This window comes from Mycobacterium kyogaense (genome assembly GCF_036946525.1).
Taxonomy (GTDB): Bacteria; Actinomycetota; Actinomycetes; order Mycobacteriales; family Mycobacteriaceae; genus Mycobacterium; species Mycobacterium kyogaense_A.
In genome coordinates, this window is sequence record NZ_JAQIIY010000028.1 from 1 (window position 1) to 84,087 (window position 84,087).

At 67.8% G+C, this 84,087-nt stretch carries 85 protein-coding genes, 2 tRNA genes, 1 other RNA gene and 4 pseudogenes; 51 read left to right on the forward strand and 41 right to left on the reverse strand.

Features of this window, described 5'->3' with window-relative positions:
- From PGN37_RS21855 to PGN37_RS21885, 7 genes and pseudogenes are all read left to right on the forward strand, one after another.
- Window positions 1-369 (forward strand): annotated as a pseudogene (locus tag PGN37_RS21855) (protein glxC); the annotation flags it as partial.
- Window positions 369-1,734 (forward strand): annotated as a pseudogene (locus tag PGN37_RS21860) (FMN-binding glutamate synthase family protein). The pseudogenes PGN37_RS21855 and PGN37_RS21860, both read left to right, overlap by 1 nt.
- Window positions 1,731-2,915 (forward strand): NAD(P)/FAD-dependent oxidoreductase, encoded by a 1,185-nt coding sequence (locus PGN37_RS21865; protein ID WP_335333091.1) that lies wholly within the window; start codon window positions 1,731-1,733, stop codon window positions 2,913-2,915. The pseudogene PGN37_RS21860 and the gene PGN37_RS21865 overlap by 4 nt, the downstream one beginning before the upstream one ends.
- A gap of 10 nt (window positions 2,916-2,925) precedes the next feature.
- On the forward strand, window positions 2,926-3,585 hold the full coding sequence (locus tag PGN37_RS21870; RefSeq protein ID WP_335333092.1) for a helix-turn-helix domain-containing protein: 660 nt from the start codon (window positions 2,926-2,928) through the stop codon (window positions 3,583-3,585).
- 178 nt (window positions 3,586-3,763) lie between these two features.
- A pseudogene (gene leuA / locus PGN37_RS21875) lies at window positions 3,764-5,570 on the forward strand (2-isopropylmalate synthase).
- A gap of 101 nt (window positions 5,571-5,671) precedes the next feature.
- Entirely contained in the window at window positions 5,672-5,926 is a 255-nt protein-coding gene (locus PGN37_RS21880; RefSeq protein WP_335333093.1) for a hypothetical protein, read from the forward strand.
- A gap of 55 nt (window positions 5,927-5,981) precedes the next feature.
- The gene (locus PGN37_RS21885) at window positions 5,982-6,233 is read left to right on the forward strand and encodes a hypothetical protein (protein WP_335329024.1); all 252 of its coding nucleotides are present in this window, start codon (window positions 5,982-5,984) and stop codon (window positions 6,231-6,233) included.
- A 1-nt stretch (window position 6,234) separates the two neighbouring features.
- Here the strand turns inward: PGN37_RS21885 and PGN37_RS21890 are convergent, their stop codons facing one another.
- Window positions 6,235-7,236: a DEDDh family exonuclease gene (locus PGN37_RS21890; protein ID WP_335333094.1), complete on the reverse strand. Its 1,002-nt coding sequence runs from the start codon at window positions 7,234-7,236 to the stop codon at window positions 6,235-6,237.
- A gap of 77 nt (window positions 7,237-7,313) precedes the next feature.
- Here PGN37_RS21890 and PGN37_RS21895 point away from each other — a divergent pair, with 77 nt between their 5' ends.
- Window positions 7,314-8,537 carry a MurT ligase domain-containing protein gene (locus tag PGN37_RS21895; protein ID WP_335333095.1) on the forward strand — a complete coding sequence of 408 codons (1,224 nt, stop codon included), beginning with the start codon at window positions 7,314-7,316 and terminating at the stop codon, window positions 8,535-8,537.
- The gene (locus tag PGN37_RS21900) at window positions 8,534-9,250 is read left to right on the forward strand and encodes a type 1 glutamine amidotransferase (RefSeq protein ID WP_335333096.1); all 717 of its coding nucleotides are present in this window, start codon (window positions 8,534-8,536) and stop codon (window positions 9,248-9,250) included. The genes PGN37_RS21895 and PGN37_RS21900 overlap by 4 nt, the downstream gene beginning before the upstream one ends.
- 1 nt (window position 9,251) lies before the next feature.
- Here the strand turns inward: PGN37_RS21900 and PGN37_RS21905 are convergent, their stop codons facing one another.
- The gene (locus PGN37_RS21905; protein ID WP_442932991.1) at window positions 9,252-9,893 is read right to left on the reverse strand and encodes a response regulator; all 642 of its coding nucleotides are present in this window, start codon (window positions 9,891-9,893) and stop codon (window positions 9,252-9,254) included.
- An 11-nt stretch (window positions 9,894-9,904) separates the two neighbouring features.
- The gene (locus PGN37_RS21910) at window positions 9,905-11,086 is read right to left on the reverse strand and encodes a sensor histidine kinase (RefSeq protein ID WP_335333097.1); all 1,182 of its coding nucleotides are present in this window, start codon (window positions 11,084-11,086) and stop codon (window positions 9,905-9,907) included.
- Between the two features lie 132 nt (window positions 11,087-11,218).
- Here PGN37_RS21910 and PGN37_RS21915 point away from each other — a divergent pair, with 132 nt between their 5' ends.
- Complete coding sequence (locus PGN37_RS21915) at window positions 11,219-12,532, forward strand: cytochrome P450 (RefSeq protein ID WP_335333098.1); 1,314 nt, start codon at window positions 11,219-11,221, stop codon at window positions 12,530-12,532.
- Here PGN37_RS21915 and PGN37_RS21920 read toward each other — a convergent pair.
- The 3 genes from PGN37_RS21920 to PGN37_RS21930 form a co-directional block, all read right to left on the reverse strand.
- Window positions 12,513-13,355: a hypothetical protein gene (locus PGN37_RS21920; protein ID WP_335333099.1), complete on the reverse strand. Its 843-nt coding sequence runs from the start codon at window positions 13,353-13,355 to the stop codon at window positions 12,513-12,515. The genes PGN37_RS21915 and PGN37_RS21920 overlap by 20 nt on opposite strands.
- 67 nt (window positions 13,356-13,422) lie before the next feature.
- The gene (gene recR / locus PGN37_RS21925; protein ID WP_048422551.1) at window positions 13,423-14,034 is read right to left on the reverse strand and encodes a recombination mediator RecR; all 612 of its coding nucleotides are present in this window, start codon (window positions 14,032-14,034) and stop codon (window positions 13,423-13,425) included.
- Between the two features lies 1 nt (window position 14,035).
- Window positions 14,036-14,368: a YbaB/EbfC family nucleoid-associated protein gene (locus PGN37_RS21930; protein ID WP_442932989.1), complete on the reverse strand. Its 333-nt coding sequence runs from the start codon at window positions 14,366-14,368 to the stop codon at window positions 14,036-14,038.
- Between the two features lie 109 nt (window positions 14,369-14,477).
- On the opposite strand from PGN37_RS21930, the gene PGN37_RS21935 reads away from it, so the two are divergent.
- A complete protein-coding gene (locus PGN37_RS21935) occupies window positions 14,478-15,227 on the forward strand; it encodes an Rv3717 family N-acetylmuramoyl-L-alanine amidase (protein ID WP_442932990.1) in 750 nt (249 codons plus the stop codon).
- Window positions 15,228-15,240: 13 nt separating this feature from the next.
- Here the strand turns inward: PGN37_RS21935 and PGN37_RS21940 are convergent, their stop codons facing one another.
- On the reverse strand, window positions 15,241-15,699 hold the full coding sequence (locus tag PGN37_RS21940) for an SRPBCC family protein (RefSeq protein WP_335333100.1): 459 nt from the start codon (window positions 15,697-15,699) through the stop codon (window positions 15,241-15,243).
- A gap of 68 nt (window positions 15,700-15,767) precedes the next feature.
- Between PGN37_RS21940 and PGN37_RS21945 the strand changes: the two genes are divergently transcribed.
- Both PGN37_RS21945 and PGN37_RS21950 read left to right on the forward strand, forming a co-directional pair.
- Window positions 15,768-17,159 carry an FAD-binding oxidoreductase gene (locus tag PGN37_RS21945; protein ID WP_335333101.1) on the forward strand — a complete coding sequence of 464 codons (1,392 nt, stop codon included), beginning with the start codon at window positions 15,768-15,770 and terminating at the stop codon, window positions 17,157-17,159.
- Window positions 17,156-18,460, forward strand: a complete 1,305-nt coding sequence (locus PGN37_RS21950; protein WP_335333102.1) for a class I SAM-dependent methyltransferase — start codon at window positions 17,156-17,158, stop codon at window positions 18,458-18,460. Before PGN37_RS21945 ends, PGN37_RS21950 begins: the two co-directional genes overlap by 4 nt.
- Window positions 18,461-18,473: 13 nt before the next feature.
- Here the strand turns inward: PGN37_RS21950 and PGN37_RS21955 are convergent, their stop codons facing one another.
- The 3 genes from PGN37_RS21955 to ffs form a co-directional block, all read right to left on the reverse strand.
- Window positions 18,474-20,420 (reverse strand): DNA polymerase III subunits gamma/tau, encoded by a 1,947-nt coding sequence (locus PGN37_RS21955; protein WP_335333103.1) that lies wholly within the window; start codon window positions 20,418-20,420, stop codon window positions 18,474-18,476.
- Window positions 20,421-20,446: 26 nt separating this feature from the next.
- Window positions 20,447-21,745, reverse strand: a complete 1,299-nt coding sequence (locus PGN37_RS21960; RefSeq protein ID WP_335333104.1) for an aminotransferase class I/II-fold pyridoxal phosphate-dependent enzyme — start codon at window positions 21,743-21,745, stop codon at window positions 20,447-20,449.
- A 27-nt stretch (window positions 21,746-21,772) separates the two neighbouring features.
- An RNA gene (ffs, locus tag PGN37_RS21965) (signal recognition particle sRNA small type) lies at window positions 21,773-21,867 on the reverse strand.
- Between the two features lie 60 nt (window positions 21,868-21,927).
- Here ffs and PGN37_RS21970 point away from each other — a divergent pair.
- The 3 genes from PGN37_RS21970 to PGN37_RS21980 all read left to right on the forward strand — a co-directional run bounded on the left by PGN37_RS21970 (window position 21,928) and on the right by PGN37_RS21980 (window position 23,933).
- Window positions 21,928-22,012: transfer RNA gene (locus tag PGN37_RS21970), tRNA-Ser, on the forward strand.
- Between the two features lie 71 nt (window positions 22,013-22,083).
- The gene (locus PGN37_RS21975; RefSeq protein ID WP_335333105.1) at window positions 22,084-22,866 is read left to right on the forward strand and encodes a hypothetical protein; all 783 of its coding nucleotides are present in this window, start codon (window positions 22,084-22,086) and stop codon (window positions 22,864-22,866) included.
- A gap of 53 nt (window positions 22,867-22,919) precedes the next feature.
- A complete protein-coding gene (locus PGN37_RS21980) occupies window positions 22,920-23,933 on the forward strand; it encodes a S1C family serine protease (RefSeq protein ID WP_335333106.1) in 1,014 nt (337 codons plus the stop codon).
- Between the two features lie 6 nt (window positions 23,934-23,939).
- Here the strand turns inward: PGN37_RS21980 and PGN37_RS21985 are convergent, their stop codons facing one another.
- From PGN37_RS21985 to PGN37_RS22000, 4 genes are read right to left on the reverse strand one after another with little or no spacing between them, the layout of a single operon-like run.
- Entirely contained in the window at window positions 23,940-24,692 is a 753-nt protein-coding gene (locus PGN37_RS21985; protein WP_335333107.1) for a thioesterase II family protein, read from the reverse strand.
- Window positions 24,689-25,195 carry a hypothetical protein gene (locus PGN37_RS21990; RefSeq protein WP_335333108.1) on the reverse strand — a complete coding sequence of 169 codons (507 nt, stop codon included), beginning with the start codon at window positions 25,193-25,195 and terminating at the stop codon, window positions 24,689-24,691. The genes PGN37_RS21985 and PGN37_RS21990 overlap by 4 nt, the downstream gene beginning before the upstream one ends.
- A gap of 50 nt (window positions 25,196-25,245) precedes the next feature.
- A complete protein-coding gene (locus tag PGN37_RS21995; protein ID WP_335333109.1) occupies window positions 25,246-25,536 on the reverse strand; it encodes a DUF4873 domain-containing protein in 291 nt (96 codons plus the stop codon).
- A gap of 5 nt (window positions 25,537-25,541) precedes the next feature.
- Window positions 25,542-26,453 (reverse strand): AurF N-oxygenase family protein, encoded by a 912-nt coding sequence (locus PGN37_RS22000; RefSeq protein ID WP_335333110.1) that lies wholly within the window; start codon window positions 26,451-26,453, stop codon window positions 25,542-25,544.
- Window positions 26,454-26,568: 115 nt separating this feature from the next.
- Between PGN37_RS22000 and PGN37_RS22005 the strand changes: the two genes are divergently transcribed.
- The gene (locus tag PGN37_RS22005) at window positions 26,569-27,753 is read left to right on the forward strand and encodes a helix-turn-helix domain-containing protein (RefSeq protein WP_335333111.1); all 1,185 of its coding nucleotides are present in this window, start codon (window positions 26,569-26,571) and stop codon (window positions 27,751-27,753) included.
- Here PGN37_RS22005 and ligD read toward each other — a convergent pair.
- The 5 genes and pseudogenes from ligD to PGN37_RS22030 form a co-directional block, all read right to left on the reverse strand.
- Window positions 27,746-28,793, reverse strand: a pseudogene (gene ligD / locus PGN37_RS22010) (non-homologous end-joining DNA ligase). The gene PGN37_RS22005 and the pseudogene ligD overlap by 8 nt on opposite strands.
- Window positions 28,793-29,863: an ATP-dependent DNA ligase gene (locus PGN37_RS22015; RefSeq protein WP_335333169.1), complete on the reverse strand. Its 1,071-nt coding sequence runs from the start codon at window positions 29,861-29,863 to the stop codon at window positions 28,793-28,795. Before PGN37_RS22015 ends, ligD begins: the two are co-directional and overlap by 1 nt.
- Window positions 29,864-29,914: 51 nt before the next feature.
- Window positions 29,915-30,241 carry a hypothetical protein gene (locus tag PGN37_RS22020; protein WP_335333112.1) on the reverse strand — a complete coding sequence of 109 codons (327 nt, stop codon included), beginning with the start codon at window positions 30,239-30,241 and terminating at the stop codon, window positions 29,915-29,917.
- Between the two features lie 15 nt (window positions 30,242-30,256).
- The gene (locus PGN37_RS22025; protein WP_335333113.1) at window positions 30,257-31,024 is read right to left on the reverse strand and encodes a Fic/DOC family protein; all 768 of its coding nucleotides are present in this window, start codon (window positions 31,022-31,024) and stop codon (window positions 30,257-30,259) included.
- Complete coding sequence (locus PGN37_RS22030; RefSeq protein ID WP_335333114.1) at window positions 31,021-32,016, reverse strand: putative nucleotidyltransferase substrate binding domain-containing protein; 996 nt, start codon at window positions 32,014-32,016, stop codon at window positions 31,021-31,023. The genes PGN37_RS22025 and PGN37_RS22030 overlap by 4 nt, the downstream gene beginning before the upstream one ends.
- 121 nt (window positions 32,017-32,137) lie before the next feature.
- Here PGN37_RS22030 and PGN37_RS22035 point away from each other — a divergent pair, with 121 nt between their 5' ends.
- The 4 genes from PGN37_RS22035 (at window position 32,138) to PGN37_RS22050 (ending at window position 36,406) form a co-directional block, all read left to right on the forward strand.
- Complete coding sequence (locus tag PGN37_RS22035; RefSeq protein WP_335333115.1) at window positions 32,138-33,670, forward strand: amino acid permease; 1,533 nt, start codon at window positions 32,138-32,140, stop codon at window positions 33,668-33,670.
- A 30-nt stretch (window positions 33,671-33,700) separates the two neighbouring features.
- Window positions 33,701-34,771 (forward strand): ATP-dependent DNA ligase, encoded by a 1,071-nt coding sequence (locus PGN37_RS22040; RefSeq protein WP_335333116.1) that lies wholly within the window; start codon window positions 33,701-33,703, stop codon window positions 34,769-34,771.
- A gap of 61 nt (window positions 34,772-34,832) precedes the next feature.
- Window positions 34,833-35,708 (forward strand): LLM class F420-dependent oxidoreductase, encoded by an 876-nt coding sequence (locus PGN37_RS22045; RefSeq protein WP_335333117.1) that lies wholly within the window; start codon window positions 34,833-34,835, stop codon window positions 35,706-35,708.
- Window positions 35,709-35,764: 56 nt separating this feature from the next.
- Complete coding sequence (locus tag PGN37_RS22050) at window positions 35,765-36,406, forward strand: MBL fold metallo-hydrolase (RefSeq protein WP_335333118.1); 642 nt, start codon at window positions 35,765-35,767, stop codon at window positions 36,404-36,406.
- A gap of 31 nt (window positions 36,407-36,437) precedes the next feature.
- Here the strand turns inward: PGN37_RS22050 and PGN37_RS22055 are convergent, their stop codons facing one another.
- The 4 genes from PGN37_RS22055 to PGN37_RS22070 are packed head-to-tail and all read right to left on the reverse strand — an operon-like array spanning window position 36,438 to window position 42,276.
- Entirely contained in the window at window positions 36,438-38,162 is a 1,725-nt protein-coding gene (locus tag PGN37_RS22055) for a diol dehydratase reactivase ATPase-like domain-containing protein (RefSeq protein WP_335333119.1), read from the reverse strand.
- Window positions 38,159-38,488 carry a diol dehydratase small subunit gene (locus PGN37_RS22060; protein ID WP_335333120.1) on the reverse strand — a complete coding sequence of 110 codons (330 nt, stop codon included), beginning with the start codon at window positions 38,486-38,488 and terminating at the stop codon, window positions 38,159-38,161. The genes PGN37_RS22055 and PGN37_RS22060 overlap by 4 nt, the downstream gene beginning before the upstream one ends.
- On the reverse strand, window positions 38,485-40,725 hold the full coding sequence (locus tag PGN37_RS22065; RefSeq protein ID WP_335333121.1) for a propanediol/glycerol family dehydratase large subunit: 2,241 nt from the start codon (window positions 40,723-40,725) through the stop codon (window positions 38,485-38,487). Before PGN37_RS22065 ends, PGN37_RS22060 begins: the two co-directional genes overlap by 4 nt.
- A gap of 21 nt (window positions 40,726-40,746) precedes the next feature.
- Window positions 40,747-42,276, reverse strand: coding sequence for an APC family permease (locus tag PGN37_RS22070; protein ID WP_335333122.1), 1,530 nt, complete (start codon window positions 42,274-42,276; stop codon window positions 40,747-40,749).
- 189 nt (window positions 42,277-42,465) lie between these two features.
- Here PGN37_RS22070 and PGN37_RS22075 point away from each other — a divergent pair, with 189 nt between their 5' ends.
- The 14 genes from PGN37_RS22075 to PGN37_RS22140 are packed head-to-tail and all read left to right on the forward strand — an operon-like array spanning window position 42,466 to window position 54,830.
- Window positions 42,466-43,746, forward strand: coding sequence for a class-III pyridoxal-phosphate-dependent aminotransferase (locus tag PGN37_RS22075; RefSeq protein WP_335333170.1), 1,281 nt, complete (start codon window positions 42,466-42,468; stop codon window positions 43,744-43,746).
- Window positions 43,743-45,293 carry an aldehyde dehydrogenase family protein gene (locus PGN37_RS22080; protein WP_335333123.1) on the forward strand — a complete coding sequence of 517 codons (1,551 nt, stop codon included), beginning with the start codon at window positions 43,743-43,745 and terminating at the stop codon, window positions 45,291-45,293. The genes PGN37_RS22075 and PGN37_RS22080 overlap by 4 nt, the downstream gene beginning before the upstream one ends.
- 3 nt (window positions 45,294-45,296) lie before the next feature.
- Complete coding sequence (locus PGN37_RS22085) at window positions 45,297-45,911, forward strand: BMC domain-containing protein (RefSeq protein ID WP_335333124.1); 615 nt, start codon at window positions 45,297-45,299, stop codon at window positions 45,909-45,911.
- Complete coding sequence (locus tag PGN37_RS22090) at window positions 45,908-46,405, forward strand: hypothetical protein (RefSeq protein ID WP_335333125.1); 498 nt, start codon at window positions 45,908-45,910, stop codon at window positions 46,403-46,405. Before PGN37_RS22085 ends, PGN37_RS22090 begins: the two co-directional genes overlap by 4 nt.
- On the forward strand, window positions 46,402-46,647 hold the full coding sequence (locus tag PGN37_RS22095) for a EutN/CcmL family microcompartment protein (protein WP_335333126.1): 246 nt from the start codon (window positions 46,402-46,404) through the stop codon (window positions 46,645-46,647). Before PGN37_RS22090 ends, PGN37_RS22095 begins: the two co-directional genes overlap by 4 nt.
- Before the next feature lie 41 nt (window positions 46,648-46,688).
- Window positions 46,689-46,970, forward strand: coding sequence for a BMC domain-containing protein (locus PGN37_RS22100; protein WP_024447241.1), 282 nt, complete (start codon window positions 46,689-46,691; stop codon window positions 46,968-46,970).
- A 9-nt stretch (window positions 46,971-46,979) separates the two neighbouring features.
- Window positions 46,980-47,633: a microcompartment protein gene (locus PGN37_RS22105; RefSeq protein ID WP_335333127.1), complete on the forward strand. Its 654-nt coding sequence runs from the start codon at window positions 46,980-46,982 to the stop codon at window positions 47,631-47,633.
- Complete coding sequence (locus PGN37_RS22110; protein ID WP_335333128.1) at window positions 47,630-48,634, forward strand: phosphotransferase enzyme family protein; 1,005 nt, start codon at window positions 47,630-47,632, stop codon at window positions 48,632-48,634. The genes PGN37_RS22105 and PGN37_RS22110 overlap by 4 nt, the downstream gene beginning before the upstream one ends.
- Window positions 48,635-48,651: 17 nt before the next feature.
- Window positions 48,652-49,431 carry a 3-oxoacyl-ACP reductase FabG gene (fabG, locus tag PGN37_RS22115; protein WP_335333129.1) on the forward strand — a complete coding sequence of 260 codons (780 nt, stop codon included), beginning with the start codon at window positions 48,652-48,654 and terminating at the stop codon, window positions 49,429-49,431.
- 50 nt (window positions 49,432-49,481) lie between these two features.
- Window positions 49,482-50,258 carry a GntR family transcriptional regulator gene (locus PGN37_RS22120; protein ID WP_335333130.1) on the forward strand — a complete coding sequence of 259 codons (777 nt, stop codon included), beginning with the start codon at window positions 49,482-49,484 and terminating at the stop codon, window positions 50,256-50,258.
- A gap of 12 nt (window positions 50,259-50,270) precedes the next feature.
- Window positions 50,271-51,155 (forward strand): tRNA glutamyl-Q(34) synthetase GluQRS, encoded by an 885-nt coding sequence (gene gluQRS / locus PGN37_RS22125; RefSeq protein ID WP_335333131.1) that lies wholly within the window; start codon window positions 50,271-50,273, stop codon window positions 51,153-51,155.
- A 45-nt stretch (window positions 51,156-51,200) separates the two neighbouring features.
- The gene (locus PGN37_RS22130) at window positions 51,201-52,688 is read left to right on the forward strand and encodes an ABC transporter permease subunit (RefSeq protein ID WP_335333132.1); all 1,488 of its coding nucleotides are present in this window, start codon (window positions 51,201-51,203) and stop codon (window positions 52,686-52,688) included.
- 2 nt (window positions 52,689-52,690) lie between these two features.
- Window positions 52,691-53,446 (forward strand): amino acid ABC transporter ATP-binding protein, encoded by a 756-nt coding sequence (locus PGN37_RS22135; RefSeq protein WP_335333171.1) that lies wholly within the window; start codon window positions 52,691-52,693, stop codon window positions 53,444-53,446.
- Between the two features lie 22 nt (window positions 53,447-53,468).
- Window positions 53,469-54,830, forward strand: a complete 1,362-nt coding sequence (locus PGN37_RS22140) for a flavin monoamine oxidase family protein (protein WP_335333133.1) — start codon at window positions 53,469-53,471, stop codon at window positions 54,828-54,830.
- 6 nt (window positions 54,831-54,836) lie between these two features.
- On the opposite strand, the gene PGN37_RS22145 is transcribed toward PGN37_RS22140, so the two are convergent.
- Together PGN37_RS22145 and tgt are read right to left on the reverse strand one after the other, a co-directional pair.
- Entirely contained in the window at window positions 54,837-56,063 is a 1,227-nt protein-coding gene (locus tag PGN37_RS22145; RefSeq protein WP_335333134.1) for a cytochrome P450, read from the reverse strand.
- A 3-nt stretch (window positions 56,064-56,066) separates the two neighbouring features.
- Window positions 56,067-57,302 carry a tRNA guanosine(34) transglycosylase Tgt gene (gene tgt / locus PGN37_RS22150; RefSeq protein ID WP_335333135.1) on the reverse strand — a complete coding sequence of 412 codons (1,236 nt, stop codon included), beginning with the start codon at window positions 57,300-57,302 and terminating at the stop codon, window positions 56,067-56,069.
- Between the two features lie 171 nt (window positions 57,303-57,473).
- Between tgt and PGN37_RS22155 the strand changes: the two genes are divergently transcribed.
- The 3 genes from PGN37_RS22155 to PGN37_RS22165 all read left to right on the forward strand — a co-directional run bounded on the left by PGN37_RS22155 (window position 57,474) and on the right by PGN37_RS22165 (window position 58,686).
- The gene (locus PGN37_RS22155) at window positions 57,474-57,935 is read left to right on the forward strand and encodes a lipoprotein LpqH (protein WP_335333136.1); all 462 of its coding nucleotides are present in this window, start codon (window positions 57,474-57,476) and stop codon (window positions 57,933-57,935) included.
- 79 nt (window positions 57,936-58,014) lie between these two features.
- Complete coding sequence (locus PGN37_RS22160; protein ID WP_335333137.1) at window positions 58,015-58,386, forward strand: hypothetical protein; 372 nt, start codon at window positions 58,015-58,017, stop codon at window positions 58,384-58,386.
- A 3-nt stretch (window positions 58,387-58,389) separates the two neighbouring features.
- Complete coding sequence (locus tag PGN37_RS22165; protein ID WP_335333138.1) at window positions 58,390-58,686, forward strand: hypothetical protein; 297 nt, start codon at window positions 58,390-58,392, stop codon at window positions 58,684-58,686.
- Here the strand turns inward: PGN37_RS22165 and PGN37_RS22170 are convergent, their stop codons facing one another.
- Together PGN37_RS22170 and PGN37_RS22175 are read right to left on the reverse strand one after the other, a co-directional pair.
- Window positions 58,687-59,445, reverse strand: a complete 759-nt coding sequence (locus PGN37_RS22170; protein ID WP_335333139.1) for a DeoR/GlpR family DNA-binding transcription regulator — start codon at window positions 59,443-59,445, stop codon at window positions 58,687-58,689.
- A 10-nt stretch (window positions 59,446-59,455) separates the two neighbouring features.
- Window positions 59,456-61,435, reverse strand: coding sequence for a PTS mannitol transporter subunit IICBA (locus PGN37_RS22175; RefSeq protein ID WP_335333140.1), 1,980 nt, complete (start codon window positions 61,433-61,435; stop codon window positions 59,456-59,458).
- Between the two features lie 211 nt (window positions 61,436-61,646).
- Between PGN37_RS22175 and PGN37_RS22180 the strand changes: the two genes are divergently transcribed.
- Both PGN37_RS22180 and PGN37_RS22185 read left to right on the forward strand, forming a co-directional pair.
- Window positions 61,647-62,732, forward strand: coding sequence for a zinc-dependent dehydrogenase (locus tag PGN37_RS22180; protein WP_335333141.1), 1,086 nt, complete (start codon window positions 61,647-61,649; stop codon window positions 62,730-62,732).
- Between the two features lie 113 nt (window positions 62,733-62,845).
- Complete coding sequence (locus PGN37_RS22185; protein ID WP_335333142.1) at window positions 62,846-63,019, forward strand: CsbD family protein; 174 nt, start codon at window positions 62,846-62,848, stop codon at window positions 63,017-63,019.
- A 46-nt stretch (window positions 63,020-63,065) separates the two neighbouring features.
- Here the strand turns inward: PGN37_RS22185 and PGN37_RS22190 are convergent, their stop codons facing one another.
- The 4 genes from PGN37_RS22190 to PGN37_RS22205 all read right to left on the reverse strand — a co-directional run bounded on the left by PGN37_RS22190 (window position 63,066) and on the right by PGN37_RS22205 (window position 65,953).
- On the reverse strand, window positions 63,066-64,610 hold the full coding sequence (locus PGN37_RS22190; RefSeq protein ID WP_335333143.1) for an Ig-like domain-containing protein: 1,545 nt from the start codon (window positions 64,608-64,610) through the stop codon (window positions 63,066-63,068).
- Window positions 64,611-64,788: 178 nt separating this feature from the next.
- Window positions 64,789-64,879, reverse strand: a tRNA-Ser gene (locus PGN37_RS22195).
- Between the two features lie 103 nt (window positions 64,880-64,982).
- Window positions 64,983-65,432, reverse strand: a complete 450-nt coding sequence (locus PGN37_RS22200; protein ID WP_335333144.1) for a nucleoside deaminase — start codon at window positions 65,430-65,432, stop codon at window positions 64,983-64,985.
- A complete protein-coding gene (locus PGN37_RS22205) occupies window positions 65,429-65,953 on the reverse strand; it encodes a tRNA adenosine deaminase-associated protein (protein WP_335333145.1) in 525 nt (174 codons plus the stop codon). Before PGN37_RS22205 ends, PGN37_RS22200 begins: the two co-directional genes overlap by 4 nt.
- Before the next feature lie 59 nt (window positions 65,954-66,012).
- Between PGN37_RS22205 and PGN37_RS22210 the strand changes: the two genes are divergently transcribed.
- Entirely contained in the window at window positions 66,013-66,972 is a 960-nt protein-coding gene (locus PGN37_RS22210) for a prephenate dehydrogenase (RefSeq protein ID WP_335333146.1), read from the forward strand.
- Here PGN37_RS22210 and PGN37_RS22215 read toward each other — a convergent pair.
- Genes PGN37_RS22215 through PGN37_RS22235 form a run of 5 tightly spaced genes read right to left on the reverse strand, consistent with a single transcriptional unit; the run spans window position 66,935 to window position 71,058 of the window.
- A complete protein-coding gene (locus PGN37_RS22215) occupies window positions 66,935-67,531 on the reverse strand; it encodes a putative glycolipid-binding domain-containing protein (RefSeq protein WP_335333147.1) in 597 nt (198 codons plus the stop codon). The genes PGN37_RS22210 and PGN37_RS22215 overlap by 38 nt on opposite strands.
- Window positions 67,528-68,304: an ABC transporter permease gene (locus PGN37_RS22220; protein WP_335333148.1), complete on the reverse strand. Its 777-nt coding sequence runs from the start codon at window positions 68,302-68,304 to the stop codon at window positions 67,528-67,530. The genes PGN37_RS22215 and PGN37_RS22220 overlap by 4 nt, the downstream gene beginning before the upstream one ends.
- Complete coding sequence (locus PGN37_RS22225; protein WP_335333149.1) at window positions 68,301-68,975, reverse strand: ABC transporter permease; 675 nt, start codon at window positions 68,973-68,975, stop codon at window positions 68,301-68,303. The genes PGN37_RS22220 and PGN37_RS22225 overlap by 4 nt, the downstream gene beginning before the upstream one ends.
- A complete protein-coding gene (locus tag PGN37_RS22230; protein ID WP_335333150.1) occupies window positions 68,975-70,087 on the reverse strand; it encodes an ABC transporter ATP-binding protein in 1,113 nt (370 codons plus the stop codon). The genes PGN37_RS22225 and PGN37_RS22230 overlap by 1 nt, the downstream gene beginning before the upstream one ends.
- 5 nt (window positions 70,088-70,092) lie before the next feature.
- The gene (locus tag PGN37_RS22235) at window positions 70,093-71,058 is read right to left on the reverse strand and encodes an ABC transporter substrate-binding protein (RefSeq protein WP_335333151.1); all 966 of its coding nucleotides are present in this window, start codon (window positions 71,056-71,058) and stop codon (window positions 70,093-70,095) included.
- A gap of 96 nt (window positions 71,059-71,154) precedes the next feature.
- Here PGN37_RS22235 and PGN37_RS22240 point away from each other — a divergent pair, with 96 nt between their 5' ends.
- Complete coding sequence (locus PGN37_RS22240) at window positions 71,155-71,508, forward strand: LapA family protein (RefSeq protein ID WP_335333152.1); 354 nt, start codon at window positions 71,155-71,157, stop codon at window positions 71,506-71,508.
- Window positions 71,509-71,515: 7 nt separating this feature from the next.
- Here the strand turns inward: PGN37_RS22240 and PGN37_RS22245 are convergent, their stop codons facing one another.
- From PGN37_RS22245 to PGN37_RS22255, 3 genes are read right to left on the reverse strand one after another with little or no spacing between them, the layout of a single operon-like run.
- Entirely contained in the window at window positions 71,516-72,328 is an 813-nt protein-coding gene (locus tag PGN37_RS22245; RefSeq protein WP_335333153.1) for a transglutaminase-like domain-containing protein, read from the reverse strand.
- A 58-nt stretch (window positions 72,329-72,386) separates the two neighbouring features.
- The gene (locus PGN37_RS22250) at window positions 72,387-73,406 is read right to left on the reverse strand and encodes a phosphotransferase family protein (protein ID WP_335333154.1); all 1,020 of its coding nucleotides are present in this window, start codon (window positions 73,404-73,406) and stop codon (window positions 72,387-72,389) included.
- Window positions 73,407-73,416: 10 nt separating this feature from the next.
- Complete coding sequence (locus PGN37_RS22255; RefSeq protein WP_335333155.1) at window positions 73,417-74,025, reverse strand: histidine phosphatase family protein; 609 nt, start codon at window positions 74,023-74,025, stop codon at window positions 73,417-73,419.
- Here PGN37_RS22255 and PGN37_RS22260 point away from each other — a divergent pair.
- Window positions 74,002-74,805, forward strand: coding sequence for an SDR family NAD(P)-dependent oxidoreductase (locus PGN37_RS22260; RefSeq protein ID WP_335333156.1), 804 nt, complete (start codon window positions 74,002-74,004; stop codon window positions 74,803-74,805). The genes PGN37_RS22255 and PGN37_RS22260 overlap by 24 nt on opposite strands.
- Here PGN37_RS22260 and PGN37_RS22265 read toward each other — a convergent pair.
- On the reverse strand, window positions 74,802-76,706 hold the full coding sequence (locus PGN37_RS22265) for an alkyl/aryl-sulfatase (protein ID WP_335333157.1): 1,905 nt from the start codon (window positions 76,704-76,706) through the stop codon (window positions 74,802-74,804). The two genes, PGN37_RS22260 and PGN37_RS22265, sit on opposite strands and share 4 nt — an antisense overlap.
- A gap of 49 nt (window positions 76,707-76,755) precedes the next feature.
- Here PGN37_RS22265 and PGN37_RS22270 point away from each other — a divergent pair, with 49 nt between their 5' ends.
- Entirely contained in the window at window positions 76,756-77,307 is a 552-nt protein-coding gene (locus PGN37_RS22270) for a cupin domain-containing protein (RefSeq protein ID WP_335333158.1), read from the forward strand.
- Between the two features lie 5 nt (window positions 77,308-77,312).
- On the opposite strand, the gene PGN37_RS22275 is transcribed toward PGN37_RS22270, so the two are convergent.
- A complete protein-coding gene (locus PGN37_RS22275) occupies window positions 77,313-77,816 on the reverse strand; it encodes a metallophosphoesterase family protein (RefSeq protein ID WP_335333159.1) in 504 nt (167 codons plus the stop codon).
- Window positions 77,817-77,893: 77 nt separating this feature from the next.
- Between PGN37_RS22275 and PGN37_RS22280 the strand changes: the two genes are divergently transcribed.
- From PGN37_RS22280 to PGN37_RS22310, 7 genes are all read left to right on the forward strand, one after another.
- Window positions 77,894-78,553 carry a WXG100 family type VII secretion target gene (locus PGN37_RS22280; RefSeq protein WP_335333160.1) on the forward strand — a complete coding sequence of 220 codons (660 nt, stop codon included), beginning with the start codon at window positions 77,894-77,896 and terminating at the stop codon, window positions 78,551-78,553.
- Window positions 78,550-78,840, forward strand: coding sequence for a WXG100 family type VII secretion target (locus PGN37_RS22285; protein ID WP_335333161.1), 291 nt, complete (start codon window positions 78,550-78,552; stop codon window positions 78,838-78,840). The genes PGN37_RS22280 and PGN37_RS22285 overlap by 4 nt, the downstream gene beginning before the upstream one ends.
- A 280-nt stretch (window positions 78,841-79,120) precedes the next feature.
- The gene (locus tag PGN37_RS22290; protein ID WP_335333162.1) at window positions 79,121-80,962 is read left to right on the forward strand and encodes a hypothetical protein; all 1,842 of its coding nucleotides are present in this window, start codon (window positions 79,121-79,123) and stop codon (window positions 80,960-80,962) included.
- Window positions 80,963-81,177: 215 nt separating this feature from the next.
- Complete coding sequence (locus PGN37_RS22295; RefSeq protein WP_335333163.1) at window positions 81,178-81,441, forward strand: hypothetical protein; 264 nt, start codon at window positions 81,178-81,180, stop codon at window positions 81,439-81,441.
- Window positions 81,442-81,693: a hypothetical protein gene (locus PGN37_RS22300; protein WP_335333164.1), complete on the forward strand. Its 252-nt coding sequence runs from the start codon at window positions 81,442-81,444 to the stop codon at window positions 81,691-81,693.
- 378 nt (window positions 81,694-82,071) lie between these two features.
- Window positions 82,072-82,506 carry a hypothetical protein gene (locus PGN37_RS22305; protein WP_335333165.1) on the forward strand — a complete coding sequence of 145 codons (435 nt, stop codon included), beginning with the start codon at window positions 82,072-82,074 and terminating at the stop codon, window positions 82,504-82,506.
- A gap of 862 nt (window positions 82,507-83,368) precedes the next feature.
- Window positions 83,369-84,061, forward strand: coding sequence for a hypothetical protein (locus PGN37_RS22310; protein WP_335333166.1), 693 nt, complete (start codon window positions 83,369-83,371; stop codon window positions 84,059-84,061).
- The last annotated feature ends 26 nt before the right edge of the window (window positions 84,062-84,087 follow it).

Here is an 84,087-nt window from a genome sequence, read left to right on the forward strand (position 1 = left end):
CTGTTGGTGATCGAGGGCGACGCCGCGGCGCGCTGCGGTATCTCGATGAAGGGCGTCGACATCGTCGTGGGTGGCAACGTCGGGCACATGAGCGCGTTCATGGCCCAGGCCGGCCGGCTCGTGGTGCGCGGTGATGCCGGTGAGGCACTCGGCGACTCGCTGTACGAAGCGCGCATCTACGTGCGTGGCGAGGTGGCCTCCCTCGGCGCTGACTGCGTGGCCAAACCCATGCGCGCCGCGCATCTGCGCGAGCTCGAAGAGCTGCTCAAGGCAGCGGGTTTCGAGGGCGACGATCTCGGCGCCTACACCCGCTACGGCTCCTCCCGATCGCTATATCACTTCCACGTCGACAACTCTGCGAGCTACTGATGACCGACACCGACGACCGCGCACGCCTCGGCCTGCGCGAGTCCGCCCACCTTCGACCGCGCCACGATCGCCGCGATCCAGCGTGCCGCCGACACCGGCGTCTACGACATCCGTGGGTGGGGTGCCAAACGGCGACTCCCCCACTTCGACGATCTGCTGTTCCTCGGCGCGTCGATGTCGCGCTATCCACTGGAGGGCTACCGCGAACGCTGCGCCACCGACGTGGTACTCGGTGACCGGCACGCCAAACACCCTCTGCACCTGGCCGTCCCGGTCACCATCGCGGGCATGAGTTTCGGTGCGCTGTCCGGGCCGGCCAAGGAGGCGCTGGGGCGCGGCGCCAGTGAGGTCGGTACGTCGACGACCACCGGCGACGGCGGCATGACGCCCGAGGAACGCGGCCAGAGCAAGCACCTTGTGTATCAGTACCTACCGTCGCGATACGGCATGAATCCCGATGATCTCCGCAAGGCGGACGCGATCGAGATCGTGCTCGGTCAGGGCGCCAAGCCTGGTGGCGGCGGAATGCTGCTGGGGCAGAAGATCTCCGAACGTGTCGCCTCGATGCGCACGCTGCCGCAGGGCATCGATCAGCGGTCGGCGTGCCGCCATCCCGACTGGACCGGCCCCGACGATCTCACCATCAAGATCAACGAGTTGCGCGAGATCACCGACTGGGAGAAGCCGATCTACGTCAAGGTCGGCGCCACCCGCACCTACTACGACGTCAAGCTCGCGGTACATGCCGGCGCCGATGTTGTCGTCGTCGACGGCATGCAGGGCGGGACCGCCGCCACCCAGGAGGTGTTCATCGAACATGTCGGCATCCCGACGTTGGCGGCGATCCCCGAGGCGGTGCGGGCGCTGCAGGAACTCGGCGTGCATCGCACCGGGGCGAGCGGAGCTCGCGGAGCGACGGGGAAAGGCGGGGTCCAGTTGATCGTGTCCGGTGGCATCCGCAACGGCGCCGACGTCGCGAAGGCGCTGGCGCTGGGCGCCGATGCCGTCGCGATCGGCACCGCAGCACTGATCGCACTGGGCGACAACCACCCGCGCTTCGCGTCCGAGTACGAAAAGCTCGGCAGTGCAGCGGGTTTCTACGACGACTACCAGGACGGCAACGATCCGGCGGGCATCAGCACCCAGGATCCCGAGCTCGCCGCCCGCCTCGATCCCGTAGCGGCCGGCCGGCGGCTGGCCAACTACCTGCGGGTGCTGACGATGGAGGCGCAGACGATCGCCCGCGCCTGCGGTAAATCGCACGTCTGCCATCTCGAGCCCGACGATCTGGTCGCCGTCAGCATCGAGGCCGCCGCGATGGCGAAAGTCCCGCTGGCCGGGACGAATTGGATTCCCGGCCTGTGAGTACCGCCGAGGTCGTGATCGTCGGCGGTGGACTCGAGGGATGCGCCACCGCGTGGGCACTGGCCGAGCGTGGCGTCACCGACGTCGTCGTCGTCGAACGCGGCACCGTCGGCTCCGGCATGACCGGCAAGTCCAGCGGCATCGTGCGCTGCCACTACGGAGTCAGTTCGCTGGCCGCGATGGCCGCAGCCGGGCTCGAGGTATTCGAGCAGGCCACCGAGATCTTCGGCACCGACATCGGGTTCCGCCAGACCGGGTACGTCGTCGGCGTCGGCGAACCCAACGTCGACGCGCTACGCAAAAGCCTTGCCGCCCAGAAGTCTGTCGGCGTGGACACCGAGGAGATCGATCGCGCCGCCGTCGCCGAGATGTGGCCATTCGCCGATCTCGAACCGTTTGCGGCCTTCGGCTACGAGGCGCGCGGCGGATACGGCGACGCCTACCAGACCGCCCAGGCGTTTGCGACGACCGCTCGCGCGGCCGGTGTCCGCATCCTCCAGGGCTGCGCCGCAACGGGATTGACCACCAAAGGTGACCGGGTGACCGGGGTGGCACTGACCGACGGCTCCGAGATCGCCGCCGGTACCGTCGTCGTCGCCACCGGGGTGTGGACGCAACCGTTCCTGGCCCCCCACGGCGTCGACGTACCGATTCGCGTCGTGAGGGAACAGATCGTGTTGATCGACCCCGGTGTCGATCTTCCCCCGGTGCCGGTGTTCTCCGACCTCGTCTCGCTGCAGTACGTGCGGCCCGAGGTGGGCGGCGAAATCCTCTTCGGCAACAGCGATCTCAGTGACGCGCAGACCGCCGACCCGGACAGCTATCTCAACCGGGCGACCGAAGAGTTCGTCGACCTCACCGTGGACAAGGTCGGCACCCGATTCCCCGGATTCCCCGACGCGGTCATCACCAGCAGTTATGCCGGCTGCTACGACGTCACGCCCGACTGGAACCCGGTGATCTCCCGCACCCACCTCGACGGCCTGATCGTCGCTGCCGGCTTCTCCGGGCACGGCTTCAAGATCGCGCCGGCGGTCGGCAGGCTCACCGCCGACATCGTCACCGACGGCCACAGCCGCGACCCCCGCATCCCCGCATCGGATTTCCGGCTCTCCCGTTTCGCCGAAGGCGACCTGCTCACCACGCCGTACCCGTACGTCGGCGCCGGACAGATGCGCTAGACAGGTAGCCGTGACCTCTGCTGACGATCACGCATCGCTGCTACGCAACAAGTCCGGCACCGCCCGCGACCGCGATCCGCAGGAGCCGGTCGACGAACTCGAGATCGAGACGGCGATCGGGCGCAACGTGCGGTTGTTGCGGCTGCAGCAGGGCCTCACCGTCGCCGACACCGCCGCGCGCATCGGCATCTCGAAGGCCATGATGAGCAAGATCGAGAACGCGCAGACGTCCTGCAGCCTGTCCACGCTGGCACTGCTCGCCAAGGGCTTCGACGTGCCGGTGACGAGCCTGTTCCGCGGCGCAGACGTCGAGCGCCCGGCGGCGTTCGTGCGGTCGGGCACCGGCGCGCGGATCGTGCGGGAAGGGACCCGCGAAGGGCATGACTACGAACTGCTCGGCTCGCTGCGCGGCGAGCACAAGCGGTTGGAGTGTCTGCAGGTCACGCTGTCGGAGAAGAGCCGGACGTATCCGCTGTTCCAGCACCCGGGCACCGAGTTCATCTACATGCTCGAAGGGGTCATGGATTACAGCCACAGCCGCTCGGTCTACCGGCTGCACCCCGGCGATTCTCTGCAGTTCGACGGCGAGGGCGCGCACGGCCCCGTCGACCTGGTCGAGGTACCGATCCGATTCCTGTCGGTGATCGCGTTCCCCGACTCCCACGTCTGAGGCCGCGCCCGCACAACCGGGCGTTTTGCCCGACGCGCCCGCGGGAGTACAGTCAACCGCGTGCAGCGGGTGCTCCTTCTCGGACGCCGCGACGGGGTCTGATCCAGACTGGCCTCCCGTCGCGGGTATTCGCGATGCGCCGGTCTGAGATTCCCCGATCCAACCCGGAGCCCACATCATGACCGAGAACTTCACTCCCGACGCCTTCCATTCGGTACGCACCATCACCACGCCCGCCGGCCCCCGCCGTGACGGCCAGCCTGCCTGGAACACTCAGCGCGCGTCCGCGATGGCCGTCAGCCGGTATCGCAGCTTCGCCGCCGAGGTGGAGCCCGTCGCGCTGACCGACCGCACCTGGCCCGACAAGGTCATCGACGTGGCCCCGCTGTGGTGCGCGGTGGACCTGCGCGACGGCAACCAGGCGCTGATCGACCCGATGAGCCCGGCCCGCAAGCGGCGCATGTTCGATCTGCTGGTCCGGATGGGCTACAAGGAGATCGAGGTCGGCTTCCCGTCGGCGAGCCAGACCGACTTCGACTTCGTCCGCGAGATCATCGAGCAGGGCGCGATCCCCGACGACGTGACGATCCAGGTGCTGACGCAGTGCCGCCCCGAGCTGATCGAGAAGACCTTCAAGGCCTGTGAGGGCGCGCCCCGGGCGATCGTGCACTTCTACAACTCGACGTCGATCCTGCAGCGGCGCGTCGTGTTTCGGGCCGACCGCGACGCCGTCAAGAAGATCGCCACCGACGGCGCGCGGATGTGCGTCGAGGAGGCGAAGAAGTACCCCCGGCACCCAGTGGCGCTTCGAGTACTCCCCCGAGTCCTACACCGGCACCGAGCTGGAATACGCCGTCGAGGTCTGCAACGCCGTCGCCGAAATCGTCGCGCCGACGCCCGAGGTACCGCTGATCGTGAACCTGCCGGCGACGGTGGAGATGGCCACGCCGAATGTGTACGCCGACTCCATCGAGTGGATGAACCGGCACCTGACCCCCCGCGACAGCATCATCTTGAGCCTGCATCCCCACAACGATCGTGGAACTGCCGTCGCCGCAGCCGAACTCGGCTATCAGGCCGGCGCGGACCGCATCGAGGGTTGCCTGTTCGGCAACGGCGAGCGCACCGGAAACGTGTGCCTCGTGACGCTGGGCCTGAACATGTTCTCCCGCGGGGTCGACCCGCAGATCGACTTCTCGAACATCGACGAGATCCGCCGCACCGTCGAGTACTGCAATCAGCTGCCGGTCCACGAAAGGCACCCCTACGGTGGCGATCTGGTGTACACCGCCTTCTCGGGCAGCCATCAGGACGCCATCAACAAGGGTCTGGACGCGATGAAAGTGTCCGCGGACGAACAGGATTCGGATGTCGACGACATCCTGTGGCAGGTCCCCTATCTGCCGATCGACCCGAAGGACGTCGGCCGCACCTACGAGGCCGTGATCCGGGTCAACTCACAGTCCGGCAAGGGCGGGGTGGCCTACATCATGAAGGCCGACCACGGATTGGCGCTCCCGCGGCGCCTGCAGATCGAATTCTCGTCTGCCATCCAAGCCATCACCGACGGCGAGGGTGGCGAGGTGTCGCCCAAGGAGATGTGGGACGCGTTCCACGAGGAGTACCTGGCGCCGATCACGCCGCTGGAGCGCATGCGGCAACGCGTCGACGCCGCCGAGGTGGACGGTGGAACCGACACCATCACCGCGGTGGTCAAGGTCGACGGCACCGAACGCGAGATCGTCGGCGCCGGTAACGGTCCGCTGGCCGCGTTCGTCGACGCTCTGGGCGCGATCGGCTACGACGTCAACGTGCTGGATTACTCCGAACACGCGATGTCCTCGGGTGAAGAGGCGCAGGCCGCGGCCTACGTAGAGGCCTCCATCGACGGCAAGACCGTGTGGGGTGTCGGGATCGCGACCTCAATCACAACAGCTTCGCTGCGCGCGGTGGTGTCAGCGGTGAACCGCGCCGCTCGGCGCTGAGCGCATCCAGCTGATCCGTTTTACGAAACGAAGAAGTGATCAAGAAATGACTTGTGCTGATTGCGGTTTCGGGCCCCCTTCGGTCGGGAAGCCACCACCGCATGAAGCTAAAGTTCACGTCTGGTTCACTTCTCACCCTCGCGGCCGCGGCGATGATCTCGTTTGCTCCCGCCGCGGTCGCGCAGCCGGAGTGCGCAACGCCGCACGGCGCCGCAGACGGCACCCCCTGTGAAAACGTCGCCCCCGGCGGCGGGACGACGGGAACAGGCGAGGGTACGAGCCAGGGCGGAGGGAACCCCTACATCGGCGGTGCCGGCTGCATACCGGGCCGGGTCTGCAACAACGGTGACGACTGATTGTTTTAGCAGCTAGACAGTTTCGACAGCCCATGCCCTGGTAACTCCCAGGAACATGAAACTCGTTTCGTTCGGAACAGCCCTGCTGACGGGGGCCGCCGCGACAGTGATCGCGATGGCACCCGTCGCCGGTGCACAGCCCAATGTGCCGTGCGACGACCCTGGCGGTGCCGCCCGGGGCGCCGCCTGCGACGCGACGGCCCCCGAGGGCGGTCCGCCGCCCATCGTCGGGGAGATCCCGCCAGGTCAGGACGGCATGCAAGACGTCGCGGGGTGCACCCCGGGGCGTATCTGCGAAGCGCCGTAGCTCAGAACAGAGCGAGCTGATCGTCGCCCAGGTCGGAGCCGACGAAGTCTTCGATCTGGGCACCGCCGATGACGGACACCACTGAGTCCATGAACTCTGCCGACGTCATCACCGGCACGTTCAGTTCACGCGCTTGGAATGCCTTGCCCTGCCTCGTGTCCGGCACATCGCTCACCACCAGCGAGGTGTGCTGGTCGACGGACTCGGTGAACGCAAGGCCCGCGTGCAGCATTCGTTCGATCAGCTCTTCGTAGGTCCGGTCGACCTCGGCGGCCACCGCGACGCGCATGCCCTGCACCAGGGGTCGGCCGGACATGAAGCGGCCCGGGTTGGCATAGGAGCACGGGAGCCTCGCGGCCATGGCCTTCAACGGGCGCAGCTCGTCGTGGGTGACACGGCCGTTGGGCCACGTACGCCGCGACACCGGGTGCACCGGCAGCCACGTACGCCGCTCGCAGGCCCGCGCCAGCACGGGCTTGAGAATCTGCGCAAGCACCATCGCGTCGTCCAGCGCATCGTGCGGGCGCATCTGAGTCACGCCCCAGTGCGCGGCGAGCGTTTCCAGTCGCAGGTTGTCCAGTCCGAGGTCCAACCGTCGGGCCAGCTCGACCGTGCACATCACGGTGTCCGTCGGTAGCGCTGCGCCCACCATCTCGGCCTCGGCGGCGAGAAATGCGTAATCGAAGCCCACGTTGTGGGCGACCAGGGTGCGGCCCTGCAACACCTCACACAGATCCGTGACGACGTCCCCGAACGTCGGCTGACCGGCGAGCATCTCCGCGGTGAGCCCGTGAATGTGAGTAGGGCCCGGATCGACGCCCGGGTCGAGCAACGAGTACAGGCTCTTCTCCACGTTGCCGTCGTCACTGAGCGCGAGCGCGGCGACGCTGACGACGCGAGCCTGCCCGGGCCGGAATCCGGAGGTCTCGACGTCGACGACCGCCCACCCGGCGCCCGCCTGATCGGCGGGCCGGCCCCAGGTGCGCACGGCGGTTGAACTCACTCCCCGAGAATGGCACGCAGCCCCGACAAGCCTTGCTCCCCACGCCGCGTGTCGGCCCCTTCTCTAAACTGCCGGGAATGGTCTCGGTACGCGCACGAGCAGCGCTCGCAGCAGGCGCAGGCGCCCGGTGGGCGTCGCGGGTCACCGGCCGTGGCGCCGGGGCGATGATCGGCGGGCTCGTCGCGATGACGATCGACCGGTCGATCCTGGCGCAGCTCGGCCAGGGCCGCCGCACGGTAGTCATCACCGGCACCAACGGGAAATCCACCACCACCCGGATGACCGCTGCGGCGCTGGCCACCGTCGGGCCCGTCGCCACCAACGCCGAGGGCGCCAACATGGATGCCGGGCTCGTAGCCGCACTGGCCGCCGCTCCGGACGCATCGCTGGCTGCCCTCGAGGTCGACGAGATGCACGTCCCCCATGTCAGCGACGCCGTCGCCCCCTCGGTCATCGTGCTGCTCAACCTGTCGCGGGATCAGCTCGACCGCGTGGGTGAGATCAACCACATCGAGCGGACCCTGCGCGGAGGGTTGGCGCGCCACCAGGCCGCCGTGGTCGTCGCCAACTGTGACGACGTCCTGATGACGTCGGCCGCCTACGACCATCCGCATGTGGTGTGGGTGGCCGCCGGCGGCGGCTGGGCCAGCGATTCGGTGAGCTGCCCCCGGTCGGGCGAGGTGATCGTGCGCGAGGGAGCGGACTGGCGCTCGACGGGCTGCGACTTCCACCGGCCCACCCCCGACTGGTGGTACGACGACACCCACATCCACGGCCCCGATGGTCTGAACCTGCCGATGACACTCACCCTGCCCGGCACCGTCAACCGCGGCAACGCCACCCAGGCCGTCGCCGCGGCGGTCACCCTCGGCGCCGATCCCGCCGCGGCCGTCGCCGCCGTGGCCGCCGTCGACGAGGTGGCCGGCCGCTACCGCACCGTGCCGGTCGGCCCGTCGCACACCGCCCGCCTGCTGCTGGCCAAGAACCCCGCCGGGTGGCAGGAGGCCCTGTCGATGCTCGACCGCGACGCAGCGGGCGTGGTGATCTCCGTCAACGGACAGGTGCCCGACGGCGAGGATCTGTCCTGGTTGTGGGACGTCCGCTTCGAACACTTCGAGAACGTGCCGGTGGTCGCCGCCGGGGAGCGCGGCACCGATCTCGCCGTGCGCCTCGGCTATGCCGGCGTCGAACACACGCTGGTGCACGACACGATGTCCGCGATCCGCAGCTGCCCACCCGGCCACGTCGAGGTGCTCGCCAATTACACGGCATTCCTTCAGCTGAACAGGCGGCTGCCATGAGCGAATCCGCGGTCCGCATCGGACTCGTCCTTCCCGACGTGATGGGCACCTACGGCGACGGTGGCAACTCGCTGGTGCTGCGTCAGCGCCTGCGGTTGCGCGGAATCGACGCGGAGATCGTCGAGATCACGCTCGACGACCCGGTGCCCGCCGAGCTCGATCTCTACACCCTCGGCGGCGCCGAGGACTACGCGCAGCGGCTCGCGACCAAACACCTGGTGCGCTATCCCGGTCTGCAGCAAGCGGTCTCACGTGGTGCGCCGGTGCTGGCGATCTGCGCGGCCATCCAGGTGCTCGGGCACTGGTACGAGACGTCGGCCGGGGAACGGGTGTCCGGAGTCGGACTGCTCGACGTGACGACGTCGCCGCAGCCGGAACGGACGATCGGTGAGGTGGCGTCGACGCCGTTGATCGAGGGGCTCACGCAGCCGTTGACGGGATTCGAGAATCACCGGGGCGGAACGGATCTGGGTCCACACGCACGCCCGTTGGCGGCGGTGACCAAGGGCGCGGGCAACCGGGCGGGTTCAGGCGTCGACGGCGCGGTGCAGGACAGCATCGTGGCGACCTATCTGCACGGGTGCTGCCTGGCGCGCAACCCCGAGCTCGCCGACTACCTGCTCACGACGGTGGTGGGACCGCTTGCCTCCCTTGACCTTCCGGAGGTCGACACGCTGCGGCGGGAACGTCTCGCGGCGCCCAGACGCGTGTAGATCAGCGGGCGGCGACGATGCCGTGCCGGTAGGCGTAGACGATGGCCGCCGGGCGATCCCGCAATCCCAGCTTGCCGAAGATGCGGCCGATGTGGCTCTTCACGGTGACCCCCGAGATCACCAACTCCTCGGCGATCTCACTGTTGGAGCGGCCCTTGGCGACCAGCGTCAGCACGTCGAGTTCCCGCGGCGTCAGCTCCCGCACCGCGTCCAGCGCCGGAGCGGCGGCCGCAGTCCGATAGGTCGTCAACACACGCGCCGTCACCGACGGGTCGAGGTAGCCGTCGCCGCGAGCGACGGCGTGCACGGCCCGGATCAGCTCCTCGGCCGGCGAATCCTTCAGCACGAAACCCGCTGCTCCCGAACGCAACACACCCGAGAGCAGCTCCTCGTCGCTGAACGTCGTGAGCGCCAGCACCGGTGGACCGCCCGCTTCGGTCAGAGCTCGGGTCGCCTCGATCCCGTTGACCCGCTTCATCCGCAGATCCATCACGACCACGTCGGGGTCGAGCTCGGCCACGGCGTCGGGAACCTCGTCACCGTCGGAACACTCACCGACGACGACGATTCCGTCACGACGGCGCAGGATGCGGCGCAGGCCCGAGCGCACCAGCTCCTGGTCGTCCACGAGCAAGGCGTTCACCAGCTCGGCCGTCACGGCGTGCCGCTCGGGATCACCGCGCGCACCGACCACTGCGCACCGTCCTGGCCTGCGTCCAACGTGCCGCCGAGGAGTTCGATCCGCTGGCGCATGCCGCGCATGCCCCGTCCTTCTCGGCCCCCCGTGACCGGTACCGGTACCCGGTTCACGACCGCGAGCACCGCGGCGGCACCGGCGACATCGAGGTCGACCGCCGTGGTCGACTCAGGTGCGTGCTTGGCGACGTTGGCCAGCGACTCCTGCGCGATGCGGTACAGCGCCAGGCCCTCCGCCGCGGAAATCCGCCTGGTGTCCCCCGTGACGCGCAGCGACACCGACAGTCCTGCCCGCACGAAATCGTCGACGAGCGCCGCGACATCATCGATACCGGGCTCGGGAATCGTGGTGCTGGTCGCGTCGTCGAGTAGGCCGACGGTGTGGCGGATGTCGGCCATCGCCTGACGTCCGAGGCGCTCGGCCTGCTCGAGTGCGTCCACGGCCTCGTCGACGTCGCGGTCGACCTGCAGATCGCGGCGCGCACCGGTGATGTGCAGCAGGGTCACGCTCAGCGAGTGCGCGATGACGTCGTGGACCTCGCGGGCGATGCGGCGACGCTCGTCTGCGGCGGCGTGCTCGGCGAGTTTGGCCTGGGCCCTCCGCTGTTCCTGGAGCAGCTCCTGCTGGATACGCATCAGCCATCCGACGAGCAGGCCGATCGCGATGAACGTCAGATACAGCCACGGTGTGTCGAGCCGGCCGGCCCACATCGCAGCGCCGACCAGCACCGCCGCGGACAGCGCCACCAGCAGACTGGTCCGCGCCGAGGTGAATGCGCCGATCATCCCGGTCAGCAGGCTGAGCAGCAACGGCGCGAAATCTCCGCTGATCGGCGTCGGGAACGCGAAGAGGAGCAGGGCGGTACTCGTCATCCACGCCAGCCACACCGTGGCTGCCTCGACCGCCACGGGCACCCGTCGGTCGACGAAGAAGAAGACGACATCGGGCACGACGGCGATCAACAACGCGACGGCGGCAATCCACCAGTGCGACCAGGGCCGCTGCAATGCGGCGATCACAGAGACCACCACCATGGTCACGTCGACGCTGATGACGAAGGGCCAGGTGTAGCCGCCCGGCATGTCCTCGGCCTTGCGCGCGGCGTACCCGCGCACGCGGTGCCGCAGCGCATCGAGCATCGGCCCAGTGTAGGAGCGGTCCGAGTGCCGGGAAACCGCCCGCGGTAGGCACTCGGCCTCCTACCCAGGTAGGAGACGGACTTCGGCTCGCAGGACGATGCGCCCGTGCGCTCGGCTGCCTACCGTCGAGGCATGGCTAGCGAACTGTCGACCTGGATGCGCTGGGCAGCGCTGCACGGGCTCCCCCGCGCCTTCCTTTCTCAGCGGGCCCGCAGAGGCGAACCGATGTCCGCGTTGACCCTGGGCCGCGATGATCCCGCTGGGCGCCTGCGCCGCATCGAGGAGATCCGCGCGGCGGGGCCGCTGGTGCGCACTCCTGCCGTGCTGGTCAGCGCCGATCACGAGATCTGCCGAACGGTGCTGCGCGACAACGATTTCCTCGTGGCCGATCCCGCAGAGACCGGCCTGCCAGAGGCGCTCGCGCGGGTCGTCCGCCGACTCGACCCTGAACTGCCCAACCCGGTCGAGGCACCGTCGATGCTGATGACCGATCCGCCCGAGCACACCGGCTACCGCAAGATGGTGGCGCGCAGCTTCACCCCACGCGCCATCGCCACCCTCGACGCCCGCATCGACGAGTTGACCCTCGAGTTGCTCGACGGGCTCGACTCACGGCGCGAGGTGGATCTCATCGGCGACTACGCCGCCCAGGTTCCGGCCGCGGTGATCAGCGACCTGCTCGGTGTGCCGACCTCCGAGCGTCCCCGAATTCTTCGGTGGGGCAACACGATCGCCCCGCTGCTCGACATCGGGATCACCTGGCCGGTGTTCCGTGACGCCATGAACGAGCTGCGTGACGTCGAGGCCTACATGCGGGAGCACTTCCGCCGGCTCCGCGCCGAGGGCTCCGACGGCACCCCGTTCAGCACGATGGCGCTCGAGAGCGGACTGACCGACCGCGTGCTGAGGGCCAATGCCGCGCTGCTCGTGGGCGCCGGGGTCGAGACGACGGTCAACCTGATCGGCAACGGGATCGTCGCGCTGATGCGGCACCCCGACCAGCTCGCGCTGCTGCGCGACGATCCCGACCTGTGGCCGTCGGCGATCGAGGAGATGCTGCGCTTCGACAGCCCCGTGCAGATGACGGCGCGCCAAGCCGGCCGCGACACCGAGATCGCCGGCGTGCCGATCACGCGGGGCACCGCGGTGGTACTGCTGCTCGGCGGCGCCAACAGGGACCCCAAGGTGTTCGAGCACCCCGATCGCTTCGACATCGCGCGCCCGAACGCCCGCGACCATCTGGCGTTCGGCAGCGGCATCCACGTGTGCCTCGGCGCCGCGCTGGCCCGCAACGAGGCGGTGACCGCGCTGCGGGCCCTCTTCGACCGCTATCCGGACCTGCAGCTGCGCGATACGCCGGAGCACCGCGGCTTGGTGAACCTCAACGGGTACCGCCGGCTGACGGCCCGGCTGCGGCAGGACACGGTCACGCGCACTGCGTCGTGACGACTGCGACGGGAAGCGGGCACCCCCTGTCCCGCAACGCGGTCGCCACCCGGGGCAACCAGGCGCCGTGGTGGTCTTCGGCGACCACCGGGACCACGATCCAGCCGCGCTGCTCCAGCATCTTCAGAAGGGCACGGTCGTTACCGTCGCACTCCACCGCGACGCCGTACTCCGGGTAGGCGAGGTCGAGGAACGCGACGGGCCGCGAGCCTTCGAGCACCGGGTACTGCGTCTCGGGACGCGGAAAGCCGTTGTCGTGCAACACGAGCCGGATCGCGCTCTCCCGTGGAGACGCCGCACCGCCGTCGACCAGCGGGAGGAGTTCCCGCAGTTGTGCGCTACCCCGCAGCCTGGGCCAGCGATCCGCCATGTCGACGACCTCGGCGAGGTCGAACCGCTGGTTCCACATCAACGCATCGAGGCGAGCGAGCGCTTCGGTGCGGCCCAGGTGGCGACCGAGATCGAACGCGGTCCGCTCGCGCGTCGTCACCGGAAGCCCGCCGACCGTGGTGATCTGATCGTCGGTGAGCACGTCGGTGTGGAGGACCACACCCTCGCGCGGGCGGCGCCTGCCGCCGATCACGTCGATCGGAACATCGACGTCCACCCACGGGGCGCCGTGCAACCCCGCAGCCGCGACTCCGGCGATCGTTCCCGTGCGGCCCGTGGCCAACCACGCGCCGACCGCCCGGTCCCTCAGCGTGACCTCCACCCCGTTGCGGATGAAGACGCCGCGGTAGAGCGTCGTGTAGTCGCGGCGAAGTTCGTGTCGGGTCGCCACTCCCGCCCGGACGGCCTCGCCGCCGAGGATGACCCTGTTCATGCGGTCATGGTGTCAAGGGCCACCGACAAGGCCGACCGCTCAGGCCATTGCACTCAGGCCATTGCGCTCAGGCCATCGCACGGCGGCCCGCAAGCGCCCGGCCCAGCGTGAGCTCGTCGGCGAACTCCAGATCCCCGCCCATCGGAAGACCCGAGGCGATCCGCGTCACCGAGAGCCCCGGGATGTCGCGCAGCATCCGCACCAGATACGTCGCGGTCGCCTCACCCTCGGTGTTGGGGTCGGTCGCGATGATCACCTCGGCGACCTCGACCCCGTCGACACGCTCGCCGATCCGGTTCAGCAGCTCACGGATACGCAGCTGATCAGGTCCGATGCCCGACAGAGGATCGAGCGCCCCGCCCAGCACGTGGTAGCGCCCGCGGAACTCCCGCGTCCGCTCCACGGCCTGCACGTCCTTGGGTTCCTCGACCACACACACCAGCGAGGCGTCCCGCCGAGGATCGGCGCAGATCCGGCAACGCTCCTCGTCGCTGACGTTGCCGCACACCGCACAGAACGTCACACCGTCGCGGACCTTGTTCAGCACGGCGGTCAGCCTGTCGATGTCCGGCGGCTCGACCGACAGCAGGTGGAACGCGATCCGCTGGGCGCTCTTGGGACCGATCCCGGGCAGCTTGCCGAGCTCGTCGATCAGGTCCTGTACGGGTCCTTCGAACAAGTCACATCCCCGGCAAGCCGAGGCCGCCCATGCCGCCGGCCAGCGGGCCGAGCCGGTCGTGGGCCAGGATGGTGACCTGCTTGGCGGCGTCGGCGATCGCCCCGAGGATCAGGTCCTGCAGCGTCTCCACGTCCGACGGGTCGACCACCTTCGGGTCGATGGCCACGCCCACGACCTCTCCGCTGCCCCTCATCGTGACCTGCACGAGACCGCCACCGGCCTGACCGTGCACCTCGGAGGAGGCCAGCGATTCCTGGGCTTCCATCAGCTGCTGCTGCATCTGCTGAGCCTGGGCGAGCAGTGCGGACATATCGGGTTGGCCACCGGGCTGCATGCTGATCCTCTTGCGTGTTGATTGCGTGTCGGTCTCGACTTGGTTGCGCTCGCGCCGAAGCAGCGCTCAGGGCTTCCAGCGTAGTCCGCGCGCGGTCTACCGTGGCGGCGTGCTACTCCGAGCCACTCGCCGTGTCGGCGCCTCGATCGTCGCCGGGTTGCTCGTCGCGGCGTCGACGCTTGCCTCACCGGCGCATGCCGCCCCGTCCAACGTCGCCGGCATGATCGTGTTCCTCGACCCCGGCCACCAGGCGTCGATGGCCGGGTTGAGCCGCCAGGTCCCCACCGGTCGCGGCGGTACGAAGGACTGCCAGGCCAGCGGGACGGCCACCGATGACGGCTATCCCGAGCACACCTTCACCTGGGACACCACGCTGCGGGTCCGCCAGGCACTGACCGGCTTGGGGGTGCGGACCGCCATGTCACGCGGCGACGACAGCGGGCCGGGGCCCTGCGTCGACGAGCGCGCCGCGATGGCCAACGCGATCCGGCCGAACGCGATCGTGTCGATCCACGCCGACGGCGGGCCGGCCACCGGGCGCGGGTTCCACGTGCTGTACTCCTCGCCGCCGCTGAACGCGGCGCAGGCCGGGCCCGCCGTGCAGTTCGCCCAGACGATGCGCGACACGATGGCCGGATCGGGGATCCCGCCCGCGACCTACATCGGCTCCTCCGGGCTCAATCCGCGCGCTGACATCGCCGGACTGAACCTCGCCCAGTACCCGTCGATCCTCGTCGAATGCGGAAACATGAAGAACCCGATCGACTCCGGTTTGATGAAGTCCCCCGAGGGGCGTCAGAAATACGCCGACGCGATCGTGCGCGGCGTGGTGGCCTTCCTCAGCGCCCAGCGCGGTTAGACCCCTTCGACAGCTAGGTCTCCTCAACAGCGATGGTGCCCTCCACCTCACGCTTGAGGTTGCCCAGCACCTCGGCCTGGATCTTGCGCAGACCGATGGGCGCGAACGTCTTCTCGAAGAACCCGCCGATGCCGCCGGCACCCTGCCAGGACGTCTTGACCGTCACCGACGATCCCGGACCCGCGGGGGCGACGGTCCAGTTGGTCACCATCGACGAGTTGGCGTCCTTCTCGATCACCGTGCGGCCTGCGACGTCGACGGTGGCCTTCACGTCGCGCGAGCGTGACTTGGTGGCCTGCAGTTTCCAGGTGGCCACCGTTCCTGCGCCCTGACCGCCGTCGAGCACGCGGTAACCGCTGTAGTGCCCGGACAGGATCTTCGGACGCATCGCCTGGTAATCGGCGACGGCGCCGAGCACTGTCGCGGGGTCGGCGTCGATCAGAACCGTGCTGGACGCGCTGACCTGTCCCATCGGTGGAACTCCTTGTCGTCGAATCGGGTGCGGTCGCACCGGGTGCGACCCCGGACTAGCGTATATGTGTGGCTGTGGGCTCGATCGACGCATGGGCCGCGCACGCCGATGGTGTGCAGCGGCTTCTGACCAGCTACCGGGCCATCCCGGCGGGCGCGACCGTACGGCTGGCCAAGCCCACCTCGAACCTGTTCCGCGCCCGGGCCAAGAGCACCGCGCCCGGTCTGGACGTCTCGGGCCTGACCGGCGTCATCGAGGTCGACCCGCAGGCGCGCACCGCCGATGTCGCCGGCATGTGCACCTACGAAGACCTCGTCGCCGCCACACTGCCGTACGGACTCTCACCGCTGGTCGTCCCCCAGTTGAAGACGATCACCCTCGGCGGCGCCGTCACCGGGCTCGGCATCGAGTCGACGTCGTTCCGCAACGGTTTACCGCACGAGTCCGTGCTCGAGATGGACATCCTCACGGGCACAGGCGAAATCGTGCGCGCTTCGGCTGACGAGAACCCCGATCTGTTTCGCGCGTTCCCCAATTCGTACGGCACGCTGGGCTATTCGGTGCGGTTGAAGATCGAGCTGGAGCCCGTGAAGCCGTTCGTGATGCTGCGGCACCTTCGATTCCACTCCGTGAACGAGCTCGTGGAGTCGATGGATCGCATCATCGAGACCGGCGGCTGGAACGGCGAGCGGGTCGACTATCTCGACGGCGTGGTGTTCACCGCAGACGAGAGCTACCTGTGTCTGGGCACCCAGTCGGCCACGCCCGGACCTGTCAGCGACTACACCGGCCAGCAGATCTACTACCGGTCCATTCAGCACGCGTCCGGCGAGAAGCACGACCGGTTGACCATCCACGACTATCTGTGGCGCTGGGACACCGACTGGTTCTGGTGCTCACGGGCTTTCGGCGCCCAGAACCCCGGGATCCGGCGCTTCTGGCCGCGACGATTCCGGCGCAGCAGCGTCTACTGGAAGCTGATCGGCTACGACCAGCGTTTCGACATCGCCGACCGCATCGAGAAGCGCAACGGACGGCCGCCGCGGGAGCGGGTGGTGCAGGACATCGAGGTGCCCATCGAGAACACCGCCGCCTTCGTCGACTGGTTCCTGGACACCGTCCCGATCGAACCGATCTGGCTGTGCCCGTTGCGGCTTCGCGAATCGACGAGTTCAGCTGGTGGCTGGCCGCTGTACCCGATCCGGCCGCAGCACAGTTACGTCAACGTCGGATTCTGGTCCTCGGTGCCTATCGGTCCCGAGGAGGGGTACACGAACAAGATGATCGAACGCAAGGTCAGCGATCTCGCCGGGCACAAGTCCCTGTACTCGGACGCCTTCTACTCGCGGGAGGAGTTCGACGAGCTCTACGGCGGCGAGGTGTACACGACGGCGAAGAAGACCTACGACCCGGACTCACGGTTTTTGGACCTGTATGCGAAGGCGGTGCGGCGACAATGACGACTTTCCGAGAGGCCACGGAGGCCCCGAAGCTCACCCTGGCCGAAATCCTGGAGATCTTCGCCTCCGGCACCAAGCCCCTGAAGTTCACCGCGTACGACGGCAGCAGCGCCGGTCCCGACGACGCTGAACTCGGTCTGGATCTGCGGAGCCCGCGTGGCACCACGTACCTGGCCACCGCGCCCGGGGATCTGGGGATGGCGCGCGCCTACATCTCAGGCGATCTCGACATGCGCGGCGTTCACCCGGGTGACCCGTACCCGCTGCTCAATGCGCTGACCGAGAAGCTCGACTACAAGCGGCCGTCGGCGCGGGTGATGGCCCAGATCGTCCGCTCCATCGGCATCGAGCACCTCAAACCGATCTCACCGCCACCGCAGGAAGCCCTGCCGCGCTGGCGTCGAGTCGCAGAAGGGCTGCGGCACAGCAAGACTCGTGACGCCGAGGCGATCCATCACCACTACGACGTGTCGAACACCTTCTACGAGTGGGTGCTCGGCCCGTCGATGACCTACACGTGCGCCTGCTATCCGAACCTGGATGCGTCGTTGGAAGAGGCGCAGGACAACAAGTACCGCCTGGTGTTCGAGAAGCTGCGGCTGAAGCCCGGCGACCGTCTGCTCGACGTGGGCTGCGGCTGGGGCGGCATGGTGCGCTACGCCGCCCGGCACGGCGTGACGGCCATCGGCGTCACGCTATCGCGTCAGCAGGCCGAGTGGGCCCAGAAGGTTATCGTCGACGAGGGTTTGGGTGATCTGGCGCAGGTGCGCCACGGTGACTACCGCGACGTGCGTGAGTCTCAGTTCGACGCCGTGTCCTCGATCGGGTTGACCGAACACATCGGGGTGGCGAACTATCCGGCCTACTTCCGTTTCCTGAAGTCAAAACTGCGGACCGGCGGGCTTCTGCTCAATCACTGCATCACCCGGCACGACAACCGCCACGGCCCCGCCGCCGGCGGGTTCATCGACCGCTATGTGTTCCCCGACGGGGAGCTGACCGGGTCCGGGCGCATCATCACCGAGATCCAGGACGTCGGCCTGGAGGTACTGCACGAGGAGAACCTGCGCCACCACTATGCGATGACGCTGCGGGACTGGTGCCGCAACCTCGTCGACAATTGGGACCAGGCGGTGGCCGAGGTGGGGCTTGCCACCGCCAAGGTGTGGGGTCTGTACATGGCGGGTTCGCGAGTCGGCTTCGAGCAGAACGCGATTCAGCTTCACCAGGTGCTGGCGGTCAAACTCGACGAGCGCGGTGGCGACGGCGGCCTGCCGCTGCGGCCCTGGTGGGGCTCCTAGTCCTGCGCTGGCCCTAACCGTCGATACGCCGCGCGCCCAACTCGCTCTGCAACAACTCCAACGCCGCTTCCTCCGGATCGCGGCGGGGCGCGGCGGGATCGATGGTGTCGGCTTCGGCCAGCATGCTCGCCTCGTCGTCCCCGTCCGGCGGCGGTGGCTCGTCGGGGATGCGGCGCGGCCGCGTCGGAGCCTCCTGCGCCGCGGCGGGTGCGGACCCGACCTCGCAGCGCACCGACCAGTTGACGCCCAGCGCGTCTTTGAGCGCCTCCCGGATGACGTCGGCGTTGCGCTGCTCGGTCAGCCGTTTGGCCAGCGGGGCCGATTCGTGGCTGAGGATCAGCGTGCCGTCCTCGACCGCGCGGACGATCGCCCCGGCCAGCATCACCTCGGTGGTGCGGCTGCGTTCCCTGACCTTCTCCCGCACCGTGGTCCACATGCTGCGCACGGCCGCCGCGTTCGGTTCGCCGGCGGCGACCGCCGCGGCGGGGGTCACGGGCGGCGCTTCGACCGCGGGTGCGGCCGGCTGACGTACCGGTGGCGGTGACGAAACCGGTTGAGCGGCAGCGGGTTCAGGCTCAGGCTTTGGCTCGGGTGCAGGCGGTGCGGGCGGCGGTGGTGGCGTCGGCTTCGGAGCCGGAGGAGCCGGTGGTCGCGCGGCTGGGGGCGCCGCCGCCGGTGCGGGGGGCGCCACCGGGGCGGAGGTGGGCGCCGGGGCCGCTTGGTCTGCGGTCTGGGTCTTGCGGACGTACTGCTTGGCCGGCGCGGCGGCGGCAGCGGGAGCGCTGGTCCCGTCCCCGGGGATCGACATGTCCAGGCGGGTCTCGATGCGCTCCACCCGCTGCAGCAGGGCTGCCTCGGTGTCGCTGGCCGATGGCAACAGCAGGCGCGCGCACACCACCTCGAGCAGGAGCCGTGGCGCCGTCGCCCCGCGCATCTCCCCCAGCCCGGCGTGCACCACCTCGGCGTAGCGGGTCAACGTGGCCGTCCCGATCCGCGCGGCCTGCTCCCGCATCCTGTCCAGTTCGTCCTCGGCGCCGTCGACGACGCCGCGGGCGACCGCGTCTGGCACGGCCTGCAGAACGATCAGGTCCCGGAACCGCTCCAGCAGATCCGTCGCGAAGCGGCGGGGGTCGTGGCCCGCATCGACGACACCTTCGACCGCGCCGAACAGCGCCGCGGCGTCACCGGCGGCGAGCGCATCGATGGCGTCGTCGATCAGCGCGACGTCGGTGGCGCCCAGCAGCGCCAGCGCCCGTTGGTAGGCGACGTGGTTGCCCTCGGCGCCGGCGAGCAGCTGGTCGAGGACCGACAGCGTGTCTCGCGGTGAGCCGCCACCGGCCCGGATGACGAGCGGATAGACAGCGTCGTCGACGTCGACGGTCTCCGACGCGACGATCTTCTCGATCAGCGACCGCATGGTGCGGGGCGCCAGCAGCCGGAACGGATAGTGATGCGTGCGCGAGCGGATGGTCGGCAGCACCTTCTCCGGCTCGGTGGTGGCGAACACGAAGATCAGGTGGTCGGGTGGCTCCTCGACGATCTTGAGGAGCGCGTTGAAACCGGCGGTGGTGACCATGTGCGCTTCGTCGACGATGAAGATGCGGTACCGCGACTGGGCCGGGGCGTAGAACGCGCGGTCGCGCAGTTCTCGGGTGTCGTCGACGCCGCCGTGGCTGGCCGCATCGAGTTCGACGACGTCGACGTTTCCGGGACCGTTGGGCGCCAGTGCCACACACGAATCGCACACTCCACACGGAGTGGCGGTGGGTCCCTGGGCGCAGTTCAGCGACCGGGCCAGGATGCGCGCCGAGGACGTCTTCCCACATCCGCGGGGCCCGGAGAACAGGTACGCATGGTTGATCCGGCCGGAATTCAGCGCGACCGACAGCGGCTCGGTGACGTGTTCCTGGCCGACGACCTCGGCGAATGTCGCCGGACGGTACTTACGGTAGAGAGCCACGGAAGCAGGCTACCGACCTACCCCGACTACTTCTCCGCCAGCAGCGACTCGGTCGCCGAGAGCAGCGCACATGTGGCGAGGCCGTCGATGGCCTCGTGCAGATCGGCCATTCCCGGGAATGTCGGCGCGATGCGAATGTTGGTGTCCTCCGGGTCTTTACGGTACGGAAAGGACGCGCCGGCCTCGGTCACGGCGATACCCGCGTCCTTCGCCAGGGCCACGGTGCGCTTGGCGGTGCCGGGCAGCACGTCGAGGCTGACGAAGTAGCCGCCCTTGGGGTCGGTCCACGACGCGATCTTGGACTCACCCAGTCGGTCCTCGAGGATCTGCTGGACGAGCGCGAACTTGGGCGCGAGCAGTTCCTGGTGGCGTTGCATGTGCAGGCGCACACCGTCGGCGTCGCCGAAGAAGCGAAGATGCCGGAGCTGATTGACCTTGTCGGGTCCGATCGACTTCTTGCCCGCGTGCTGCAGGTACCACGCGATGTTGCCCAACGATCCGCCGAAGAAGCTGACTCCAGCACCTGCGAAGGTGATCTTCGAGGTCGAGGCGAACACCAGGGGCCGGTTCGGATGGTTCGCCGCTGCCGCGAGGCCGAGCACGTCGACCTGCTTGGCGAACTCGTGGGTGAGCGTGTGGACCATGTAGGCGTTGTCCCACATGAGTCGGAAGTCCGTTGCTGCCGTGGGCATCTGGACCAGCCGGCGGACCACTTCCCAGGAGTAGGTGGCACCTGTGGGGTTGGCGTACACCGGCACGCACCACATGCCCTTGATCGCGGGGTCCGCCGCGACGAGCTCCTCGATGAGGTCGACATCGGGCCCGTCTTCACGCATCGGCACCGTGATCATCTCGATGCCGAGGCTCTCGGTGATCGCGAAGTGCCGGTCGTATCCGGGCGCGGGACACAGGAACTTCACACCGGAGCCGTCACGCAGGTCGTCGATCCACGGCCGCGGCGAGTCGACACCGCCGTGTAGCAGCGAGTAGACGACGACGTCGTGCATGAACTCGAGGCTGGCGTTGTTGCCTGCGATCAGGTTCGACACTCCGATGCCGAGCAGCTCACCGAAGATGGCGCGCAGCGCGGAAAGGCCGTGCAGGCCGCCGTAGTTGCGGGTGTCGGTGCCGTCAGGATCACGGAAGGCGTCCGGGTCTTCACCGGGCAGGCTCAGCAGGCCATTCGACAGATCGAGCTGGGCCGGCGACGGCTTGCCGCGGGTGAGGTCGAGCTGGAGCTTCTTGGCCTGCAGCTCGGCGTAGTTGCGCTGCTGCAGTTCGTGCTGCTGAGTCAGCTCTTCGCGGCTCAGCGACTGAAACGACACCGCTCGCCTTTCCCGTCGTGAGTGACATGAAGGGGACCCCGCGCACCCGCCAGAGCCCGTTGACCCTTGCTGCCTTCCGGCCCTGGGGGAGTTCACAGGATGGACGCCGCGCGGGGTCCACGAGGAGTCTAACGGGTGGCAGATTTTCTGAGCCACCGTGGCGGTCGGTTACCATTGCCGACGGAGGATTCGCCTAGTGGCCTATGGCGCTCGCCTGGAACGCGGGTTGGGTTAACGCCCTCGCGGGTTCAAATCCCGCATCCTCCGCACTCGCCCGGGGTGCGATCGACCGGTTCACCCACGTCATCGCACCCCGGGCACCACGATCGAGGAGGAGTATGGGCCGCACCGTCGCGGTGGTCTGGCACGTGTCGTTCGCCGTTGCCGCAGGTGTCCTCTATTTCTTCTTCGTCCTCCCCCGCACGTTCGAACTGCTCGGCGACACCTCCCACACGCTGGGCACCGCGTTGCGGATCGTCACCGGCGCGCTGATCGGCCTGGCCGCGCTGCCCGTCGTGTTCACGCTGCAACGCACTCGTCGGCCCGAATTCGGCGTGCCACACGCGGCGCTGCGGCTGCGCACCGCGTCGATCGTGCTGCACGTGCTGGCCGCGGCTCTCATCATCGGCGCGGCGATCAGCGAGATCTGGATCTCGCTGGACCGGGCCGGACAGTGGTTGTTCGGCATCTACGGAGCGGCCGCGGCTGTCGCCCTCCTCGGATTCCTGGCGTTCCATCTGGCCTTCGTCGCCGAGCTGCCGCCTCCGCCACCGAAACCGGTGAAGGTCAAGCAGCGCACGTCGCGGCGGGGTCGTAAGGCCGACACGGCCGACACGGCCGATACGACCGACGAGAACGACGACAGCGCCGACGACGTGGCCAGCGCAGAGGATGTCGACGACGCGGCGGATGACGAGACGACGGGGACCGCACCGGTGGCCGACGCCGATTCCGCAGCGACCGAACCCGAAGCGACCGACGCCACCAACGAGTCCGGCGATGCGAACGATTCCGAAGACTCCGACGCCACCGGCAAGCTCCAAAACAAGCGCCCGAGCGGCAAGGGAACGCTGCTCAGCAAGCGTCGCCGCACCCGCGGCTCTGTGGCGGTCGAGGACTGAGCAAGCACGATCTCGTTCGACAGCAGCTCGTCCGACAGCCACTATTAGTTGTTATGGGTTCCTTTCCCCGGCTGAAGTTCGCGCTGGCCGCAATGACCGCAGTGCTGGCGTTCGTCGCCCCGGTGGCGCCGGCAGCCGCCGCCCCCACCGACCTCGTCGCAGTCTCGACACAGGTCGAGCCGTCGGTGGTGCGGATCGACACGCAGGTCAACTACCAGGGCGTCATCGGCGCAGGTACCGGCTTCGTGATTGACCCGGGTGGCCAGGTGCTGACCAACTTCCACGTCGTCCAGGGCGCTGACAGCATCACCGGCACCGTCAACGGGCGCGCCTACCCCGCCACCCTGGTCGGCTACGACCGCAAGCGCGACGTCGCCGTCCTGCAGCTGCAAGGTGCCGGCGGGCTCCCCCCGGCCCGCATCGGCGACTCCAACGTCCTGGTCCCCGGTGAACCCGTCGTCGCGCTCGGCAACGCTTCCGGCACGCAGGCCCCACTGACCCGCGAGACCGGCACGTTCACCGCGTTCGGTCAGACCGTGAACGCCGAGGACAGCCTGACCGGCTCCAGCGAGGAGATCACCGGCCTGATCGAGTTCGCCGCGCCCGTGCGCGCAGGTGATTCGGGCGGTCCCGTCGTCAACGGCAACGGCGAGGTCGTCGGCATCACCACGGCCGCGTCGGTGAACTTCCGGATGGGCCCGGGCGGCAAGGGCTTCGCGATCCCGATCAACGACGCGATGTCGATCGCCAACCAGATCCGCGCCGGCGCGGCGTCGGACAGCGTGCACATCGGACCGCCGGTCCTGCTGGGCGTCGGTATCCGCGCGGCCGACCGCGGCGAATCGGGCGTTGTCATCCAGGAGGTGCTGCGTGGCGGTCCCGCCGAACAGGCCGGTCTGGCCGACGGCGACCTGTTGATCTCCGTCGACGGGGTGCGGCTCGACTCGTCGAAATCGCTGCCGGCGCTGCTCGACCGGCACTATCCCGGCGACGTCGTCGACCTCACCTGGATCGACCGCAGCGGTGGGACGCGCACCGGCAAGGCGGTGCTCACTCCGGGGTCGTGACCGAGGTCAGCCCGGCAGCGCCCGCAGCGTCGAAGCGATGACCTCGATCACCTGCTGCGGCTGCTTCTCCAGATAGAAGTGCCCGCCCGAGAACGTGTGCACGGACCCTCCTGCAGAGGTGTGCTCGTGCCACGCTGACGCGTCGGCGACGCTGGTCTTGGGATCGTCGGTCGCCGCCATCACGACCACGGGAGCACCGACGCCGATCTCGGTGCCGCGGTGGTAGGCCTGCAGCGCGCGGTAGTCGTTGCGGAACGCCGGCAGGAACGTCTCGAGCATCTCCTGGTTCTCCAGCACCCGCGGATCGGTACCGCCGAGTTGGCGCATCACGTCGACGAGTTCGCCGTCGTCCTTGTGGTCACGCTCGTCTCCGTAGCGGCTGGGGGCACGCGAACCGGAGGCGAAGATCGTCACCGGCGCGCGTCCCTGCGCGGCCTCCAGCCTGCGGGTGACCTCGAAAGCGAGAACTGCCCCCATGCTGTGCCCGAAGAACGCCACCGGACCGGCAGGCACCGCGGCGAGCTCGACGGTGATCCGGTCGGCCATCTCGTCGATCGTCTCGACGAACGGCTCCTTGTACCGGTCTTGGCGCCCCGGGTACTGCAGGGCGAAGACGTCGAATTCCGGGGACAGCGCCCGCGACAGCGGGAAGTAGTAGCTGGCCGATCCGCCGGCGTGCGGGAAGCACACCAGGCGCAGCCGCGCTGCCGGGGCGGGGTTGAAGTTGCGGACCCAGGGGCTCCGCTGCGGTTCGGTCACGGCTGCGGCGCCGGCGGGGCGGGTGCCGGCGCAGGCGGCGGCGCACCGGGTGGCGGCGGCGGAGGCGGTGGTTCCTCGACGACGCGCAGCACGTTCACCGACAGGCGCGCCCCCGGCGGCCCCTCGATCTGGACGTCTTTGAAGATCTCCGCCTTCTCGCCCTGGACGGTGAACCTGCCCGGCTGCGGCGCGGTGCCACCGGTGACCTCGTATTCGACGGCGAAGGGTGTCTCCGGGAAAGGATGGAGCCCAACGTATTTGGGTTCGATCGTGTAGGTGTAGACGCACGGTCCGTTCGGCTGGCAGGCCTGGTTGGTCACCGTGACCCCGATCAGGAATTCCTTGACCGTGGGCACCGAGGGCGGTGGCGGCGCGGGCGGTGTGCGGCTCGGCGCTGCGGCCTGCTGGTCGGACTTGGTGACCAGCACCAGCGACGCAATGCCGACGCCGCTGGCCAGCACCCCGAAGATCGCCAGCGCGGCGAGGAGTTTGCGGAAGGTCACTTGGGCAGGGTAGCGACTGCGGTCACTGCGCGACGCGATAGCCCGCGGGGTCAGAGCGGAAAAGGTGGCCGGCCGACTCCGCTGATCATCAGGTGCCCACCCGCCGTGCGCTCCACGAGGCGGGCGACCACATCGTCGTCGGCCACGCACAAGCGTGCCGCCGCGCTACCCGACCGGACCTCCGGGGGCGCGTCGAACACGGTGCCCTGCCAGTGGTAGCGGCCGTCGAACGGGTTGATCGAGCCCGTCAACCGCACTCGTACGACATGACGTGTGTCGCCGACGACCAGGCTGGCCGGTCCGTCGTAGCCTGGCCGGCCGGCAACCTGACCCTCACCCATGTCGATCACAGGAAGTGGCTGCGCTTCCACATCCGGCGGGCAACCGGCCCCATCAGTCCGACGTCGTCGAGGAACTCGCTCAGCGATGCGAAACCGGTTCGCTGCACCGCGTGGAAGTTCTTGTTGGCGCGGGCTTGTCGCTGCGCTTCGGCGGCGTCGAGGCCCACGCGTTGGTACAGGCCGCGGCGGGTGAAGTTCTGGAAGTAGAGCCGCGCGCCGAGGCCGTGCAGGTTGGCCAGCAGCCTGCGCATGCGCGGCGACAGGGTGGGCATGTCGCGCCGGATGCCGTCGCGGGCGAATTGGATGTGGCGGGCCTCCTCGGTGACGTGGATGCGCATCACCCGCTGCACCAGCGGCTGCACGTCCTCACCGTCCTCGAGGATCCTGCGTTGCAGCGCATCGAAGATCTCTTCCCCGACCAGCGCTGCGATCCACAGCATCGGGCCGCGGAACACGAAGGCCATGGCGTTGACGCGGCGCGCCGCGTATCCCGTGGGCCAGAAAGGCTCGATGCCCAACCGCTCGATGGCTCTGCCGAACATCAGCATGTGGCGGGCCTCGTCACCCAGCTCCGTCAGCTCGTAGAAGGTGCTGTGCGCCGTCGGTGAGGAATGGATCATCCCCCGCAGCAGGGACTGATTGAGCATGTTCTCGAACCAGATCCCCATCGACAGGTAGTTGACGAACTCCTGCCGGGACAACTCGATGCGTTGCTGCTCGGACATCTGCTCCCACAGCGGCGTGCCGTACAGCGACGACATGTGCGGTGGGACGAAGTACTTGTCGTCGGCCAGCGGGGCATCCCAGTCGATGTCGACGACGGGTTCGTAGGACTTCTTGGCCGAGCCCTTCAGGAGGCGCAGCGAGATGTCCTCCCGGCTGGTCCCACCACCGGGCATGGTCGGGGAAATCGTCATGCCTCCATTGTTCTTCACCCCTGCGGTCATGATCTCGCCCCGGACGTCCAATCTTCCCCGTGGAATTTGCCCCATGCGGGCAATCGCGGTCTGTAGAGCCCGTACAGTCGTCGGCATGCCCGAGCTGCCGACCCCGGGAACGCGAATCGTCGGACTACCGCCGCACACGCTCGCCGCGATGCGGACGGGGCTGCCCGCCCTCATCGACCGCATGGTGCTGGCCGTCATCGCCGAGGTTCCTGCGCTCGCGGCCGCCGCCGAGGAGTCGTGGCGCCCGGTCATCGACGCGTCGGCCGACCAGCTGTTGGGTGCCCTGCTCGACCAGTTGCACGCGTCGACCGAACCGCTCACGGCCGTGCCGATGCAGGACGTGCTGGACACCGCCTACCGCTTCGGCCGGCGAGAAGCCCGCAACGGTCGACCCACCGAAGTGCAGTTGGCGGCCTACCGGGTGGGGGCGCGTGAACTGTGGCGCGATTGGAGCTCCCTCGCCGTTCGTGACGGCATCGACCGCGACCAGATCAGCGCGTTCGCCGAGATGTTCTTCGCCTACCTGGACCAGATCTCGGCGGCCGGGGTGGCGGGTTACGCCGAGGAGCAGGCCAAATCAGGGTTGGCCCGCGAGCGGCAACGCGAACGGTTGGTTCGTCTGGTCTTGAGCGGCGCGCCCACGGAAGAGTTGGAACGCGCTGCGGCCGAGGCGAACTGGATCACCCCACGCACACTCACCGCGGTCGTGCTGACGAGCCGGCGGCACGCCGCGATATCCGCCGATCCACGCACGCTGAACGTGCCCGAGGACGCCGTCGATGTGGCCACCGGTGAGCACGTCCTCCTGGTCTGCGATGTCGGTGGGACGGCGCGCGCACCGTTCCTGCTGTCGCTGGAATCGACGAACGCGGTCGTGGGACCCGCGACGCCGTGGCAGACGGCGCGGTCGTCGGTTCGACGGGCGGTGCGGGCCGCAGCGCTGCGCGGGCTGGACGCCGTCGGCGTCCTCGACACCGACGAGTTCCTCCCGGAGCTGGTCGTCAGTGCCGACGCCGACGCGCTCGCCGATCTGCGCACGCGGGCGCTGGCACCGTTGGCGGGGTTCCCTGATCGAACGCGGGACCGACTCGTCGAGACGCTGCGGTCCTGGTTGCTCCATCACGGCCGCCGCGAGGACGTCGCCGCCGAGCTGTTCGTCTCGCCGTCGACGATCCGGTATCGCCTGCGGCAGCTCCGGGACGCCTACGGCGAGAGGTTGCAGGACCCGCGGGCAATTGCCGAACTCACTGTCGCCCTTGCGGTTACGTGACCGGGTTGCCCTCGTCATCCCAGTGTGCGGCGACCTTCTTGCTCGGCTGCACGCGCGGCGGTTCGCCCGGCATCTTCGGATAGCTGGGCGGGTAGGGCAGGTCGCCGAGCCCGCGCTCCTCGTCGGCTTTCACCATGTCCAGCAGTGTGTCGATTCGCTGCGCGACGGCGTCGATGTCGGCCCACGGGTCGGGCCGGCCGGCGACGAAGTCGGGCACGGTGAGCATGGTGTAGTCGTCGGGGTCGGCGGTGCGCAGCTCGTCCCACGTCAGCGGCGTCGACACCGTCGCGATCGGCGTCTTGCGCACCGAATACGGGGAGGCGAAGGTGCGGTCACGGGCGTTCTGGTTGTAGTCGATGAACAACCGCTCCCCCCGCTCCTCTTTCCACCACGACGTCGTCACCCGCGTCGGGCGCGCGGCGTTCCACCTCACGGGCCAGCGCGATACCCGCCCGGCGCACCGCGATGAAATCCCACTCGGGGGCGATGCGCAGGAAGACGTGCACGCCGCGCCCGCCCGAGGTCTTCGGATAGCCCACCAGCCCGAGCTCGTCGAGCAGCGGTTTGAGCACGTCGACCGCGACCGCGGCAGCCTCGGCGAACCCGGTGCCCGGCTGCGGGTCCAGATCGATGCGCAGCTCGTCGGGATGTTCGGTGTCGGGGCAGCGCACCTGCCACGGATGCAGCGTCACCGAACCCATCTGCGCTGCCCAGGCGATCGCCGACGGGTGGGTGATCTTCAGCGCGTCGGCGGTGCGGCCGGACGGGAAGGTGACCGTGCAGGTTTCGAGGTAGTCGGGGTGCTTCTGCGGTACCCGCTTCTGGTAGATCTCCTCGCCGTCGATGCCGTCCGGGAAGCGCTGCAGGTGCACCGGGCGATCCCGCAGCAGTGCCACCATGCGATCGGCCACCGACAGGTAGTACTCGACGAGTGTGCCCTTGGTACCGTCGGCGCCCAGCTGCGGAAAGTAGGGTTTGTCGGGATTGGTCAGCCGGACCTTCACCCCGTCGACATCGAGTTCGGTTGCGGGACTGGGCATCAATTCCCCTCCCCCGTCGCTTCGCTCGCCCCGGAGGACTCCAGGACGTCGTAGAGGTCGTAGGTCGCCGGCACGTCGAGCTGGTCGAACGTGCAGCTGGCCGGGTCACGGTCGCGGCGCCACCGGCGAAACGAGACGGCGTGACGGAAGCGGTCGCCTTCCATCTGGTCGTAGGCGACCTCACAGACCCGCTCGGGTCGCACCGGAATCCAGCGCTTGTCGGCCGCGGAGTTCCACCGGCTGGGCTCTCCGTCGCGGACGTCGTCGCCGAGGCGCAGCGGCTCGAGGTCGGCCAGCAGTGACAGCCGCGCCTTCGCGGTGAACGAGGCAGCCCCGCCCACCATCTGCAGCTCGCCGTCCTCGCGGTACAGGCCGAGCAGGATCGAGCCGATTCCCTCTCCGCTCTTGTGAATTCGGTATCCGATCGCCACGCAGTCCGCATCGCGGGCATGCTTGACCTTCACCATCTCGCGCTTGCCCGGCAGATAGACACCGTCGAGTCGTTTGGCGATCACACCGTCCAGCCCCGCCCCCTCGAACTCCTGCAGCCACCGGGTGCCCAGCTCGGGATCCTCGGTCGTCCGGGTGACGTGACACCACTGCTTTTCGTTGACCGCGTCGATCAGGGCTTCTCGCCGGGTTCGGAACGGTTCCTTCAGCAGCGAGGTGTCACCGACGGCCAGGGCATCGAAGCCGATGAAGTGCGCCGGTGTCTGCTCCGACAACATCCGGACACGGGAGTCCGCGGGATGGATGCGTTGGCTCAGCGACTCCCAATCCAGCCTCACGCGCCCGCCGACGTCGCGGGGGACGACGATCTCCCCGTCGAGCACGCAGCGCGGCGCCAACTCGTCGCGCACCGCGTCGAGCACCTCGGGGAAGTAGCGGGCCAGGTCTTTACCGCTGCGAGACAGCAGCACCACCTCGTCGCCGTCGCGGAACACCAACGCGCGGAATCCGTCCCACTTCGGCTCATAAGACCACACCCCAGCGTCGGCGGGAACCGCCTTCTGCGCCTTCGCCAGCATCGGCTCCAGCGGCGGCATCACGGGCAGGTCCATGGCATCCATACTCACGTAGACCCGAGTACCCAGACAATGTCATCGCTGTCGTCATGGCGCTCAGTTGCCGATGCCGACCCCGATCCCGCCCGGGCCGCCCTCGATCCAGACGCCGCCGTCATCGTGGTCATTCGGGCAGGACACGTCGACGTACACCGTCGTGAACGTCTGCGGAGGCGGGCCGGTCAGATCCGGATTGTGTACGCCCAGCGCGCGGCACTCCGACAGCGGACGGCTACTGACGCCGCTGACCCAGTTGATCGCGACGTCGTACCCCTGGTCCTTGAGTTCGTCGATGACGGCCGCCGCAGACCCGAATCGCGGCTGAGCCGCGCAGGGGGCCGCGAGCAGGAGGGCCACCGGCACGCACACAGCGAATCGGAGCATGCCTCCATCATGCGCTCAACGCATGGCCCGATTCAGCAGATACAGGAAAGGCCGGTGGCTGGCCTGACCGTCGCGGCGCAGCGGCATGCTGTCGATCGCCGCCGCATACCAGTCGGCACGCACGATCCCGCTGAAGTCGAGATGCCGCCCGCAGCGCGCCGCGATACCCAGGAGCAACAGCGCGCCAGCCCGCCCGTTGCCCTCCCGGAACGGATGAATCTGGTTGTAGTCGGCATAGATTCGCGCAAGCTCGTAGGCCATCCGCGGCGCATCGTGGTCGTCGCCTGTCAGCTGCTGCGCTCGCGCGTGCACCGCCTCCATCGCATCGCTGATCGACGACACCGAGCCGAAAGAGTGCTTGCCGCGGCGTATGTCGACGGTTCGGTAGTGTCCCGCCCAGGAGTACACCCCGCCGAACAGGTGGCGATGGATATCGCGGGCATCGAGCGGGTCGGTACCGGGCTGGCGGCACAGCCACTCCACCATCCGCGCCGCGGACGTCATGTACTCCAGATCGGCGAGGGCCTCGGAGGTGGTCACCCCGAATTCGTTGCGCAGCAACGACGTTCCCGGGATCAGGTAGGGCGCAGGTCGGCCGATTCTCAGCCGCCGCCGCTGGGGGCTCGGCGGAGGATGCCGGTGCCGATAGGCCGTCAGATGGTCGTCGCAGAGCAACTCACCCCGCACGATCGCGGTGAGTGCGTCGAGGTGCTCGGTGTCGGGACACCAGCCCTCGATCCGGTGCACGGCGACCGTCGTCGCGACCACCTCCTCGGAGTTCATCGGCGGTCGGCGAACGCCGAAATCGAGGACAGGTACGACAGTTTCCGCATCACCCCGGACACGTCGCGGGCGACGCTGCGCAGCCCGGCGCGATCCTGCGGGGAGAGGTCTCCCAGCGCGATGACATCCCGGCTACGTACGTCGGCGATGCGGCCCTGCCATCGGAACGTCATCAACCACCGGTGGCAGTCGTCCAGCGTCGCGGCATCGTCGTCGTCCAACACCCCACCAGCGGCACCGTCGGTCAACCGCTGCCGGGTGGCCAACGCGGTCGAGCCGACCGACAGGGCCGCCCAGCGCGCGATCTTGACCACCGGATCCAGCACCGCGCGCTTGACGTCGACCGAGTCCCCTGCGCTGACGAACACACGCAGCCGTGACGGAACCGTCGCGCGCACCGACGTGGCGTCCTGCAGCATCGCCTGGCGGACCGCGTAGTGCCGGCTCGCCGCCGCGCCCGCCGACACCCGCAGCGTGTCCTCGGCCGCCGACAGACAGGACGCGTCGGCCACCAGCCCCGTCATCACCACCCCGCGGTCGTGCTCGGGCTCACCGGCCCAGCGCTCGATGCCCTCGACCCAGCTGCGCTGCCTGCGGCAGAACCGCGCCCGGCTGGCCAGCACACCGTTGGCGTCGCCCCCGACCCCGCAGCGTTCCAGCAGCGCGTGCACCTGCGCCGCCCGCGCGAGGAGGTCAGTCTTGCCGGCATCGCCGACGTCGTCGCCGAGCATCACCATCGACTCGACGTCGGACCCCGGGACGGCCTCGCCACGGGCCACGCTGCCCGAGACGAACCACGTCCAGTCCGCCGGTTCGACCAGGCGCACCCCCGCGGCCACGGCGTGGCGCAGCACCGCCGACCACGCCTGCGACTGTTCGGGCCGACGGGTCAGGCCGTCCGCCGCGCGGGTCATCTCGGCACGCAGGCCCGCCTCGTCGGCGCAGTCGTCGAGCGCGGCGACGCTCTGCGCGAGATCATGAGCGGGCGGCATGGAGTCGATTGTGACCTGTCCAGGCTCCGGTCACACAGCCGTGACACAACCGAAACGGCCAGCACACGATGGCTTTGTACGTTTCTGTCGCACGACAGGAATGTCTCATGTCAGGAGCGCCATGACCGCCGGCTACGACCCCGCCATCTCCTCCGCGGAGGACGCCTCCACGCTGGAAGAACTCGGCTACACCCAGGAACTGCATCGCGGCATCGGCGGCTACGCCTCGTTCGCCAGCGGCTTCTCCTTCGTGTCGATCCTGACCACCGTGTTCGCGTTCTTCCCGCTCGGCTTCGCACTCGGCGGCCCGGCCTTCTTCTTCACCTGGCCCATCGTGTTCGTCTGCCAGTTCTGCGTATGCCTGGTGTTCGCCGAGCTGTCCGGCAAGTTCCCGGTCGCCGGCGCGATCTACCAGTGGTCCCGCCGGCTCGCCGGCAACGCGATCGGCTGGTTCGCCGGGTGGTTCATGCTCATCGGTTACATCGTGTCGATCGCGGCGCTGGCGATCGCAATGCAGACGGTGCTGCCGCCCATCTGGAGCGGTTTCCAGGTGGTGGGCTCCGATATGGATCCGCTGTCGGTCGACGGCGCCACCAACGGCATCATCCTGGGCGCGGTCACGATCGTGCTCTGCACGATCATCAGTGCCGCGGGCGTACGGTTCATGGCCCGCATCACCGTCACCGGGGTGACGCTGGAGATCATCGGCGTCGTGCTGATCATCGGCGCGATGTTCCTGACCGCCGAGCGCGGCCCGGTGCAGGCCGTCGCCGACACCGGCGGCCACGGCAGCGGTGTGGCCTACCTGCCGGCGTTCCTCGCCTCGATGCTGATGGCCGCCTACGTCATGTACGGATTCGACAGCGCCGCAGAGCTTTCGGAAGAGACCCGCGATCCACGCCGCACCGCGCCGAAGGCAATCGTCATGGCCCTGCTCGTCTCCTTCGTCGGCGGTGGGCTGATGATTCTCGCCGCGCTGATGTCGGCTCCGGAACTCGGCGACGACCTGGCCCACGGCGGTATGGCGTGGGTGATCGAGAGCCAGCTCGACACGTGGCTCGGCAAGACCCTGCTGGGCCTGGTGGCGGTTGCGATCTTCTCGGCGACGCTGGCCATCCAGGCGTCGGCGTCGCGGGTGATGTTCTCCATGGCCCGCGACAATCGGTTGCCGCTCGGCTCGTTCCTCGCTCGTGTCAACAGGCGGACCGGAACCCCGGTGATCACCGGCATCTCGGTCAGCGCGCTGGCGATTCTCGTCCTGTTGGTCAACCTCGGCCAGGCCAGTGTGTTCGCCGCCATCGCGTCGGTGTCGGTGGTCATCGTCTACCTCGCCTACCTGATGGTCACCGTCCCCGCACTGGTGCACCGGCTCCGCGGGACGAGCCTGTCGCACGGGAAGCCGATCATGGACCTGGGCCGCTGGGGCATTCCGGTCAATCTGGTCGCCGTCGCGATGGGCGGTCTGCTGGTGGTCAACATCGGCTGGCCCAGGCAGGAGGTCTACAACCCCGCAGGCGACTCGTTGTTCCTGCAGTACTTCGCACTCATCTTCGTCGTGCTGACGCTGGTCGTCGGGTTCGTCGCGTTCCGGGTGGTGCGCGGGCGCGACGGCGCACCGGATCCCGTCGACGCGCTGGTAGGGCGCAAGAAGTAGGGCCGCCGGCCCGTCAGCGACACTGGGCGGGTGCAGTTGCCCGTGATGCCGCCCGTCTCGCCGATGCTGGCGAAGTCGGTCACCGAGATCCCGCCCGGGGCGTGGTACGAGCCGAAGTGGGACGGGTTCCGCTCGATCCTGTTCCGCGACGGCGACGACGTCGAACTGGGCAGCCGGAACGTTCGGCCGATGACGCGCTACTTCCCCGAGATCGCCGACGCCGCGCGGACCGAACTGCCGCCGCGCTGCGTGATCGACGGCGAGATCGTCATCGCGACGGGGCACGGCCTCGATTTTGAGGCGCTGCAGCTGCGGCTACATCCGGCCGCCTCGCGGGTTCGGATGCTGGCCTCACAGACGCCCGCCGCGTTCATCGCCTTCGATCTGTTGGCCCTCGGTGACGACGACCTGACGGGGCATCCGTTCGCCGAGCGGAGGGCCTCGCTCGTCGACGTGCTGGCAGGAGTGGGGCCGGTGTTTCACCTGACACCGGCGACCACGGATCTGGACACCGCCGAGCGCTGGTTCTCGGCGTTCGAGGGGGCAGGGCTCGACGGCGTGATCGCCAAACCGCCCGAGGTCACCTACCAGCCCGCCAAGCGCGTGATGTTCAAGATCAAGCATCAGCGAACCGCCGACTGTGTGGTGGCGGGGTATCGCCTGCACAAGTCCGGGCCCGACGCGATCGGCTCGCTGCTGCTCGGGCTCTACGCCGACGACGGATCGCTGGCGTCGGTCGGGGTGATCGGCGCGTTCCCGATGGCGCGACGGCGCGCGCTGTTCGACGAACTACAGCCGCTGGTGACGACGTTCGACGAACATCCGTGGAACTGGGCCGCGCACGTCGACCCGGATGTGGTGCGCCGCTACGGCGGCGGCTCACGGTGGAACGCGGGCAAGGACCTGTCGTTCGTACCGCTGCGTCCCGAGCGCGTCGTGGAAGTCCGCTACGAACACATGGAGGGGACGCGGTTTCGGCACATGGCGCAGTTCAACCGGTGGCGGCCCGACCGCGAGCCCCGCTCGTGCACGTTCGACCAGATCGACCGGCCGGTGACGTTCCGGCTCGAGGACATCGTGCCCGGGCTTGGCGGACCCTGACACCGCCATCGAGTTGCTGCCAGACGGGAATGGTGACGGCGGGCACAGTCTTGTAGCCGATATGGACCTTGGAATCCACGTACCGATTTTCGACATCGACGGCGGCACCACCGCAATCGCTCCCGAGTTGGCCCGCGTCGGATCCGCTGTCGAGGAGGCAGGGATCAGCTGGCTGTCGTTCATGGACCACTTCTTCCAGATCGAGCCGACAGGGCTGCCCGCCGAGTCCAACATGCTCGAGGGCTACACGACGCTGGGGTACCTCGCGGGGCACACCTCGTCGGTGCGGCTCGGCCTGCTCGTCACCGGTGTGACCTACCGGCACCCGGGTCTGCTGGCCAAGATCGTCACCACGCTCGACGTTCTCTCCGAAGGCAGGGCGACGCTCGGAATCGGCGCGGCGTGGTTCGAACGCGAGCACCACGGTCTCGGCGTGCCGTATCCGCCGCTGGCCGAGCGGTTCGAGCGCCTGGAAGAAGCGTTGCAGATCTGCGACCAGATGTGGGACCCGGACAACAACGGAGCCTACGAGGGCAAGCACTATCAGCTCGCCGAGACGCTCTGTTCACCGCAACCGATCCGTCGACCGCCGGTGCTGATCGGCGGAAGTGGGGAACGCAAGACGCTGCGCCTGGTCGCCCAGTACGGCGACGCGTGCAACCTGTTCGCGACGTCGCCGGCTGACATTCACCACAAGCTGGACGTGCTGCGTGGGCACTGCGACACCGTGGGCCGCGACTACGACTCGATCGAGAAGACCATCCTGCCGAACACTCCCCGGCCCACGCCTGAGACGCGTGACGAATTCGTCCGCAGCATGGCCGATTACGCCGCGCTGGGTGTCGACACGGCGATCATCACGCCGACGACGGGCTCCCCCGCGGCGTGGATCGATGCGATGGCCCCGACGGTCAAGCAACTCGCCGAGTTGGGCTGACTTCTTCCCGCGAAACTGCTTGACCTGAAGCGTCGTTGAGGTTGCAGCCTTGATGCATGCAACGCGTATTGAGCGACCTCTACGAAACCCGCACCGACTCACCGTTTCCCGGGCTCACCACCCACGCCTATCTGTGGACGCCGGCGAACATCCTGTTCTACTCACCGGCCACCGATGCCGACTTCGACGGACTCGACAAGCTCGGCGGTGTCCGCCACCACTACCTGAGCCACCGGGACGAGGCGGGCCCGTCGCTCGCCCGCGTCGCCGAGCGGTTCGGGTCCTCACTGCACGCGCCGGCCGGCGATCTCGCCCAGATCAGCAGGCACCACCACGTCGACGTGCCGGTGACGGGCCGCTACGTCGACGCCAACGGCATCGAGATCATCCCGACGCCGGGCCATTCACCGGGCAGCGTCTGCTATCTGGTGCCCGGCGCCGACGGCAGGTACCTCTTCACCGGCGACACGTTGTTCCACATCGACGGTGAATGGCGCGGCGGTTACATCGAGAGCTTCCACACGCCCGCCGACGCCGCCACAATCGCCGCGAGCCTCCGTGTCCTTGCCGAGATCGCCCCAGACGTCGTGATCTCCAGCGCCTTTGACGGCCAGGCGATCCATCGCATCGAGCCCGCGCACTGGCGCGGCCACATCGCACACGCGATCGCGGGCCTGCCCACTCCCGCGCGGCAATAGTCCGCCGCGAGCAGACGCGAACTCGCGCGTTTCAGCGGCCTGTCGCGCGAGTTCGCGTCTGCTCGGCATAGAGGGCGACCAGTCCACGGGCGACGGCGAAGCGGGGACCGTGCACGCCGTCGATGTGCGCCCGGCCCACCACGACCCGCGCCGGCCGCAGCGCCTCGGCGACCGTACGCATCAACTCGTCGTCGAGCGCGCCGCCGCCGGCCAGCACCAGCGCGCGTGGCGGCTCGTCGAACGCGGCGAGGCACCGCGCGATGTTGGCCGCGACGGTCTCCTGCTTGACCGCGAGCCGCAGGCTGCGCCACTCCTCGGCGGCCAACCGATTCGAGAACGGCACCAGGCCCGCGCTGCCCCGGGTGCACAACCGGCCGATCGCATCCGACGACGCCGGTGCGTCGAGGAACACCCGCCTGCCGTCCTCCTCGTGCGCGACGTGCGGACCTTCGACCCGCACCGCGGGGGTACGTTTGACAGTCTCGGCAAGTGCCTGCGGGACACCGAGCACCTGGGCTATGGCGACGGTGATCGACTCCCCCGCGCCCGCGGCCACCACGGTCGCATCGGCTCCGATGAGATCCACTGTGCCACCGCCGATATCGCACACCATCGCACCCGACGGGAAGCCGGGTGTGGTGCGCGCACCCCACGCCGCCGCCTCAGGCTCCGAGGTCAACGTGCGGGCGGGCCTGCCGGTCAGTTCACTCAGCTGCTCGGCGGCATCGGCGGCCTCCTCGGCGGCCAGCAGTGCGACGACGGTCCCGTGCGCGTCGACGACGCCGCGCCGCAGCCACGCCCCGTTGTCGATCGTCGCCAGGTCGGTGAAGAACGCATCATGTACGGCCAGCCCGTCTGCGGCTGACGGAACAGACTGCAGCCGGACAGTTTTCACCGATCCGGGTACCGAGCGGCGCAACACCGCGTGCGCCTCCGCGGGGGTGTACCGCACCACACCCCTGTCGACGACGATCTCCACGTAGTCGTCGTCTTCGGCGGGCGGGGTAGGCGCCTCCGTCCGTGCGGTGACCGCGATGGCCGCCGCGTCGGCGAGTTCCCGGCAGAACTCGGCGACATCGGGCAGACACTCGACGGGCACCCTCAACGCCGCCGACAAAGCGATCGGGTCGGCCATCGCCCGGTACGCCCGGCCCTGCTCGACCACCTCGACCGCCACCAAGGCGCCGGGACCTAGCCCGTCGAGGTCGCATTCGTCGACCACCGGTACGTCGACCGGGATGCGGTTGCGGATGAGCACGGCGTCATCCTGCGCGGCCACCACGCCGACGACACGCCACCCGCGGGCCACCGCCGCGCCGATCGCCTGTGCGGCCACTTCGAAGTCCGTGACCGCGTCGACGGATACGATGACCGGCCCGGAGACCGGTTCCGACCCCAGATCCGCGAGCCGAACATGCTGTCCCACCGCATGTCCCGCACCGGCGGGGGTGCTGGCGTCCGGGCTCCGCAGGCTGCGGACCGGCGCGGCCGGTGAGTAGGCCGGCGGGATCGGCGCGGTCGCGGTGTCGACCGGCCGCAGCGCCGAGAGCAGCAGTTCGTCGGCGCTGACGCCGGCATCGACCTCGAGTTTGTGCAGCAGGGCGGCGGCGCCCTGCAGCGAATCGTGGCTGCCCTTGCGACCGCGGGTGGGTGCCTGCCCGTGCGCGAGCGTGGCGATCGCGCCGCCGTCGATACCGGCCAGCACGATCTCGGTGGTGTGGTTGCCGATGTCGATCCCGGCGACCGTGCGGGTCAACGCAGCAGGCCGCGACGGGCGTAGGCGGCGGCGGCCTGTTCGACGAGCGCGGCGCACCGCGGAGCGCCCCGCTCGACCAGCGACGCGCGCAGCTGTTCCAGCTCGTCGGCCGTGGATCGGTGGGGCCGCAACGCTTCGTAGAGCGCCATCACGTCTTCGTCGTCGATCGTTGCCAATTCCGCTGCCCGCAGGAAGTTCTCGGCGAGCTGCGGGTTGCCACCCTGTTCGGCCACGGCGGCCTGATGGGCCAGCGCGGCGGGATCCATCCGCAGGTCGGCCAGCCCGAGCTTGCCGTCCACGGCGTTGTCGACGGTGATGTCGCTCATGACCGGTCCACCCTCACCGTGACGGGAGCTGCCCCGGGCTCACACGCCTGACGTTCCAGCGCGACCAGCGCCACCGCCCGTGCGTGGTAGCGCGCGGAGATGGACTCGTCGGTGCCGCCGGTGAAGATCGGCACCGGCGCCATTCCCTTCGCGTGCCGGGCTGCGTTGCGGCCCAGCTCCCGGTACATCTTCGCGGTCAGCAGCGGCGCCACGCTGAACAGTTCGAGGTTCGCCAGCGGAGCCAGGTCGCGCCGGTGGATCAGCGCGGTTCCCTTGCCCTGCAATCCGATTCCAATTCCTGATCCGGAGAGCCGGGCCGCGGTCAGTCCGATGAGGCCGACGTCGATGGTGGAGCGCACCTGCACGGTGCGGGCCACACAGCCTTCCTCTTCCAGCCCCGCCGACAGCTGCCGGAGCACCTCACCGATCGTCAACCCGCACAGGCTCAACCACACGCTGTGCCCCCAGGCCGGCGACAGGCCGATGCACACCTCACGCGGGTCGCTGCCCTGGCGGGCGGGTTCGACGTCGACGACGGTGACGTGGCCGCGGTGCTCTTCCTGGTCGGCGGTCAACTCGGCGCTGGTGCGGGCCTGCCGAATCGCGTCGATCTCGGCGCGACGGGCCTCGGTGAGCGCGTACCCCGTTGCCGGGCCGGTGTAGTCGTTCGGATCGGTCAGCTTGGACAGCACATCGAACTGCTCGTCGAAGATCGCCGACGTCTGCAGCTGATCCCCCTTGAGGCGCTCGCGCGTCAACGTCGTGATGGCCTCGGCTTCGTCGGTGAAGCCGGTGCGATGCAGTGACGCGATGACGTCGAAGACAGTGAGCTGCCGAGCCTCGATCGACGCTGCGGCCTCGGCCACCATCTTCGGGTGACCCGGGGGCAGGTCGCGGGACCCGTTGGCCGCCACCACCTGGTCGACGCGGGCATCGTCGTAATCGGCCAGGCCGAGGTCACGGTAGACCGCCTGCACGGCGGTGGCCGCACGCCGGCGCACCGCTTCGAGACGCTCGGGGGCGACGGTGCGCAACCCGCCGTCGGCGCCCCAGTCCCGCTGGAGCACCAGGAAATCGTCCATGTCGTCGGAGTTGAAGTTCGACAGTGCAAAAGCATTGTCGTAGCGCGGAATCGACCCGAACCCCGAGAAGATGAAATCGGCCCCGGCGAGTAGCACCGGCAGCGTGTGCGCGCTGCGGCGGATGTCCGACTCGGAGATCAGGTTGTCATTGCCCGCGCACGATTCGAGGTCGCGCATCATCACCATCAGGTTCTCGGCGAGCAGTTCCTTCATGCCCTCGGGCACGGACGCGACCACACCGACACCGTCGATGCCGCCGTTCTGCACACCTTGGGAGCCAAGTGCCCTGGCCAGGGAGACACAGCGCGACTCCAGGTAGAGGATCGAGCACTGCTCTGCCGCGCCCATCAGCACCTCGGCGCCGCCGCCACTGGTGACCCGCATCTTCAGGCCGCGCGATGCGTAGGCCGACGTGAGAATGGCCTTGCTGAACGGGGTGTCGTCGCCGTCGACGAAGACCTGCTCGGTTCCGTAGATCGAGATGGTCTCGGCGTAGCTGGTCAGCCCGCGCAGGCCCAGCCGCAGTTCCAGCGCCTCCTCGATCGAGCACTGCGCCATCGCTCCCGGCGTGCCGACCTGCGAACCGATCAGCAGTGCAACGGCATTCGAGGGCGCATCGCCGAGCACCGGGACCGTGGTCTCGACTTCCCGGAAGCCGTAGGCGACTGCGCTGGCGGCGTCCGCCGCGATCAGCAGCGGGTCGTCGAGCTGGTTGGTCACGTGTGCCTGATTGCTCGGCGTCCGGCGGGCACGCATCTTGGCCATCGCCATCTGCATCTCGACCGGGGACATCAGCGCGATGACGCGCGCGAGCTTGGCCGGGGTGGTGCCGCCGATCAGCCGCACCACCTCCGCGCGGGGGACGTTGATGTCCACCGCCATCCGGGCCAACGTCACGTCGTCGAGGGCCATCGCCTCCTCGGCGACCGCGAGGTCGATGCCGTAGCGGGCGATGAACTCGTCGATGACGTCGAACTCGGCGGCGCCTTTGCCGTCCAGCTCGGTCACCTCCCCGCCACTGATCACCAGTGACGGGGAGGGGTCGTGGGGGCTGGCCATCGCGGTCAGACCGAGCCGGGCGTCCGGGACGCTGAACCCGTCGAGGTTGACGGGTTTGGTGTTCAGTACCCGGAACCGGCCCAACTCGTCTGCCACGCTAGCCACCTCGTTATGAAACTAGTCGCGAACTTCGTTGTCCTCGTACACAATCCGACCGATCAGTTCATACCGGTCCTTGTCCCTGAACTTGAAGTACAGCGCCATCGCCGCACCGAGCACGAACAGCCCGACCACGATCCATGGTGTCAGCTTGAACAGCAGCGTGCCGGATGCGGCGCCGGCGGCTGCATCTTTGTGTTCCCACAGCAGGTACACCACGTAGAGCATGCCGATGCCGCCGAGCAGAGGCGCCAGGAACGTCTTGAACCAGTGCGCGCTGGACGGATGGTTCTTGTGGAAGTGGAAGTAGGCGACGACGGAGAACGCGCACAGCGACTGCACGATCAGGATCGCCATGGTGCCCAGGATCGCCAGCAGCGTGTACATGTGCACGTAGGGGTCCATGCCGGCGAAGAAGAAGGCCAGGATGATCACCAGCGTGATGCCCGTCTGCACGAACGACGCGATGTGCGGCGAGCCGTGGTGCGGGTGCGTGGCGCCGAGCGTCTTCTGCAGTCCGGCGTGCAGGCCCTCGCGGCCCATGGCGTAGAGGTAGCGCGATGCGCAGTTGTGGAATGCCATGCCGCACGCGAACGACCCGGTCACCAGCAGGATGTTGAACAGCGTGATCGCCCACTCGCCGTAGGTGCTGCGGACGGGTCCGAAGAAGATCTCCGAGCTGGTGTCGGCGCTCTGCGCGAGGTCGACCGACTCCTTGAGACCGGTGCCGGCGATGGCCATCCACGACACGAAGATGTAGAAGATGCCGACACCCAGCACTGCGATCATCGTGGCGCGCGGGATGATCTTTTTCGGGTCCTTGGATTCCTCGCCGTACATCGCGGTGGATTCGAAGCCGACCCACGACCAGAACGCGAAGAACAGGCCGAGACCGGCGCTGGCGCCGGCGATGGCGGCGGGCTGGAACGCGCCGACCGGGTTGAGGATCTGGCCGACGGCGAAACCGTCGGGGCCGCCGCCCTTGACGGCGACGGCGAGCGCGCCGAGGGACAGCATGACGATCTCGGTGATCAGGAAGACGCCGAGCACCTTGGCGGTGAGGTTCACGTCGAAGTAGGTCAGGATGCAGTTGAGCGCGAGCATCAGCAGCGCCGGGATCAACCAGTGGACGGTGATCCCGAGCTGACTGGAGAACAGGTTCTGGAAGAAGAACGCGAAGATGCCGATCAGCGAACCCTCGAACACGACGTAGGCCATCGTGATGATCAGGCCGCTCGCCATCCCGATGACACGGCCGAGGCCGTGGGAGATGTAGCCGTAGAACGCACCCGTGGAGGTGATGTGCTTGGCCATCGTCGCGTATCCGATCGCGAAGAGGCCCAGCACGATCGTGGCCACGAGGTAGCCGGCCGGTGCGTGGGTGCCGTTGCCGAAGCCGACGGCGATCGGCACGTTGCCGACCATGGCGGTGATCGGGGCCGCCGTCGCGACCGCCATGAAGATCACCCCGAAGGTGCCCACGGCGTTGCGCTTGAGCCGTTGCACCGAATCGTTCGATGTTTGGCGGGGCACGACATCTTCTGTCATTGAAACGACACCTTCCAGGTGAAGGAGAGACCCATGATGGTCAGCGCCTGTGGCATAGACCACAGGCAAGCCGAAGGTCATATTGGCACTACCAAATGGACTGCGCAACCCCAAACGATCCCTGTTGACACAAATGGTCCTACCGTTTAACTTTTGGTCAACCCCCGCGACCTGACGACAGGGAGTTTCGTGTACGACTACGGCACGTTCTCGTTCGAATCCAAGGCACAGGTGCTCGAACGTGCCAAGGAGTACTGGAACCCGGACAAGACCCAGTTCTGGACCGATTCCGGTGTCGACCTCGTGATCGACCGCAGGCAGGACTACTTCCTCTGGGACATGAGCGGTCGCCGTCTGATCGACATGCATCTCAACGGCGGCACCTACAACCTCGGCCACCGCAATCCCGAACTGGTCGCAGCCCTGTCCGAGGGCATGCAGTACTTCGACGTCGGCAACCACCACTTTCCCTCCGTGGCGCGAACGGCGCTGGCGCAGAAGCTGATCGAGTCGGCGCCGGCATCACTGACCAAGGTCGCGTTCGGCTCCGGCGGCGGAGAGGCGATCGACATCGCGCTCAAGAGCGCACGCCACGCCATGCAGCGCCGCAAGATCGTCTCGATCGTCAAGGCCTACCACGGCCACACCGGACTGGCGGTCGCCACCGGCGACGACAGATTCGCCAAACTCTTCCTCGCCGACCGGCCCGACGAATTCGTCCAGGTGCCCTTCGGCGACACCGACGCGATGGAGCAGGCACTGCGTGGCCGCGACGTCGCCGCGGTGATCATGGAGACCATCCCCGCCACCTACGGATTCCCGTTGCCCCCCATCGGATATCTGGAAGCGGTCAAAGACCTGTGCGTCCGCTACGACGCGCTCTACATCGCCGACGAGGTGCAGACCGGGCTGATGCGCACCGGGGAGATGTGGGCGATCACCAAGCACGGCATCGAACCCGACATCATGGTCACCGGCAAGGGTCTCTCAGGTGGCATGTATCCGATCACCGCCGCACTGCTCAGCGATCGTGCCGCACAATGGCTCGAGCAGGACGGCTTCGGCCACATCTCCACTTTCGGCGGCGCCGAGCTGGGCTGCGTGGCAGCGCTCAAGACGCTCGAGATCACGAGCCGCCCCGAAGTCCGCTTCTCGGTGCACTACATCGCCGACATCTTCGCCCGTGGCCTGGCCCGCATCCAGGCCGACCACCCGGACTGGTTCATCGGAATCCGGCAGAACGGCGTGGTGATCGGCCTCGAGTTCGACCACCCCGAGGGCGCCAAGTTCGTGATGCGCGAGCTGTACAACGGCGGCGTGTGGGCGATCTTCTCCACCCTCGATCCCCGTGTGCTGCAATTCAAACCGGGCCTACTGCTCAACCGCGAACTGTGCGAGGACGTGCTCGACCGCGTCGAGGTCGCCGTCGGGCGGGCGAAGCAGGCCGCGACCGGACGGAGGAAGCCGTGACATCGGTAGCGCAGGCGGGGCAACTGCTGGAACGGGCGCGCTTCGCCGCGGCCGCCTACGCCGAATACGACCAGGCCTCGGTGGCGCGCATCGTCGAGGCGGTCGCCGATGCCGGGCACCGCAACGCCGAACGCTTCGCGGCGGCCGCGGTCGCCGAGACCCAGATGGGCGTCGTCGAGCACAAGATCGTCAAGAACCGCGCCTGCTCCCGTGGCATCGTCGACTTCTACCGTGACCAGGACTACGTGACCCCGCGCGTCGACACGGCCCGCAAGATCGTGGAGATCCCCCGCCCGGCCGGCGTGGTGCTGGCGTTGTGTCCGACCACCAATCCCGTTGCGACGGTGTACTTCAAGGTGATCCTGGCCCTGATGACGCGCAACGCGGTCGTGGTCGCGCCGCATCCGCGGGCCCGGCAGTGCTCGGCCGACGCGGCCCGCCTCCTGGCTGAGGCTGCCGTCGCCGCCGGGGCTCCCGACGGAATCGTTCAGGTGATCGACGAGCCGACGCTGCCGCTGATCGAAGCAATGATGAGCGACGAGCGCACCGACGTCATCGTCGCCACCGGCGGCACCGGCGTGGTGCGGGCGGCCTACTCCTCGGGCAACCCTGCGCTGGGCGTCGGCCCGGGCAACGTGCCCGTCTTCGTCGACGCCACGGCCGATATCGACGCCGCCGCACGGCGCATCGTCGAGAGCAAGGCGTTTGACAACTCGGTGCTGTGCACCAACGAATCGGTGCTGATCGCCGAGGAGGCGATCGCCGGCAAGCTCACCTCGGCGCTCACCCGGCACGGGGCGCACGTTCTCGATGCCGACGCCACCCAACGCCTGCGGGAGTACATGTTCCCCGAGGGGGCCCTGAACACCGAGGTGGTCGGTCGCGACGCCGCCTGGATCGCCGAGCGCATCGGACTGCGCGTCACCCCCAAGACGCGGGTGCTGATCGCCCCGTTCACCGATGTGATCGGCGAGGAGGTGCTCACCCACGAGAAGCTGAGCCCCGTGCTCGGTATGACCACGGTCGCCGACGCCCAGCGCGGCATCCGCGCCGCCCGCGCGGTGGTCCGCATCGCCGGTGCCGGACACTCGGCCGCCATCCACAGCGAAAGCGCCTCTGTCATCACCGAGTTCGCGGCATCGGTGCCCGTCCTGCGGGTGTCGGTCAACGTCGGGAACAGCACCGGCAGCTCAGGGCTGGAGACCAACCTCGCACCGTCGATGACCATCGGCACCGGGTTCGTGGGGCGCAGCTCGATCGGGGAGAACCTGCAGCCCGAGAACCTGATGAACTGGACGCGGATCGCCTACAACGCCGACGCCGGCGTGGCGATGCCCAGCTTCGCGGGGCTCTCGCCATGGCGCTCCCCCACCGACGAGGTGCCCGCGTATCCGCGCGCGTCGAACGACACGTCCGGCCCCACACCCGCCGCACCGATGAGCCGACCGAACACGTCCCGCCGCGCCGCCGACCCGGGCATCGAGGCGCTACGCGCCGAGCTGCGCGCGATCGTGGCCGAAGAACTCGCCCAACTGATCAAGAGGTGACCCGTGGCTGAACTGCGTTCGTTCATCTTCATCGATCGGCTCCAGCCGCAGACGATGTCGTATTTGGGCACCTGGATCAAGGGCGCCCTGCCGCGCGCCGGCGTGGCCGCTCAGATCATCGAAGTGGCACCGGGTCTGGACATCGAGGGCGTCACCGACGTCGCCCTCAAGCACGCCGAGGTGCAGGCCGGTGTGCTCGTCGTCGAGCGTCAGTTCGGCTATCTGGAGTTCCACGGCGACACCGATGCGGTGCAGTCCGCCGCCGATGCCGCGCTGGCCGAGCTCAGCCGGGACGGCGAGGCAACGGCTGAGCGCAAGCCGCCGCAGATCCTGGCCTCGCGCATCATCTCCAGCATCGACTCCCAGCACGCATTCCTGATCAACCGCAACAAGATCGGGTCCATGGTGCTGGCCGGGGAAACGCTCTACGTCCTCGAGGTGGCACCCGCGTCGTACGCGATCCTGGCCACCAACGAGGCCGAGAAAGCCGCCGACATCAAGGTCATCGACTTCCGCATGATCGGCGCCACGGGCCGGGTGTACCTGTCCGGAAGTGAGTCCGACATCCGTCAGGCCGGCGCGGCGGCCGAAGAGGCCTTGGCCCGGAGCGTACGGTGAGCATCGACCGCGGCGCGCTGCGCCAGATGGTGCGCGAGGTGATCCGAGAGTCCATCGGTGACCTCACCAGCGCACCGGCGCCCCGCCCCGTCCCACAGACCCCCACGCCCGCACCCGCATCCGCACCCGCACCGACCGGTCCCGTTGCCACCGGGCCGCTCGCCGCCGACGAGCGGTCGCGTGTGGACACCGTACGGATCGCGACCGACCGCGACCTCGACGTGTTCGTGCGGAACCTGCTGCGGCTGTTCGAGAATCCCAAGACCCGCGCCGACCTCAAACACGGCCGGCTGGCCTTCCGGCTGTCAGGCACACACCGTGCCGGCCCCGGCAGCAGCACCCGCGTCGACCGCGGCGCCGTCACCGAGCGGCAGATCGCCGATATCGCCGCGTCCGGTTCTTCCCTGGTGCTCGGCCCCCGCGCCGTACTCACCCCGCTGGCCCGCGAACGCGCCCGTGCGCTGGGCGTGACGATCCACAAGGAGCGAACATGATCCGTGGCACGGTCACCGGTCAGGTCTGGTCGACCCGACGCATCGACGGTCTGCCCGCCGGCGCCTTCCTCGAAGTCGAGGTCGACGGCTCCGGGTCGCGAATGATCGCCTTCGACGTCCTGGGCAGTGGCGTCGGCGAACACGTCCTCATCACTCAGGGCTCCGTCGCGGCGAGCTGGTTCACCGGCACACCCCCGCCCGTCGACGCCCTCATCATCGGCTCCATCGACGCCAACGAATAGCCCGAACACCCGTCATCACCACCCACACAAAAGGAGAAACCATGGCCAGCAACGCGATCGGCATGATCGAGACCAAGGGCTTCGTCGCGGCGCTCGCCGCAGCGGATGCGATGGTCAAGGCCGCCAACGTGACCATCACCGACCGCCAGCAGGTCGGCGACGGCTTGGTCGCCGTGATCGTCACCGGCGAGGTCGGTGCGGTCAAGGCCGCGACCGAGGCCGGCGCCGAAGCCGCCTCCCAGGTGGGCGAGCTCATCAGCGTGCACGTGATCCCGCGCCCGCACAACGAGCTCGGCGCGCACTTCTCCGTCGCCGCGCAGTAACCTCACCCGATGGCCGCCACCGACACACCGACACGGACCGACATCCGCGTCTACCTGCTCGTTGAGGACCTGCAGCAGCAGTTCGCCGCCTATCTCGGGACACCCACCCGCGCCAGGGGTTACCCGCCGTATGCCGGTGAGCACGCGCTCATCGTCGAGGTGTCACCGGCGCTGGCGATCGAGCGTGTGATAGATCTGGCGCTGCGCGAGGTGCCGGGAATCCAGCCCGGAATCCTGTACGTGGAGCGCCAGTTCGGGGTTCTCGAGATCCACTCGAGTGATCTGTCCGACGTGCGCCGTGCCGGTGAGGCGATTCTGAGCGGCACCAAGAGCTCGGCGTCCGATCAGCTGCGCCCGCGCGTGCTCTACCACGACGTGATCGACGACATCACCGACCAGCACGCGGTGATCCTCAACCGCAACCGTCAGGCCTCGATGGTGCTGCCCGGGCAGTCGCTGCTCGTCTACGAGATGACGCCCGCGCTGTTCGCCGCGGTGGCCGCCAACGAAGCCGAGCGTGCCGCACCTGGCCTGACTCTGGTGGACGTGCAGATGATCGGGGCTGCGGGCCGCCTCTACATCAGCGGCAGCACCACCGATGTGGTCACCGCGCGGGAGGCGATCACGACGGTGCTGCAGGGGATCGAGGGGCGGGACCATTGAGCGATGACCTCGGCGGTGACCTCGGCGGTGACGAGGTCGTCGCGCAGAAAGCACTCGAGGCGTTCGACCTGCCGCAGGGCTCGGCGCTGCGGCTGCTGAACCTCTCGGAGAACGCCACATTCGCGGTCGAGGAGCCCGGGTGCGGGCATCGGTCGATCCTTCGCGTGCACCGCAAGAACTACCACCGCGCCGATCAGATCGAGTCCGAGTTGACGTGGCTGGATGCGTTGCGCCGCGACAGCGACATCACCGTGCCGACGGTGGTGCCGACCCGAGACGGGCGCCGTGTGGTCACCGTCGAACACGACGGGTCGCAGCGCCACGTCGTGCACTTCGAGATGGTGCCCGGCGCAGAACCCGACGAGAATGCCCTCACCTCAACCGATTTCCACACCCTGGGCTGCATCACCGCCGCGTTGCACGATCATGCCCGCAGCTGGCAGCTCCCACCGGAGTTCAGCCGCTTCGCCTGGGACTGGGAACACAGCCTGGGTGACTCACCGAGGTGGGGACGCTGGCGCGACGCGATCGGCGTCGGTGAACACGAGGCCGGCACCCTCAGCCGAGCCACCCAGCTGCTGGGCCGCCGACTCGCCGAATACGGCACGGGCAGTGACACATTCGGCCTGGTACACGCCGATCTGAGACTGGCCAACCTACTCGTCGACGGCGACACCATCACGGTGATCGACTTCGACGACTGCGGATTCGGCTGGTACTTCTACGACTTCGGCACCGCGGTGTCGTTCTTCGAGGACCATCCCTCGGTCCCCGACTGGCAGGACGCCTGGGTCAGCGGCTACCGGACGCGCCGTGAGCTCACCGCCGCCGACGAGGACATGCTGGCCTCGTTCGTCCTGCTGCGCCGGTTGCTCCTGCTCGCCTGGATGGGCACCCACAGCCATTCCCGCGAATCGCAGGCGATTTCCGTGACCTACGCAGCGGGCAGCTGCGCGCTCGCCGAGAAGTACCTGTCCTCCGACGGTCACTCGCTGACCTGACACTCGAAAGGTTGTCCATGTTCACCTCCCTGCAGGGCCGTTCGGCCATCGTGACCGGCGGCAGCAAGGGCATCGGCCGCGGCATCGCCGAGACCTTCGCCCGGGCCGGCGTCAACGTCGTGATCACCGGACGCACCCAGGCCGACATCGACAGCACCGTCAGCGATCTCGCCGATCTGCCCGGCTCGGTCAGCGGTGTGACGGCCGATGTGACGAGCCCCGACGATTGCCGCGCCGCGGTGGCTACCGCCCTCGAACGCCACGGCGCGCTCGACATCGTGTGCGCCAACGCCGGGATCTTCCCGTCGGCGTCGCTGAGCGAGATGACCCCCGAAGACCTCGACAAGGTGCTCGACACCAACGTCAAGGGCACCTTCTACATCGTGCAGGCCGCACTGGAGCCACTGACCGCCAGCGGCCACGGCCGCATCGTGCTCACCTCGTCGATCACCGGTCCCATCACCGGTTTTCCCGGGTGGTCACACTACGGCGCGAGCAAGGCCGCACAGCTCGGGTTCCTCCGCACCGCGGCGATCGAATTGGCGCGCAAGAAGATCACGGTCAACGCGGTTCTGCCGGGCAACATCCTGACCGAGGGTCTGGTCGAGATGGGTGAGCAGTACATGAACCAGATGAAGGCCTCCATCCCGACCGGCACACTCGGTACGGTTGCCGACATCGGCAACGCCGCATTGTTCTTCGCCACGGATGAGGCCGCCTACATCACGGGGCAAACGCTCGTCGTCGACGGCGGCCAGATCCTGCCCGAATCACCAGAGGCGCTCGCCGACCTCTGAGGAGCACGTATCCTGATTTGGTCAGACCAAATTCAGGCGGGAGGGACGCGGTGGCCACGCATACCGAGGATCTGCGGCGCCGGATCGTGGCCGACATCAACGCGGGCGTGCCCGGCACCAAGCTCGGCAGCGAGCGTGAGCTCGCCGAGCGGTACCGCACCAGCCGGTCCAGCCTGCGCCAGGTCCTCGCCGCACTGGAGGAGGCGGGCCTGGTCGACCGGGTGATCGGACGGGCCGGCGGCATCTTCATCAGCCATGCCCAGGTGCAGCGCAGCCTCGGCGACGTCGTCGGTGTGCCCGCCTTCCTCGCCAGCCAGGGGTACGTCGCGGGAACCCGGGTGCTGTCCACCAGGATCTGCCCCGCCGACGCCACGTCACAGAAGGCGTTGAGCCTGTCATCCGAGGATTTCGTCATCGAAGTCCAGCGGGTGCGCCTCGCCGATGGTTCGCCGATCTCGTTGGAGCTGGCCCAGTTTCCCGCCGACGCGTTCCCCGGCCTACTCGAACAGCAGCTCGGCGGCTCACTGTACGAGATCCTCGAGAATCAGTACGGCCTGGTCGCCGCCCGGGCCGACGAACGTATCGAGGCGGTCAACGCGACCGGCGAGGAAGCCACCCTGCTGGGCATCAAACCCAAGTCGGCACTGCTGCTCATCACGCGCATCACCTACGACCAGCACGACACGCCGTGCGAATTCTCCCGCGACCTGTTCCGTGGCGATCGCACGCGCCTCGCGGTCACTGCGCAGGGCCGCGGCGTCGGGGTGGCGCCCGCGGTGGCGGCGGCGTCGGTCGCACTGCAGAGCCAGGACCGGCGCGCCGTCTGACACAGTGAACCGGTGACCAGTTCGACCGGCGCCGGCAGGTTCGCCCCGAGCCCGTCGGCGGACCTGCATCTTGGCAACCTGCGTACCGCGGTGCTGGCCTGGCTGTTCGCCCGCTCCACCGGCCGCGGGTTCCTGATGCGCGTCGAGGACCTCGACGACCGCACGCACACCGACATCGCCGCACGCCAACTCGAAGACCTGGCCGCCCTCGGCATCGACTGGGACGGCCCGGCCACCCGCCAGACCGACCACCCGCAGCGCTACGAGGCCGTCGTGGCGGACCTGGAGCGCCGCGGCCTTCTCTACGAGTGTTATTGCAGCCGAAGGGATATCGCGCAGGCGCCGCGTGCCCCGCACGCCCCCGAAGGGGCGTACCCGGGTACGTGCCGCGACCTCACCGGCGCCGAGCGGGCGCGGCGACGCACCGAGACCGGGCGGCCCCCGGCGCTGCGGCTGCGTACCGACGCGACCACCGCGACGGTGCACGACGTGTTGCACGGCGACTACACGGGACTGGTCGACGACTTCGTGGTTCGCCGCGGCGACGGGGTGCCCGCCTACAACCTGGCGGTGGTGGTCGACGACGCCGAGGCCGGGATCGACCAGGTGGTCCGCGGAGACGACCTGCTGTCGTCGTCGCCCCGCCAGACCTACCTCGCGAGGCTGCTCGGCCACCAGGAACCGGTGTACGCCCACGTCCCCCTCGTCCTCAACGCCGACGGCGCCCGGCTGGCCAAGCGCGACGGAGCGATCACCCTGGCCGAGATCGGGGTGGAGCAGGCGCTTGCTCTGATCGCCGACTCCCTCGGATACACGTCGTCGACCGTGGACGGCATGCTCGACGAATTCGATCCGGCGCGTCTACCTCGCGCACCGTGGGTATATCTGCCCGGGTGAGCAGAACCCTTTCGATCGACGGGCGGTGTTGCTAGCGTGCGCCCGATGCACCGACTACGCCGCGCATTGCCGGCGGTCCTCCTGCTCGCGGCGCTGGTACTCGCCGGGTGCGCCGGCTCGTCCGGCGGCGGAGACACCCCCATCAAGTCCTCCGGCGTGCTGCGGGTCGGCACCGAGGGGGTCTACGCCCCGTTCTCCTACCACGACGCCGCGACCGGGGAACTGGTCGGATACGACGTCGACGTGGCGCGCGCTGTCGGTGAGAAGCTCGGCGTCCGCGTCGAGTTCGTCGAGACGCCGTGGGATTCGATGTTCGCCGCGCTGGAGGCCAACCGCTTCGACGTGGTCGCCAACGAGGTCACGATCAATCCCGAGCGGCAGGCCAAATACGATCTGTCGCAGCCCTATTCAGTCGGAGAGGGTGTCATCGTCACCCGCGCCGACGACACCTCGATCACATCGACAGCGGATCTGAAGGGCAAGGTCGCGGCCGAGAACGCCACCAGCAACTGGTCGGAAGTCGCCCGCAAGGCCGGCGCCCGTGTCGAATCGGTCGAGGGCTTCACCCAGGCGATCACGCTGCTGAGCCAGGGCCGCGTCGACGTCGTCATCAACGACAGCATCGCGGTGTACGCGTATCTGGCCGAGACCAAGGACGCCTCGGTCAAGATCGCCGGCACCGTCGGGGAGAAGAGCGAGCAGGGCTTCGCGGCGCGTAAGGACAGCGGCATGCTGCCCGAGTTGAACACCGCCCTCGATCAGCTGCGCGCCGACGGCACACTGGCCCAGATCTCGCAGAAGTACCTCAACGCCAACGCCTCCGGAGCACCGGCTGCGGCCGGACAAGGGGCCGACACTGCACCCCAGACCCGGTCGACCTGGCAACTGGTCCGGGAGAACCTGTGGCCGCTGGCCAAAGCGGCGCTGACGATGACGATCCCGCTGACCGTGATCAGCTTCGCGCTGGGCTTGGTGATCGCCCTCGCGGTGGCGCTGGCTCGGCTGTCGTCGAATGTGGTGGCCAGCAACGTGGCGCGGTTCTACATCTCGGTGATCCGGGGAACTCCGCTGCTGGTGCAGTTGTTCATCGTGTTCTTCGCGCTACCGCAATTCGGCGTCAAGATCGATCCGTTCCCCGCCGCGGTGATCGCGTTCTCGCTCAACGTCGGCGGGTACGCCGCCGAGATCATCCGGTCGGCGATCCAGAGCATTCCGAAGGGCCAGTGGGAGGCGGCGCAGACCATCGGACTGGACTACACCGGGACCCTGCGTCGGATCATCCTGCCCCAGGCCACTCGCGTCGCGGTACCGCCGCTGTCGAACACACTGATCTCGCTGGTGAAGGACACCTCACTGGCGTCGACCATCCTCGTCACCGAACTCCTGCGGCAGGCCCAGATCATCGCAGCGCCGACGTTCGAGTTCTTTGCCCTCTACGGCACAGCGGCCGTCTACTACTGGGTGATCTGTCTCGTTCTGTCCTTCGGTCAGGCAAGAATCGAGCATCGACTGGAGAGGTACGTGGCCAGATGACGATGAGCGAAGACCGGATCGTCGCTTCCAGCGTGCGGAAGTCTTTCGGCCCGCTGGACGTGCTCAAGGATGTGTCGTTCACCGTGCCCCGCGGCTCGGCGACGACGATCATCGGCCCCTCTGGGTCGGGCAAGACCACGCTGCTGCGCACGCTCAACGCACTCGACGCACCCGACGCCGGCGTGATCCGCGTCGGCGACGTCGAGGTCGACTTCAACGCCCCTGTCGCGAAGAACCGGCTCCGGGAGTACCGGGCCCAGAGCGGCTTCGTGTTCCAGTCGCACAACCTGTTTCCGCACAAGACGGTGCTGGAGAACGTCATCGAGGGTCCGGTCGTCGCGCAGAAGCGCCCACGTGAGGAGGTCCGGGCGGAGGCGGTGACCCTGCTGGAGCAGGTGGGGTTGGCCGACAAGCGCGACCAGTATCCGTTCCAGCTCTCCGGCGGGCAGCAGCAGCGGGTCGGGATCGCCCGCGCGCTGGCGCTCAAGCCCAAGGTGGTGCTATTCGACGAACCCACCTCCGCGCTGGACCCCGAACTGGTCGGCGAGGTGCTCGCGGTCATCCGCGATCTGGCCGTCGAGGGCTGGACCCTGGTGATCGTCACCCACGAGATCCAGTTCGCCAAACAGGTTTCCGATCAGGTGCTGTTCACCGACGCCGGGGTCATCCTCGAGCAGGGGCCGCCCGCCTCGGTGCTCGGCGATCCGCAGCACGACCGCACCCGGCAGTTCCTGCAGCGAATTCTCAACCCGCTCTAGACCACCGTGAGAAGCTGTCGGCATGGCAGCACTCGAGGCGGACGTCGTCATCATCGGCGCGGGAATCTCCGGGTTGATCGCGGCCCGCACGGTCCTCGCCGCGGGCCTGACCCCGGTGATCCTGGAGGCCGACGAGCGCGTCGGGGGACGCGTCCTCACCGAGGAGGTGGCACCCGGCCTGCCGGTGGAGCTGGGCGCCCAGTGGATCGGCGACACTCACCACCGGATGTTCGCCCTGGCCGCCGAACTCGGGGTGCAGACCTACGAGCAGTACGACGAGGGCGAGACGTCTTACGAGCTGGTGGGCTCAGGTGTGTTGCGCGAGAACGAGTTCCATCGACGGTTCGGTGGTGAGCTCACCGAGCTGGAGAAGGTGCTGCGCCTGCTCGACGAGCTGGCGGCCGAGGTTCCGCCAGAGGCGCCATGGACGGCGCCGCGCGCCGCGGAGTGGGACGCGATCACCGCGGGCGCCTGGTACGACGGTCAGGGGCTCTCCCCGGTGGCGCGCACCCTGCTCGAGATCTGCACCGTGGGAATCCTCGCGGTGCCGACGGTCGAGGTGTCGTTCCTGCACCTGCTGTTCACGATCCAGACCTGCGGTGTGACCGCCGAACTGTTCGCCGAATCCGAGGGCGGCGCGCAGACGACCCGCTTCGTCGGCGGCACGGCCGAGATCCCGAATCGGTTGGCCGCCTTGGTCGAAAGCCATCTCGTGCTCGAGGCGCCGGTACAGCTGATCGAGCACACCGCCGACAATGTGACCGTGCACTGCCGCGGCGGCCGTACGGCCCGCGCGCGGCGGGTGATCGTGGCGATCTCGCCGATGCTGGCGGGCCGGATTTCCTACGACCCGCCGCTGTCGGGCTATCGCGACCAGCTCACCCAGCGCATGCCGAATTCCGCTGCGATGAAGGCATTTTTCGTCTATGACGAGCCGTTCTGGCGCGCCGACGGCCAGAACGGCCAGCTGATCTCCGACATCGGACCCGCGCGGATGTCGAACGACACCTGCATCCCCGGCGACGACCGCGGCGTGATCCTGCTGTTCCTCGAGGGTGAGCAGGCGCGCACGCATCTGCACTGGTCCGAGGAGGACCGGCGGGCGGCGCTCACCGCGGAACTGGTCCGCCACTACGGTGACCGGGCGGCACACCCCGAGTTCTACATCGACGGCGAATGGGGCAGCCGGCAGTGGACGCGCGGCTGCTACAACGCCAACTGCGGACCGCTCGTGTGGACCACCTACGGTTCCGCGCTCGCCGAACCGATCGGCGTCATCCACTGGGCGTCCACCGACACCGCGACCCACTGGAGCGCCTACATGGAGGGGGCAGTCGAGGCCGGCGAGCGCGCCGCCGGCGAGGTCATCGCTGCACTCAGTTAGCCTGCGTCACAACGTGATCGACAGCTCCTCCATGCCCCGCAGGGTGACGTTCGGCTTGTAAGACGGCTCGGAGGTCAGTCGTGCGTCCGGGAAGCGCGCGGTCATAGCGGTCAGCGCCACGGTGGCCTCCAGACGCGCCAGCGGAGCCCCGATGCAGAAGTGCGGGCCCTTGCCGAACCCGAGGTGGCGGATCGCCGGGCGGTCCGGATCGAACTCATCCGGGCGCTCCGTCGCAGCCGGATCACGGTGAGCGGCAGCCAACAGGAGCAGCATGTTGTCACCTCGCGGGATGGTCGTGTCCCCGATCGCCATGTCCTCCCCCGCCACCCGGCCGATCAGCTGCACCGGCGGGTCGTACCGCAACGTCTCCTCGATCACGGTGGCGGCCCGGTCCGGATCGCGGGACAGCGCGGCCCACTGGCCGGGGTGGCGCAGAAGCGCCAGCGTCGCGTTGGCGATCAGGTTCACCGTCGTCTCGTGCCCGGCGATCAACAGCAGATTGCACGTGGCGATGATCTCGTCCTCGGTCAACACGTCGCCGGCCTCTTCGACCGCGACCAGTGCCGACATCAAGTCCTCGCCCGGCTCGCGCCGCCGGTCGGCGACCAGGCCGCGCAGGTACTCGCGCAACCATTGACCCGCCCGCAGGCGCTCCTCGAGTCCGTTGCCGGCGGCCCCGGTGATCGTCACGAACGGATCCAGGGACTGGGCGAGCAGGGCCGAGGCCGCACGGAAGCGTGGCTCGTCCTCGACCGGCACGCCCAGCAGACGGCAGATCACCGCGACCGGCAGCGGGTGGGCAAGCCCGGAGATCGCGTCGAAAGGACTCGTCGCCTCGTCGAGCAGGTCGTTCACCAGGCGTGTGATGTCGGGTTCGAGCTCGCGGATCACTTTCGGGACGAACGCTTTACTCACCAGCCGGCGCAGCCGGGTGTGGTCGGGCGGGTCGAGGAAGAGGAAGCCGGGCGGTCCCAGAGGGCGCGCCGGGGCTCCGTCGGCAATCGCGCGTTGCGCCACCGTGGACTTCAGACGATCGCTGCATGCGGCGGGATGACGCAGCACCTCGTCACAGTCGGCGTAGGACGAGAACACCGCGAGGTTGTGGCCGGGGAACAGCAGGGGGCCGTGAGCGCGCAGACCCGCGTAGAGCGGATACGGGTCGGCGCGGTGAGCGGGGTCGAGGAGTTCGCGCAGCAGGACGTCCGGCGCCTCGTCCGTCGTGCCTGAAGTCATGCCCTATTGTGCGCGCGCCGAGTAGTACCGCCCGAGGACGTGGTCGCGCAGCTCGTCGAACCGGCCGTCGATGATGGCCGCGCGGATGTCGTCGACCAAGCGGACCACGAAGCGCTCGTTGTGGATCGTCGCGAGCGTCGAGGCGAGGATCTCCTTGGCCTTGAACAGGTGGTGCAGATAGGCCCGTGTGTAGTGCGCGCACGTGTAGCAGTCACACTCGGCGTCGAGCGGGGTGAAGTCGCGGCGGTAGCGCGACCCGGTGATGTTGTAGCGGCCGTCCGCCGAGTAGATCGCGGCGTTGCGTGCCACCCGCGAGGGCGAGACACAGTCGAACGTGTCCGCCCCGGCCTCGACCGCCGCGAACAGGTCGTCGGGCTCGCTGATGCCGAGCAGATGCCGCGGCTTGTCGTCCGGCAGCTCGCTGGTGACCCAGCCGACGATGGTGGCCAGATTCTGCTTCTCCAGCGCGCCGCCGATCCCGTACCCGGCGAAACCGACACCGTCGTCGTCGACGATCTCGGTCAGCCCGCGCGCAGCTTGGCGGCGCAGGTCCTCGTACTGGGCGCCCTGCACCACACCGAACAGGGCCTGCGGGGGCTTGTCTGCGCGAACCGCCGTCAACCGGCGATGCTCGGCCAGGCACCGCTGCGCCCACCGGTGCGTGCGCTGCACCGACTGCTCCTGGTAGCGGCGGGTGTTCACCAGCGTGGTCAGCTCGTCGAACGCGAAGATGATGTCGGCGCCGAGCTGATGCTGGATGCCGATCGACACCTCCGGGGTGAACCGGTGGGTCGATCCGTTGAGATGCGAGCGGAAGGTCACGCCGTCGTCGTCGACGTGGGCGAGCCGCTGCTTGCCCTCGGCGATCACGTCGTCGGTCTGCACCCGCGTGGTGTCCATCGCCAGGACCTTCTTGAACCCGACGCCCAGCGACATCACCTGGAAGCCCCCACTGTCGGTGAAGGTGGGGCCCGGCCAGTTCATGAAGGTGCCCAACCCGCCGGCCTCGTCCACGATGTCCGACCCGGGCTGCAGGTAGAGGTGATAGGCGTTGGCCAGGATCGCCTGCGCGCCAATATTTTTCATGGCCTCCGGGAGCACCGCCTTGACGGTGGCCTGGGTGCCGACGGCGATGAACGCCGGAGTGCGGATCTCGCCGTGCGGGGTGTGGATCACGCCGGCCCGGCCCGCACGCCCTGGCAACTCCGCGTCGACGCTGAAGAACGTGGGAGGCGGCATGGACGTCGATTCTTCCATTGCCGGGAATCGTGGCCCTGCGGGCCGAGTCTGAGTATCGGCTGGCTCCCGGCTGTGTCACATTTTCGTAATACGGCTCGCCCGGTCCGGCCCGCCACCCATACTGACCGCGGCGATCCACCGGCGGATCGCACGACATGAAGGAGAACCGTGATGAAGCGTGAAATCCTGGTCGCCGCTGGCGGCGCAGCGATCCTCATCGCCGGCCTGTCAGGCTGTTCTTCCGAGAAGAAGTCCGAGACATCAGGAGAGACCTCGTCGGTCGCGGCGGCGCAGGGCAAGTCCACCGTCACCATCGACGGCAACGACCAGGCGATCGAGGGCAACGTGGTCTGCACCGACGCGGGCGGCAACACCAACATCGCGATCGGCAACCCGACCGGCGGCGTCGGTGCGGTGGTCACCACGGGTGACAGCCCGTCGGTGGTGTCGGTCGCACTCGGCAACGTCAACGGCGTGACGCTGGGTTACGCCAGCGCCGCGGGCCAGGGCGAGGCCAAGGTCGAGAAGGACGACAAGACCTACAAGATCTCGGGCAACGCCACCGGCATCGACATGGCCAACCCGATGCAACCGGTCACCAAGCCGTTCGAGATCGAGGTGAGCTGCCCCTGACCCGTCGGGGCGCGCTTTATCCGGCCAATGCCGGCAAAGCCCGCTCGGGATGACGGGCGGACCACTTAGGCTGCAGGGCATGAAAGGTCTGCTCGCACTTGCCGGTGGTCTGCTCGTCGCTCCGATCCTGGGCCTCGGCGGGGGAACCGCCGCGGCGTCGCCTGGCGCCTGCGACGACGCCTCGTGCGTTCCCTACGTCGATCGCGGCGTGCACGTCGGCGGCGAGTGCAACCAGGCCACCCGTTACAACTTCGGCCTGGATGCCAGCGGTAACACGCTGGCGTGCGGTTCGAAGCGCATGTGGGTGTCGTTCCCGCCGCTGGAAGGCGTACGTCTGCTGCGCTCACCGTGCGGCAGCACGACCGGCGTGGCTCAGTCTCCCGACGGCGTGCCGCTCAAGTGCGCGGCCGGTGCGTGGAGTGCCGATTACTCCGTGATGTTCTACGGCTGAGGCATGGACACCGACGGCGATTACGACGACCCGGGGCCTGACAACACACTCGGTCCGAGTGAGTCACTGGACTCCGACGAGGTGCGCAACGACGACGGCGACATCGTCGTCGATCCGCCGGATCAGTGGATCGACGCCGAGGAGGACGAGAGCCTCGACGAACGACTCGCTGCCGAGGAGCCCGATGTGCTGCCGCCGCCCGACCCCGAGGTGCGGACCGACCGCCGCACACTCGGTCAGATCGACGGCACCCCTGAAGACGGCGACTCGTTTTATACCGTCGTCGACAACGACGAGTGACTAGGCGCGGAGCACGACGGGACCCATCGCCTCGTACCGGCGGGCCTGCGCCGTGTCGAGTTCGGCTCCACTGACGATCGATTCGAAGTCGGACACCTTCGCGAAGCGACAGAAGCTGCTCTCGCCGAATTTCGAGTGCGCGGCCACCAGGATGGGTCGCCGCGCCACCTGTACCGCGGTGCTCTTGACGGCGGCCACCGCCGGATCGGGCGTCGTGAGCCCGTGTTCGAGGGAGATCCCGTTGGTGCCGAGGAACGCCACGTCGATCACCAGACCGGAGAGCATGTCGACAGCCCAGTGATCGACGGTGGCCAGAGTCCTCCCCCGCATGCGGCCGCCGAGGAGCAGGACGGTGACGGTGCGACTGTGTGCCAGCGCCTCGGCCACCAGCAGTGACGACGTCACGACCGTCAGCTCCTCTTCGGCCAGCCGTTCGGCGATCAGCCGGGGTGTGAATCCCTCGTCCAGATAGACGGTTTCGGCCCCGTGGAGCAACTCGGTGGCAGCGATCGCGATGCGGTGCTTCTGTGCGAGATCGACCTGGCTTCGGTACTCCACACCCGACTCGAACGACGCCGTCTCCAGAGGCACCGCGCCGCCGTGCACCCGCTTGAGCAGCCGGCGACCGGCGAGCACCTTGAGATCCCGGCGGATGGTCTCGCTCGCGACGTCGAGCTCTGTCGCAAGCGAGGCCACCTCGACCCGTCCACGGGTGCGGGCGAACTCGACGATCCTGCTCTGGCGGGTGTCGGAATCCACCGACGTCACGCTAGTCGGCTGAGGTCAGGATCGCCTTGATCTCCTCGGCCGTCGTGGCCTCCCGCAGCCGGGCGACGTCGTCGGCCTTGAGGAACACCTGCGCGATCTTCGTCAGCAGCGCCATGTGATCCTTTCCGGCACCGGCGATCCCGACCACGAACTCGGCCGGCTTACCGTTCCAGTCGATCGGCTCGGGGTAACGCACGAACGACAGCCCGGTGCGCCGGATGGCGTCCTTGGCCTCGTTGGTGCCGTGGGGAATCGCCAGACCGTTGCCCATGTAGGTCGACACCGAGCTCTCCCGGTCGTGCATCGCGGTGACGTAGGCCTGCTCGACCGCGCCTGCGGCAACCAGCAATTGGCCCGCTTCGTCGATGGCGTCGGCAGCGCTGCGGGCGGTGCCGGCGAGCACGATCGAGTCCAGCGACAGCACGTCCCCGTCGGTGGCCGGGGCTGGCTCGTCGGGTACCGGTGTCGCGTCGGCGCCGCCTGCCCCGTTGGTCTCGGCCAGCGTGCCGACTATTTCGTCGTAGCGGGGGCTGCCCATGAAGTCGTCGACGGAGACATGCATGGCCGACGGCGTGCGCTGGCGGGCGCGATCGGTCAGATCGCGGTGGGACACGACGAGGTCGTAAGTGTCGGTCAGATTGGAGATCGCCGAGTTCGACACCTTAACGTCACCGAAGCCCGCACTCTGGATCTTCCTGCGCAGCACCGACGCACCCATGGCCGACGAGCCCATACCGGCATCGCAGGCGAACACGATCGTGTGGATGGGTCCCGCTTTTGTCGCGACCCCGCCGACGAGAGCCGAAGCGACGCTGGACTTCTTGCCCTTCATCGACTCCATGCTGGCCGTCGCGGCCGCCAGGTCGGGCTCGTCGGTGTCCTTGTCGGTCTTCAGCAGGAACGCGGCGACCGCGAACGACACCGCGGTGGCGCCCAGCACGGCCAGCGTCACCCCGAGGAAGCTGTTGCCCGGCGTCTGTGCGTAGATCGCGATGATCGATCCCGGCGCGGCAGGTGCACGCAGCCCCGAGCCGAACAGCACGTTGATGAACACGCCGGTCATGCCGCCGAGGATGGTGGCGGCGAGCAGCTTGGGCTTCATCAGGACGTACGGGAAGTAGATCTCGTGGATGCCGCCGAAGAACTGGATGATCGCCGCACCGGGGGCAGAGGCCCGCGCCGCACCGCGACCGAAGAACATGAACGCCAACAGCACACCGAGCCCGGGGCCGGGGTTGGTCTCCAGCAGGAACAGGATGGACTTGCCGGTCTCGAGGGCCTGCGTGGTGCCCAACGGGGTGAGCACGCCGTGGTTGATGGCGTTGTTGAGGAACAGCACCTTCGCCGGCTCGATCAGGATCGAGGTCAGCGGCAACAGGTCGTTGTCGACGAGGAAGTCGACGGCGTTGCCTGCGCCGCGGGTGAATGCCGAGACGATCGGGCCGACGCCGAAGAAGCCCACGATCGCGAGCAGCATGCCAAGGATGCCGGCGGAGAAGTTGTCGACCAGCATCTCGAAACCGGGCCGGACCTTGCCTTCCCACAGTGCGTCCAGCTTCTTCATGCACCAGCCACCGAGCGGGCCCATCAGCATGGCGCCCATGAACATCGGCACATCGGAGCCGGTCACCACGCCGATGGTGGCGATCGCGCCGACGACGGCACCGCGATTGCCGTGCACCATCCGGCCGCCGGTGTAGCCGATCAGGATCGGCAGCAGGTAGGTGATCATCGGGCCGACGATGCCGCCGCCGTCGTAGGAACCCCATCCGCCGATGTGGGCGACCCACCCGTCCGGGTTCTTCAGGGCCGAGAAGATGCCCTGGAGCCAGCCCTGCTCGATGAACAGCGCGGTGATCAGACCCCACGCGATGAACGCCCCGATATTGGGCATGACCATGTTGGACAGTGCGGTGCCGAATTTCTGGACGCGCACCCGCGCCCCGGCACGGGGCGGTGTGTCCTGGGTTGCTGTTGACATGGAGCTCCTCCGATTCTCGCCGGTGACGCCGGTCACATGGTCAAGTAGACCGCACAAACGGGCATCTACGCAAGGACTCGGGCATATTCGGTCAAGATATGTGGTGGTTTTATGCCCGGATCGCGGATAGAGTGCTGAATAGCACACCAACCGAGCACACCAACCGAGCACACCACTCGAGCATGTCGGCGAAACCGAGAGGACACCCACGATGAAGGCACTGCGCTTCTACGCCCCCGAAGACGTCCGACTGGAAGACGTGCCGGAACCAGACTGCGCACCCGACGAGGTGAAGCTGCGCGTACGCAACTGTTCGACCTGCGGCACCGACGTCAAGATCTTCTACAACGGCCACCAGAACCTGACGCCGCCGCGCACGATCGGACACGAGATCGCCGGCGAGATCGTCGAGGTGGGTTCGGAGGTGAACGCCACCTACGGCAGCAGCTGGGAGGTCGGCGACCGCGTGCAGGTGATCGCCGCGGTGCCGTGCGGCGAATGCTACGAGTGCCGCAAGGGCTGGATGGCGGTGTGCCAGAACCAGACGTCGATGGGCTACCAGTACGACGGCGGGTTCGCCGAATACATGATCGTGCCGCGCCAGGTGCTCAAAGTCGATGGCCTGAACCGCATTCCGGACAATGTCGGCTTCGACGAGGCATCGGCTGCCGAGCCGTTCGCCTGCGCCATCAACGCCCAGGAGCTGCTCGGCATCGAGGAGGGCGACACCGTCGTGGTGTTCGGCGCCGGCCCCATCGGCTGCATGCACATCCGCATCGCACGTGGCGTGCACAATTGCGGGCCGGTGTATCTGGTCGACGTGAACGCCCCCCGCCTGCAGATGTCCGCCGATGCCGTCGCCCCCGACGAGATCATCAACGGCGCCGAGGTCGACGTCGTCGAGCGCGTCATGGAACTCACCGGCGGTCGCGGCGCCGATGTCGTCATCACCGCGACGGCCGCCAATGTTGCTCAGGAGCAAGCCATTTCGATGGCTGCACGCAATGGTCGCATCTCGTTCTTCGGCGGGTTGCCGAAGACGAACCCGACGATCACCTGCGACTCCAACCTGGTGCACTACCGGCAGCTGCACATCCACGGCGCCAACGGCTCCGCCCCCGAGCACAACAAGCGGGCGCTGGAGTACATCTCGAGCGGACAGGTTCCGGTCAAGGACCTCATCACCCGTCACATCCCGCTCGACGACGTGCTGGAGGCGTTCCAGATCGTCAAGAACGGCGAAGCGATCAAGGTGACGGTCGAGCCCGTCCCGGCCGAGGTGCCCGCCGGCGTGTGACGTGATCGGCACGACCGACTCGTGACGGCGTGTTTCAAAAGCGGACCGTTCAGGTACTCCCCTCGCAACGGCCCGACCCCCGGGCTGGAATTGAGAGCGAAGGGACCACGCACATGGGCGCCGACGACAAGGCCAGCAACAAGATCGACGACCTGGGCGGAAAGGCCAAGGAAGGCTTCGGCAAGCTGACCGGCGACAAGAGCACCGAGAACGAGGGCAAGCTCGACCAGGCCAAGGCAAGCGTCAAGGACGCTGTGGAAAACGTGAAGGACGCTTTCAAGAAGTAAGCGCCCGACCGAAGGCCCGCCACCCCGGTGGCGGGCCTTTCGCGTGTCACACGCTGATAGCGGAGGCGAACACCGACGGAGCGGGCGAGACCACCGTGTAGCCGAGATCGCGGAGCATGCCCAGTTCGATCGGGGACAGCACGCGCAAGGTTTTGCCGTTGGGCGCGACCGGCCCCATCAGCTTGGCGTTCGCTCCGGCGTAGGGAAACGTCGCCAGCCGCAGGTGCGACAACGAAAGTGCCTGCAGCGGAACGAGTCCGCCGTAAGCGGCCACGGCGTTCGCACCGCCGAAGTAGAGGCCACCGTTTGCACCCGAGAGGTTCGCGGCGTAGGCGCTGTTGAAACGGCCCCGGCTACTGAGCACGCGGGTTCCGTTCTGGTCGACGATGAACTTGTCGTAGGTGAACCAGGACTTCCGGGTCGTCGGCCCGCTGTCCAGGACGGCCTGGAAACCGAGACTGTGCAGCAGTTCGTGCATGATCACGGTCTGGAAGTCGACCTCGTTGGCCGCCGGGGAATCGTCGAACGAGTACGACGGGTAGGAGAAGTTCACCAGCACTTTGCCGTCGGCCGTGCCGCGGTTGGCGTCGGTGTGGAATCGCGACGTGACCTTCGTGATCATCGCGTTGGAGAAGGCAGGGCGGCTGGGAATGCTGAAGTTGGAGCCACCTGTGGCCAGATACGTTGCCGACGGGTTGTTTTCGCCGCTGACGTTGTAGGTGAGGGTGACCGGACTGGACGTCGCGATGTACTCCGACAGTCGGTTCGCCGCCGCTTGCAGAGCCGCCTTCGCCTGCGGCGTCCAGTACTGCGAGCCACTGCCGTAGGTGAACTGGAAGACGATGTCGTCGACGGCGGCCATGTTCAGGGTCACCACCGCGACGTTGCTCGCGGCCGCACCGTCGAACGCGGAGTAGCTGAACGTGTCGACGCCGTGGTAGTTGGTCGTCGGCGTGTAGACGAACCCGCCGTTCGAGCTCAACGCCACCACGCCGTACAGCGGGGCGATCACAACGCTGGCGGTCAGCGTGTTGCCGTCGGCATCGCTGTCGTTGTCGAGCACGTTGCCCTTGATGGTCTTGTCCTCGAATCCGGCGTACACGTCGCCGGTGGCAACCGGGGCATTGTTCGCAGCCGCCAGAGCAGCTGAATCCGCGACACCGGCGTCATCGGCCTGCCGGCGCACCCACGCCATCAGACCCCACAGCAGCGGGGTGCCCGGCTGCGTGCCGTGCCCGACGCCCGAGGCGAAGGCGTCGCTTTCCGAGCTCAGGACCGTGCGCACGATTGGAGTCTGCGTAGGAGTGGGCGTCTCGGTGCGCGTGGCCGGGGCCTGCAGTGCGACGGGCTCGGGCCCGGTCTCGGTCTCGATCCGGTTCCGCGCCGACACCGACTTTCCCGCGCGCTCGCTGAGTCGGACGTGCCGCTTCGACACCCGCGGCTCGTCGTCGGTACGCGCAGCCTTCCTGTTCTTTCTCGGTGCCGGTTCTTCGGTCGGCCGCTCGACCGTCCGCTGCTCACCGCCTGCCGCCGATGTCGCCTCACCGGATTCGTCAGCCCACGCGATCGCCGGGGCGCTGGTGACAGCCAAGCCAATCCCGAGGGCGACAGCTAACCCCCCGATCCGGCCGACGTGCGCAGATCGACTCATGGCGTCCCCCCGACAGCGAGCGGGTTTCCCGATGAACCCGCTTATTGACGGCAGAGTAACGCACGTGAAGTGCGGCAACAGCAAAAAGCCCCGCGTCTGGATCGCAGACTCGGGGCTTTGGCGGTGGCGGAGGGATTTGAACCCTCGGACGGGGGTTACCCGTCACACGCTTTCGAGGCGTGCTCCTTAGGCCGCTCGGACACGCCACCGTGTGGCAGCTTACCGAGCGAGGGCCCGCGGCCCAAACCGGCCGACGAACGTGGGCTTTACGTACGCTTTCGGGCGATTTTGCGTACATATGCCCCACGCTCGTCAGCGCTGCTCGGCGAAGAACTCCTCGAGCGGGGCCGCGCACATCTGCGCGAGCACCCCGCCGCGCACCTGCGGCCGGTGGGTCAACCGTCGATCGCGCACCACATCCCACAGCGAGCCGACCGCACCGGTCTTGGGCTCCCACGCGCCGAACACCACACGCGCCACCCGCGCCATCACCAGAGCGCCGGCGCACATCGTGCACGGCTCGACCGTCACCGCCAGCGTCGCACCCTCGAGCCGCCACCCGTCACCGTGCACCGTGGCCGCGGCCCGCAGCGCGAGGATCTCCGCGTGCGCAGTCGGATCGCCCAACTCTTCGCGCGCATTCGCCGCCCGCGCGAGCTCGGTACCGTCGGCAGCCACGACGACCGCTCCGATCGGCACGTCTCGCGGACCCGCCGCGGCGGCGGCGGCCAGGGCAGCCCGAATCAGCTGCTCGTCGGTCACCGGCCCAATTTGTCCAGCACAGCGGCCAGCTCGTCGGCGAACCCCATCTCCCGCGCGATCCGGCCCACCTGCTCGTCGGCGTAGAGGTCGTCACTCTCGTCGAGGATCACGCCCAGTACGGCCTCGGGCAGACCGATGTCGGACAGGACGGCGAGATCGCCCTCCTCGAACGGGTCGGCGCTCTCGAGTTCCTCGTCGTCGAAGTCGGCGTCGAGCTTCTCCAACACCTCGGCCGCGATGTCGTAGTCCAGCGCCGCAGTCGCGTCGGACAGCAGGAGGCGAGTGCCCGATGGGGCAGGGCGGACGATCACGAAGAACTCGTCGTCGATGTCGAGAATCCCGAAAACTGCTCCTGCGCTCCGCAATTCGCGAAGCTCCGTCTCGGCGACCGACAGGCTGGTCAGTGCGGCCGCGCGTAACGCGGTGCACCTCCACTTCCCGTCCTCACGCACCACCGCCACGCCGAACCCGTCCGGTTCGTCGACCGAACGCTGCTGAGCCTGTGCACGCTGCGCTGCCATGAGAGCTAACCGTAGTCCCCTGCCATGGCCTTGACCATGCGCTATGCCAACCTGGACAGGTGGAGAAGACACCCGTCTGCGTGCTGGGCCTCGGGTTGATCGGCGGCTCGCTGATGCGTGCTGCCCGGGCGGCCGGACGTCCCGTGTTCGGCTACAACCGGTCGGCCGACGGGGTCGAGGCCGCCCGCTTCGACGGATACGACGCCACGATGCACCTCGACGAGGCCCTCAGCCGTGCCGCCGATCTCGGCGCGGTGGTCGTACTCGCCGTCCCGATGCCCGCCCTGCCGATGATGCTGGCCCACGTGCGCGTCGCCGCGCCGCAGTGCCCGCTGACCGATGTCACCAGCGTGAAGGGCGCCGTTCTCGACGAGGTGCGCAAGGCCGGGTTGCTCGATCGGTTCGTCGGCGGCCATCCGATGACGGGCACCGCCCACTCGGGCTGGACCGCCGGCAATGCCGATCTGTTCGTGGGGGCGCCGTGGGTCATCAGCGTCGACGACCATGTCGACCCGCGCGTGTGGACCGAGGTGATGACGCTGGCGCTCGACTGCCGCGCGTTCGTCGTCCCTGCGCGGTCCGACGAGCACGACAGGGCCGCGGCCACGATCTCGCACCTGCCTCACCTGCTGGCCGAAGCGCTGGCTGCGACGGCCGGGCACATTCCGCTGGCATTCGCGCTGGCGGCAGGCTCTTTTCGGGACGGCACGCGGGTGGCGGCCACCGCCCCTGAGCTGGTGCGCGCGATGTGCGAAGCCAACGCCGCCGAGCTGATACCCGTACTCGACGAGACACTGGGACTGCTGACCCGCGCCCGCCAGCAGCTGGCAGAGCACGGGTCGGTGGCCGAACTGGTCACCGAGGGGCACGCCGCCCGGGTGCGCTACGACAGTGTGAGCCGCCCCGACATCGTCGGCACGACGATCGGTGCACAGGACTGGCGGGATGAGCTGGCCGCCGCCGGGCGCGCCGGCGGCGTGATCAGATCCGTTCTGCCAAGCCGGGATAGTCGAGGATGAAGCCGTTCGCGTCGACCGTGACGGTGGTGTCGGCGACGGGCGACTTCAGGGTGATGCCGTCCGAGGTGGCCGCGTAGCTGATGTTCGCGATGTCCACCGACAGGTCAGGCACCCGCAGGTAGACCACCGGAACGGTCACCGACTCCCCGCTCCCGGGCATCACCCCGGCGCGGCGGATCGGTAGCGCGTTGAAGAACGGGCTGAAGATGACGTCGACATCCAGGGCGCCCTCGTACGACGACCGGCTGGTCTGGCCCGAGTGCTCCTGCACCAGCCACATGTTCTCCTCGTCCCGCGCGACCGAGAGTTGCCGCTCGCGCTCGGCAAGGGTGACCGTCATCGACAACCGCTTCGTGGCGCCGGACTCGTCGGTGACCAGATCGTAGGAGGCGCTGAACGCCGGATGCGCCGAAGAGGCGGCCGCCACCACGCGGCCGTACGCCTTGATGCGGTTGCCCGAGAGCTGCACGCGCACCGACTCCATCAACGTCGCATCGGGTGCGCGCCAGGTCAGCACGGCGGGAAAGGTGGTCGGCTCAGAGCGGTCGGCTTCACTCATGGGTCTACCGTAGGCGACGGCCCCACCCGTTCGTGGCGGGCTGCCGAACTGGGTCGAGATTCGAGTGCCACCTCGTCGGAGAGGAAGGGCTGAGGCAGCGATCGACTGCCCCGCAGACGCCCGCTTCCCGGCACCGACAGCCACACCGCAAACGCCAGCGCAGCGTCCAAGATCAATGCCAGCAGGGTCACCATCAAAGCTCCGACCAGGGCGATGTGGAACTGCCGGACCTTGATGCCGTCGATCAGGTAGCGACCCAGCCCGCCCAGGCTGGCGTAGGCCGCGACGGTCGCCGTCGCGACGATCTGCAGCGTCGCGGTCCGCAGGCCGCCGAGGATCAGCGGCATCGCGATGGGCGTCTCGACACGCAGCAGGATGCGCCGTTCCGTCATGCCCATGGACCGTGCGGCGTCGATCACCGATCGGTCCACGTTCGCGATGCCGGCGTAGGTACCGGCCAGCAGCGGCGGGATGCCCAGGAGCATCAGCGCCACCGTCGGCGGCACGAGGCCGAGGCCCCACAGCAGCACGCCCAGCAGCAGCACACCCAGCGTCGGCAGCGCGCGCAGCGCGTTGACGCCGGTGACGACGAGGAAGGTGCCCCGCCCGGTGTGGCCGATCAGCATTCCGATCGGCACGGCGATCAGCGCGGAGAAGAACGTCGCCACCGCGGTGTACTGCAGGTGCTCGATGATCCGCATGCCCAGACCCGAGGGGCCGGACCAGTTGGCCGCGGTGAAGATGAAGGACAGCGCCTGTTCGAGGAAGTTCACACCGACGCTCCCTTCGGTGCCGCCTTGGCCGATCCGGTCTGCGCTCTCGTCCAGGGGGTCAGCAGTTTGCCGGCGAACATGATCAGCGTGTCGATGATGAGGGCGAGTACGAAGATCGCGATGATGCCGGCGATGATCTGATCGCTCTTGTTGGACTGATAGCCCTCGGTGAACCACGTACCGAGCCCGCCGATACCGATCACCGAGCCGACCGACACCATCGATATGTTGGTCACGGCAACCACGCGCAGGCTGGCAATCAGCACCGGAACTGCAAGCGGCAGTTCGACTTTCAACATCCGCGTCAGCGGTTTGTAGCCCACCGCGGTGGCCGCGTCGAGAACTGACGGCGAGACCGCGTCGAGCGCTTCCGGCACGGCCCGGACCAGTAGCGCCACCGTGTACAGCGTGAGCGCGACGATGACGTTCGCCTCGTCCAGGATTCGGGTCGGGATGATCAGGGGAAGCACCACGAACAGAGCCAGCGACGGAATCGTGAAGATGATGCTCGCCGTGATGGTGGTGAGCCGGCGCAGCGCCGTCGTGCGTTGCACCAGCGCCCCCAGCGGAACCGCGATCACCAACCCCAGCACGATCGGGATCAACGAGAGCCGCAGGTGGATCACCGTCAGCGCCCAGAGATCGTCGAGGTGGGTGAACAGATACCGCATTACTGCCCGGCCTGCCGGGCGGTGCGCTGGGTCTCCAGTGCCTCGAGCACGTCGTCGGCGCGGACGCCTCCGATGACCTGATCGTGCTCGTCGACGGCGACACCGAGGCCGGCCGGCGAGGAGAGCGCGGCATCCAGCGCCAGCCGCAGGGTGCCGTCGGGGCGGAACAGCGATCCGCCGGCGATCGTGCTGTCGTAGAGCGAACGGCCCTCCCGGTGCAGGTTGACACCCTCGGCATCGATCCACGCGTACGGGGAGCCGTCGGGGTGGGTGACCAGCACCCAGTCACCGGAAGCCAGTGTCAGCGCGTCGATCTCGGGCTCACCGACGTGGCGGATCTCATGCAGCGGCAGGCCCGTGGCGTGGAAGAACTGCAGACCCCGGTACCCGCGGTCGGCGCCCACGAAGCCCGCGACCGCGTCGTTGGCGGGATTGGACAGCAGGCGCGAGGGCTCGTCGTACTGCTGCAGCACGCCGCCCCGGCCGAAGACGGCGACCTTGTCGCCGAGCTTGATCGCCTCGTCGATGTCGTGCGTGACGAACACGATGGTCTTGCGCAATTCCTTTTGCAGCCGCACGATCTCGTTCTGCAGGTCGTCGCGTACCACCGGATCGACCGCGCTGAACGGCTCGTCCATCAACAGGATCGGCGGATCGGCCGCCAGTGCACGCGCCACCCCGACGCGCTGCTGCTGTCCGCCCGAGAGCTGCGCCGGGTAGCGGTTGGCCAGGGCCGGATCCAGGCCGACCCGTTCCAATACTCCCAGCGCGGATTTCCGTGCGCTGCGCCGGGATTCGCCGCGCAGCACCGGGACGGTGGCCACGTTGTCGATCACCCGCAGATGAGGCATCAGACCCGCGCTCTGGATCACGTACCCGATGCCGAGGCGGAGCTTGACCGCGTCGACTTTCGTGACGTCGTCTCCGTTGACCGTCAGCGTGCCCGACGTCGGCTCGATCATCCGGTTGATCATCCGCATCGACGTCGTCTTGCCGCAGCCCGACGGCCCCACGAACACCGTGAGCGTCCCTTCGGGAACCTCGAGCGTCAGGTCGTCGACGGCGACGGTGCCGTCCGGGTACTTCTTGCTGACGTTGGTGAAGGTGATCATCGCGCCTACTTCCCGACGGGTTTGTCGAAGCCGTTGTCGGCGATCCACTTTCCCGCAGCCTCGTCCGGATCGACGCCCTGGTTGCCCTCGACCGCGGTGTTCAACTGGATCAACGCCTCGGTGGTGAGTTTGGCGCTGACGGCGTCGAGCACGGTCTTCAGATCGGACGACATCTTCTGGGAGGCCACGAGCGGCACCACGTTGGCTGCCAGGAACACGTTCTTGGGGTCCTCGAGCACCACCAGCTTGCTCTGCTCGATCGCCGGGGAGGTGGAGAAGATGTTGGCCGCGGTCACGGTGCCTCCGGTGAGCGCCTGCACGGTCGCGGGTCCGCCGCCGTCGCTGATCGCCACGAAGTTGGCCGGCGCGATGTCCAGTCCGTACTTCTCCTTGAGCCCCACCAGACCGGTCTGCCGCGTCTGGAATTCCGACGGGCCGCCGACCTTCACCTCGGGCGATCGCGCCGCGAGGTCAGCGATGGACTTGAGGTTCCATTGCTGCGCGATGGACTCCGACACCGCGAGGGTGTCCTTGTCCTCGGCGGGTGAGGGAACGAGGATCGACAGGTCGCCGGGCAGCGCCTTGAACAGCGCGAGCAGCACGGCATCTGATGTGGTGGCCGGGCTCTTCTCGTCGAAGTACTGCAGCAGGTTGCCGGTGTACTCCGGGATCAGGTCGATCGAATGATCCTGCACGGCCGGGATGTAGGTCTCGCGGCTGCCGATCCCGAACTGTCGCGAGACGGTGAAACCGTTGGCCTCCAGCGCCTGGGCGTAGATCTCGGCGATGATCTTGGATTCGGTGAAGTCCGCCGACCCGACCTTGATGGACTTCAGATCGCCGGAGACCTCCCCACCACCAAGCGGGTTGGAACTGCCACACGCCGCGACGGTGAAAGCGAGGACGACGGCCAGAAGGATGCGCAGCGGCGACCATCTGGATTGTCGAGACTGGTGTCGGAAACGGATCACGCTGGGACGTCCTCTCCGGATCGCGGAAGCTGTCGTGACCCTAACGCGACATCTGCGCATGTTTCATTCGAAGCGCGAAAGGGCAAGAATGGTGCCATGTCCAGCGAATCGTTCTCGTCGGCTGATCCGTCGCCCACGTACGACGTGCCGACGACACCGGCCACCGGCTCCTCGGTGCCGCCGAAGTCAGCGGTGCACCGCACCCGGGCTGCGGCGCTGTGGTCGGCGCTGGCCCTCGGATTCCTGATCCTCATCGTGCTGCTGATCTTCATCGCGCAGAACACGGAGTCGGCCACATTCGCGTTTCTGGGCTGGAGCTGGAGCCTTCCACTGGGCGTCGCGATCCTCGCCGCCGCGGTCGCAGGCGGCCTGCTCACCGTCGCCGTCGGCGCGGTGCGCATCTTCCAGCTGCGCCGGGCGGCGAAGAAGAACCTCAAAGCCGGGTTGTGAGCCGGCCTCACCGAATCGACACCACCTGATCGACCGAGTCCTTCGGTAGGTCGCCGTCGACGGTGGCCGACACATTCATGTTGTTCACGTTGATCGACCCCTTGTGGTTGTCCAACCACGCCGTGTCGGCCGCGTCGCGCCCGGTCGCGATGCGCACGAGCGACTGGCGCGGCGCCAGGAGCGTCGCGTCGACAACCCGCCACTGCTCGTCGACGAAAGCCTCGGCCACGGCGTGGAAATCCATCGGCTGGCAGCCCGGCGCGTACACCGACACGAGGCGGGCGGGCACGTTGACCGCGCGCAGCAGCGCGATGACCAGGTGCGCGTAGTCGCGGCAGACCCCGGAGCCGGCGAGCAGGGTGTCCGCGGCGCCGTCGATCGGATCGCTGGAGCCGGGCACGTACTGAAGCCGCGACCCCACCCATGACGACACCTTCTCCAGCAGCGCGACCGAGTCGGTGTAGTCACCGAATTCAGTCGCGGCGAAGCCGAAGAACTTGTCCGCCTCGGCATACCGGCTCGGCCGCAGATAGGTCGTCAGGTCCAGTTCGGTCACCGGCGTCGGATCCGCCTGCCCCAACACCGTGGCCGAGTAGCTGACCCTGAGGTTGCCCTTCTCGACATCGAACTTGTGGATGCGGTTACCGTGATCGCCGGAGATCTCGTTGATCTTCTCGAGCGGAATTTCCTTGCCGTCCAATGTGAACGACAGCGACTCGGTCACCTCGGCGCCGGGCTGCGGTGCGACCGCAATCTGGAACTCGAGGGTCGTCGGGGCAAAGATCTCGACGTCCAGTTCGGCACCGACGTCACGCTTCATCTCTGTTGAGGGCACGCGCTTCTCTACCCAGTGGTCTCGCGCGGGAAACCCTCTGTGATCAGGACAACGCGCGAAGCCCTGCAGCGATCAGCGGGGCGACGGCTTCCTCGACACGATCGCCCTCGTCGGTCACGCCGGCCTCCCGTGACCGGAATGCGATGCCGGCCCCGATGATCGCGAGTTTGAAGTACGCCAAAGCCATGTAGAAGTCCCAGTCGTGCAGCTCGACACCGGCGGCCCGCGCGTACTTCTCGGCGAGCGCGTCAGGGTCGGGCACCAGCTCGGACGCCCACGCCGCGTCGGCGTGCACGAAGTGGAATGTCGGGTGCCGGTAGACGCACATCAGTGCGGCGTCGCTGAGCGGATCGCCCAGGGTGGACATCTCCCAGTCGAGGACGGCGACGACCTTCGTGGCGTCCTCGGCGTCGAGGATCGTGTTGTCGATGCGGTAGTCGCCGTGCACGATCGCGACCCGGCTCTGGGCCGGCACCGCTTCGGCCAGCCGGCTGTGCAGCTTCTTCACGTCGGCGTCGCACGCGTCGTCGGGCTGCTTCACCAGATCCCACTGCGATCCCCAGCGCCGCACCTGACGCTCGAGATAGCCGCTGGGCTTGCCGAAGTCACCGAGACCGACCGCCTCGGGGTCCACCGCATGCAGGTCGGCGAGGACGGCGATCAGCGCGTCGACGGACTGCTCGATGGCGGCCTCGTCGCCGAGAGCCTCGAGTTGATGGGTGTAGCGCACCACGCGGCCGGCGACGAACTCGACCATCTGGAAGGGTGCACCGAGCACCGAGTCGTCGTTGCGCATCGTGACCGCGCGGGCCACCGGTACGGCGGTGTCGGCCAGTGCGGCCACCACCCGGTACTCGCGGGCCATGTCATGGGCGGACGGCGTCAATCCGTGCAGCGGAGGACGGCGCAGCACCCACTTCGAGGCATCGTCGGCCACCAGGAACGTCAGGTTCGACCGGCCGCCGGACACCAGCTCGGCACGCAGATCGCCGGTGCGGGGCACGCCCACCTCGCGCAGGTGGCGATCCAGGGCGGTGAGGTCGAGGCCTTCGAGGTCTGTCACGGCGTTCTGTTTACCACCTGGTGTTTCGCGGCAGCAGATCCCATACGTGTTCGGTGCCGTTGACGCTGGCCACCGAGAGCCGGCCGCTACGCGAGGACAGCACGCGGGTCACCGAGGCGTAGTCGACGTGGAAGTTCAGCAACCGCGGCGTGCGCAGGATGGTGTGCAGCAGAACGTTGATCACGCCGCCATGGCTGAACACCACGACGGTGTCCTCGTGGCCGGCAGCGGCCACCACGTCCTCGACACCGGCGGTGATGCGGGCGCGGAAGGCGTCCTCGTCGACGCTGCTGGGCAGGTGACCGTCGATCAACCGCTGCAGCTCCTGCGGGCTTTCCTGCGCGATCTGCTCGATCGGGATGTAGTGCTCCAGATCGCGGTCGTACTCGGCCAGGCGGTCGTCGACCTCGATGGGCAGGCCCAGCGCGTCGGCGACGGGCCCGCCGGTCTCGATGGCACGCACCTGAGGGCTGCTCACCAGCCGGGTGATCGGGAAGCGGGCAAGCGCGTCGGGCAGCCGGGCGGCCTGGGCCACCCCGTCGGGCGACAGGCTCGGGTCCGAACCCTCCCCCGGCTCGCTGCGCAACGGGAGCGCATGTCGGACGAGAAGCAGTTGCACCGTGCCACCATAGGGCCCGTGACCGGGTACGCCGATGCGCTGTTCGATCTGACCGACCGCGTGGTCCTCGTGACCGGGGGCAGTCGCGGGCTCGGCCGGGAAATGGCATTCGCCGCGGCCCGGTGCGGCGCCGACGTCGTGATCGCCAGCCGCTCCTACGAGTCGTGCGCCGCGACAGCCGACGAGATCGCGGCCGAGACGGGACGCAGCGCGTTGCCGTACGCGGTGCACGTCGGGCGGTGGGATCAACTCGACGGGCTCGTCGATGCCGCCTACGAGAAGTTCGGACGCGTCGACGTTCTCGTGAACAACGCGGGCATGTCCCCGCTCTACGACTCCCTGACCGATGTCAGCGAGAAGCTGTTCGACGCGGTGCTCAACCTGAACCTGAAGGGTCCGTTTCGGTTGTCGGCCCTGGTGGGCGAGCGAATGCTGGCCGCCGGCGGCGGGTCTATCGTCAACGTCAGCACGAGCGGGTCGCTGCGCCCGGACCCGATGTTCCTGCCCTACGCGGCCGCGAAGGCGGGCCTCAATGCGATGACCGAGGCGCTGGCCAAGGCCTTCGGACCGACGGTGCGGGTGAACACACTGATGCCCGGCCCGTTCCTCACCGACATCTCCGACGCGTGGACGTTCGATCCCGACCAGGCGTTCGGCCACCTTGCGCTGCGGCGTGCGGGCCAACCGCGCGAGATCATCGGTGCAGCACTGTATTTGATGTCGGATGCGAGCAGCTTCACCACGGGATCGATCATCCGAGCCGACGGTGGCCAGCCCTAGGGCGTCACGATGTCGAACGCCGGGTCCGGCTTGTCCAGCACCTCGACGAGTTGCGCGAGAACTGCTGCGTCGCCCGCGATCTCGACACCAGGTGACGTCGCGTCGCCGGCCGCCAAGGTCAGCAGCCGCACCTTGGTCGCCAGGCGCAGCGTCGCCTGCGCGGTCTGCTCGTGGGCGTCGACCTTCCGGTAGACGAGCACGCCGTTGCGCAAGGTGAGCCGGTAGTTGGTCGCGATGTCGACGAACGTCACGTCGATCGCCAGGTCGAGATCCCACGCGCGCGGCCCGTTCACGCTGATCGCCAACACGTCGAACATCTGCTCCGGAGAGAGCTGGGCGGCCATCGTCGTCGACGTCGCCGTCGGCGTACCGAAATTTCCGTCACGCAGCTCGGTCGCTCCCGCGAGGAAGAAGTTGCGCCACGTGGCGGTCTCCGCCCCGTAAGCCAGCTGCTCGAGGGTGTCCGCGTAGAGCTGCCGAGCCCCCGCATGGTTCTCGTCGGTGAAGATCGCGTGATCCAGAAGTGTTGCTGCCCAGCGGAAGTCGCCGTCATCGAAGGACTGCTGCGCGATCTCCACCACGCGGTCCAGCCCGCCCATCGCGGCGACGTAGCGGGGTCCCGCCGCCTCCGGGGGATGCGGCCACAACCGGGCGGGGTTTCCGTCGAACCAGCCCATGTAGCGCTGATAGACGGCCTTGACGTTGTGACTGACCGATCCGTAGTACCCCCGTGCGTGCCAGGCGTTCTCCAGAGCGGGCGGCATCTCGAAGGTCTCGGCGATCTCGATCCCGGTATAACCCTGGTTGAGCTGCCGCAGAGTCTGGTCATGGAGGTAGGCGTACAGATCCCTTTGCAGCGAGAGGAATTCGACGATGTTGTCCTTGCCCCACGTGGGCCAGTGGTGCGAAGCGAAGACGACGTCGGCGCGATCGGCGAAGGTGTCGATCGCCTCGGTCAGGTAGCCGGCCCAGCCGTGCGGATCGCGCACCAATGCACCGCGCAGCGTCAGCAGATTGTGCAGGTTATGGGTGGCGTTCTCGGCCATGCACAGTGCCCGGAACTTCGGGAAGTAGAAGTGCATCTCGGCCGGAGCTTCGGTACCGGGAGCCATCTGGAATTCGATCTCGACACCGTCGATGGTGTGGGTCTCCCCCGTGTCGCGAATGTCGATGGTGGGCACGATGATCGCGACCTCGCCCTGCGACGGGGTCTGACCGAGCCCACAGCCCACCTGGCCCTGCGGCCCCCGTTCCAGGACGGCCCCGTACATGTAGCCGGCGCGGCGGGCCATGGCCGTGCCCGCGTAGACGTTCTCCTGAACGGCATGCGCGGTGAAGCCCTCCGGCGCCAGCACCGCGACGGTGCCCGCGTCGACGTCGGCCTGGGTGGTCACCCCGAGAACTCCGCCGAAGTGGTCGACGTGGCTGTGGGTGTAGATGACGGCGGTGACGGGCCGCTCGCCGCGATGCTCGCGGTAGAGGGCCAGGGCGGCCGCAGCGACCTCGGTGGAGACCAATGGGTCGATGACGATGATCCCAGTGTCGCCCTCGACGAAGGTGATGTTGGAGAGGTCGAAGCCGCGGACCTGGTAGATGCCTTGATCTTCCCCCGTCGCTCCGCTCGCCCCGGCAACGACTTCGTACAGCCCCTGCTTTGCGGCCAGCTGCGACTGCCGCCACAGGCTCGGGTGCACGGTGGTGGGTGCGTCCCCGCGCAGGAAGTCGTAGATGTCGTTGTCCCACACCACCCGCCCGTCGGCGGCGGTGATGACGCACGGCGTCTTCGCGGCGATGAAGCCGCGATCGGCGTCGGTGAAATCCCGGGTGTCGTCGAACGGGAGGGTGCTCAGATGCTGGCGGTGCGCTGCTTCGATCGTGCTGGTGGGCGGCTTGTGCTCCATTCCGCTGAGACTGCCACTTTCACGGCCCTCGCGGTGGTTGACTGAGCCAATGGATGTCCGTCGAGTTGTCACCGGTCACGATGCCGCCGGAAAGTCCGTGTTCGTCAGCGACGAGAACGTCGCGCCACGCACACCGGTACTGCTTCCGGGGTCGGAGTTCACGATGCTGTGGGGCGGGGACCAGACGCCACACTTCCCCGACGACGGGTCGATGCCGAACTGGCGCACCTACTTTCCGCCGATCGGTGGATTCCGGTTCTCGATGTTCACGCTGCCGCCGGGAACCGCGACGGCCAGGACGGACGACCTCACCACCGAGGAGGCGATCGCCGACGGGGAGGAGAAGCTGCCCGGACTGCTGGCCTACATGGAGCTCGACGACCCCGGCATGCACACCACCGACACCATCGACTTCGAGGTGGTTCTGGAGGGCTCCGTGATCCTGGAGCTCGACGACGGTGCCGAGGTGACGTTGCACCCCGGGGACACCGTGGTGCAGAACGGGACTCGGCACCGGTGGCGCAACCCCGGCGATGTGCCGGCCCGGCTCGCGCTGTTCTGTTGCGGTGCCGAGCACGACACGGTCACTCGCCCCGGCTGAGCCGCTCACTCACGGCGAGGCAACCGGTGCAGCTCGACGTCGGTCAGCTTCCCGTCGCTGACCGTCGCCGTCATGTAGGTGCAGTGGGGCTGACGCCGGCGGTCGGTCGGCGAGCCCGGATTGAGCAGGCGCAGACCGCCCTCGGCGGTGGTGTCCCACGGGATGTGGCTGTGGCCGAACACCAGCACGTCGGTGTCGGGATAGGCCTTGGCCATCCGCGCCTCGCGGCCGGCGGCGCCGCCCGTCTCGTGGGTGACGGTGAAGCGCAGTCCGCCCAGTTCGACGTCGGCCCGTTCGGGCAACCGGCGTCGTAACTCGTCGCCGTCGTTGTTGCCCCAGCAGGCCACCAACCGGTGGGAGCGCTGCTCCAGGACATCGAGCAGGTCCGGCTCGACCCAGTCCCCGGCATGGATCACCACGTTGGCCGCGTCGACGGCGTCCCACACCTGCGGTGGTAGGTCCTTGGCCCGCTTCGGCACGTGCGTGTCGGCGATCAGGAGAAGGCGCACGTAACCACCCTAGAACCTCCGGGCTTCGCGAAATTGGCGCACGGACCCCCTGCCGGCGGCCCATAGGCTGCTTGTTCGTGGAGCGTTCGGTCGAGGTGGTGGTGTCGGAACTGCAGGCGGCGTCCGAGCGCTTGCGCGACGCCGGACAACGGCTGCAGGACGGGTTGTCCAGCGTCGACCTGGAGACGCGCCAACTGCTGGGCTCGGGGTGGAAGGGCGGGGCGGCGTCGGCCTACGGGCCGGCGTGGGATCAATGGCACACCGGGGCAGGCCAGGTGGTCCGCGGCCTGCAGAACATGGCCGACCTGCTGAGCCTCGCAGGCAAGGAGTACGCCAAGACCGACCAGCAGTCCGGCGACGCGCTGAACGCGACGATGCAGGGCGGCGGCGGGGCTGTGCCCACGGGAGGTGGCGGCGGCGGGGCTCCGAGTGCGGCGCCGGCGGCTGCCGCGGCGGTCGGTGGGGCGGCTGCTCACTCCTCTGAGCCGCTGACGGGGTTGGCCAAGGCGATGAACCTCGACCAGCTCGGGTCGGTCGCCGAGTCCGCGCAATCGGCGCCCCAACAACTCGGCGGCTTCCTGCAGCAGGGCGCTCAGATGGCGGGCGGCCTCGTCGAGCAGGTGTCGTCGATGGTCGAAGGCGTGGCGCAAGGTGGGGATGCCAAGGGCGGCGAGGCTCCCGCACCCGAAGCCCCAACGGAGTCCGATCCCGAGCCGAAGCCGAGGGACGGGCGATGAGCGAGCTGGTGGTGGACTTCGATGCGCTGCGCGCCGCGATCCGACACATGGAGGAATTCGGCCGTGAGGTCACCGAATGCCTCGACGACATCGAGCACACGATGGCCATGCTGCGCGGATCGTGGGAAGGCGCCGCCTCCGACGCCCAGGACCAGGCACAGAAGCAGTGGGAGACCGGCGCAGAGCAGATGAAGGAGTCGCTCGCCGCGCTGCAGAAGGTCGCCGACACCGCGCACAAGAACTACACCGACGCCGTCGCCAAGAACGGTCAGATGTGGCAGGCATGACCAACGGGGGATCACGCAGTGCGGATCGAGGTTGACCCAGAGGCGCTGATCACCGCGGGTCAGCAGACCGGTGCGATCGGCGCTCAACTGGCTCGGCTCTCCGACGCGCTGGGCACGGCGCTGGCGGGCGGCATCTCCTCCGGCATGGATCCGGCGGGGTTGAACTTCGGGATGAAGTACGGCCATCAGGCCGGCGAGTTCACCTCGGCCGTCGCCGATGCCGCCAACGCCTTCAATGCCGTGGGCATGCTGTTGCAGGCCACCGGATACAACTACTGCAATGCCGATGCCGCAGCGACGATCGGCGGCCCCGGCCCCTCCGGCGGCGTCGGCGCCGAGCCTGGAAAGGCCCTGCCCGCGCACGTTCCTCCCGGCCCCCAACGGCGCCACCGTCCCGACGCCGGACAAGTGGTACCTGATCCAACCGTTCCTGCAGCTGCTGCCCGGCATCGGATTCTTCGCCGGTGCGGCGATGACGTGGCCGTCGGGCAACGCCCCGATCATGGGGGTGACGGCCGGCCAGTGGCGGAACTTCGCCACCGGCTTCGCTCTGATCGAGCCGCAGCTCACCGGGATCAAGAGTGCCGTTGGCGCGCAACAGGTCCCCGAAGTCGGCGCGATGAAGACCGCGCTGGAGAGCCTGGGTGCCGAGATCTCGAGGTTGGCCGAAGTGTCCACCACTGTCGCGCAGGCGATCACTGATTTTGCCAACGGTGTGCAGGAAACCCAGGACGCGATCCGCCGAATACTCGACCGGCTGTCGCTGGACGGGCTGTGGGACACCGTGAAAGGCATCTTCACCGGTGAAGCCGACGACATCCTGCGTGAGGTCGCCCACGACGTCGGCACGGTGCTGCACAATTTCCAGAATCAGGTCAAGGGCCTTGTCGGCCTGCTCGAGGAACTGACCATTACCATCGGCGATATAGCGACTGCCTTCCAGAAGTGGATTCGGCCCATCCTGGTGCAGACGTTCGGCGACGGGGCAGGCAACGCTCTCGCCGACTACCTGAAGCTGGTCAACGACGTTCAGGTCGGTGCGCTGACCGGGTTGATCGGCACCGTGTCGGGCGTGGTGGCGATGGCCGATCCAGACACGTGGAAGGGCATGGCCGAGTTGGCGCTCTCGGTGGCCAAGGACCCGTCGAGTGCGCCCGGCGTGCTGGAAAACATGAGCAAGCAATTCTTGGCGTGGGACAAGTGGTCTGGTGATCATCCGGGCCGCGCCGCGGGCGAGGCGATCTTCAACATCGGCTCGCTGTTCGTGCCGGGTGGGGCGCTCTCGAAGACGGGCAATGTCGCCAAGGGCCTCAATCTCAGCCGGCGGATGTTGGAAGAGGGGCGACTGCCCAAGTTCGGCGAGCTGGGCAGCTGGACCCGCGCGACGCCGAGTCGCGTTGAGGCGCCACATATTCCGGAGTTCAACCCCAGCGGGCCCGGCGGTGTACCGCCTCTGCGACCCGAGGGGATTCCGGGCGGTGCCGGGCCCGGGTCTGGTGGTGCAGGCCCGGCGCCGGGCGGGTCGACGCCGCCGGCGGGTGGGCCGTCGGGGAACGGTCCGTCGGGAGGCGGCCCGCGCACGGGTGAGCCGTCGGCTCCTGGGGGCCGGCCGTCGGGGTCCGGTGCTGAAGGCGGTTCCGGGCCGCGGGCGCCCGTGGGCGAGGCGCCGTCGTCAGGTGGCGCGCCGTCGTCCTCGGCACCGTCGCCGAGTGGGGCACCTTCGCCGGGCGGATCGACGCCGTCGGCTTCACCCGGCGGGGGCCCCGAATCCGGTGGCGGATCGACAACGCCCCACGGACCGTCGGGTGGGACGCCGGAAGCGCCGACAGAAGCCCCAGCGCACTCGGCTCCTTCAGCTACGCCGACGCCGGAGTCGTCAGGCGGAGGCGGCGGGTCGGAACCGGGTCCGCACAGTGGCGGGTCCGCAGATGCCGGCGGGACTCACGAACAGCCCCTGTCCCCCGAGGGCACACACCCGGGAAGTGCGGAATCTCACGCGAACGGCGATCAGCCTCCGCCGGGAGACGACCACGGTGCGCATACGCATCCCGGTTCTGCGACGGATCTAGAACATCCCCACCACTCACTTGGGGACGTTCCCAATCAGCGCCGACAAGCTTGAAGAAATTCTGAATACCGACAAGGGCGACCGTCCACCGCCGGAGAGCTACCTTCCGCAGGAATACATTGACCAACATCGCCAGCAGTTCGAAGATGGCGCTTCTCGGATCATTCTTCGAAGCGCCTACGAGGATTACGGCATCGGGAAGCCGGATCTGGGCCGATCTGAATTCGTCTTGACGAAAGCTGATGCCGACAACATCATCTCGGAGTCTGGTGGAGATCCAGCTCGCATTGCCGCGCGACTCGGCGTTCCAGAAGACCAGCTTGTCGGGAAACAGTATGGTGGTGATTCACTTCCACCCAACAAGCGTGTACGAACCTGGAATACCCTCGGGAAACGAGTGGGGCGCAAATGGGCAATGGCTGCCTGGAGGTCAACTTCCTGCAGGAGATTTGGAGGCGGTCGTGCACACTGAAGGAATGGTGAACGGACGGGATTACACCGTCATCGACATCGCGACAGGAGAGGTTCTCTAGATGGAACTCCGGCGGATTACCATGAATCCTTACGACTTCACTCTCTACCAGGACGCAAGCGGCGGCTTCGTAATCAAGGTTGTCTTCAGCGAGGGTGACTACAAAATGGATATCGAACGCTACTTTGTCGTCGGCTCTCTCAGCGATGACAGCATGGAGGCGCTGAAGCTATTGGCAGTGCAAATTCGCGATGATTATCCCGATACGCCGTACCCAGAAATCCATAGAGCAGATGTGACTATCGTAAGGTGATCCGACAATGTGGAGCGTTTGTTCACTGGGAATCATTGTAAATTTACATAGTCGACCCTCGAAGAGCAGCTCTACGGGCCTTCGCATCGCCTCCTCAAATCGGAAGGGTGGCCGAACCGAGCGATCATCCCAGATCCGCTTTTCGTGAGCGGTTCTGCGATCGGCAGAAAGAGCACCGCGTGGTGAATGAGGCGGACTTAGAGGGTTACCCAGAGCCATTAAAGGACACCGCCTCCAGTTGGTATACATGGCAGCGGGTCTACCTATGGACACGTCACCGCCGCCCCCGGCGATCGAGAGCGGGCGCCGAAGAAATGGGAGACCGAGGCGGAAGTCTTCTGGGGCGCACGCCCGCCACAGATGGTGGACGACAGGACCATGTCGTTCGCGCATCCGTCCGGGGAGTTCTTTTATTACCTCAGCGAGGAATCGAGTGTCTACTTCCTAGACCTCGAGGAGCGCGGTACGAGGAAGCGTTACTGGATGTTCCGACGTCTTAGAGACGCGGAAAAATACATTCTTTGCGCGCTTTGCGACGCTGCTCAGACGGTGCAGCGGACAGATACCCTCTGGCAACGCTGGTTTCAAAGCGGACTCGATCCTCGAGTTCAGCTGTCCTATAACGACATTGATCAATTTCCCGGCTCTGTGTCGCTGACCGTTGATCAGGAGCCAATCGATCGTGGGTGGATGGGCAAGGACGACGCCCTAGCGTTTTCGCACCCGATTCTGTTGACGGTACACGAGCTTCGTAAGGCCGTTCGCGCAGAGTTTCCCGACGAGGCATTCCGCTGGGGTTCAGAAAAGCAATGACCCCAACGCTCCCTGTCGTTCCAGCGAGCACGGTTCACCCTTCAAGAATGGGCAATCCGGCCACTGGGAACGTTCCCGTGCAATGTTGGACAACGTGATGTTGGTGACTGAGATGCCGCACTCGGCTGCGACGCAACACGTCGTGACCTAACGATTCGTTGGAATGGAGATCCAGCTTGTCTGACCGACTCATACTGCAGAAGCTGCTCACCTCGCAGCTCGCCACCGCGATCGTGGAAGTCGGAGCCGAACAAGTCGGAGGGTACGTCGCAGCCGCGGCGGGAACCGCCAGTCTTCTTACGCCGCAGCAACTTCTCGCCGCCTACGGTGTCAACGAAGCGCCACAGTTCGTCGACGTCGTGCGGTTCGAGCAACCGCGTCTCGCATCCTTGACAACACCAAAGAGTGCATCACGCCCTTGGCCGACCTTTCCCAATGGTTTCCTGTTCGGCGACTCGTTATCTCAGGTGTGGGTCATAAGCCGTACCCGGTATCCCCCTCGGAGCTGAGTACTGGCGAATTCGTTTCGACGACGAACAGAAGGTCCTCTCTCGATACGAGGGAGTAGCCCGTGGCTGGGCCAACGCAAAACAGTGGCGTCCGCCCAGCCCGATGGTGGGAACTCTGGCGCTCTGGCGCGGCCACGAATACTTTGCGGATGTCTCGCAAGACACGGTGCATCTGACAGCTATCACCGACCACGGTCCGCAGGGATTTCAGCCTGTCCGCCCTCAAGTGTGGGCGGCCGTCGCGCCTCTCAACGATACGGAACTTTTCGAGCGCGTCTTCACCGCTGAGCTCGACGGTGTACCTGTCCGAATCCTGCGCACCTCTGGCCCAACTGCCGACATTCTTTTACTCGATGACGATCCTGAGTCGGGCCGGTCGAGTGGGTGCTGGCTTGATCGAACCGGGGATCTTCGAAATGACTGTCTATACCGAACGATTGACGAACATTCAAGGAGTAGAGAATATGCTTGCCCAATCCCGGGCAACTGGCGCAACCCAAACCGTTGAACAAGCCCAGATGCGAACGGCACTCTATCTGACCATCGACAGCGTCGACTGGGACCAGAGCGGGGGTGGATTACCCTATGCAGTTCCCGAACTACAGATCCAACTCCCCATCACTGGGAAGGTCATCCGACAAATTCCAGGACCCGATCGCAGCGACTATTTCTTCGTTCGACTCGAGAAGCCGATCAAGTTCCATCCCGGCGCTGGCTTCGACTGGACGCGTACGCAATCAGAGTTCCGTGGTCAGGACCAGGATGGCTCGTTCCTATGGATTTACGCTGGTGTCGTCTGCAGCCTCTTCACCGGAACGCAATTGCACGCCGGGATGAGGCAACTACCGGTTCGTCTTGCTCTGGTTGTCGATAACACCCTTGGACGGGACGAGACACTCTCCTTTGAAGAAGTGCGAGTACGCGGCACAAGGCACCGTGAGCCACGTTCCCGAGTCGAATATCCCGGCCTGTTGATCGAATGCTGGAGTAGCGCTGAGGAGCCGGAGGCAACTCCGATGGAGATCCCCGCCCGTCTTCAGCGGTGAAGAGTGTGAGGCCTTCTAGATGGGTT

Excerpts from the sequence above, each read along its gene's own strand:
- PGN37_RS21880 (WP_335333093.1), top strand. The coding sequence starts at position 5,672 with ATGAAGCTAAAGTTCACGTCTGGTTCACTTCTCACCCTCGCGGCCGCG.
- PGN37_RS21885 (WP_335329024.1), top strand. The coding sequence starts at position 5,982 with ATGAAACTCGTTTCGTTCGGAACAGCCCTGCTGACGGGGGCCGCCGCG.
- PGN37_RS21895 (WP_335333095.1), top strand. The coding sequence starts at position 7,314 with ATGGTCTCGGTACGCGCACGAGCAGCGCTCGCAGCAGGCGCAGGCGCC.
- PGN37_RS21900 (WP_335333096.1), top strand. The coding sequence starts at position 8,534 with ATGAGCGAATCCGCGGTCCGCATCGGACTCGTCCTTCCCGACGTGATG.
- PGN37_RS21910 (WP_335333097.1), bottom strand. The coding sequence starts at position 11,086 with ATGCTCGATGCGCTGCGGCACCGCGTGCGCGGGTACGCCGCGCGCAAG.
- PGN37_RS21915 (WP_335333098.1), top strand. The coding sequence starts at position 11,219 with ATGGCTAGCGAACTGTCGACCTGGATGCGCTGGGCAGCGCTGCACGGG.
- PGN37_RS21920 (WP_335333099.1), bottom strand. The coding sequence starts at position 13,355 with ATGAACAGGGTCATCCTCGGCGGCGAGGCCGTCCGGGCGGGAGTGGCG.
- PGN37_RS21930 (WP_442932989.1), bottom strand. The coding sequence starts at position 14,368 with ATGCAGCCCGGTGGCCAACCCGATATGTCCGCACTGCTCGCCCAGGCT.
- PGN37_RS21940 (WP_335333100.1), bottom strand. The coding sequence starts at position 15,699 with ATGGGACAGGTCAGCGCGTCCAGCACGGTTCTGATCGACGCCGACCCC.
- PGN37_RS21950 (WP_335333102.1), top strand. The coding sequence starts at position 17,156 with ATGACGACTTTCCGAGAGGCCACGGAGGCCCCGAAGCTCACCCTGGCC.
- PGN37_RS21975 (WP_335333105.1), top strand. The coding sequence starts at position 22,084 with ATGGGCCGCACCGTCGCGGTGGTCTGGCACGTGTCGTTCGCCGTTGCC.
- PGN37_RS21980 (WP_335333106.1), top strand. The coding sequence starts at position 22,920 with ATGGGTTCCTTTCCCCGGCTGAAGTTCGCGCTGGCCGCAATGACCGCA.
- PGN37_RS21995 (WP_335333109.1), bottom strand. The coding sequence starts at position 25,536 with ATGGGTGAGGGTCAGGTTGCCGGCCGGCCAGGCTACGACGGACCGGCC.
- PGN37_RS22000 (WP_335333110.1), bottom strand. The coding sequence starts at position 26,453 with ATGACGATTTCCCCGACCATGCCCGGTGGTGGGACCAGCCGGGAGGAC.
- PGN37_RS22005 (WP_335333111.1), top strand. The coding sequence starts at position 26,569 with ATGCCCGAGCTGCCGACCCCGGGAACGCGAATCGTCGGACTACCGCCG.
- PGN37_RS22015 (WP_335333169.1), bottom strand. The coding sequence starts at position 29,863 with ATGGATGCCATGGACCTGCCCGTGATGCCGCCGCTGGAGCCGATGCTG.
- PGN37_RS22020 (WP_335333112.1), bottom strand. The coding sequence starts at position 30,241 with ATGCTCCGATTCGCTGTGTGCGTGCCGGTGGCCCTCCTGCTCGCGGCC.
- PGN37_RS22025 (WP_335333113.1), bottom strand. The coding sequence starts at position 31,024 with ATGAACTCCGAGGAGGTGGTCGCGACGACGGTCGCCGTGCACCGGATC.
- PGN37_RS22030 (WP_335333114.1), bottom strand. The coding sequence starts at position 32,016 with ATGCCGCCCGCTCATGATCTCGCGCAGAGCGTCGCCGCGCTCGACGAC.
- PGN37_RS22035 (WP_335333115.1), top strand. The coding sequence starts at position 32,138 with ATGACCGCCGGCTACGACCCCGCCATCTCCTCCGCGGAGGACGCCTCC.
- PGN37_RS22045 (WP_335333117.1), top strand. The coding sequence starts at position 34,833 with ATGGACCTTGGAATCCACGTACCGATTTTCGACATCGACGGCGGCACC.
- PGN37_RS22050 (WP_335333118.1), top strand. The coding sequence starts at position 35,765 with ATGCAACGCGTATTGAGCGACCTCTACGAAACCCGCACCGACTCACCG.
- PGN37_RS22060 (WP_335333120.1), bottom strand. The coding sequence starts at position 38,488 with ATGAGCGACATCACCGTCGACAACGCCGTGGACGGCAAGCTCGGGCTG.
- PGN37_RS22070 (WP_335333122.1), bottom strand. The coding sequence starts at position 42,276 with ATGACAGAAGATGTCGTGCCCCGCCAAACATCGAACGATTCGGTGCAA.
- PGN37_RS22095 (WP_335333126.1), top strand. The coding sequence starts at position 46,402 with ATGATCCGTGGCACGGTCACCGGTCAGGTCTGGTCGACCCGACGCATC.
- PGN37_RS22100 (WP_024447241.1), top strand. The coding sequence starts at position 46,689 with ATGGCCAGCAACGCGATCGGCATGATCGAGACCAAGGGCTTCGTCGCG.
- PGN37_RS22105 (WP_335333127.1), top strand. The coding sequence starts at position 46,980 with ATGGCCGCCACCGACACACCGACACGGACCGACATCCGCGTCTACCTG.
- fabG (WP_335333129.1), top strand. The coding sequence starts at position 48,652 with ATGTTCACCTCCCTGCAGGGCCGTTCGGCCATCGTGACCGGCGGCAGC.
- PGN37_RS22130 (WP_335333132.1), top strand. The coding sequence starts at position 51,201 with ATGCACCGACTACGCCGCGCATTGCCGGCGGTCCTCCTGCTCGCGGCG.
- PGN37_RS22135 (WP_335333171.1), top strand. The coding sequence starts at position 52,691 with ATGAGCGAAGACCGGATCGTCGCTTCCAGCGTGCGGAAGTCTTTCGGC.
- PGN37_RS22140 (WP_335333133.1), top strand. The coding sequence starts at position 53,469 with ATGGCAGCACTCGAGGCGGACGTCGTCATCATCGGCGCGGGAATCTCC.
- PGN37_RS22145 (WP_335333134.1), bottom strand. The coding sequence starts at position 56,063 with ATGACTTCAGGCACGACGGACGAGGCGCCGGACGTCCTGCTGCGCGAA.
- tgt (WP_335333135.1), bottom strand. The coding sequence starts at position 57,302 with ATGCCGCCTCCCACGTTCTTCAGCGTCGACGCGGAGTTGCCAGGGCGT.
- PGN37_RS22155 (WP_335333136.1), top strand. The coding sequence starts at position 57,474 with ATGAAGCGTGAAATCCTGGTCGCCGCTGGCGGCGCAGCGATCCTCATC.
- PGN37_RS22160 (WP_335333137.1), top strand. The coding sequence starts at position 58,015 with ATGAAAGGTCTGCTCGCACTTGCCGGTGGTCTGCTCGTCGCTCCGATC.
- PGN37_RS22165 (WP_335333138.1), top strand. The coding sequence starts at position 58,390 with ATGGACACCGACGGCGATTACGACGACCCGGGGCCTGACAACACACTC.
- PGN37_RS22175 (WP_335333140.1), bottom strand. The coding sequence starts at position 61,435 with ATGTCAACAGCAACCCAGGACACACCGCCCCGTGCCGGGGCGCGGGTG.
- PGN37_RS22180 (WP_335333141.1), top strand. The coding sequence starts at position 61,647 with ATGAAGGCACTGCGCTTCTACGCCCCCGAAGACGTCCGACTGGAAGAC.
- PGN37_RS22185 (WP_335333142.1), top strand. The coding sequence starts at position 62,846 with ATGGGCGCCGACGACAAGGCCAGCAACAAGATCGACGACCTGGGCGGA.
- PGN37_RS22205 (WP_335333145.1), bottom strand. The coding sequence starts at position 65,953 with ATGGCAGCGCAGCGTGCACAGGCTCAGCAGCGTTCGGTCGACGAACCG.
- PGN37_RS22215 (WP_335333147.1), bottom strand. The coding sequence starts at position 67,531 with ATGAGTGAAGCCGACCGCTCTGAGCCGACCACCTTTCCCGCCGTGCTG.
- PGN37_RS22225 (WP_335333149.1), bottom strand. The coding sequence starts at position 68,975 with ATGCGGTATCTGTTCACCCACCTCGACGATCTCTGGGCGCTGACGGTG.
- PGN37_RS22230 (WP_335333150.1), bottom strand. The coding sequence starts at position 70,087 with ATGATCACCTTCACCAACGTCAGCAAGAAGTACCCGGACGGCACCGTC.
- PGN37_RS22240 (WP_335333152.1), top strand. The coding sequence starts at position 71,155 with ATGTCCAGCGAATCGTTCTCGTCGGCTGATCCGTCGCCCACGTACGAC.
- PGN37_RS22245 (WP_335333153.1), bottom strand. The coding sequence starts at position 72,328 with ATGAAGCGTGACGTCGGTGCCGAACTGGACGTCGAGATCTTTGCCCCG.
- PGN37_RS22260 (WP_335333156.1), top strand. The coding sequence starts at position 74,002 with ATGTCGGACGAGAAGCAGTTGCACCGTGCCACCATAGGGCCCGTGACC.
- PGN37_RS22265 (WP_335333157.1), bottom strand. The coding sequence starts at position 76,706 with ATGGAGCACAAGCCGCCCACCAGCACGATCGAAGCAGCGCACCGCCAG.
- PGN37_RS22270 (WP_335333158.1), top strand. The coding sequence starts at position 76,756 with ATGGATGTCCGTCGAGTTGTCACCGGTCACGATGCCGCCGGAAAGTCC.
- PGN37_RS22285 (WP_335333161.1), top strand. The coding sequence starts at position 78,550 with ATGAGCGAGCTGGTGGTGGACTTCGATGCGCTGCGCGCCGCGATCCGA.
- PGN37_RS22290 (WP_335333162.1), top strand. The coding sequence starts at position 79,121 with ATGCCGATGCCGCAGCGACGATCGGCGGCCCCGGCCCCTCCGGCGGCG.
- PGN37_RS22300 (WP_335333164.1), top strand. The coding sequence starts at position 81,442 with ATGGAACTCCGGCGGATTACCATGAATCCTTACGACTTCACTCTCTAC.
- PGN37_RS22305 (WP_335333165.1), top strand. The coding sequence starts at position 82,072 with ATGTCGTTCGCGCATCCGTCCGGGGAGTTCTTTTATTACCTCAGCGAG.
- PGN37_RS22310 (WP_335333166.1), top strand. The coding sequence starts at position 83,369 with ATGACGATCCTGAGTCGGGCCGGTCGAGTGGGTGCTGGCTTGATCGAA.